Source organism: Solwaraspora sp. WMMD791, assembly GCF_029581195.1.
Lineage (GTDB): Bacteria > Actinomycetota > Actinomycetes > Mycobacteriales > Micromonosporaceae > Micromonospora_E.
Genome location: NZ_CP120737.1, coordinates 2992093 through 3107435 on the forward strand (window position 1 = coordinate 2992093; position 115343 = coordinate 3107435).

96 protein-coding genes, 4 tRNA genes and 1 pseudogene (2 of these 101 only partly in view) are annotated in these 115343 nt (G+C 70.8%); 48 read left to right on the plus strand and 53 right to left on the minus strand.

What is annotated here, in order from left to right; genetic code table 11:
* The 8 genes from O7623_RS13120 to O7623_RS13155 all read left to right on the plus strand — a co-directional run.
* Positions 1–483, plus strand: partial view of an ROK family transcriptional regulator gene (locus O7623_RS13120; protein ID WP_282228899.1) — the 3' end only. The gene continues 699 nt to the left of window position 1, outside the view; only the last 483 of its 1182 coding nucleotides appear in the window; the start codon falls outside the window, past its left edge; the stop codon is at positions 481–483.
* A 154-nt stretch (positions 484–637) separates the two neighbouring features.
* Positions 638–1474: a CPBP family intramembrane glutamic endopeptidase gene (locus O7623_RS13125; protein WP_282228900.1), complete on the plus strand. Its 837-nt coding sequence runs from the start codon at positions 638–640 to the stop codon at positions 1472–1474.
* The gene (locus O7623_RS13130) at positions 1471–2625 is read left to right on the plus strand and encodes a histidine kinase (RefSeq protein WP_282228901.1); all 1155 of its coding nucleotides are present in this window, start codon (positions 1471–1473) and stop codon (positions 2623–2625) included. The genes O7623_RS13125 and O7623_RS13130 overlap by 4 nt, the downstream gene beginning before the upstream one ends.
* On the plus strand, positions 2622–3281 hold the full coding sequence (locus O7623_RS13135) for a response regulator transcription factor (RefSeq protein ID WP_282228902.1): 660 nt from the start codon (positions 2622–2624) through the stop codon (positions 3279–3281). Before O7623_RS13130 ends, O7623_RS13135 begins: the two co-directional genes overlap by 4 nt.
* Positions 3282–3471: 190 nt before the next feature.
* Positions 3472–4473, plus strand: a complete 1002-nt coding sequence (locus tag O7623_RS13140; RefSeq protein WP_282228903.1) for an NAD(P)-dependent oxidoreductase — start codon at positions 3472–3474, stop codon at positions 4471–4473.
* A 51-nt stretch (positions 4474–4524) separates the two neighbouring features.
* Positions 4525–5340 carry an enoyl-CoA hydratase/isomerase family protein gene (locus O7623_RS13145; protein ID WP_282228904.1) on the plus strand — a complete coding sequence of 272 codons (816 nt, stop codon included), beginning with the start codon at positions 4525–4527 and terminating at the stop codon, positions 5338–5340.
* 76 nt (positions 5341–5416) lie between these two features.
* The gene (locus O7623_RS13150; RefSeq protein ID WP_282228905.1) at positions 5417–6022 is read left to right on the plus strand and encodes a TetR/AcrR family transcriptional regulator; all 606 of its coding nucleotides are present in this window, start codon (positions 5417–5419) and stop codon (positions 6020–6022) included.
* A 197-nt stretch (positions 6023–6219) separates the two neighbouring features.
* Positions 6220–6292, plus strand: a tRNA-Arg gene (locus tag O7623_RS13155).
* 198 nt (positions 6293–6490) lie between these two features.
* On the opposite strand, the gene O7623_RS13160 is transcribed toward O7623_RS13155, so the two are convergent.
* The 10 genes from O7623_RS13160 to O7623_RS13205 all read right to left on the minus strand — a co-directional run bounded on the left by O7623_RS13160 (position 6491) and on the right by O7623_RS13205 (position 14593).
* Entirely contained in the window at positions 6491–7876 is a 1386-nt protein-coding gene (locus O7623_RS13160) for a tyrosine-type recombinase/integrase (protein WP_282228906.1), read from the minus strand.
* Entirely contained in the window at positions 7873–8058 is a 186-nt protein-coding gene (locus O7623_RS13165; protein ID WP_123603208.1) for a helix-turn-helix domain-containing protein, read from the minus strand. The genes O7623_RS13160 and O7623_RS13165 overlap by 4 nt, the downstream gene beginning before the upstream one ends.
* Positions 8059–8081: 23 nt before the next feature.
* The gene (locus O7623_RS13170; protein WP_348775143.1) at positions 8082–9938 is read right to left on the minus strand and encodes a replication initiator; all 1857 of its coding nucleotides are present in this window, start codon (positions 9936–9938) and stop codon (positions 8082–8084) included.
* Complete coding sequence (locus O7623_RS13175; protein ID WP_282228907.1) at positions 9935–10639, minus strand: DUF2637 domain-containing protein; 705 nt, start codon at positions 10637–10639, stop codon at positions 9935–9937. Before O7623_RS13175 ends, O7623_RS13170 begins: the two co-directional genes overlap by 4 nt.
* Complete coding sequence (locus O7623_RS13180; protein ID WP_282228908.1) at positions 10639–12081, minus strand: FtsK/SpoIIIE domain-containing protein; 1443 nt, start codon at positions 12079–12081, stop codon at positions 10639–10641. Before O7623_RS13180 ends, O7623_RS13175 begins: the two co-directional genes overlap by 1 nt.
* Before the next feature lie 392 nt (positions 12082–12473).
* Complete coding sequence (locus O7623_RS13185; protein WP_123603022.1) at positions 12474–12899, minus strand: hypothetical protein; 426 nt, start codon at positions 12897–12899, stop codon at positions 12474–12476.
* Between the two features lie 126 nt (positions 12900–13025).
* Positions 13026–13751, minus strand: coding sequence for a GntR family transcriptional regulator (locus tag O7623_RS13190; RefSeq protein ID WP_282228909.1), 726 nt, complete (start codon positions 13749–13751; stop codon positions 13026–13028).
* 77 nt (positions 13752–13828) lie between these two features.
* Entirely contained in the window at positions 13829–14107 is a 279-nt protein-coding gene (locus tag O7623_RS13195) for a hypothetical protein (RefSeq protein ID WP_282228910.1), read from the minus strand.
* Complete coding sequence (locus O7623_RS13200) at positions 14104–14349, minus strand: hypothetical protein (RefSeq protein WP_282228911.1); 246 nt, start codon at positions 14347–14349, stop codon at positions 14104–14106. The genes O7623_RS13195 and O7623_RS13200 overlap by 4 nt, the downstream gene beginning before the upstream one ends.
* Positions 14339–14593, minus strand: a complete 255-nt coding sequence (locus tag O7623_RS13205) for a hypothetical protein (RefSeq protein WP_282228912.1) — start codon at positions 14591–14593, stop codon at positions 14339–14341. Before O7623_RS13205 ends, O7623_RS13200 begins: the two co-directional genes overlap by 11 nt.
* Positions 14594–15104: 511 nt before the next feature.
* On the opposite strand from O7623_RS13205, the gene O7623_RS13210 reads away from it, so the two are divergent.
* The 6 genes from O7623_RS13210 (at position 15105) to O7623_RS13235 (ending at position 21000) form a co-directional block, all read left to right on the plus strand.
* A complete protein-coding gene (locus tag O7623_RS13210) occupies positions 15105–15872 on the plus strand; it encodes a GntR family transcriptional regulator (protein ID WP_282228913.1) in 768 nt (255 codons plus the stop codon).
* Between the two features lie 14 nt (positions 15873–15886).
* Positions 15887–16555, plus strand: coding sequence for a YdcF family protein (locus tag O7623_RS13215; RefSeq protein WP_282228914.1), 669 nt, complete (start codon positions 15887–15889; stop codon positions 16553–16555).
* 146 nt (positions 16556–16701) lie between these two features.
* A complete protein-coding gene (locus tag O7623_RS13220; protein WP_282228915.1) occupies positions 16702–17253 on the plus strand; it encodes a GNAT family protein in 552 nt (183 codons plus the stop codon).
* Positions 17254–17327: 74 nt separating this feature from the next.
* Complete coding sequence (locus tag O7623_RS13225; RefSeq protein WP_282228916.1) at positions 17328–17699, plus strand: hypothetical protein; 372 nt, start codon at positions 17328–17330, stop codon at positions 17697–17699.
* Between the two features lie 608 nt (positions 17700–18307).
* Complete coding sequence (locus O7623_RS13230; RefSeq protein ID WP_282228917.1) at positions 18308–19963, plus strand: N-6 DNA methylase; 1656 nt, start codon at positions 18308–18310, stop codon at positions 19961–19963.
* 128 nt (positions 19964–20091) lie between these two features.
* Positions 20092–21000, plus strand: a complete 909-nt coding sequence (locus O7623_RS13235; protein ID WP_282228918.1) for a hypothetical protein — start codon at positions 20092–20094, stop codon at positions 20998–21000.
* A 1649-nt stretch (positions 21001–22649) separates the two neighbouring features.
* Here the strand turns inward: O7623_RS13235 and O7623_RS13240 are convergent.
* The 3 genes from O7623_RS13240 to O7623_RS13250 all read right to left on the minus strand — a co-directional run bounded on the left by O7623_RS13240 (position 22650) and on the right by O7623_RS13250 (position 26062).
* Positions 22650–22847 carry a hypothetical protein gene (locus tag O7623_RS13240; protein WP_282228919.1) on the minus strand — a complete coding sequence of 66 codons (198 nt, stop codon included), beginning with the start codon at positions 22845–22847 and terminating at the stop codon, positions 22650–22652.
* Between the two features lie 523 nt (positions 22848–23370).
* Positions 23371–24849, minus strand: coding sequence for a fibronectin type III domain-containing protein (locus O7623_RS13245; RefSeq protein WP_282228920.1), 1479 nt, complete (start codon positions 24847–24849; stop codon positions 23371–23373).
* A 265-nt stretch (positions 24850–25114) separates the two neighbouring features.
* A complete protein-coding gene (locus O7623_RS13250) occupies positions 25115–26062 on the minus strand; it encodes a 2-dehydropantoate 2-reductase N-terminal domain-containing protein (protein WP_282228921.1) in 948 nt (315 codons plus the stop codon).
* Positions 26063–27548: 1486 nt separating this feature from the next.
* Between O7623_RS13250 and O7623_RS13255 the strand changes: the two genes are divergently transcribed.
* The 3 genes from O7623_RS13255 to O7623_RS13265 all read left to right on the plus strand — a co-directional run bounded on the left by O7623_RS13255 (position 27549) and on the right by O7623_RS13265 (position 33064).
* Positions 27549–30929, plus strand: coding sequence for a S8 family serine peptidase (locus O7623_RS13255; RefSeq protein WP_282228922.1), 3381 nt, complete (start codon positions 27549–27551; stop codon positions 30927–30929).
* A 120-nt stretch (positions 30930–31049) separates the two neighbouring features.
* Entirely contained in the window at positions 31050–31811 is a 762-nt protein-coding gene (locus tag O7623_RS13260) for a DivIVA domain-containing protein (RefSeq protein ID WP_282228923.1), read from the plus strand.
* Positions 31812–32020: 209 nt separating this feature from the next.
* Positions 32021–33064, plus strand: a complete 1044-nt coding sequence (locus O7623_RS13265) for a hypothetical protein (RefSeq protein ID WP_282228924.1) — start codon at positions 32021–32023, stop codon at positions 33062–33064.
* Between the two features lie 76 nt (positions 33065–33140).
* Here O7623_RS13265 and O7623_RS13270 read toward each other — a convergent pair whose 3' ends face one another.
* From O7623_RS13270 to O7623_RS13280, 3 genes are read right to left on the minus strand one after another with little or no spacing between them, the layout of a single operon-like run.
* Positions 33141–33605 carry a hypothetical protein gene (locus O7623_RS13270; protein ID WP_282228925.1) on the minus strand — a complete coding sequence of 155 codons (465 nt, stop codon included), beginning with the start codon at positions 33603–33605 and terminating at the stop codon, positions 33141–33143.
* Positions 33580–34272, minus strand: a complete 693-nt coding sequence (locus O7623_RS13275) for a sigma-70 family RNA polymerase sigma factor (protein ID WP_282228926.1) — start codon at positions 34270–34272, stop codon at positions 33580–33582. Before O7623_RS13275 ends, O7623_RS13270 begins: the two co-directional genes overlap by 26 nt.
* On the minus strand, positions 34269–35639 hold the full coding sequence (locus O7623_RS13280; RefSeq protein WP_282228927.1) for a S8/S53 family peptidase: 1371 nt from the start codon (positions 35637–35639) through the stop codon (positions 34269–34271). Before O7623_RS13280 ends, O7623_RS13275 begins: the two co-directional genes overlap by 4 nt.
* Before the next feature lie 165 nt (positions 35640–35804).
* Here O7623_RS13280 and O7623_RS13285 point away from each other — a divergent pair, with 165 nt between their 5' ends.
* The gene (locus O7623_RS13285; protein WP_282228928.1) at positions 35805–38546 is read left to right on the plus strand and encodes a CHAT domain-containing protein; all 2742 of its coding nucleotides are present in this window, start codon (positions 35805–35807) and stop codon (positions 38544–38546) included.
* 287 nt (positions 38547–38833) lie between these two features.
* On the opposite strand, the gene O7623_RS13290 is transcribed toward O7623_RS13285, so the two are convergent.
* Together O7623_RS13290 and O7623_RS13295 are read right to left on the minus strand one after the other, a co-directional pair.
* On the minus strand, positions 38834–39157 hold the full coding sequence (locus O7623_RS13290) for a YrhB domain-containing protein (RefSeq protein ID WP_282228929.1): 324 nt from the start codon (positions 39155–39157) through the stop codon (positions 38834–38836).
* Positions 39158–39210: 53 nt separating this feature from the next.
* Positions 39211–41835, minus strand: coding sequence for a toxin glutamine deamidase domain-containing protein (locus O7623_RS13295; protein WP_282228930.1), 2625 nt, complete (start codon positions 41833–41835; stop codon positions 39211–39213).
* Between the two features lie 271 nt (positions 41836–42106).
* Between O7623_RS13295 and O7623_RS13300 the strand changes: the two genes are divergently transcribed.
* From O7623_RS13300 to O7623_RS13310, 3 genes are read left to right on the plus strand one after another with little or no spacing between them, the layout of a single operon-like run.
* Positions 42107–42403: a hypothetical protein gene (locus O7623_RS13300; protein ID WP_282228931.1), complete on the plus strand. Its 297-nt coding sequence runs from the start codon at positions 42107–42109 to the stop codon at positions 42401–42403.
* Positions 42403–43053, plus strand: a complete 651-nt coding sequence (locus tag O7623_RS13305; RefSeq protein WP_282228932.1) for a hypothetical protein — start codon at positions 42403–42405, stop codon at positions 43051–43053. The genes O7623_RS13300 and O7623_RS13305 overlap by 1 nt, the downstream gene beginning before the upstream one ends.
* A gap of 55 nt (positions 43054–43108) precedes the next feature.
* The gene (locus tag O7623_RS13310) at positions 43109–43405 is read left to right on the plus strand and encodes a WXG100 family type VII secretion target (RefSeq protein WP_282228933.1); all 297 of its coding nucleotides are present in this window, start codon (positions 43109–43111) and stop codon (positions 43403–43405) included.
* Between the two features lie 87 nt (positions 43406–43492).
* Here the strand turns inward: O7623_RS13310 and O7623_RS13315 are convergent, their stop codons facing one another.
* Positions 43493–47866 (minus strand): FtsK/SpoIIIE domain-containing protein, encoded by a 4374-nt coding sequence (locus O7623_RS13315; protein WP_282228934.1) that lies wholly within the window; start codon positions 47864–47866, stop codon positions 43493–43495.
* Positions 47867–48258: 392 nt separating this feature from the next.
* Here O7623_RS13315 and O7623_RS13320 point away from each other — a divergent pair, with 392 nt between their 5' ends.
* Positions 48259–49734: a hypothetical protein gene (locus tag O7623_RS13320; RefSeq protein ID WP_282228935.1), complete on the plus strand. Its 1476-nt coding sequence runs from the start codon at positions 48259–48261 to the stop codon at positions 49732–49734.
* Between the two features lie 73 nt (positions 49735–49807).
* Here O7623_RS13320 and O7623_RS13325 read toward each other — a convergent pair whose 3' ends face one another.
* On the minus strand, positions 49808–50446 hold the full coding sequence (locus O7623_RS13325) for a TetR/AcrR family transcriptional regulator (protein ID WP_282228936.1): 639 nt from the start codon (positions 50444–50446) through the stop codon (positions 49808–49810).
* 128 nt (positions 50447–50574) lie between these two features.
* Here O7623_RS13325 and O7623_RS13330 point away from each other — a divergent pair, with 128 nt between their 5' ends.
* Positions 50575–51633 (plus strand): nitronate monooxygenase, encoded by a 1059-nt coding sequence (locus tag O7623_RS13330; RefSeq protein WP_282228937.1) that lies wholly within the window; start codon positions 50575–50577, stop codon positions 51631–51633.
* A 71-nt stretch (positions 51634–51704) separates the two neighbouring features.
* On the opposite strand, the gene sugE is transcribed toward O7623_RS13330, so the two are convergent.
* The 3 genes from sugE to O7623_RS13345 are packed head-to-tail and all read right to left on the minus strand — an operon-like array spanning position 51705 to position 53378.
* Positions 51705–52022, minus strand: coding sequence for a quaternary ammonium compound efflux SMR transporter SugE (gene sugE / locus O7623_RS13335; protein ID WP_282228938.1), 318 nt, complete (start codon positions 52020–52022; stop codon positions 51705–51707).
* Positions 52023–52072: 50 nt separating this feature from the next.
* The gene (locus tag O7623_RS13340) at positions 52073–52813 is read right to left on the minus strand and encodes an SDR family oxidoreductase (RefSeq protein ID WP_282228939.1); all 741 of its coding nucleotides are present in this window, start codon (positions 52811–52813) and stop codon (positions 52073–52075) included.
* A 55-nt stretch (positions 52814–52868) separates the two neighbouring features.
* On the minus strand, positions 52869–53378 hold the full coding sequence (locus O7623_RS13345) for a cupin domain-containing protein (RefSeq protein ID WP_282228940.1): 510 nt from the start codon (positions 53376–53378) through the stop codon (positions 52869–52871).
* 359 nt (positions 53379–53737) lie between these two features.
* Here O7623_RS13345 and O7623_RS13350 point away from each other — a divergent pair, with 359 nt between their 5' ends.
* Positions 53738–55282: an FAD-binding oxidoreductase gene (locus O7623_RS13350; protein WP_282228941.1), complete on the plus strand. Its 1545-nt coding sequence runs from the start codon at positions 53738–53740 to the stop codon at positions 55280–55282.
* Here the strand turns inward: O7623_RS13350 and O7623_RS13355 are convergent.
* A complete protein-coding gene (locus tag O7623_RS13355; RefSeq protein ID WP_282228942.1) occupies positions 55263–56765 on the minus strand; it encodes an adenylosuccinate lyase family protein in 1503 nt (500 codons plus the stop codon). The genes O7623_RS13350 and O7623_RS13355 overlap by 20 nt on opposite strands.
* Entirely contained in the window at positions 56762–58786 is a 2025-nt protein-coding gene (locus O7623_RS13360) for an FAD/NAD(P)-binding protein (RefSeq protein ID WP_282228943.1), read from the minus strand. Before O7623_RS13360 ends, O7623_RS13355 begins: the two co-directional genes overlap by 4 nt.
* A 404-nt stretch (positions 58787–59190) precedes the next feature.
* Here O7623_RS13360 and O7623_RS13365 point away from each other — a divergent pair, with 404 nt between their 5' ends.
* Positions 59191–62088 (plus strand): LuxR C-terminal-related transcriptional regulator, encoded by a 2898-nt coding sequence (locus tag O7623_RS13365; RefSeq protein ID WP_282228944.1) that lies wholly within the window; start codon positions 59191–59193, stop codon positions 62086–62088.
* 23 nt (positions 62089–62111) lie between these two features.
* Here O7623_RS13365 and O7623_RS13370 read toward each other — a convergent pair whose 3' ends face one another.
* The 6 genes from O7623_RS13370 to O7623_RS13395 form a co-directional block, all read right to left on the minus strand.
* Entirely contained in the window at positions 62112–62984 is an 873-nt protein-coding gene (locus O7623_RS13370; protein ID WP_282228945.1) for an NAD(P)-dependent oxidoreductase, read from the minus strand.
* Positions 62981–63874, minus strand: a complete 894-nt coding sequence (locus tag O7623_RS13375; RefSeq protein WP_282228946.1) for an NAD(P)H-binding protein — start codon at positions 63872–63874, stop codon at positions 62981–62983. The genes O7623_RS13370 and O7623_RS13375 overlap by 4 nt, the downstream gene beginning before the upstream one ends.
* Positions 63874–65004: an FAD-dependent oxidoreductase gene (locus O7623_RS13380; protein WP_282228947.1), complete on the minus strand. Its 1131-nt coding sequence runs from the start codon at positions 65002–65004 to the stop codon at positions 63874–63876. Before O7623_RS13380 ends, O7623_RS13375 begins: the two co-directional genes overlap by 1 nt.
* A 28-nt stretch (positions 65005–65032) precedes the next feature.
* Complete coding sequence (locus tag O7623_RS13385) at positions 65033–66136, minus strand: 3-dehydroquinate synthase II (protein WP_282228948.1); 1104 nt, start codon at positions 66134–66136, stop codon at positions 65033–65035.
* Between the two features lie 137 nt (positions 66137–66273).
* Positions 66274–67083, minus strand: coding sequence for a 2-amino-3,7-dideoxy-D-threo-hept-6-ulosonate synthase (locus O7623_RS13390; RefSeq protein WP_282228949.1), 810 nt, complete (start codon positions 67081–67083; stop codon positions 66274–66276).
* 36 nt (positions 67084–67119) lie between these two features.
* Positions 67120–68376: an aspartate kinase gene (locus tag O7623_RS13395; protein WP_282228950.1), complete on the minus strand. Its 1257-nt coding sequence runs from the start codon at positions 68374–68376 to the stop codon at positions 67120–67122.
* A gap of 231 nt (positions 68377–68607) precedes the next feature.
* Here O7623_RS13395 and O7623_RS13400 point away from each other — a divergent pair, with 231 nt between their 5' ends.
* The 5 genes and pseudogenes from O7623_RS13400 to O7623_RS13420 all read left to right on the plus strand — a co-directional run bounded on the left by O7623_RS13400 (position 68608) and on the right by O7623_RS13420 (position 74298).
* On the plus strand, positions 68608–68970 hold the full coding sequence (locus O7623_RS13400; RefSeq protein WP_282228951.1) for a VOC family protein: 363 nt from the start codon (positions 68608–68610) through the stop codon (positions 68968–68970).
* A gap of 30 nt (positions 68971–69000) precedes the next feature.
* Positions 69001–70686: a class I adenylate-forming enzyme family protein gene (locus O7623_RS13405; RefSeq protein ID WP_282228952.1), complete on the plus strand. Its 1686-nt coding sequence runs from the start codon at positions 69001–69003 to the stop codon at positions 70684–70686.
* 66 nt (positions 70687–70752) lie between these two features.
* Positions 70753–71853, plus strand: a complete 1101-nt coding sequence (locus tag O7623_RS13410; protein ID WP_282228953.1) for a methyltransferase — start codon at positions 70753–70755, stop codon at positions 71851–71853.
* 78 nt (positions 71854–71931) lie between these two features.
* Positions 71932–73130, plus strand: a pseudogene (gene metK / locus O7623_RS13415) (methionine adenosyltransferase).
* A gap of 202 nt (positions 73131–73332) precedes the next feature.
* Positions 73333–74298: a YihY/virulence factor BrkB family protein gene (locus O7623_RS13420; protein ID WP_348775144.1), complete on the plus strand. Its 966-nt coding sequence runs from the start codon at positions 73333–73335 to the stop codon at positions 74296–74298.
* A 71-nt stretch (positions 74299–74369) separates the two neighbouring features.
* Here O7623_RS13420 and O7623_RS13425 read toward each other — a convergent pair whose 3' ends face one another.
* The 3 genes from O7623_RS13425 to O7623_RS13435 all read right to left on the minus strand — a co-directional run bounded on the left by O7623_RS13425 (position 74370) and on the right by O7623_RS13435 (position 76032).
* Positions 74370–75119 (minus strand): Clp protease N-terminal domain-containing protein, encoded by a 750-nt coding sequence (locus O7623_RS13425; RefSeq protein ID WP_282228955.1) that lies wholly within the window; start codon positions 75117–75119, stop codon positions 74370–74372.
* Positions 75120–75194: 75 nt separating this feature from the next.
* Positions 75195–75614, minus strand: coding sequence for a roadblock/LC7 domain-containing protein (locus O7623_RS13430; protein WP_282228956.1), 420 nt, complete (start codon positions 75612–75614; stop codon positions 75195–75197).
* A 46-nt stretch (positions 75615–75660) separates the two neighbouring features.
* On the minus strand, positions 75661–76032 hold the full coding sequence (locus O7623_RS13435) for a hypothetical protein (RefSeq protein WP_282228957.1): 372 nt from the start codon (positions 76030–76032) through the stop codon (positions 75661–75663).
* Positions 76033–76363: 331 nt separating this feature from the next.
* Here O7623_RS13435 and O7623_RS13440 point away from each other — a divergent pair, with 331 nt between their 5' ends.
* Positions 76364–77389: a glutathione S-transferase C-terminal domain-containing protein gene (locus O7623_RS13440; protein ID WP_282228958.1), complete on the plus strand. Its 1026-nt coding sequence runs from the start codon at positions 76364–76366 to the stop codon at positions 77387–77389.
* Between the two features lie 3 nt (positions 77390–77392).
* Complete coding sequence (locus O7623_RS13445; RefSeq protein ID WP_282228959.1) at positions 77393–77677, plus strand: antibiotic biosynthesis monooxygenase family protein; 285 nt, start codon at positions 77393–77395, stop codon at positions 77675–77677.
* A 103-nt stretch (positions 77678–77780) separates the two neighbouring features.
* Here the strand turns inward: O7623_RS13445 and O7623_RS13450 are convergent, their stop codons facing one another.
* The 9 genes from O7623_RS13450 to O7623_RS13490 form a co-directional block, all read right to left on the minus strand.
* Positions 77781–79349, minus strand: a complete 1569-nt coding sequence (locus O7623_RS13450; protein ID WP_282228960.1) for an ATP-dependent DNA ligase — start codon at positions 79347–79349, stop codon at positions 77781–77783.
* A 49-nt stretch (positions 79350–79398) separates the two neighbouring features.
* A complete protein-coding gene (locus tag O7623_RS13455; RefSeq protein ID WP_282228961.1) occupies positions 79399–79644 on the minus strand; it encodes a hypothetical protein in 246 nt (81 codons plus the stop codon).
* A gap of 10 nt (positions 79645–79654) precedes the next feature.
* Entirely contained in the window at positions 79655–81040 is a 1386-nt protein-coding gene (locus O7623_RS13460) for a dipeptidase (RefSeq protein WP_282228962.1), read from the minus strand.
* A gap of 62 nt (positions 81041–81102) precedes the next feature.
* On the minus strand, positions 81103–82242 hold the full coding sequence (locus O7623_RS13465; RefSeq protein WP_282228963.1) for a M48 family metallopeptidase: 1140 nt from the start codon (positions 82240–82242) through the stop codon (positions 81103–81105).
* 32 nt (positions 82243–82274) lie between these two features.
* Positions 82275–82985: a hypothetical protein gene (locus O7623_RS13470; RefSeq protein ID WP_282228964.1), complete on the minus strand. Its 711-nt coding sequence runs from the start codon at positions 82983–82985 to the stop codon at positions 82275–82277.
* A 29-nt stretch (positions 82986–83014) separates the two neighbouring features.
* Positions 83015–84646, minus strand: coding sequence for a cobyric acid synthase (locus O7623_RS13475; RefSeq protein ID WP_282228965.1), 1632 nt, complete (start codon positions 84644–84646; stop codon positions 83015–83017).
* Positions 84647–85678, minus strand: a complete 1032-nt coding sequence (locus tag O7623_RS13480; RefSeq protein ID WP_282229402.1) for a cobalamin biosynthesis protein — start codon at positions 85676–85678, stop codon at positions 84647–84649.
* 112 nt (positions 85679–85790) lie between these two features.
* Entirely contained in the window at positions 85791–86642 is an 852-nt protein-coding gene (locus tag O7623_RS13485; RefSeq protein ID WP_282228966.1) for a single-stranded DNA-binding protein, read from the minus strand.
* A gap of 159 nt (positions 86643–86801) precedes the next feature.
* Positions 86802–87212, minus strand: a complete 411-nt coding sequence (locus O7623_RS13490; RefSeq protein ID WP_282228967.1) for a PPOX class F420-dependent oxidoreductase — start codon at positions 87210–87212, stop codon at positions 86802–86804.
* A gap of 114 nt (positions 87213–87326) precedes the next feature.
* On the opposite strand from O7623_RS13490, the gene O7623_RS13495 reads away from it, so the two are divergent.
* The 11 genes from O7623_RS13495 (at position 87327) to yicI (ending at position 96743) form a co-directional block, all read left to right on the plus strand.
* Positions 87327–88352: an alpha/beta hydrolase gene (locus tag O7623_RS13495; RefSeq protein ID WP_282228968.1), complete on the plus strand. Its 1026-nt coding sequence runs from the start codon at positions 87327–87329 to the stop codon at positions 88350–88352.
* Between the two features lie 102 nt (positions 88353–88454).
* Positions 88455–88530 (plus strand) — tRNA-Arg (locus O7623_RS13500).
* 186 nt (positions 88531–88716) lie between these two features.
* The gene (locus O7623_RS13505; protein ID WP_282228969.1) at positions 88717–89061 is read left to right on the plus strand and encodes a hypothetical protein; all 345 of its coding nucleotides are present in this window, start codon (positions 88717–88719) and stop codon (positions 89059–89061) included.
* Positions 89062–89188: 127 nt separating this feature from the next.
* Positions 89189–89326: a hypothetical protein gene (locus O7623_RS13510; RefSeq protein WP_282228970.1), complete on the plus strand. Its 138-nt coding sequence runs from the start codon at positions 89189–89191 to the stop codon at positions 89324–89326.
* A 333-nt stretch (positions 89327–89659) separates the two neighbouring features.
* Positions 89660–89741, plus strand: a tRNA-Leu gene (locus tag O7623_RS13515).
* A gap of 34 nt (positions 89742–89775) precedes the next feature.
* Positions 89776–89848 (plus strand) — tRNA-Arg (locus O7623_RS13520).
* Positions 89849–90130: 282 nt separating this feature from the next.
* Complete coding sequence (locus tag O7623_RS13525; protein WP_282228971.1) at positions 90131–91243, plus strand: LacI family DNA-binding transcriptional regulator; 1113 nt, start codon at positions 90131–90133, stop codon at positions 91241–91243.
* Positions 91244–91279: 36 nt separating this feature from the next.
* Positions 91280–92575, plus strand: a complete 1296-nt coding sequence (locus O7623_RS13530) for an extracellular solute-binding protein (RefSeq protein ID WP_282228972.1) — start codon at positions 91280–91282, stop codon at positions 92573–92575.
* An 81-nt stretch (positions 92576–92656) separates the two neighbouring features.
* Positions 92657–93670: a sugar ABC transporter permease gene (locus O7623_RS13535; RefSeq protein WP_282228973.1), complete on the plus strand. Its 1014-nt coding sequence runs from the start codon at positions 92657–92659 to the stop codon at positions 93668–93670.
* A complete protein-coding gene (locus O7623_RS13540) occupies positions 93670–94509 on the plus strand; it encodes a carbohydrate ABC transporter permease (protein WP_282228974.1) in 840 nt (279 codons plus the stop codon). The genes O7623_RS13535 and O7623_RS13540 overlap by 1 nt, the downstream gene beginning before the upstream one ends.
* On the plus strand, positions 94506–96743 hold the full coding sequence (gene yicI, locus O7623_RS13545; protein WP_282228975.1) for an alpha-xylosidase: 2238 nt from the start codon (positions 94506–94508) through the stop codon (positions 96741–96743). Before O7623_RS13540 ends, yicI begins: the two co-directional genes overlap by 4 nt.
* 6 nt (positions 96744–96749) lie before the next feature.
* On the opposite strand, the gene O7623_RS13550 is transcribed toward yicI, so the two are convergent.
* The 6 genes from O7623_RS13550 to O7623_RS13575 form a co-directional block, all read right to left on the minus strand.
* A complete protein-coding gene (locus O7623_RS13550) occupies positions 96750–99275 on the minus strand; it encodes an FtsX-like permease family protein (protein ID WP_282228976.1) in 2526 nt (841 codons plus the stop codon).
* Positions 99276–99277: 2 nt separating this feature from the next.
* A complete protein-coding gene (locus tag O7623_RS13555; RefSeq protein WP_282228977.1) occupies positions 99278–99715 on the minus strand; it encodes a hypothetical protein in 438 nt (145 codons plus the stop codon).
* 194 nt (positions 99716–99909) lie between these two features.
* Complete coding sequence (locus O7623_RS13560; RefSeq protein WP_282228978.1) at positions 99910–100575, minus strand: response regulator transcription factor; 666 nt, start codon at positions 100573–100575, stop codon at positions 99910–99912.
* Positions 100572–101897 carry a histidine kinase gene (locus O7623_RS13565; RefSeq protein WP_282228979.1) on the minus strand — a complete coding sequence of 442 codons (1326 nt, stop codon included), beginning with the start codon at positions 101895–101897 and terminating at the stop codon, positions 100572–100574. Before O7623_RS13565 ends, O7623_RS13560 begins: the two co-directional genes overlap by 4 nt.
* A 26-nt stretch (positions 101898–101923) precedes the next feature.
* Complete coding sequence (locus O7623_RS13570) at positions 101924–102538, minus strand: SigE family RNA polymerase sigma factor (protein WP_282228980.1); 615 nt, start codon at positions 102536–102538, stop codon at positions 101924–101926.
* Positions 102535–103170, minus strand: a complete 636-nt coding sequence (locus O7623_RS13575) for a permease-like cell division protein FtsX (protein ID WP_282228981.1) — start codon at positions 103168–103170, stop codon at positions 102535–102537. The genes O7623_RS13570 and O7623_RS13575 overlap by 4 nt, the downstream gene beginning before the upstream one ends.
* Positions 103171–103359: 189 nt before the next feature.
* On the opposite strand from O7623_RS13575, the gene O7623_RS13580 reads away from it, so the two are divergent.
* Both O7623_RS13580 and O7623_RS13585 read left to right on the plus strand, forming a co-directional pair.
* Positions 103360–105177, plus strand: a complete 1818-nt coding sequence (locus O7623_RS13580) for a sulfatase-like hydrolase/transferase (RefSeq protein ID WP_282228982.1) — start codon at positions 103360–103362, stop codon at positions 105175–105177.
* 281 nt (positions 105178–105458) lie between these two features.
* On the plus strand, positions 105459–108893 hold the full coding sequence (locus O7623_RS13585; protein WP_282228983.1) for a M12 family metallo-peptidase: 3435 nt from the start codon (positions 105459–105461) through the stop codon (positions 108891–108893).
* 75 nt (positions 108894–108968) lie between these two features.
* On the opposite strand, the gene O7623_RS13590 is transcribed toward O7623_RS13585, so the two are convergent.
* Positions 108969–110639 (minus strand): bifunctional NAD(P)/FAD-dependent oxidoreductase/class I SAM-dependent methyltransferase, encoded by a 1671-nt coding sequence (locus O7623_RS13590; RefSeq protein ID WP_282228984.1) that lies wholly within the window; start codon positions 110637–110639, stop codon positions 108969–108971.
* A gap of 96 nt (positions 110640–110735) precedes the next feature.
* Positions 110736–111350 (minus strand): 5,6-dimethylbenzimidazole synthase, encoded by a 615-nt coding sequence (bluB, locus tag O7623_RS13595; protein ID WP_282229403.1) that lies wholly within the window; start codon positions 111348–111350, stop codon positions 110736–110738.
* A 79-nt stretch (positions 111351–111429) separates the two neighbouring features.
* Between bluB and O7623_RS13600 the strand changes: the two genes are divergently transcribed.
* Positions 111430–112038: an N-acetyltransferase gene (locus O7623_RS13600; protein ID WP_282228985.1), complete on the plus strand. Its 609-nt coding sequence runs from the start codon at positions 111430–111432 to the stop codon at positions 112036–112038.
* A 4-nt stretch (positions 112039–112042) separates the two neighbouring features.
* Here O7623_RS13600 and O7623_RS13605 read toward each other — a convergent pair whose 3' ends face one another.
* Complete coding sequence (locus O7623_RS13605) at positions 112043–113572, minus strand: class I SAM-dependent methyltransferase (RefSeq protein WP_282228986.1); 1530 nt, start codon at positions 113570–113572, stop codon at positions 112043–112045.
* A 65-nt stretch (positions 113573–113637) separates the two neighbouring features.
* Between O7623_RS13605 and O7623_RS13610 the strand changes: the two genes are divergently transcribed.
* Positions 113638–114156, plus strand: coding sequence for a DinB family protein (locus O7623_RS13610; protein ID WP_282228987.1), 519 nt, complete (start codon positions 113638–113640; stop codon positions 114154–114156).
* 101 nt (positions 114157–114257) lie between these two features.
* On the plus strand, positions 114258–114926 hold the full coding sequence (locus O7623_RS13615; protein ID WP_282228988.1) for a methyltransferase domain-containing protein: 669 nt from the start codon (positions 114258–114260) through the stop codon (positions 114924–114926).
* A gap of 22 nt (positions 114927–114948) precedes the next feature.
* On the opposite strand, the gene O7623_RS13620 is transcribed toward O7623_RS13615, so the two are convergent.
* A protein-coding gene (locus tag O7623_RS13620) for a TrkA family potassium uptake protein (protein WP_282228989.1) crosses the window boundary here: on the minus strand, positions 114949–115343 show its 3' portion. 280 nt of this gene lie beyond the right edge of the window; the window shows 395 of its 675 coding nt (coding positions 281–675); the start codon falls outside the window, past its right edge — the gene reads right to left on this strand; its stop codon occupies positions 114949–114951.

The following is a 115343-nucleotide window of genomic DNA, read 5'->3' on the forward strand; positions in this document are numbered from 1 at the left end:
GGCGGATACGGCTCGGAGGTCGGCCACATGGTGGTCAACCCGCACGGCGGCCGGGACTGTCTCTGCGGATCCGCCGGCTGCCTGGAGGCCGAGGTGGGCGAGCGGGCACTGCTCGACGCCGCCGGACGCCCGGCCGAGCTGTTCGGCCACGATGCCGTACGGGAGGTCGTGCACGCCGCGCACGACGGCGACGGCCAGGCGCGCGAAGCGTTGAACCTGGTCGGTGACTGGTTGGGGGTCGGCGTGGCCAACCTGATAAACCTGTTCAACCCCGGCGTCGTGCTGTTCGGCGGAATGCTGCAGGACCTCTACCCCGCGACCGCCCCGGCGGTTGCGGCCCGGATCGACCGCCATGTGTTGCCCGTGGCCCGGGAGCGGGTCGAGCTACGGATCTCGGCATTCGGCGCCGACACCACCCTGGTCGGCGCAGCGGAACTCGGCTTCTCCCGGCTGCTGGCCGACCCGCTCGCTGCCCCTGCCTGACCGCGAGCACGGTGCTCAGGCAGGGTCAGGGACAGTCCCCCGCGCGAGCTACCCGAAGTGTCCACCCGACGGTGACGACCCACAGGTCGGTTCCTTCATAGCCTCTTGGCGACGACGGCAGCAGGTGAGCTGCCAGTTCGACGAAGGAGCACTCATGCGTCTGGTGAAACAACTCGTGGCGGTCGCGGCGGTGGCATTCGTCGGCAGCCGGGTGCTCGCCGGCGTCGGCGGCAGTACCTGGCTGACGCTGGCAGCGGGTGTCGCGACAGCCGTCGCCGCGATCCTGGTCTACGCCTGGGTGGTACGGCGTACCGAACACCGGGTGCCGACGGAGGTCGCCTGCGGCGGGGCAGCGGTGCCGACCATCCGGGGCGTACTGATCGGGGTCGCCATGTTCACGGCCGTCATCGTCACCATCGCCTTCCTCGGCGGCTACCACGTCCACGGCCTGGGCTCGGTGTCGGGTGCGCTGGCGCTCGTCGGGTTCATGGCCGCCGTCGCCGTCACCGAGGAACTGCTCTTCCGGGGCGTACTGTTCCGGATCGTCGAGGAACGCACCGGCACCTGGATCGCGCTGCTGCTGACCGGTGTCGTGTTCGGCCTGGCGCACCTGCCCAACCCGGACGCCGGGCTGTGGGGCGCGACCGCGATCGCCGTCGAGGCCGGCTTCATGCTGGCCGCCTGCTACGTCGCCACCCGTAGCCTGTGGCTGCCGATCGGGCTGCACTTCGGCTGGAACTTCGCCGCCGGCGGCATCTTCGGCACCGCCGTCTCCGGCACCGGCCAGCCGGACGGACTCCTGGACGCCACCACCTCGGGCCCGGCCCTGCTCACCGGCGGCGCCTTCGGACCGGAGGGAAGCCTGTACGCGGTAGCCGCCGGAATGATCCTGACCGTCGTGTTCCTGTGGCTGGCCCACCGGCGCGGGCACATCGTCGCCCGCCGTCGGCGTACGGCCGAGGTCGGGCCGGTTGCTACGGTCGCCCGGTGACCGACCCCCGGGGAGTCCGGCAGCTGTGGCGGCGCTGCGACGTCACGGTCCGGGATCTTCCGTTGGCGCTGCTACTCGCCCTCGCGACGATGGTGCCGGCGCTCGACAACCGGGGTACGCGGCTCGGTGACCTGCCGGACCGCCCGTTCGACCTGCTGGCCGTCGCCGTGGTCGCCCTGCAGTGCCTGCCGCTGGCCGGCCGCCGCCGCTGGCCGGGCGTCTGCCTCGGCCTGGTGTCGGTCGGCTTCGCGATCGACCAGCTGCTCGGCTACCACACGGTCGCGGGGACCGCGCTACCGATCGCGTTGCTGAGCGCGGGAATCCATCTGGGACGGCACCGGCGGGCCACCCTGGTCGCGGTCTCCGCCGCGTACGTGCTGTTGGCCGTCGCTCTCGACCAGCGCGGGTCGACCGAAGGCCTGGCCGGGTTCGTCACGTTCTACCTGGCCCTGGCCTTGGCCTGGGGTGCCGGGGCGTGGCTGCGGACGTCCCGGGCGGCCGAGGCGCAGCACCGCCGGCACGTCGCCGAGAGCACCCGGATCGCCGAACGCACCCGGATCGCCCGCGAACTTCACGACGTCGTGACGCACCACGTGACGGCGATGGTGGTGCAGGCCGAGGCGGCACGCTACCTGACCGCCGCCCCGGACCGCCTCGACCAGACGCTGACCACGATCACCGACACCGGCCGGCGGGCGATCTCGGACCTGCGGAACCTGCTCGACCTGCTCGACCCCGATCACAGCGGTACGGCGTCCACATCGTCCCTGCGTGAACTCCGCACCCTGGTCGAGCGGGCCAGGCAGGCCGGTCAACCGGTGGAGTTCACACAGGAGGGCAGGCCACCGGAGTCGGCTGGTAGCGCCGAGGCGACCAGCTACCGAGTGGTCCAGGAAGCCTTGACGAACGCACTCAAGTACGACCACGGTGGGCCGACAGCGCTGCACGTCCGATACGACGAGACGGAGATCACGGTGACGGTCAGCAGCGCGGGATCGGGGTCGAGCGCCGGATCCCCCGGCGGCGCGGGGCGCGGCCTTGCCGGCCTGGCCGAGCGGGTCAGCCTGCTCGGCGGCGACTTCGACGCCGGCCGGCAGCCGGGCGGCGGTTTCCTGGTCCGCGCCCGCATCCCCACCGGCAGCCCGGCGTGACCGCGCCGGTCCGGGTGCTGATCTGCGACGACCAGGCGCTGATCCGTACCGGCTTCGCGACGATCATCGGCGCGCAGCCAGACCTTGAGGTCGTCGGCGAGTGCGGCGACGGGCAGGCCGCCGTCGACCTCGCCGGCCGGCTACGCCCCGACGTGGTGGTGATGGACGTACGGATGCCGGTGCTCGACGGTATCGAGGCGACCCGCAGGCTCGCCGGGGCCGGCGTTGCGGATCCCGTCAAGGTGCTCGTGGTGACGACCTTCAACCTCGACGAGTACGTGTACGAGGCGCTGCGCGCGGGAGCGAGCGGGTTCCTGCTCAAGGACGCGCCGCCGGCCCAGTTGCTGCACGGCATCCGGACCGTCGCCACCGGCGCGGCGTTGCTGGCCCCGGAGGTCACCCGCCAACTCGTCGGCCGGTACGCGGCCCGGATCCGCCCCACCGACGACGCACCGGCCGGCGTACCGCTGACTCCGCGCGAGCTGGAGGTGCTCCGGCTGATCGCCAACGGCCTGTCCAACAGTGAGATCGCCGCGACCCTGGTGATCAGCCAGGAGACCGTCAAAACGTACGTGTCACGCATCCTCACGAAGCTGGACCTGCGCGACCGCGTCCAGGCCGTGGTGTACGCGTACCGCCGGGGTCTGGTGACCTGAGCGGCCCCCGGGCCGGGCCCTTCGGTCGATTCCCGCTGATGACAAAGTCATCCCAAACAGTTGACAGCGTCATCTCAGCTGCCTACGCTGACTGTGATGACGTTGTCATCTTACAACGCCGGAGCCCTCGGCCGCGGGAGTCAAAACCGCAGGAACGCCGTGGGCCCGGCGCAATCGTCGAGGAGTGTCGATGAAAATCTTTCTCACGGGTGGATCGGGCTTCGCCGGAGGAGCAATCCTGCGGCGGCTGGTCGACGACGGGCACACGGTGCACGCGCTCGCGCGGTCCACGACGGCTGCGGACGCGATCACATCGGCCGGCGGGCTCCCGGTCGACGGCGACCTGTCGGACCTGGTCAAGTCCGGCAGCGGGCAGGCATGGCTATCGATTCTCGACGAGGTCGACGCCGTGGTGCACGCGGCGGCCTTCATGGCCTTCTGGGGGCCCGACCAGGTCTTCGTCGACCGCAACCTGCTGCCGACCCGCGCCCTCTACCAGGCCGCCGTGAACGCACGCGTCAAGCGATTCGTCCTGGTGTCCGCAGCCAGCGTCTCCACCGGCACCAATCACGACCACACCGTCGACGAAAGCTCCGACCCGGGCAAGGCGAACATCGCCTACAGCCGCGTGAAGCTCCGCACCGAGCAGGAACTGCTTGCCCTGCCGCACGGGAACACCTCCCTGGTCGTCATCCGACCACCGTTCCTGTGGGGCCAGGGCATGACCCACACCTTGCAGGGATTCATCGACTCCGTCGAAGCCGGCCGATTCTCCTGGATCGACGGAGGGCGGCACCTGGTCGACATCTGCCACGTCGACAACCTCGCCCACATCATCACGCTGGCACTCGACCGTGGGGATCACGGCTTGATCTGCTACGTCACCGACGGCAGCCCGCGCCGCGCCCGCGACTTTTTCACCCCGCTGCTGGCCACCCGCGGCATCGACGTCAGCAAGGCCAACAGCGTCCCCCTGGCAGTCGCCTCACCGCTGGCCACGCTCATGCAGGCCGTCGCGAAGGCGCGTCGCAGCGCCACCGCGCCACCGATCACCCCGTGGATCGTCTCGTTCATGGGCCGCGACCGCGTCTACGACATCTCCCGCGCACGACTTCGACTGGGCTATCAGCCGGCGATCACCGTGGAAGAAGGACTCCGGCGAATGGCGCAATCCCCCACCATGGGCCGCTGAACCTCGCGCCTACGCCACACTCCCGCCACTCGACCAGCGAAAGGAACTTTCATGAAGCAGTTCACAGTGGATGACCAGACGTCGAAGGTACGTCGAGTCACCTTCGCGAGTCCACCGTTCAACCTGATCGGCGCGGACACGATGGCTGAGCTGTTCGACATCGTCGACCGGCTGAGCGGCGAGGAACAGGTCAGCGTCGTCATCTTCGACAGCGCAACGCCGGGATTCTTCTTCAACCACGTCGACGGCGCCCAGATCCCGGCCATCGCGGCGATGGCCGGCAGCGGGCCCCTGCCCGGGTTCGTCGAACTCGGCGTGCGCCTGGCTGCCGCACCGTTCGTCAGCATCGCGTCGATCCGGGGACGTACCCGTGGCGGCGGCGCGGAGTACACCGCCGCCTTCGACCTGCGCTACGCCAGCCGGGAACAGGCGATCTTCGGCCAGCCCGAGGCCGCCTTCGGTCTGGTCCCCGGCGCCGAACGACTGACCCACCTCCTCGGCCGCGACCGAGCTCTGGAGGTACTCCTGACCGGTCAGGACTACGACGCGGACCGGGCCGAACAGTACGGCTGGGTCACCCGGGCGATCCCCGACGCCGAACTCGACGACTTCGTCGACGCTGTGGCCCGGCGTATCGCCAGCTTCGACAAGCAAGCCATCACGGCGGTCAAAGCCGAGGTGAACCGCTCCACCTTGCCGCCGGAGGAGAACCTGCTGGCGTCGTTCGTCGAGTCCGCCCGATCCGCCGCGGGACCTGTCGCCCAGGCTCGCGGGCGGGCCGTCGGCAAACTCATCGCCCAGATCGGGATCGACGACGTCGAGCGAAACCTGGGCCACCACCTCGAGTCGCTGGCCGAACAGCCGTAGCAACCTCAGGGGCGGGTAGCCACAACCTTCGGCTACGGTCGGCAAACGCGTTCCAACCCGGCCATAGGATGAGCGAATGATCCGGGCTGAAACCGCCGCCGCGACACGCCAGGCCCTGCTCGAAGCGGCGGCCGAGCTGCTTGACCACGGCGGCCTCGAAGCCGTGACCCTCCGTGCCGTTGGAGCGCGGGCAGGGGTCACCCGTGGAGCTCCCTACCGGCACTTCCCGGACAAGGAACACCTCATGATCGCCGTCGGCAGCCAGGCGTGGGACGAACTCGGTCAACGGATCGGCGCCATCCACCGAGACCCCAGCCTCACACCGGCCGCAAAGCTGCGGGCCCTCCTCGCCGCTTTCATCAACCTCGCCCGCCGCCAACCCCATCTCTACCGTCTGATGTTCAGCAGCCCCGCCAGCGATCCCACCGCGTTCGCCCGGGCTGCCCAGCCCACGCAGGACGAATCCCTGCGAGTAGTCGCCGGCGTGACCGGCGAACACGATGCCCGCCGATACGCCGCCCTGCTCCTCGCCAGTGCCGACGGCATCGCCGGCATGGAACTCACCGGCCAGCTCGAAGGCGACAAATGGCACACCACCGCCGAAGAGCTGATCGACACGCTCGTCACCATGGTCGCCGGCCAAACCCGCGGCAGCGCCACGGAGGCGGCGGTCAGTTCCTGACGGCGTGCGCGTGACACTCGGGGGCCGGTGCCGGACCGCGCGGGCGTAAGCACCGGCGCCAACCCCGAAAGCTTGCCGGAAGCGCCGGTTCAGTTGGCTCTGGCCGAGGTAGCCCAGACGTGGTGCTACCTCGGCCACCGGAGGTCCTATCCCTGCCACCTGAGGTGAACCCTCAGGTCGCTAGACTGGGCCCTCGCGCCCTCGTAGCTCAGGGGATAGAGCATCGGTTTCCTAAACCGTGTGTCGCAGGTTCGAATCCTGCCGGGGGCACCCCAGAGATCAGCAAAAACGCCAGCTGACCAGCGCGTACGCAGATCCGTCGATGATCCACAACATGCAGCCGGATGCCACCGGAAGCCGCCGTTTGTCGCCAGCCACGGACTATTCACGGATTGATCTTGAAGGCGTTTCCCCAGGTCACACCCGGTGCCCGGAGCAAGATCCGGACTGGCGGCCGACACCGCGAGCCTACCCACCGAAGCCCTGCAACGCGTCGCCGATCCGCTGGTTGACCGTCGCCTCCTGGCCGTCGATGCACTTCGCGTACACCTTCAACAGCACATCGACCGAATGCCCGGCCCGCTCCGCGACCTCAGTTGCCGGAGCACCGGCGTTGAGCCAGAGCGACACCGCCGCGTGCCGCAGGTCGTACGGCCGACCTGCCAACGGCGACGCCACCTGATGCGGAGTCAGCGCCAACGCCCGCGCCTCCTCCCACACCCGCGAGTACGTGGACGCCGCCACGACGTTGCCCCGCTCGCTACGGAACAACCGGCCGTCGTCTGCCACGCCGTACCGGTCGATGTGCTTCCGCAGGATCGTCACCAGCTCCGGCGGGATCGGCACCCCGCGTGACTCGGCGTCGGCCCGATGCTTGAGCCCGCGCCGATCGTGCGCCTCGCCGCTGTCGGTCCACCGCTTGCCGGACTGCGGCCGGTTGTCGACCAGCGTCAGCCGCCCCCATCCAGTTGCCGGAAGGTGGCAGTCCTGCTCACGCAGGCCCAACGCCTCACCGGGCCGCAACGCCGCGAGGTAGAGGCAGGCGAAGAACGCCACCAGGCGCTCACCCTTGCGGACCCGACCCCGCCGCCCGACGTACGTCAGCGCGGTCAGCAGCTCCGCCGCCTGACGCGGGTTGACCACCACCCGCCGGTCGACCGTCACCGCGACCTTCTTGCGAGTCGACCGCACCCGGAGCTTGTCGACCGGGTTGAAGTCGAGCAGTTCCAGTTCCACCGCGTACTGCAGGACGTTGTAGAACACCGACCGCTTCCGGCGGACCGTCGTCACCGCAGCCGCCCGCCCGTCGAGCGTCAGGGCCAGGACATCGAGAGCGCCCCGGACCGTCGCCGCCTGCCCCAGCTCGACGAGGGGCAGCGAAGCACGGCGCAGCCAACGCGCGGCAGGCGCCAACTCCGGCGGGACATCGGATTGCCGAACAGCCGGCGGCAGCAGGTGATCCACCAGCAGGCGCCGCAGCTCCCCCGGCCCCGGCCGACCCGACAGGTCCCGGACCAGGGCCGGAGTGACGGTGGCCAACGCGTCGACCAGGCTGGCCCGCGACTTGGCAGCCGCGCCGGGCCACTTCATGTCGACGTAGGACTGAACGAACTCAAGCCAGGTCTGCGCCTCCTTGGCCGCCATCATCGAATCAGGCAGGCCGGTCACCGAGTCGAACGCCTCGCCCCGGTTGATGGCCTGCATCAGGTCCGACCGGAAATTGTCGGCAAGGGCACGGGTGGCGAAGTTCCGCGACTTCTCCCGGCCGCCGACGACCCACCGGACGGTGTACGTCTTCTTCCTGCCGCCCTTGTTGACGCGGATGTCCCACACCCGCACAGCGCGGGACTTCACGCCGCCTCCCGATGCCGTTCGAGCCAGGCACGCAGGTCACGCCGGCCGATGCGCAGCTCACCGTTCGGGAGCTTGATGCACTCCGGGGCGATGCCCAGCTCACGCCAGCGGTAGAAGGTCCGCCGAGAAACGCCGTTGAGTGCGCTGAGTACCTGAGGGACGGTCAACAGCTCGTCGTCCATTGGGGTGGTTTCCTCCGAGGGGTTCAGGCTGCGAGGGTCAGGGGTCGAGTCGTTGCCGGAACAGCGCCGGTGGCGCGTTGTCGGGCGTTGGTGAGGGTGGTGCGCCAGCGGATGCGTTCGGAGACGGCGCGCAGGATGCGGTATTGCAGGGGTGGGACGTCGGGGTCGTCGGGTCGGGCTAGTTCGAACCGGTAGCGATCCGGGTTGTCGACCTGCCCGTCCGCCTGCCCGCCGTTGCCGTCGTTGTTGTCGGCGGCGGCCTGGTCGTCGGCGCCGGCGAGGTTCCCGGCGAGGATGGCCCGGACCCAGGCCCGGTTGTTGGCGCGGTGGTCGGCCAGGGTCTTGCCGGACCACTGCCGAGAGACCAGCACCCGCCGACCGGTGAAGCCGAGCGTCGCCCGTTGGTGGACCTTGCCGGTGCAGCGACCAGGAGTGAGGCCGGGTTTGGCCTTGTCCGGCTGGACGCCGTAGAGCAGCCAGTTGGCGCACGTCGGCGAGCACGGCAGGACCGACAGTTCGGCGTGGAGCCGGTCGAAGTGCGCCCTCTGGGGGTCGGAGCGTGGCCGGGCCTGGTCGGTCAGGTCCTTGGTGACGTACTTCGTGACGTAGCGGATGGAGCGTTCCGCGTCCTTGGTGCCCTGGTCGATCCCGCGCGCGTCGATCCGGCCCAACCGGGCGACGTAGGCGGGTGGGGAGCCGGGTTCCTCCAGCTCGTCAAGCGCCTCGCCCCAGGTCGGTAACGCCTCCTTGGTTTTGGGGTCGACGTACGCCTGTTGGTCGACGTCCCACACCGGCGGTGCGTCGACCCGGTAGACGGGTTGGTCGAAGCGTGGCCACCACACCTGGTGGTAGGTCGCGGCGGCGATCTGCTTCAACAGCTTGCGGGGCAGGGTGCCCCGGATGGCGAAGTGTGCGTGTGGGGCGAGTCGGCGTTGCAGCTCGACGGCCCCGGCGTACTGGACGTTCCAGCCCGCCGCCCGGCGCAGGTTCTGCCACCACCGGTCCAGCACGCGGGCGAAGTGGATCGAGTCCAGCGCCGCCCGCCGGTAGTCGTAGCTGGCCGGATCCACCGGCGTACTCAGCACCGGGTCGTGCGGCTGGTGGCGTTGACCGCACTCGCACGGCACCACGTAGCCGCCGCGCCGAAAGTGCGAGTGCACCGGGCCGTGACTGTCGAGGGTGAGCGTGAGCAGCATCGACGGCCGATAGGTTCTGCCCTGCCGGCCGGTGTAGGCGCGGCCGACCGTACGCGGGTCGACAGGCAGCCGGGGCAGGTCGGGGGTGTCCTGGCGGCGGCGGGTCGACCGGCGACGCCGAGGCCGCTCGTCCCGCTCGGTCGGGGTGAGCTTGCCGCGTAGGTTCGATTCCGCCAACGCTTCGTCGACCTCGACGATCGCGTCATCGAGGTCCGTGACCTGCGCCGCCCGCGCGTCCGGGTCCATCGGTTCGTAGGCCAGGGCGTGGCGTTCGAATTCGAGGTGTGCCCGCAGGCGGACCAGCGACAGGACATCCTCACCCGGCTTGTCCGGGCGGACGGCCGGTTCGTCGGCCAGGTGCCAGCCTTCCCGGATCTGCTGGATACGTAGCCGGCGGCCGCGTTCCGCGCACGGCTTGCACTTCGCCGCCAACGTCGCCCCGCAGGGCACTTCGACGATGTCGGTACGGCCGGTCACGGTGTCGGTGCGGCGCAGCACCACCGGCCGCACGCACACCTGATGCTGCTCCGCCAGCTGGCGTAGGGCGTCCTTGGCGAGGGGTTGACGCATCCGGGCCGCCCGCGACCCCGGACGCGGCACCACCGACAGCGGCGATGATGCGTTGTCCGGGATCGCGGCGCCCACACCCGCCGCCGGCCGGGTCGCGGGTTCGGGGTGAGTCACTGGTCAGCCTCCACACCAGCCATCGCAGCGCCGTTACGGGTCGGGAACCCCGCCACCGGTACCGGCACCACACCCCGCCGCACACCGGGGACAATCGGGCGGACCGGTTCAGCCATCGGCGCCTGGTCGACGCCCGCGACCTGGTCGACGGGCCGGGCAGCCGGGACGGGCACGACCGGGGCGGCGTTGTCAGTGTCGACCTGGTCGACAGCAGCCGCCGAGGAGTTGCCCGGCTGGACGACGACGGCAGTCGCCGGCTGCTGGTTGTCCGGCTGGTCGACACCGGCCGGGGCGGGGGCGGCGGGTTTGGTGGACAGGACGAGCTTCGACAGGCCGAGGAACGCCAACGCCGGCACCGCCGACAGCAACCAGCCCGAGATACCCGGCTTGGCCACCGCCAACTGTGCGGCCAGGGACAGGCACACCGCGCAGACCAGCAGGAACATCGGATAGCCGACCGGCCCACCCGTGCGACGCCGCCGCCGGATCGTCAACAACGCGGCCAGGGGGATCAGTTCGGAGATAGCGGCGTTGGCCCAGCCGAACCACTCCCCCGTACCGGGCGGGGAGTTGTCCATCGTCCATTCGTGCACGTGGGTGAACGACGCCGCCCCCGCCAGACCACCGACGACGAGCAGGATCAGCACCAAGAGCACGCCTTCCGCCCGCTCCGCACGGGTCGGCCCACCAGTCGACGCCATCACGCCACCACCCCCGCCACGCCACCAGCGCCGTTATCGGTGTCGTCGAGGTGCCGGTACGCGCGGCCAAGGCCGCGAATGTCGTCGTCGGACAGGTAGGCGAACCGGACCCGGACGGGTTCCCGCACACCGTCGAGGACGACGTAGCCGACCCCCGGCAGCGTCTCCGGAACCCGGTCACACGCCGCACCCCGGTCACGGGCACCGTCGCCGAGGACCATGTCAGCCTGCTCCGGCTCGGTCATCCGCAACGCGATCCGCGTCGGGAACAGATCCCTAAACGGCAGAACGTCCTTACGCGGGTCCTGCAACGCCGCCACCACATGCACACCCACCGCCCGGCCCTGCGACAACAACAAACCCAGCGCCTCTTTGATGCGGTCGCGGACCTTGCGGTCCGTCAGGTAGGCGGTCAACGCCGCCAACTCGTCGACGACCACGACGATCAACGGCTCATCCCGGCTCGGCGTGTGCTGACGGGTCACCCCACGAAGCCGGTCCGCCCGCAGCCGCATGCGTTTCACGGCCTCTTCCAGGACACCGGCCATGGTGTCCGGGTCCTGGTAGCAGAACCGGGCGAACAACGGCAGCCCCGCCGCCAACTCCATGCCGCCCTTCGGGTCGAACACCCACAGCTCCACCAGGCCGGAACGGACACCGCCGGCCAACGCCGAGATCAGCGACCAGATCACCGACCCCTTGCCGGAGTTCGTCGCCCCCGCCACCAGCACATGCGAACCGGACAGCCGCAGCCGATACAGCTCCCCGCCCTCCTGCACACCGAGAGGGAGGGCGGCAAGGTCGGGTTCGGCCGGGACCGGCAGCGGCGCCACCACGGCGGCGAGGGGATCCCGGCGGGTGAATCGCACCGCCACCAGATCCGGCCGCACACAGGCGGACGCCCGTGCTTCGCGTTGGTGGAAGCCGTGCGCCAACCGGTCCGCGTTACGCGCCCAGTCATCCGGCACCTGACCGGGCAGCATCCGTACCGTCACCGTGTCCCCGAACCGGTCGGAGGACACCCGGACCAGGCGCGGCACGTAGCGGACCCCGTCGAAGATCACCGCCAACCCGCAGGTGGCGGTGACCGCGACCCAGCGACGCCGGTACACCCACAGCCGACGCCACCGCCCGACGATCGGGTACCAGCCGAACCGCCACCACGACCCCGGATGCAGCCGCCACCACACCGCGCACAATCCGGCGAGGCCGGTGTCGACGGCGGCCAGGACCAGCGGCCCCCACTCCACATACACCCACCCGGCCGCAATGGTCGGGCCGGAGATCCACCAGTAGCGGACCGCCAACACCGTCAGCCGGACCAGGCCACGGGCCAGCCACCACAACAGGAGCAGCCAGCCCGGCATCCGCCACGACGGCAGCCGCACATTCATCGGCGCGACCGGGACCTTCTCCCCCGGAATGATGTTGATCAACGGCATGACGACGTCACCGCCCCGACCAACGGACCGGACGACCCAGCGTCGCCATACAGGTACGGCACGCCATGTGCAGCAGATCGAACCGACGTGGACGCACCCACCGCCCGCAACGCGGACACCGGATCTCATCCACCAACGCCGGCAGATCCCGCAGGCCGACCACCCGGCGGGCCACCGCCAGCCAGGACCACAACACACCAGCGAGCAGACGACGACGCCACCTCACGCCGACCACCACCAGGCGCTCGACGAGACTGGGCAAGACGGACCAAGGGCAAGCTGAACTACAGTGGGCACGATGGCCCTCCTTCTTGTGAGGGGTGGTCAGGAGCGCGGGACGGGCCGGGACTCTTGGCGGGGAAACGGCCCGCCCCGCGTGAGAGAGGGAGCGGTCAGGCAGCGGCGGGAGCGTGGGCCGAGGCCGGCTGCATCCCGGTGGCCCGCAGCGAGTACGCCATCCGCGCCCGGCACTGACCCGACGCCCGACACCGGTGCGAATCCACGTACGGGGTCAGGGTCAACCCGTCGAACTCCACCGCCGGCGGATACCCCGGCACCGTCGACGACGGCGGCACCGGACGCTGCCCAGCAACAATCTTCACCTTGACCTCAGTGGACCGACCGAACTTGCCCGCCTCAGCGTCCAGATCCAGCACCCGGACCACCCAGACCCGCTCACCGGTCTCCTTGTCCCGCGCCTGGTTGTCCGCCTCCCCACGCCGGTCGAAGTCGACCTGAGCATCAACGCCGAGGAACAGCGCACCGGCGGGGAACACGTACTCGAACGGGACCGGGACCTTGATCGACGCAGGAACCACGACGTAAGCCTCCTAGCTGGACCAGATGTCCGCCTGACATCCGGTTGAGCTTACAAGTTACGTCAGCCTGTCAACACAAGCCAAGGTCGAAGTCTGATCATGCAGATAGTGAGAACGTTCGACCAGTCAGGACAGCGGGTAGGTGTCCTCGATCTCATGACGGCTACCGGGAAGCACCAACACAGACGCCATGATCGGCTCACCCGACGCCCGGTGCGCGGTGATGACCACGCTGAAGACCGACTCGTCCGCCGACACGTCCAGGGCATCCGCCTCGTCCGCACTGACCCGCCGCGTGGTCATCCGCTCGGTGGCGTAGTCCGCCCGCAGTCCCTTGTGTCGGGTGATGTGCTCGATCAAGCTACCGACGATCGGCTGCGGGTTGACGATCTCCGTACCCACGGCGATGTCGACCGGCACGAACGTCGAGATCAGGTCAACCGGGCCGAACTGTGACACCGTCCGGCGGCGCCGCTCGTAGACGGGAGTGCCGTCCGGGATGTTCAATGCGGCAGCGACACGCGGCGACGCCAGCACCGGCCCAACATGCAGGATCTCTGTTTCGGCGCTCTCGTCCAACTCGACCGCGTCCCGCGCGTACTGCGGCGAGGTGCGACCCGAGGGCGGTCGGCCACGCACGAAGCTGCCCTTGCCCTGCTGCGACTCGATCCAGCCGTCCTGCTTCAGGATGCCCAGAGCTTTGAGGACGGTAGGACGGGAAACCCCGAACTCCGAGCACAACTGGTTCTCTGACGGCAGCACCGCGCCCGGCGCGTACGAGCCATTCTCGATGCGCTCCCGCAGCGTGTTCAACACGCGCAGGTATTTCGGCGTCGGCACTTCGTACGCCATCGCGGGCCACCCCACCATCGAAGATCACATGTCAAGACAGGAGCCTAGAGGCACGCAGCATGACGGGACAAGTACGGTCAGCCGTTCGGCGTGCCCGGCCGGGACGACCCACGCCACCAGCCGGACCAGGACCCCAGGCGCTCGCCGATCAGTTCGGGGAACGTGGCACCCGGCCGCCGTCGAGGCAACCGCCGGTAACGGCCGAACACCCGAAGTGCCGCCCGCCGCACCGGGCACGGACCCTCTTCCCCGCATTCCAGGCAACGGCCGTCGTTGACCGACGGAACGTGCAGATCGAGCAGAGTTTGCGCCGCCGCGAGCGCCTTTCGCGCGTCAGCGGACAGGTACGTCGTCACGACTGCCCGCCGTCAGCCGCAAACATCGACGCCCGCACGAGGACCAGGGCGTGATCCCCGGACCGGCCGTCGTGCATCATCTTGACGCCTTCCAGCCAGATCCACTCGTGGCCCTCCGGGCGGTTGGTCACCAGCCGCACCCCAGTCACCCAGATCGAGACCGGCCCATCGGTCGGTCGGAACCGGTCCTGCGCGGTCAGCCGGACCACGTCCCCCAGCCGCACCCGAAGGTCAAACGCCACGGTTCCTCCCCACTACGTTCGCCGTCCGCACCGACACCGGCCGCAGCCCGGCCACCTGGACGAACACCTCACGCCTATCCAAGGCTTGACCGGCACCGTCCAACACGTAGCCGGTGAGCCAGGCCCAGCCGTGGTACGTCGGACGTTCGGACACCGAGATCACTCGCAGCACCAACGCGCGATCCCCGGCGAACTGCACCGACGCCCGGCCATCGATCAGCAGCACCGCGCCGGGCCGCGCCACGTGCCCCGTCACGACTGGACAGGCACCGGGACGGGCGGGCATTCAGTCGGCTGCCGTCGTCCCGTACAACCAGGCGCCAGCACCCGCCCCGGTGCCCAGCTCACGCGGCCGACTTCCCCGAGCCGGCGCAGTCCACGCACGACCGACGCGCCAACGCCTGACCGCGACCCGCACCCCTGGCGACCGTCTGAAGGTCGGACCGCCGGGTGACGTACTTCCACCCCGCCCCCGCACAGGAGTCACAGGTCGGTGAGTCCCGAACGGCCGCGCGATCCGTCGTCGTCCAGCGCGAGCCGGCCACGGCCTGCGACGGAACGAGCGTCAGGTGATCCGGCCGGCTTGGTGGGACATATGCTGCGCCGAGCATGAGGCTCCCCAGACGTCGTAGCATTAGGAATAGCTCTATAAGACCCGACACCTCGACCCTACGTCAATAGAACTAGCTCTAATCTCCGAAGGTCGCACGCTCTGAGTAGATAAGACACTTATGTCCGGTTAGCGAGGTGGATGAATGAGGATGGGTTACCGCGAGCTGGCGGACCTCCTACGCGACGCCATCCGACGTGGCGACTACCCCGAAGGCGGGACGCTGCCCAAGCAGAACGAGATCGCGGCTGCGCATGGGGTAAACATCAACACCGTGCGACAAGCCGTCCGCGTTCTGGAAGCCGAAGGACTCGTCACACCCGTCCGCCGACGCGGCACGGTCATCCGCCCGCAGCTGCCGATGAAGCGACTCGGGGCTGAGCGATATGCCAAGAGCAAGTGGAAGACCGGAGACCTGGTTGCGTTCGCCGCCGACAGGGAAGCCACCGGACGGCCGTGGACGCCCGGCGACCAGACCAACAACGTACGGCTCACCGAAGCCGACCGAGACACGGCCGATGCGCTCCACCTACCGCCCGGCGCATCCGTCTACGAACGCGCCCGCTTGGTCAAGGAGGCCGGCGTCCCGACTCACACCCTCACCAGCTACTACCGGCCCGAGGACGTTGAAGGATCGCCCCTGGTCGACGCCACCGCCGGCCCAGCCGGACGCGGAGGCGGGTTCGCCGTCCTCACCTCTCGCGGACTCGAGCCCGACCGGATCACCGAAACCCTGCACGCCCGGATGCCCACGCCCGACGAGGCCAAGGAACTACAGCTTCCTGCTGGCGAGCCCGTTGTCATCCTGCACCGCACCACCGTCACCAGTAGCGGCAGACCAGTCGAGTTCGCCCGCGGAGTCCACGCCGCGTCCCGCTTCACCTGGTCCTACAGCTTCCCTATCCCGGACTGACGGGGCCGGACGAGATGACAGCGACGGACCGAGTCACCATCCCAGCCGAGCACCGCCGCGACGTCGAGTGCCTGTGGCACTACCACCAGCTGGGCCACGACCTACACCCCGTCGACGTCGGTATCGGCCTCGGCAGCCATGACCTCGGCGTCGCCAAGGTCGCCACCGACCTCTACCACCGAGGCATGTACCCCCTCCTCGTGTTCACCGGCGCCAACGCACCCACCACCATCGACCGCTTCCCCCGAGGCGAAGCCGTCCACTACCGCGAACACGCCCTGACCAACGGCGTCCCTGACGACGCAATCCTCATCGAAACGGAGGCAACCAACACCGGCGAGAACATCACCAACACCCGGCGGCTCCTCGCGGAGCACGGTGTCCACCCCCGATCCGTCATCCTCATGTCCCGGCCGTACCAACAGCGACGCGCCTACGCCACCGCCAAGAAACTCTGGCCAGAGGTCGACATCACCTGCGCATCCCACCCACTGACGTTCGACGACTACGTCAGCAGCATCGGCGACGCCGACAAAGTCATCAACATGCTCGTCGGCGACACCCAACGCATCCACAAGTACGCCGAACTCGGCTACGCCATCCCACAGGAGGTGCCAGAGGCCGTCACCGCTGCGAACGCTCGCCTCATCAACGCTGGCTACACCAATAGACTTGTCAAGTGACAGCGCTGAGCCAATCGCCGACGAGTACGACGCCTAAGCCATCACCCGCGCCGGAATCGCCACCGACGCCCGCGACCTGGTCGACGCATCGACACTTCACCCACACCCCCGCCAACGCCCTCCCCCGGTAAGGCACCATCAGCGGCATGGACCCGATCCACCTCACCGGCCGACTCGTCGACCTACGCGACTTCCGCACCAGCGACATCCCCGACGCGGTCGGCATCGTCGGAGACGAACGCGTCACCCGCTGGCTGTCATTCGACGCCCGCGACCCCGACCAGACCGCCGCCATGATCGAAGGCGCGATCAACCGAGCGCAGGCCGAGCCGCGCACCGAGTACTACCTAGCCGTCGTCGACAAGCAGGACCGGATGATCGGGTTCGGCCGCCTCGGACTCGGCGGCGTGCAGGCCGCGAAACTCGGCTACGCCATCCACGCCGACCACTGGGGCCACGGCTACGCCACCGACACCGCCCACACCCTCATCACCTACGGCTTCGGACCACTCCGACTACACCGGATCACCGCCGCCATCGGACCCGACAACGCCGCATCCGTCGCCGTCGTCAAGCGGCTAGGGATGACCTACGAAGGCCGCCTCCGCGACCACGTCCACACCAACGGCGCATGGCGAGACTCCCTGCTCTACTCCATCCTCGCCCCAGAGTGGACACCGCCGGCAGACCAGCCGTAACACCGGCCGGGCAACAGGACCAGGACCAGCAGGCGCAAGATCACCCGCAGTCCCCACGCCGGTACCATCACGGCATGCGAGACGACCCCACCCCGGACCCCCAGCCGGACCCCGAACGCCTCGCCGCCCACGCCGACGCCATCCGCGCCGCAGCCGCCGAACTCCTCACCCGCGTGACCGAATGGCGCAACTCCCCACACTGGCAAGACACCCCCACCAACCACCACCGCTACCACACCACTGTCGGCGCCTGCACTCAGCTCGACTCACTACCCGACCCCACCACACCAGAGCACCTCGCCGACATGGCCGCCACGGTCCGGCCTGCCTGCGGCGTCTGGCGTCCCACCCGGCCCGGACCCCAACAGGCAATCCACGCTGCAGCGGAACGCTTGTCAGCAACCGTCGTACGCAGCAGCATGTCTGACCGTCCGCGAATGCCGTGAGGGGTCTCTGTACGACTTCAAGGCGGCCCTGAACGGACCGCACGCGCCGCCGCCAGGGCGCGGCTGGCGCTCCGCTGCGTCCACGCAACACGCCCGGCAGCTGGCGCGGAAAGCGGGATGCTCAACGGGCCGCCGTCGACGGTAGGGTGGAGGTGGGAGAGAAGTTTGAGGGTTGTGCACCAGCAGCCGGCCGGGACCGAGCGGGCACGGGCGCGCGGCGTGGTGGAGCGCACGCCGCGCCCGTCGGCGGGGAGCCGGCAGGGTGCGGGCCGCGGTTACTGCGCCTCCGGCGGGGGCGCTCAAGCTCCGGGATGGGGAAGATCGTCGGCGGGTCGCGGTCCGTGGGTGGTTGCGCGAGCCATCCCGCCAGCCATCGACCCGGGCAAGCCGAGCAGACCACCGCCCGACCTGCCAGCGTCCGTACGAGCCGTCAAGGCCGTCTTGACGTGGCGGGCCGGGCGGAGGCCCGCCCCACGGCAGTGCGGGTCGACGGCAGACGGGATGGGACGCACCAGCAATCGGGTCGATGGAAAACGAGCTGCCCGTTTTTCCTCTGTTATGCTGCTGGCCCGACCAATCAGGCGTGTAGCTTCGAAGAAGGGTGCGGTGTGGCTGAGCATCAAAAGCCGGAAGAGCGGGTCAGGCAGCAGGTATTGAGGGAGCTGAAGGCTAATGGGTGGCCCGAGGGTCGACTCCGGTGGCGCCCTGAGTGGCCGGTTCCCAAGACTCCACATGACCTGACCAAACGAGAGCGAAATCAGCGCTTCGACATCTGCGGGACCACAGACCTCGTAGCGTTTGCTGACGACAGTGGCGAGCCGCACGCCTTGCAGATCATCTTCGAGTTCAAGGCCCCCGACATCGACGCGGGCACCCATCAGCTCATCCGCTACCTCAGCAGTGAACCGATGGCAAAGATGGGCTACTGGACCAACGGATCTGATTCCGTCGCGGTCTACAAGAGCCACACCTCAGACTGGGTCACCCGCAAGAGCGCCTCGCTGCCACGTCCGGGTGACGATCTGACCCAGCCGCCCTCCGAGCCGGTTACCTGGGCAAGCATGAAGGTACCGGACGAAGCCACACTGTCCAGCGCGCTGAGGCGGCTGCTGGCCACCGTCGTGGTCAGTGATTCGCGCGCTACCCGGTCCGAGGACCAGTTGCGAGAGCTTGTGCACGTTCTTTTGGTCAAACTGGAGAGCGACGCGACGGCCAGCAAGAGCGGCAACCAGAAGAAGTCGGTTGCCTTTCAGATCTACGGCGATCAACATACCAAGGTACACGTCACCGCCGAAGCAATTCGGCGGCAGTTCAAGGACTACTTCGCCCGCCAGCGTACCCGAATTTTTCATCCGGACGACCGTGACGAAATCCTACTCACTGACGAGACGATTTATGCCGTCGTTGCGGAGCTCTTCCCGTTTCGCCTTCTTGGCGACGACGTCGACATGCTCTCCAAGTCCTTCCAGATATTCCGCACCAGCGCACTGAAGCTGGCCGGTGGCCAATTTCTTACTCCTCAGCGGGTGATTCGGCCCTGCGTCATGGCCATGGAAATCCGCTCCGAGGACAAAGTGATCGACCCGGCTTGCGGGACGGGCGGCTTCCTGGTCGAAGCGTTGAGGCAACTGCGCGATGCGGAGTTCCCCGACGAAAGCGACCGCTGGCATCTGATTAAGTGGGCCAACGACAGTCTCTACGGCGTCGACATGGATCACATCGGCGTCAAACTAACGCGAGCGATCATGGTGGCCATGGGTGACGGGTCAACGCATGTCCTTCTCGGAGACAGCATCAGGCGACACCAATGGCGGACGAACTACCCGCGCCTCTGGCAAGAGCTCGGGGATCCAGGCACAGAGGAAATTGCGGAGCAGTTCACGGTTGTGATGACCAACCCGCCCTTTGGCGAAGACCTAAAAGTAAGGGCCGCCGACGCTCGAGCCGCCGGTTTCACTATCGCAAAGGCTGCAGCGCATACGAACAAGGCAGAGTATGTTGACCTGGAGATCGGCCTGCTCTTCCTGGAGCAGGCATATCGCCTACTTCAAGTTGGGGGGCGGATTGGAATAATTCTGCCCGAGACCTATTTCTTCTCCCATAAATACCGCTGGCTACCTGGATGGCTTGAGGGTCGACTCCAACTGCGGGGGATGCTCAACATCGCGATGGAGGCGTTCGAGGAGTTCTGTCGGGCAAAGACCAATTTCTATATCTTTGAGAAGGTCGGGCACGGCCCGAACGAGATTGGAATTGAAGCGTAATGACAGTGAACAAGCCGAGTTGGTTCTCGGACCGTACTGTTATGGTCTCCACTGCGCCGTCGTGCGGCCTCACCAAGGGCGGCCGACTCCTACCCTTAGTGGATCCGGAAACGGGGAGGCGGGTCCGAGTGCAGGACCCGGAGACGGGCGAGATGGTCGATGCGATCAACGACAAACTGCTCGAGGACATGAAAGCACTTGCCGCCGGAAAAGAAACAGATACGCTCCGGTTTATCGATGCCTCATTAGTTTCGGCAAGGACCGCCGTTCCCGCATATTACGACCGACGATACGAGGAGAACTTTGCAAACGCCCTTCGGGACGACCCCGAGTTCTCGGGGTTTACCGAGATGGCGATCGGCGACATGGTTGCGAACGGGTTTCTGGAGGTTCGAGGAGGACATGGCAGCCCAAAGCAGGAGCAGCGGGTAGGCGACATCCCTTACATCAAGGTCTCAGATTTACGAGCGGGCACTGTCAACATCAACCCAACCAACCGCGTTCCGCGCTCTGTGGCTGAGCGTCTTTTCTGGCGCGGCAAGTCTTCTGGGCTTGCTGCGTTCGACCTTGTGTGCCCTGAGCGAACGTCGAAAAACATCGGAGACTTCTGCGTCCTTATGCCTGGCCAAGAACAGCTGGTCGTGACGAAGGAGGTGATCGTCGTACGGCCCGGGCCTAACGCATACTTCGACCCATTCTATCTACTATGGGCATTCACGCTGAAGATTGTCCGCGACCAGTGGAAACGCGTGATCTTCATGCAGACTAATCGTGAGGACGTCGGCAAGCGCTACTTCGAAATCCGAATGCCAATTCCGCCAAATGCTGAGGTGGCCGAGCGGGTCTCGCAGCGCTTCCGCGATTACTACGTCACTATGGCGAGGGCTAGGCAGTCCCTCACGGAGTATCTGGCCGAATCCAACAAGCACCACTTTTTTATCGACGGCGGTGAAGCGTTGGCAATCGACGACGAGGACGAGGCCATCCTCGCAGGTGAGGCCGCCGTCGACCGCACGGAGTCCGAACCCGATTCTTAGGAATCGATCGTGGCCGGAGGGAGGCCAGCCTCCCTCCGGCCATTGACTCGGCCAGCAGAAGAGAGGTGCAGCGGGCCCTCTACCGGCGGCCGGGCTCCCTCAGCCCGGGTAGGTCTGGGATGGCGGCGGAATGGCTGCCGACAGCAGCGATGACAGCAACCCACAACGAACGGCAGCGCGCTGAGGAGCACCGGCACGGACGAAGTTCCGAGCGTGCAGCCGGTCCCGGACGTGCATGTACGCGATGCACAGAGCTTACAAGCGATAGGTCACGGCCGCCGGCAGAGATGCGGCGGCTTTGCCTCACCACTGCCGAGACGTTCTCTTCTGGATCAAGGCACCGCGCAAGCGCGGCGCGCCGGCCGGCTCGGCCTGCTGGCGGCCTCCGGCCGGCATCGGCCGAGCCGGCCGGCAACGCTGAGCGAGAACAAGACCTTGACGAATTCGAGGCTCTGCCCCGAGCCTCAGCTCTCCTCAGAGATCGATCGGGAGATCTCCTCGCCGGGGGCAGGCACCGACCAACGAGGAGATCCGCGACTAGCGTGACCGATACGGCAAGCTGGTCTGGCTCCTGACGGCAGGTGAAGCGAGAAAGATCTTGAGCGCATCAGGACCATGGCGATCACAGATTTGCTGCGCGGTCTTCAAGTAGGCGCGGTGACGGAGGTAGCCGAACAGCGCGGTGATCGCAGGAAGCATCAGAGCTGGAACTAGAACATGGACGAACTCAGGCACGGTAAACAAACCCTTCGGGGCTCGTCTCCCGGTACCCATCCCCGAGCGGCCACGACGGGCGACCTCAGAAACCTCTGAAGTCAGGCACACACGTCAGCTTGCGGCCGGGTTCTTGTCAACTTGTGGTTCGATGGTACCAGCTACCCGCTTTGGCTTTGGTCGCCACACCGCCGGCTCTGGATGAAACACGCGCCGAGCTAGGCCCGCCCTGACAGCGTCGGAGGCGTGGGCGCGAAGCTCCTCGACAGACTCCGCCTGGGCGTGCCAACCATCAACGAACATCACAACGTCGAGCAGCCAGGCTCGTTCGAGCTTAGCTTGACCGTGCCGGCAACCGACAGGCCACCAAACCATCGGGTCACTCAAGTCATTGGAGAAGACCCAGTTAAGAAACCCAGCAGTGGTTCTGTACCTTACCTTGTAGCCTAGGAAGAGGTATCGATAGCCACCCATCTCCAGCGGCAGACGTGCCACCTCAGCCAAGCTACACCCGCTAACCGGGCAACGGATCTCGTACTCCCGCATTGCCCGCTTGGTGTGCTCGGCCAAGCCGAGATACCACAACCCCGCTTCCCGGGCACGGGCCCAGTACTCTGCCCGCTCCGCCGCGACATCTCCATACGAGGCGAAGTTGGGATCGGCTTCCCCTGGACGCGACACCAGGTGATGCTACAACGGCCATGACGATCGCCGGGGTGGTCGACCGCCGCCGAGGTCGGGGGCGATCGCTGCCGCGCCGCTTCGCGGCTTGCCACCGGTCAACGTGGTCCAGGTCGCGGGAAGCCGCCGCGACGGCAAACCGCCCCGGCCCCAAGGCCGGGGCGGTAACCCGCACGGTACCGGCCAGCCGCGACCGCTGGTCGGCGATGCGTTGACAGGTGGGGCAGCGTTGTCGGTATCCGGGACGACCAGACTCAGGCGGCCCCAGCTCGACGGGAGGCGCACAGGTCGGTGAGGAAGTCATCCAACTCCTCATCCGACTCGAACAGGTCCGGCCGGGCAAGGTCGTCGACGGAGGCGACCGGGTGCACGCCCTGACGACGCGCCAACTCCTCAGCCGGCACGTGCTCAGCGGTCGGCCACTCGGACATCTGCTCAGCGTTGCTCGACATCACGGCTCACCTCCTCGCGGCTCTCGACCAGATCCCATACTCCCCCACCGGACCCGAAGGCAGGGTCACCCGCGTCACGGACTATGCGCGGACTGATCTTGAACGTCGGTGGCTGCGTTTGCCGCGCAGCCGCAGGTCAGCGCCCCAGACGCCATCTGATCCGAAATCCATTCCTAAACCGTGTGTCGCAGGTTCGAATCCTGCCGGGGGCACATCACCGAACTCTGCAGTGCCGGTCAGTCGCTGTAGTGATACCGGGCCTTGATGATCTCCACTTCCTTCTCGTCGGCCCGTACACGAGGCGGTGTTCGTCATCGACCCGCCTCACCGCCTACTCGGTTCCGGGCGACGGCTTCCATCAGCCGCCTCGCGTTCGTGGGAGACCGAAGCTCCACTAGCTTCCGCCGAGCGGCGTGCCTGATCACGGCGTGATCAGCAGAGACTCCCCCCGGCTACGGCCGAACGCGCGGCTGGCGGGGGGCGGCCACCCAAACCGCGGCCGCCTTGGGCGGCGTCGCCTGCCCTACGGCGGCGGAAAGAACATGCCCTGCGCGGTCACCGACGGACTCGCCGCCGATTCGTTGCCGGCGGCATCGACGGCGACCACCGTGTACGTGTGCCAGGTCGCCCCGCCCACCGCCAGCGTCAGCCCGGTCCCGTCGGTCGCGCCGACGACGGTCGCGCCCTCGTACACCCGGTAGCTGACGGCCGGCTCGCCTCCGGTGGAGGCGGACCACGCCAGGGTGAGCCGGGCGTCGGTGGGCCAGTTGCCGGGGGCGTTGCCGGTCACCTCGAGCGACGCCGGTGCCGCCGGCCGGGCGGCGGGACCGGGTGCGGTGGTGACCCGCACCTGGGCGGAGCGCGGAGTCTCGCCGCAAGACTGGGGCAGGGTCGCGCTGACCCGGTAGACGTGCCGGGACGCGGACGGCAGACCGGAGACGACCGTCTCCGGGTAGCGGGAGGTGGCGACCGCCGTGTCACCGTCCCAGATGGTGTACGAGGTGGCGGTGGCGTCGAAGGTCCAGTCCAGCCGCACCGACGACGGTGAGAGCGCGGTCGCCGTCAGCCCGACCGGCCGGGGCGGGCTGCTCAGGCAGGTCTCGGTGCTGGCCGACACCGCTGGGCTGTGCGTCGACTCGTTGCCGGCGGAATCGAGCGCGCCGATGGTGAAGCGGTGCCAGGTGGCGTGGAAGAGCCGCTGGACGGTGGCCGTGGTGCCGACTGTGACGGCGACCCGGGTGCCGCCCGCGTAGACCGCGTACCGGGCCGGCGGCGGTCCGGCCGGCGCGGTCCAGGCCAGGCTGATGGTGCTGTCGGTGCGCCCGGTGACGGTGAGTCCGGCAGGCGGGGCGGGCCGCGCGGGATCGCCGGCGGCGGTCATGACGCTGGTCGAGCCGACCGGTTCGGTGGATCCGGGACCGCACTGGTTGAGCCGGTAGAGTCGGATCTGGTGATCGGTGGCGGGTGCCAGACCGCCGACCCGGGCGCTGGTCAGCGACGTCCAGCCCAGGCTGACGCCGTCCACCCGCAGTTCCAGTTCGCCGCCGAGCGGGTGCCGGGGCCAGGAGAGCGAGACCGCCGACGCGGTGACGGCGGTGACGGTGATCGGCAAGGTCGGGGTCGGCAGGCACTCCGGGTTGACCCCGGAGAGCCAGGAGCGGCCGGTCACCGGGTCGGTCGGCGCCGACTCCCGCCCGTGCCGGTCGACGGCGGTGACGGTGTACGCGTGCGACGAACCGAAGGGCACGTTCATCGTCGCCGACGTGGTGCTGGTGCGGGCGACCACCTCTCCGCCCTCGTACACCCGGAAGGAGTGGACCCGTGGCCCGGTGGGCGGTTGCTGCCAGGTCAGGCTGATCGCGGTGCCGTTGGTGCTGGCCCAGAGCGCGGTCGGGGTCGCCGGGTCGGTCGATCCGCCGTACTGCGCGGCGGCGGGGGATGCACCGAGCAGGATGACGGCGACGAGTGCGGCGGCGCCGCACCAGCGGGGCGGGATACGCACGACTGTTCCTCCATTGATGCCAACCTGCGATCGATTTCAATCGATCTCATAAGAGAACTGGTGCGGCGACTCCGTGTCAAGCGCGGGTGGTCCTTTCCTGTGGTCGCCCCACCAGGCGGGCCCCGCCCGTTTCGCTGGTTCCAGTTCGTCGGACGGGTGGCCCCGGCAGGAAACGGGAGGCGTACACGTCGGTGAGGAGGTCGTTGAGTTCCTCCTCCGCCGAGTCGCCTGCCGCGCTCGACATCAGGAGGATGCACGACGACCGCTAGATCGTTCTCTCGCCGGTGAAGTAGAGCTCGGCCGCTTCCAGCCGGGGCACCGGCACGCCCAGCCGGCGCGCTTCCGCGAGGGTGTCGCGGCAGACCGCGCGCAGTTCCTCGGGGTTGGCGTGAGCTTCCATCACCACCCGCGACGGCGGGAAACGGCCGAACAGCCAGGCGAGTGCCGGTGCCGCCAGCCAGATGGGAGCCCGGAACGGCAGCAACTCCTTCCGATGCCGCCGCAGATCGACGCCACGGGCCTCGACGAGCGGCAGCAGCTCGCGGGTGGCGAGGACCGCCTCGCGTACGTGGCCCGTCGTCAGTCCGGACAGGGAGCCCAGCTTCAGGCTCTGCGTGTGCAGGCCGGCGTTCTGGACGAAGTGGAGGGCCAGCCAGCCTCGGAAGTCGGAGTTCTCCTGGATCCTGAACCCCGCCTCGCGAAACACCTGGCGTACGGCCCGCTCTCGCTCGGTCGGCGGCCGGTCGAGAGTGCCGAAGAAGACCATGGGCAGCAGCGCTCCGCGCAGCACACCGTCGTCGCCGAAGCCGCCGCCGGCGCCGGGAAAGCCCCAGGCGATCTGGTCGGCGGGGAGGTCCTCTGTCGCGGTCAGCGGCTCGACCCACAGGTTGTTGAAGACGAGTATCGTGGCCCCGCCTGCGCGCGACCCCAGGAAGGCAGCGGCCTCCGCGAAGCCGTAGTGCTGCACGCTCAGCACGATCAGATCGAAGTCGTGGTCCGGCTCCAGCGACTCGCGGTAGCGGACCGCCCATCTCTCGGTGACCCGCTTTCCCCACGGCCGCCGCCGCGCGTCGAGCAGATCAAGATCGACGAGATCTCCGTACGCCGCCGCCCGCCCCGGCCGGACGTAGAACTCGACGTGGTGCCCGGCCCGTTCCAGGGCCCACCCGTACGCCGCGGCGATCACGCCTCGGCCGAACATCAAGATCTTCACGCGCACCTCATGCCCGATAATCGGAGACTGTCTCCATATTCAAAATATGGAGACAGTCTCCACTTGTCAACCGGGGGACGTGATCGGCGGCCGCGCTCCGGCGGTCCCGGCCCCGATTGCCTCCAGTCGAGCCGACGAAGCGCACCGTGCAGGTCTCCCACGGCGACGGCCAGGTCGCGTCGAACCAAGGGGCAACGCACACCGGGGGGCACAGCACTGTTCAGCGCGGTCAACGGTCCTTGCCAGGCGTCGTAGTCCTCCACCACCGTCAGCACCTACCAGCTGATGCGGCCACTGAGCTGGTGTGCGCCGACGATTCGACCGGTACGCCGGATCCTGCAAGGATGCGGAGGATGTCTCGGCCGCGCCTCGCCCTCATCCTCGGCACGTTGCTGCTCACCTCGGCCACAGTGGCCTCCTGCTGCGCTCCGGTCCTTTTTGAACCTCAGCCGCCCTGGCGTGATCCAGCCGCCGAACAGGAGCAGTGGAACTTGATCATGCAGTGGTTGCTCACTGCAGCCTGCGGATTGCTCCTGGTCGCGTTCCCGTTCCTAGCCTACGGAATCGTCGGGTTACGCATCGAGCTGCGCACTCGGGCCGAGACAAGAGATCGTCGACCGCAACCTTGAAATGCCCATCTAGGACGAAGTCTGTTGGACCCGGCGTGTAGTGCCGTGACAGCGGGCATCCCTGCCGGTGCCGGGCCTGCCGGCCCCTGCCGCTCGGCACAGCTGGCGCAGGGTGCGGACCAAAGTTCAGTCACTCCCCAGGGCTGTCAGCAACGTCCTCGTCGCGGAGCAGGCGATCGAGCTCTTCTGGCCTCATCCGCTTGATCTCCGCTTCAAGCTTGCGACTGTAGTGACGGTCGTTCGGATCGCTACCGTTTCCCGCCGCCACACGGCCGTACGCCCTCATGAACGACCCGAGTTCACGTCGGATCCGATCCTGACGACGCCCCAAGGTCCCACGGTACGGGGCGGCGGTCACACTCTCCCAGCGATATACGCGCAACTCCGCCGCCGGCGGTCAGCGTCGTCCGAGAGGTCTCACGGCGTCTCGCCACAGCATGCCCACCATCGCCTGCCGGCGGTTGATGTCACGCGGCATCAGCCCGCCCGCGTACAGCATGATCGTTCCGGTGAATCCGAGCACCGCAGGGCGACCGGATGGCAGCGAAGGGCCCACACGGCAAGCCGGTAGCCCCGGGTTCGGCGCAGCGGAACGGCCTTTCGCTGGGGTACGGCCACGACCCACCCTCCTCGCCAGAGCGTCGACGCAACGACCGCACCGCGTCACGCGGTGTGGATGCGGCGCCCCGCCGCAGCGCACCAGTACGGTTCCTGGGCTGCGCAAGCCCGGCCAGTTCCCGGGAGCGCGCCGGCCCGACTTATCCGCCGAAATCCCTAGGAAAGCAGCCAAGCAGGAACCACGGTCGCCGATCGGGACCGTCCTCTGAGTGACAGGTACACCGTCGTTTGGGGGTTTGGTGAGTAGACACAAGAGACTCGGTGCGGCCGGGCTGGCCGCCGTACTCGTGCTCGGCCTGGGACAACCCGGTCGGGCCGCGCCCGGCGCGGGCACCGACGCGGCCGGCGGGCCGGTTGCGGGGCTGGCGGGCACCGGCGCGGCCGGCAGCTCGGCGGGCCGGCAGACCACGGTCACGCTGATCACCGGGGATCGGGTCACGGTCGCACCTACCGGCGAGCTGACCGTCCAGCCGGCGGCCGACCGCACCAGCATGCGGTTCCGCACGTACGAGATCGACGGTGAGGTGCACGTCGTCCCGGTGGACGCGCTGGCCCTGGTCGGCGCCGGCCGGCTGGACCGGCGGTTGTTCAACGTCACCAGGTTGATCGAGTACGGCTACGACGACGCGGCCCGGGACCGGTTGCCGATGATCGTCGCCTACCCCGACGGTGCCGCCGCCCGACGCGGCGGTGCGCCGTTGCCCGACGACGTGCAGGTCGATCGGGATCTACCCGCCATCGGGGGTGCTGCGGTCAGTGCCGACAAGGACGACCTGACGCAGGTCTGGGAGGACCTGGCCGGGCAGCCGGCGGCCCGCTCGGGCGCCACCGGACTACCCGGACTGGAGCGGATCTGGCTCGACGGCCGCCGCAAACTGGCGGTGGACCGGGGGGTGACGCAGATCGGTGCCCCGGCGGCCTACGAAGCGGGACTCACCGGCAAGGGGGTGACCGTCGCGGTCATCGACAGCGGCGTGGACGCCACCCATCCTGACCTGACCGACGCGCTGGTCGAGGCGCGGGGGTTCATGGCTGACGGAAGTCCGGTCGACCGGATCGGGCACGGCACCCACGTCGCCTCGATCATCGCCGGCAGCGGCGCCGCGTCCGACGGCCGGTACCGGGGTGTCGCCCCGGACGCCGAGCTGGTCTCCGCGAAAGTCTGCGACCTCTTCTGCGACGAGTCGGCGATCCTCGCCGCGATGCACTGGGCGGCGGTGGACAAGCAGGCCGACATCGTCAACATGAGTCTCGGCGGCGCGGACGGGCCGGAGATCGACCCGATGGAGGAGGCGGTCGACACCCTCACCGCGCAGACCGGCGCGCTGTTCGTCGTCGCCGCCGGCAACGACGGACCGGGCGACCGTACGCTCGGTTCGCCGGGCAGCGCCGACGCGGCCCTGACCGTCGGGGCGGTGGACCGGGACGGCTCGTTGGCCGACTTCTCCAGTCGTGGATCGCGGGTCGGCGACGACGCGGTCAAGCCCGACGTCACCGCACCGGGGGTCGGGATCGTCGCGGCCCGGGCCGACGGCGGCATCATGGGCGTTCCGGTGGGCGAGCACTACGTCGCCGAGCGGGGCACCTCGATGGCCGCGCCGCATGTCGCGGGTGCGGCGGCGCTGCTGGCCCAGCAGCAGCCGCAGTGGGACGCCACCCGCCTGAAGGCGACCCTGATGGGTGCGGCCGCGCCGCAGCCGGACACTACCGCGTACGAGCAGGGTGCCGGCCTGGTCGACGTGGCGCGGGCAATCGGTCAGACGGTGACCGCCGACCCGCCGAGTGTCTCCTACGGCCGGGTCCTCTGGCCGCACCACGACGACGAGCCGATCACCCGGACGCTGACCTTGCGCAACGACGGCACCGAACCGGTCACCCTCGACCTGGCCTTCGAGGTCACCGGCCCGGACGGCAACCCGGCCCCGGACGGCATGTTCACCACGGCTGCGCCGCAGGTCACCGTCGCGGCCGGCGGCACCGTCGAGGTGCCGGTCACCGCGGACACCAGCGTGGAGGCCCTGGACGGCTACTTCAGCGGGCACCTGATCGCCACGGCCGGGCAGACCCGTACGGTCGTCGCGGTCGGGGTGTACCGGGAGGTGGAAAGCTACGACCTGACGGTGACCCATCTGGACTCGACCGGCCAGCCGGCCGACGAGTACTGGACCGTGGCCGCAGGGATCGACGTTGCGGACCTCAGGATCGTCGAGAGTACGGACGCGATCCGGCTGCCGACCGGGCGGTACGCCGTCGCGGGGGTCGTCGACGAGGTCGACGGGGCGTCGCGCAGCACCCTGCTGACCCAGCCGGAGATCGAGCTGACCCGCGACACGAGTGTCACCTTCGACGCCCGGGCCGGCCGGCCGGTCGCGGTGACCGTGCCGGACCGCACCGCCCGGCCCATGTACGTGCAGGTGGGGATGGCGATCAAGCCGGACGCAGGGTCACCACTGTCGATCACCACGACGGCCGACGACTTCGGCGGCGTCTACACGGCCCAGCTCGGCGGGGACCGGGCCCACGACCACCTCGACAGCTTCCTCCTGCACCGGTGGGCCAGGCCGGACGGCGACGGTGGATTCACCGGCAGCCCGTACTCCTACCACCTGGGTGAAGGGTTCGCGGGGCGGCTACCCACCGGGTACCAGCGGGACATCCGCAAGGGTGACCTCGCCACCGTCCGGCACGAGGTGCGGGGCGAACCGGCCGGCAACACCCTCGGCTGGTCCGCGACCGCCGTATTCGACGGGATCGACGAGCTGCACTTCAGCATGCCGGTGGAGGTTCCCCGACGGTGGACCGGCTACTACAGCCCCGGGGTCGGCTGGGCCGGTGAGCTGCTGTTCATGGAGGTCTCCGAGGAGGATCCGGTCGGGGAGTTCCGGGGCGGGCTCTTCGCCGGGCTGCAGCGGTACGAGGCCGGCCGGACCTACCGGGACCGCTGGAACGAGGCGCCGTACGGCCCGGTCCTGTTGCGGACCGGGAACGTGCTCGAGCAGGCCGTACGGATCGAGGACCTGATCGTGGTCAATGTTGCGCTCTACGGCGACGCGGGCGGCCACGGTGGATACCCGGTCGTGGACGCCTCGCGGACGGCGCTCTACCGCGACGGTGAACTGGTCGAGGAACTGATCGACGAGGGCGGCGGTTTCGGCCTGTTCGAGGTGCCGGCGGAGCCGGCGGCGTACCGCCTGGAGGTCTCGGCCCGGCGCAGCATCAGCGACCTCGCCACCGAGGTCGACCTGGCATGGACCTTCCGGTCCGGGCAGCCCGCCGGGGACGACAGAGAGCACTTGCCGATCATGGTGGTGAAACACGAGCCGAAACTGGACCACGACTTCGCGGCCCCGGCCGGCCGCCGGTTCGCCGTCCCGCTGCGGGTCGTCGGCAACGAAGGCGCCCCGGTGGAGCCGACGAAGGTCACCGCGCAGGTCTCCTACGACGACGGCGCCACCTGGCATCCGGCCAAGGTCGACGCCAAGGGCGAGGGCTGGGTGGCGAAGGTCCACCACCCGGCGGTCGAGGACGGCTACGTCTCCCTGCGTACCGCCGTCACCGACAAGCAGGGCAACACCGTCGAGCAGACGGTGATCCGGGTCTACCGGCTGACCGACGGCTGACCGCCGCCTGCCGGTTCCCCGCCGCGCCGTCCGGTCCACCCGACCGGGCGGCGCGGCCTTGTCGATGCCTCCTACCATGTGCGCCGGCCGGGTTACGCGAGCCGAACTCAGGAGGACCACGTGGAGCTCCACAAGCGACGGGGCGGTCTCGTCATCGGTGTCGCCGTCGCCCTCGCCGGCGCGATCGTGCTGCTGTGCCTGCCGATCGGCTGGCCGATCCGGATCCTGCTGTGGGTCGGCGGGGCGGCCCTCCTCGGCGTACTGACCGTCCGCACGGTCCGGCCGTTCCGGTTCCGGATCGGGCCCGACGGCCTGACCTTCGGAAGCGGCGGTGCCACCCGCTCGGTACCGTGGACCGACGTCGCGGCGGTCGTGCTCGACCAGCCCTCGGCGGGCGCGGGCGGCGGCGACCGGCCGTCACCGCGGCTGCTCCTGGCGCCCGCCGGCGGAGCGGACGTCGGTCTGCCGACGACCGCCAGCAGTACGGCGTACGACGGCCGCTGCGCGGTGCTGCTCGACCTCGACGACGTCGTCGAGTCGCCCGACCAGGTGGCCGAGGCCCTGACCCGGTACGCCGGGGACCGGTTCGTCGACGCGCGCGTACCGTACGGGCCCGGTGCGGCGGACCCGGATTTCACCGTGGTCCTGCGCGGGTACGACCCGGCTGCCGTCGACGAGGTGATACGCATGGGCCGTGACGCCCTGTCGTCGCCTCCGGGCGACCAGCGGCGGGTCACCGCCGCAGGCAGGATCCGGGACTCGAGGTTCCCGACCGCTCTGCGCGGATACGACCGGTGGCAGGTGGACGAGTTCCTCGACGGGCTCGCCGCCGAACTGGCGACGCCGGTCGACGACCCGGATGCCTCCGGCGCCGAATCCTGAGCTGTCGCCCAGCGCCCTTGCGCCGCCGCAGCAGGTAGCCTGCGGCCGGCGGCTGGCTCGTCCTGGTTTCGGACCAATGTGCGCCATCTGACAACGAGCGCGGCGCACCCCAGGTATTTCTGAGCATCGATCCCGCTCGGTATGAGTGTCCACCTCGGCGACCGTCGGCACCACGCCGGTCGCCGCACTCCTACCTTCGGGAGGGAACCTTGTCCACGCGACTGACACCACGCGTACGTCGGTCCTCGCTCGCCCTGATCGGCGTGGCGGCCCTGGCGCTGCTGCTCCCGGTCACCTCGGCGAGCGCGGCGGCGCTCGACCGGTCGACCGACAGCGGTGCCACCAGCACGGCCGCCGACGTCTACATGATGGACAACGCGTCCGACATCGGGCTCCAGCCGCACAACATCGGTTCGATCTGGCAGAGCCCGGACATCAAGGTCTGCAACACCGCCGTGGAGTGTGCGGTCAGCCAGAACCCGATCATCGGGCAGACCAACTACATCTTCGTCAAGCTGCGCAACCCCGGACCGTACGGCAACCCGGTGACCGAGCAGGGCGAACTGCACGTCTACCGGACCACCCCGGGTGGCGGCGCGTCCTGGCCCACCGACTGGACCGAGATCGGCTGGACCTCGGTGTCGGTCGCCCCGGGCGTCACCACGGTCACGATCCCGTGGAACGGGGTTCCCGGGCCGGGGCACTTCTGCCTGCTCACCCGGTGGATCTCCGCCAACGACCCGATGACCGTCGAGGGCCCGGACACCCCGCAGAACACCCGGAACAACAACAACATCGCCTGGCGCAACGTGGACTCGGTGGCGCTGGCGCCCAACGGGCCGACCGAGGTCCGGCCGTTCGCCATCGGCAACGTCCTTCGGGAGCCGACCCGCAACAGCGTGGTCTTCGCCCAGGAGGGCGCCCCGCTGCGTACCGCCGGTGGGCGCCTGGTGGTGGATCTCGGGCCGACGCTGTTCGCCCGCTGGGTCGAGGGTGGCATGGCCGGCAAGGGCATCCGCGAGGCGGGCCGCAACCAGGTCGAGATCGTCGAGCCGGGCCAGGCCAGCCTGGACAACCTGGTGCTGCGCGGCAACGAGCGGCTGACCATGCGGCTGCTGTTCACCGCGACCACGCCGACGGACAAGCCGATCGCCGTACTGGTCACGCAGGTCGGTCCGGACATCACCGGCAAGGAGCGGGCCGACCTGGGCGGGGTCCGCTACGACGTGACGGTGGGCAAGCGGCAAGGGTAGCCACGGTGCCGGGCAGGGCGTCAGGTCACGTCCGGGACCCGTGACCTGACGCTCCGACAGGTCCGGATCTGCCGGGTCAGCGCAGGCTGACCCAGCAGGTCCGGACCTTGTACGTCGCGCTGGTGGCGCGCAGCTGCACCGGGCCGGCCGGTGGTACGCCCATCGAGAAGAACCCGAGCTCGTCGACCGGCACGTCGGCGTACTGCCCGGCGGCGGTCCGGGCGCTGATCCGGCCGGGACCGGCCGGGGAGAGCTGGCCGACGACGCCGGTGGCGGTGACCTCGATCGCCAGGACCACCGGACCGGAGCGGAAGGTCATCGTCCGGTCGGTGGCGGCGGAGCGGGTCAGCCCGGCCGGTTCCCGGTCACAGGCAGAGTCGAAGATCAACTCGGCGACCGCCAGCTCCGCGTCGACGGTCCGCCAGCTGAACGCGGCCAACGCCGCGTCGATGAACTGCTCCGACACCGGCCCGGAGTCGCGCAACGCGGCACCGAGCTCGATCAACAGCGCGTCGTCACTGTCTGGTGACCACTGCCGCATCGCGTTCACCTCCGTTGCCCGGTGCCGCCCCGCTCGGTGCGGGGCCGATGTAGGCGGCGAGCGCCGCACAGTTGCGCAGCTTGGCCAGGCATCGGGCCTGGGTCGGACCGACGCTGCCGGTCGGCATGCCGAGTCGTTCGCCGATCTCACGGTAGCTGGCCGGCGGGTCGGCGACGAGAAGTGTGAGCAATTCTCGGCACCGCGCTGGCAGCTCGGCGAACGCGTCGCGCAGCGCCTGGCGCCGCTCGGCGCGCAGCAGATCCTCGTCGGGAGTGGCGGGATCGACCAGTAGCAGCACTCCGACGTGCGCGTCGACCGACTCGTCGTACGGGTCGAAGGGCTGGATGCGCCGACCGAGTCGTAGCATCCGCAGGCACTCCCGGCGGGTCGTGGTCACCAGCCAGGCGGGCAGCGCGTACGACTCCCGCAACCGGCCGAGATTCTCGACCAGCCGCAGCCAGACCGTCTGATTGACGTCGGCGGCGTCGGCGGGATCGAGCCCGTGGCGGCGGATCACCGTCGCCACCAGTGGCGCGTAGCGGCGGACCAGGCCGGCCCAGGCGGTCTCGTCGCCTGCGGCGGCGGCGGACACCAGGTCCGCGACGGGTTCACCGGGGTCCGCCTCGCTGGCGTCGCAGTGGCCCCCGGCGGTGGCGGGCCGGTTCATCCGACCAGCACGCCGTAGTCGGGATGCCAGGCCGGGCCGGCGGTCAGGGCCGCCGCGGCGGACACCGCGTCCAGCCCGGTGCCGGTCATCAGGGCGGCGAGCCGGCCCGAGACGTGCCCGGTGGCGAAGGAGGTACCGGCCCAGGCGGCGAAGCCCTGGAACGGCAGGACCGGCTGGCCGGGCAGGACCAGTTGGCCGTAGACGTACGTGCTGGTCCGATCGCCGTACGCGCTGGCGGCCACCCAGGGACCGTGGCTGCTGTAGCTGGCCGGTGCCGGGCCTTTGCCACCCGCCTCGACCGCCGCCACGGCGAGCACCCGGTCGAGCGCGGCCGGCCAGGACGGGCGGGTGGTGCCGGCGTTGCCGGCGGCGGCGACCACCGCTGTCGTCGCGGGCAGCGCGGCGAGCGCGTTGGCCAGGGGCAGCGGCGGCTGGTCGTCCTGGGTGAAGTAGCCGAGGGAGAGGTTGACGATGGTGACCTCCGGGCTGAGCCGACCGATCGCGGCGGCCAGGCCCTCCTCGTCGCCGATGCCGTTGGCGTCCAGGGCGGACTCCGGGTCGACCCGTACCCCGGGTGCGGCCTGTCGCACGACACCGGCGACGAAGGTACCGTGGCCGCCCTGCATCGCCAGTTGGGTGCCGCTGAGGTAGAGCGGGTCCTCGTCGTCCGGCTCCGGCAGGTAGCTGCCGCCGAGCCACACCGGGTGCACGGTGCCGGCCTGCCGCCAGATGCCGGTGTCGCAGATACCGACGGTGACGCCGGCTCCTTCGCCGAGACGGGCCGGGTCCGGCGGCGGCAGGGCCGGGGCGCTGCGGGGCGGCCCGCCCGGGTTGCCCATGATGTTGCCGAACCCGAGCAGTACGTGGTGTGGCTGCACCTGCGGCACCCGCCCGTCCGGCCACTGGCGCGGGTCGCGCAACTTGTCGACCACGGCCGGGATGGCGGTCTCCTGCTGGAAACGCAGCCGGCTGACCCGGGCGAACCCGGCGTCCACCGTGACCTGGTGGCCGTCGGCCCGCAACCGTGTCAGGACCCGTTCGACGTCGGCCGGGGCGACCAGCAGTTGCCGGGGGCGGTAGAGGAACTCCTTGCCGGCGGCGGTGTACCTGCGCACGGCCGGGTGGGCGGCCAGGATCTCCTGGAACGCGCGTTGGTAGCTCTCGTCGAGGCCCCGGTCGCCCTGATCACCGGCACGGCCGTCGACCGGCTCGAGTGACCCGGTGGGCCCGGTGGGATCGGTAGGCCCGGACGACCCGAGCGGCCCGAGCGGCAGCGCCGCGGCGGCCAGCGCGGACCACCCCATCAGACGCCGGCGGGAGATCTGCCCGGGCGAACCCGGCACGACGGGGTGGCGGTCGGGCGACACCTGACCTCCAGGCGGTGGGAGACGGGGTCGACACCACGGAGGGCGACCACTGAAGGTTACGGGTCCGACACGATTATTTCAAAGCATAGTTAGAAGTCAATTAAGTGACTGTCCCCCGGAGGCCGGGATTGACCAGGGGTGCACAGGTGGGGAATTCTCTCTGTCATGGCCGAACGCACCGATTCCGGTGTCGACTTGGCGCAGCGGGCCCTGGACACCGTCCAGCGCTACCCGCACGAGGCCATCTCGATCGCCAACCAGGTGCTCGCCGACACACCGGACGCCCGGGCCCGGTCCACCGCGGAACGCGCCATCGGCCTGGCCCTGCGCGAGCTGGGCGACCTGCCCGGCGCGGCACGCCACCTGCGCCGGGCCGTCCGCGCCGGAGACGACGCCCGGCTGCGGGCACTCGCCCGGATGAGTCTCGGGTATGTCCTGGCCAGCGCCGGTCGGACCACCGCCGCGCTACGGGCGGTCACCCTCGCCCTGCCCCAGCTGACCGGCGCGGACGCCGGCCGGGCCCGGATGCAGCGCGGAGTGGTGCTGCACTACCGGGGTCGGTTCGACGAGGCGGTCCGCGACTACGACCTGGCCGTGGAGATCGCCCAACGGGAGGGCGACCCGCTGCTGGAGGCACGCGCCCGCAACAACCGGGGACTGCTCAACGCCCACCTCGACATGCCCGCCGACAGCCGTACCGGCAGCCCGCCGAACGGGCAGCCCGACCGGGACCGGCGAGCCGATCAGGGCCACGACGACGACCTGCACCGCGCCGCCGCCATCTTCAGCCAGCTCGGACTGGACCTGGCCGCCGCCGACGCCCGGTGGAACAGCGGCATCGCCGCCGGCCAACGCGGCGACGTGGCCGGCGCGCTGCACTGCTTCGCCACAGTGGACGCCGAGTACCGCCGGCTCGCCGTACCGCGCCCGGCGCTGCTGCTGGACCGCTTCGAACTGCTGCTGTCCGTACCGCTGATCGACGAGGCGGTGGCGGTCGCCGGCACCGCCGTGACCGAGCTGCGCCGGCTCGGGATGGCCTCCGACCTGGCCGAGGCGCTGCTCGCCCAGGCCCGGGCCGCGCTGCTCGCCGGTGACCCGGCCACTGCGGCCGACACCGCCGCGGCGGCCCGCAGCAGGTTCCGCAGACAGGGCCGGCGCGCCTGGGCGACACTCGCCCGACACGTCGAGCTGCGGGCCGGGTACGCCCAGGGCAACCGGTCGGCGGCGCTGCTCGCCGCGATGGTGCGCACCGCCGACCAGCTCGACGCCACCGGCTGGCCCGGGCCGGCGCTGACCAGCCGGATCGAAGCCGCCCGGCTGGCCGTCGCGCTGGGCCGGCACAGTCGGGCCGGCGAGTTGCTCACCGTCGCCTCGGAGGCCCGCCGACGCGGCACCGCACCCCGGCGCGCCCAGGGGTGGTACGCCCTGGCGCTGCGCCACCGGCTGGCCGGTGACGAGTCCGGCGCGGCCCGGGCGCTGCGCAACGGCCTGGCCGTACTGGACGGGCACCGCGCCTCGCTCGGTGCCACCGAACTACGGGCGCACAGCGCCACGTTCGGCGAGGAGCTGGCCGCCGAAGGGCTGGACATCGCGATCCGGCGGGGTGCACCGGCGCAGGTCCTGGTCTGGGCGGAGCGGTGGCGGGCCAACGCGCTGCGGATGCGGCGGGTCTCCCCGCCGCCCGACCCGGAGCTGGCCACCGCCCTGACCGAACTGCGGATGGTCAGCACCGCGCTGGAGGACGCCCTGCTGGCCGGCAACCCGGTGCAGGCGCTGCGCGGCAGCCAGGCCCGCCTGGAGCAACGGATCCGGGAACTGGCCAGAGGGGTCAACGGCGGTGGTGAACTGTCCGCACCACCGGCGGTGGCCGACATCGCCACCGCGCTCGGCGACGCCGTACTGCTGGAACTGGTCGCGCACGGCGAGCGGCTGCTCGCCGTAGCGGTTCGCGACGGCCAGCCGACGCTGCACGACCTCGGGCCGCTGGCCGAGGCGATCCGGGTGGCCCGGCTGCACCGGTTCGGGCTGCGCCGGCTGGTCACCCCCGGCGACGGTGGCGACCCACGGGCCGGCGCCGGGGCCGAGGCACGGGCCGGCGCCGACGCGCGGGCCGGGGTCGCGCACACCGCCGCGGCGTTGGACCGCCAGTTGTTCGATCCGGTACGCGACCGGATCACCGACCGGCCGTTGGTGATCGTGCCGATCGGCGAGCTGCACGCCGTACCGTGGTCGGGTCTGCCGACCTGCGCGGGCCGGGCGGTGACCGTGGCGCCGTCGGCGACGGCCTGGCTGCGGGCCGCCGGCCGGCAGACCGGTGGAGCGCACACGCCGGCAGCCGACGGGCCGGCGGTGCTGGTGGCCGGGCCGAGACTGCCGGCCGCCGAGACCGAGGTACGGCAACTCGCCACGGCGCTGCCGGGCTCCCGCCTGCTGACCGGAGCCGCCGCCACCGCCGACGCGGTGACCGGTGCGCTCAACGGCGCGGCCCTGGCGCACATCGCCGCGCACGGGCGGTTCCGGGCGGACAACCCGCTCTTTTCGACGCTGGACCTGGCCGACGGGCCGTTGACCGCCTACGAACTGGAGCGGCTGACCAGCCCACCCGGCGTCGTCGTGCTGTCGGCCTGCGACTCCGGCCTGGCCGGGGTCCGCCCCGGCAACGAGGTGATGGGTTTCACGGCGGTGCTGCTGGCGCTGGGCACCCGCTGCCTGATCGCGACGGTGCTGCCGGTGCCGGCCGACCTGACCACCGCGTTGATGCTGGAACTGCACCGTCGGATGCGGGCCGGGGACGGGCCGGCGGTGGCGCTCGCCGGCGCCCAGCAGGCTTTCCAGGCCGGCCGGGACACCGCCGACGGCGCGGTGCACGCCACCGCCGCCGCCTTCGTCTGCTTCGGCGCGGGCTAGCACGGCGGCGTCAGCCGGTGCCGGCCACGCGGTGCCGGCCCGAGCAACCGCAGGGCCCCAGCGGTACGGGCCGAGCCCGGTGCCCGTGTACCGGCCGGTGATCGGCAGGTCCGGGGTGCACTTGGGATCCGCGCCATCGGGACCACGCGCACGTGCGCCTGCGCCGCATCGTGGACTCCCGATGGCGGGGGAGGTCGACGCTGCCGCCCGGCCAGCCGCCGTACCGTCGGATCTGGGACCGCGCGGCCGGTCCGGACCGTCAGGCCGGGCACGGTCGCCGCCGTGGGTCAGCCCCCGAAGGGCTTGGACTCCGGCAGCGGCAGGGCCGGATAGCCGTGGTCGGCGGCGTAGTGGTTGAGCCACTTCTCCACGGGGAAGCCCGAGTTCGCGACCCAGACGTCGCTGCCGTCCTTGTTCACCACGATCGGGCCGGAGGCCACCATCGAGCCGAAGTCACCGGAGTCCAGGAAGCGTTGCGAGTTGAACGGGAACAGCCAGCACCAGTCGCGGTCCACGGGTGCCTCCGGGTCGACCAGCCGCAGCGGCGTCTGGGGATCCTGCACCTCGCCCAGCTTGGCCTCTGCGCGCTCCCGGGCCTGTCGTACGTCCATGAATCTCGTCCTCGTCTGCGGGGCTGCTCGCCCGGCGTCCACGTGACTGCCGATCAGTGTGTCTGCATGAAGTACACCGGGTCCTTCGGGCCGAGACTCGGCACGAAGCCGAGGCCGCCGCTCTGCCCGTCGACGATCACGATCCTACCGGCGCTGTCCTTGACCACGTTCATCACGTGCCCGCTGCCGCTCGCGGGTCCGACGAAGAGAATCCCCCGAGATCCGCTCGGCAGGTTGTCGACGTGGGCGAGCATGTGCTCAATCGAATGCTGCTGCTGAAAGCCCGGCATGTGTGGGTAGTTGGCCTCGATGTCGGACAGCGGCCGGACGGTGGGAATCTTCGGCACCGGGGTGACCACCGCGCCGCCGGTGTCGAAGGCCTTGTCCACACTCTGTACGCAGAGTGTGCAGTTGACGTCGGTGGGCTTGAAGTTGGGGTTCACCTGATCGATCCACCCGAAGTTCCGTTGGACATAGGTGTTCAGGTCGGCGGCGTTGCCACTGTTCGAGAAGATCAGATCGACGGTCTTGTGGGTGGGCAGGTTGACGGTCATCGAGGAGGCGTTGGCCAACTGGTTGTCCAGGGCAGCGACCTGCTGGTCGAAGCTGTTGTTCACCTGCTGGGTGACCTGCATGATCTCCGCTGACTCGGCGGCCTGCACGCTCTGCTGCAAGTTGGACAGCTCGTTGACCCGGGCGGCGTCGAGCTGATTCGTGACGACGTTGATCTCGGCGACCCGGTCCGCTTCCACTCGCGTGATCAGGTCCGTCTCGGCCCTGGTGAACTCGTTGTTGAGCCGTAGTTCCTCGGCGTGCTGCTGCTGCACCAGGTTGGGCCGTTCGACGTTGTGGTAGTTGTCGATGAACTCCTGCCGCTGGGTGATCATCTGCTGGTAGCCGTTGTCCAGCTCGATCTTCTTGAGGTCTACCTCCTGGTTGTAGCGGGCCGTCGCGGTCGCGTCGTCCAGCCGGCCCGCGTTGACCTCCTGCTGGTAGAACGCGAAGCGGTCGTTGCTGAAGCGCTGCAACTCCCCGGGTGCTGCGGCGGCGTACTGGTTGATGTTGTGCTGCGCGTTGTTGGCCATGGTCAACCCGTTCTGATCCGCCTGGGCCAAGGGCTGACGGACGGCGGCCAGATCCTGGTTGAGTTTGTCGGTCAGCGCGGTCCGCTCCACGGTCAGCCGGTTGGCGGCGTCCGCGTCGATCCGGGCGGTCTCGACCTTGATCTTCTGGGCGTGGTCCGCGTCGATCTTCGCGATGCCGGTCTGCAGCTGGTTCGCGTACTTGAACCGCACCTGGGCGATGTCGGCGGACAGTTGCTGGTGACGGGCCACGTCGAGGTCGGTGAACCGGTCCGCGAAGCTCTTCGGAGCACCAGCGGTGCTGGCAGCGGGCGCAGGCGCGCCAGCCGTGGGGGCACCGTTCGAAGCCCCGGACCTCGGAACCGACCGGGGCGGCGGGATGATCGGCGGGGCGAGGATCGGGCCGTCGGCGGCCAGCCTCGGCCCGGGCGTCGGCATCAGCTCACCGAGGCGGGCCAGCCCTTGCCGGACCGCGTCGTCGACGGCGACCGCGCCGGACTTGATCGTGCCGATGACGGTGGCCGCCCCGTGGCCGATCTGCTTGGAGATCGTGACCGCGCCGGCTCCGGCGGTCTTGACCAGGGTGACCATGCCGTGGAGCAGGTTCTTCATCCCGGTGAGCGTCGCCTTGGCGATCTCCTTGACCCCGCCGGCCTTGTAGAGGGCAGTGAGTTTGGAGATGCTGGTCAGGCCCTTCACCCCCGGGATGACCCCGAGGATGCCGAAGACCAGATCCAGCACGGATCCGTTCCCCTGGGTGAAGTCGATTATCGCCTTGACCAGCAGAATCGCGCCGGCCGCCAAGGCGACCCAGGCCAGCGGCCCACCGATGATCATTGCGATCACGCCGGCCACCAGCGCCACCCACTTGGCGATCTCGCAGATGACGTCCCAGAGCTTCTTGAACGCGTCGCGCAGCTTCTCCCAGAACGAGCGCGGCTGGATCCCCACGTCGGACGCTTCGTGGATCTCCCGTTGACACTGCCGGGCTGCGCCGTCGCGCAGCTGACGGGCCTGCTCGGCCAGGGACTTGGCCAGGTCGAGTTCCTGCTGGGCGGCGTTGGCCTGACCGCGTACGGCGGCGAGCCGCTGCTGCGCCGCCTCGGCGTCGCGCACCGCCTGCCGGACCTGGTCCGGGTCGGGCGCCTCCGGGGCCTCGCTCTCCCGCCGCAACCGGTCCGCGACGCCGGTGGCGGCGGTGAACCCGGACTCGGCGGTGGCGAGCTGCCCACTGAGGGAATCGACCCGGTCGCGGGCCTGCCGGCCGTCGGCCAGCGCCCGGTCCGCCATCGCCTGGGCCCGCTCCAGCTCCGGCGCGTAGGCGTCGAGCGCGTCGCCGACCATGAGATGCGACTGGTAGAGCTTGTGCACCTGGCCGGGGAACTCGCCGAACTGCTCACGGAACGCGTCGCCCGACAGACCCACCCAGGTGAGCACCGCCCCGTCACCCTGCAGCGACTCGACGGCCCGCTTCGCCCGGTAGGCCGTCTCGGCGAAGTCGTGGAACCGTGTGGCGAGCATCCGCAACCGGGCGGGATCGCCAGGGGTAGGGTCGCCGTCGAGGTCCAGCACCCACCAGTCCGTGGGTCTCGCCATGTCGCCTCCCCGGGCACCGTCGACGTCCAGTGTCGCGTGTGTCGGCTCCAGACGACCACCTGAGACCGCACATTGACGACGATTGGGTCCGGACGGTACACGACGACAGGCCTGCGACCGGGAGACTACCCGGCAGGCGTGGCCGACCGGCGGCACCGGGGCCTTGGCCGACGGCGGTGCAACAGCGGTACCCTGGCCTCGTCAATCCTCCGGACGTACCCGTGCGGACGCACCTGGAGGGACGCACCCGACGGTCGGAACGGAGGCCCGCGTGAGTGCCGACCGGCTCACCGTCGACCTGCAGGGGTTGGACGAGTTCGCCACGAACCTGGAGACCATCCGGGCCGGCATGGACAGTGCCCGCTCCTGGATGCGCGAGTTCGAAGGTGAGCTGGGTGGACCGGATGTCGACGGAGCCCTGGCGCACTTCGAGTCGCACTGGCGCGACGGCCGGGGCCGGGTGGACAAGAACTGTGAGCGGCTGATCAAAGCAACCCGGCAGGCAGTCGAGAACCTGCGCGGGGTCGACGACGACCTGGCGCGCGAGCTACGGGAGAGCACAGGCTGATGACCGGAGTCCGCACCGACGAGGCCACCGCGCCGGCCACCCCGACCGGGTTCGCGATCACCGTGCCAGCCAACTGGTACGAGCTGGAGCTGCATCCCGACGTCCGCAACAACGCCATCAACGACCTGGTCACCAACCGGCTGCGCGAGGTGCCGGAGCTCTTCGCGCACCGCGCCGCGCTGTCCCGCGCGCTGCGCGAGGCGGCCCGTGCGGCGTACGACGGCGGTGCCCGGTTCTGCGCCACCATGGTGGAAGGACTCGGCGGGGCGGTGTTGACGGCGACCGTCACCGTCTCGATCGTGACGGTGCCCGACGAGCAGGCCGGCGCCGAGGCGGTCGCCGCCCACCTGACCGGCATCCCCCGCCGGGGCGGCGACGGCATCTGGCGTGACGTGGAGCAGGCGCGGCTGCCCGGCCTCGGTCGGGTCCCCCGGACCCGGGGGGTGGAGGACATCACCGCGCCCGAGGGCGCCGGCTGGGTCCGGTCGATCGTCATGCAGACCTTCGTACCGTTCCCGGGGCCCTCCCCCGAACAGGTCGCCCTGATCACCGGCACCTCCCCGGTGCTGGCGTTGGAGGCCGAACTGTTCGACCTCTTCGACGCCGTCACCGGCACGTTCCAGTTCACCGGCCGACCGGCCGTCTCCTAGGTGCCACCGGTGGAGCCCGAGGTGGGCCACCGGCGACAGACAGAAGGGATCCGACATGGCGAACGTCAACGTCACGTATCAGGAGATGCGCGACGCGGCCAACCGGCTCACCCGCGGCAAGGAAGAGATCATGAGCAAGCTCGTCGAGCTGCGCAGCATGGTCAACAACCTGGTCAACGGCGGGTACGTGACCGACTCCTCCAGCAAGCAGTTCGACGAGTCGTACACCGAGTTCAACGAGGGCGCGACCAAGATGGCCGAAGGGCTGGAGGGGATGGGCAAGTACCTCACCGCCGCCGCCGACACCTTCCAGCAGGCCGACGAGGAGCTGGCCAAGGCGCTGCGCAAGTAGGACCGAGGTCGGCTGTCCTGCCCGCCCGCCGTCGGGCGGTGCGGGCAGGACAGCCGACCGGTCACCGCGACGTCGACACCTGAGGGGTCACTGCGGTACCTGGACCAGGATCGGCTCGCCGTCGCCCAGATGCAGCAGCGCCCGCCCGGGTCGCACCGGCTGCCCGACCGCGGTCCGTGGCAGCTTCAGCCCGACCAGATCACCATCGGTACGGTTCTGCGGTGAGAGCAGGGCGCCACGACGGCTGCGCCGGGCGTCCACCAGCCAGCCGCTGAACCCGGCGCCGAGATCCTCCGGGTCGCCCGCGTAGATCAGGCCCAGATGGCGGCTCTCTCCGTTGCGGATCAGGTCCCGCAGCTCCCCGGAGGCACCGCAGTCGCGCAACGTCGCCGCGTCGTCGACCACCACCAGTCCCCGACCGCCGAGCCCGGCCAGCGCACCGGTGAACTCCTGCTCGCTGACGTCGCTGCCGGTGAGCACGGCGACCACGCCCGGGGTGCCGGCGAGCTCGCGCACCGGTGAGGTCCGGGGCGCCAGCGCGATCACCTGCTGGCCGCCGTCGATGGCGGAGCGGGCCATCGTCATCAGCATGGTGCTACGCCCGGACCGGGCCGGCCCGCCGATCCCGAACGCGGGTACGCCCGTCGCCAGGTCCGGGCCGTACGCGGTCAACTGGTCCCCGCCGACGCCGGCGAGCAGCCAGCCGGCACCGGTACCGGCGCGTGGCAGGGTCACCGCCCGGGCGTACTCGATCTGGCCCGGCAGCTCGCCGAGCCGGAACGGCCGCAGCGACGCCGGGACGTCTGCGTCCCGTTCGGAGCTGTGACGGGCGATCTCGGCCAGCGCCGCCGCCTGCGCCGCACCGCTGGGGTCCGGGGCGAGCAGCGCCACCTGAGTCTCGATCCCGGTCTCCGCCCGAAACGCCCGGCCGGGCGGGATCTCCTCCGGCAGGTTGCGCGGATGCAGCCCGATCAACCCCAGGTCGGCCCGGTCAGCCAGCCGGAACGACAGCTTCTCCTCGGTCAACGTGGCGATCCGTCCGGTCAGCACGGACCGGTCCCCGGTGATCACCAGGTGCACGCCGACGCTGGCCCCCTCGCGCAGAAACCCGAAGATCTCGTCGGTGAGGGTGCCGGCGTCCAACTCACCAAGGGTGGTCAGGAAACCCTCCCAGCGGTCGATCAGCAGCACCAGATGGGCGAGCCGGTCGGCGGCCGGTACGGCGGCCCGCTGCTCGGAGATGTCGGCGTACCCGCCTGCGGACAGAACCGACTGCCGGCGGCGGATCTCCTCGGCGATCCGGCGGATCATCCGGACCGCCCGCTCCACCTCGGTACGGACCACCACCCCGCCGCAGTGCGGCAACGCCGCCAGCGGCAGCAGCGCCCCGTTGCCGCAGTCCAGACCGTACAGGTGCAGGTCGGCGCAGCTGTGGGTGCTGGCCAGCGAGCCGGCGATGGTGCGCAGCAGCTGGGATCGGCCGGTCCGGGGGGCACCGGCGGCGAGCAGATGTCCGAAGTGGGCCAACTCGACCGCCGCAGCCTGTCGGCGCTGCTGGGCCGGGTGGTCCTCCACCCCGTACGGGGCAGGCGCCGGCCGGCCGGCGGCACCCGGCGGCGGGTCCAGCTCGGCCAGTTGGATCGAGGTGGGCAGCGCCGGCAGCCACGGACTGTGCTGCGGCGGCACGCCGGCCGTGACGGCCGCCTGCCGCAGCGCCTCGACCAGTACCTGCAGGTCGGTGATCTCGTCCTGGCCCTCGGCACGGGCGACCGGTGCCGTCTCGATCGGCCGGTCCAGGTCGCCCCAGCGCAGGACGCGCAGCTCGGGCGGGGGTGGGCCGGCGCCCTCGGCTGCACCGGGTCGGCGACCACCGACCCGGGCGGCCTGGAACGGCACCAGCGACGAGTGGCCCAGTCGGACGTACGCCCGGCCGGGGGTGCTCTTGGCGATCCGGGCGGCGTCGGGGGCGTTGAGCACGTCCTGGCTCTCCCCGGCGTCGGTGACCCGCAGCGCGATCCGCAGGTTGGTGTTCGCCCGGATCTCCGGGGAGACCACCCCGCTGGGTCGTTGGGTGGCCAGCAGCAGGTGGATACCGAGGGAACGGCCACGCTGCGCGATGTTGACCAGCCCGGTGACGAAGTCCGGCAACTCCCGGGCCATCGAGGCGAACTCGTCGATGACGATCAGCAGGCGCGGCAGCGGTGTGCCGTCCGGTCGCCGGTCGGCCGCCCGGGTGTAGTCCTCGATGTCCTTCGCGCCGGCGTCGGCCAGCAGGTGCTCGCGGCGGCGCAGCTCCGCCGAGAGTGACTCCAGGGCCCGACGGACCAGATGTTCGTCGAGGTCGGTGACCATGCCGACGGTGTGTGGCAACCGTACGCAGTCGCCGAAGGCGCTTCCCCCTTTGTAGTCGACCAGGACGAAGGTCATCGCGTCCGGCCGGTTCGCCACGGCGAGGGCGGCGACGACGGTCTGCAACAGCTCCGACTTGCCGGCACCGGTCGTCCCAGCGATCAGACCGTGTGGCCCGTCGCGACGCAGGTCGATCTCGAACGGACCGTCGAAGGACTCGCCGACCACGGCGGCGGTGCTGCGTGGCCGCACACTCCACCGGGCGGCGATCGCACCCGCGTCCGGCGGGTCCAGACCGAGCACCTCCAACAACCGACTGTGCGAGGGCAACGCCGCGTCGTCCTCGTCGTCGCTGACATCGCGGATCGGTGCCAGGTGACGGGCCAGCCAACCGCACCAGGCGGCGGAGAGCAGCTCCGGACGTACCCCGGCCAGGCTGTCGGCACCGGAGCGGGAGACCCGCAGGCCCTCGGCCTCGACGACGGCCACCGCCTGACACTCCGCCGGCAGCAGCCGCTCGTCGGCGTCGAGGCAGAGGGCGTAGACGCCGACCTCGGGACCGGAACGCAGCAGCTGCACCACGCCCGGCAGCGACCGTAGCCGGCGGGAACCGTCGAGCACCACCAGCACGTCCGGCTCCCGGAATCCTGCGGCACCGGTCTCGTTGCGCACGGTGCGCCGCTGCTCGATGAGTTCGAGCAGGCCGGCGACCCGCCGGCCCACCGAGTCGGCGTCGATCCCGACGGCGACGGCCGGTCCGCCCACCCCCGCTGGTCGGGCGTGCGGCAGCCAGCGGATCCAGTCCCAGCTCGGCCCGCCCTGCGGGTCGGTGAGGACGGTGATCTGCACGTCGAGCGGGCTGTGCAGGACGGCGGTCTGGATGACGGCCCAGCGACCGAGCGCCCGCGCGGTGTCCCCCGGGCCGGCGTAGCCGACCACGCCATGCTCGCGCAACGGAAGCGCGACCGGCGCGTCGGCGACGGTCCAGTGCACCGTACGCCGGTGTTCGTCCTGCTCCGGATCGTCGAGCGCCACCTCGGCGGGCAGGTCGGCGATGCCGACCCGCAGCAGCAGGTGGTCCTCGTCCCGGCGGCGCCGTTCCCACAGCCGCCGACGGGGACCGGTGGCGGTGACCGCGATCAGCGCCGGATCGGGGCAGCCGGTCCGCCGTTCGATCCGCTCCAGGGCGAAGGCCTCCTGCGCGTCCCGTTCGATCCGCTCCTTCCGTTCGCGGTACTCCCGCAGCTGCTCGGCATGCGACCGGCGGCCCTGCCGACGGGACATGACATGGTTCGCGATGATGGACAGCGGGCTGAGCAGGGCGAGCAGCAGCAGGGTCCGGCTGCCGGTGAGCAGCATCAGGACCACGGCGGCGACCAGTGGCAGCAGGGCGAGCAGCCAGGGCAGCGGGGACCGGGGCGGCTCCTTGGGCAACGCCGGGAGCCGGAACCGGGTCTGCCGCCGGGGCGGCCGGATCCTCGGCGGACGGTTGTAGTCCAGCCCGATGCCGTCGGTGGACGGGACCAGCGCCGCATCGGGCCGGGTGTACTCGGCCAGCTCCAGCAGCGACTCGCCGACCGCGAGCTGCTGGCCGGGCCGCCACTCGGTTCGCTCGGTGACCGGTTCCCCGTCGAGACTCAACGGGGTGTCGCCGGCCGGGTCGAGCCAGCACCGGCCGCGGATGTCGACGCCGAGGTTCGCCGCGACCGGGGCCAGGTTCCGGTCCGGTACGGTGACCCAGCAGCCGGGGTCGCTGCCGAGTTCCCCACCGCCGACCCCGATGCGGAAGAAGCCGCCGACTCCCGGGCCGGCGACCATCCGGATCTCCAGCAGGCCGGCGCGCTCCGCTGGCGGGCTGCCGGCCGGCGTGTCCAGGCTGACCACGGCCCCGTCGCGCAGGCCGGACTCGACCAGCGTCGCGGTCGGATCGAGCAGCGTGCCGTCCACGTAGAGTGGTGGTGGTCCGGCCGGCCCGCCGCTGCGGTCCCGGGCGTCACGCAGCAGGGTCTGCGCCGCCTGCCCGATCTGGGCCACCCGGGTCTGGCCGTCGGCGGTCAGCACGGCGTCGACCGTGTCCCCGTACGGGTCGACGATGGTCAGGAACAAGCGCACGGGGTCCTCCGGCCGCCGATGACCGACTCCGGCGGGGACCGGAGTCGGGGGTGTACCACAGCTGGTCAGCGCCGGCATCGATAATGGTTCGATCGCGGACCAACCGTAGCGCAGCGGCCCGTCCCCGCCGCGTCCCGCATCCGACGACCAGTCACAGGGAAGACCTCACGATGAATCGAATCCCCCCGCACCCCACGGCCCCTCGCGGAGTACGCCGCGACGAACGGCGACGCGAACCGGGCCACGACGCGGGGACGCCGGGCCACGACCCGGGCAGGCCCGGCCACGACGTGGGGAGGCCAAGTGGCGTTCCGAGGGCACAGGGTGTCACCGCCGGCCGGCTGATCGGTGCCGGCCTGCTTCTTGTCGCCCTAGCGGTCGGGATACCGACCGTGACCGCCGGGCCCGCGGTGGCAGCGGGGCCGACAGCGCCGCTCACCGTCGCCACAGCACAGCCGACACCGCTCGCGCAGCCGGCGCCGTCGGGTGAGCCGGCACCGCTCGCGCAGCCGGCACCGTCGGGTGAGCCGGCACCGCCAACCGGGCCGGTCAAGTACTACCAGGTCCAGCTCAGCTTCAACGGTGAGCCGGAGTTCCTGTTCGCGATCGCGGAGCGATTCCTCGGCGACGGCAACCGCGCCGTGGAGATCTTCGAGCTGAACGAGGGCCGGCTTCAGCCCGACGGCAACCGGCTGACCGACCCGGCGGTGATCTCACCGAACTGGATCCTGCAACTGCCCGAGGACGCCGAGGGCGAGGGGGTGGAGTTCGGTCCGCTGCCGACGGTAGCGGCACCGCCGACCGGTGGGCCTCAGGTCGGGTCGCCGCCGGCCAGCACCGCGCCGGCCGCCGACGCCCGGCAGGATGACAGCGGCGGCCTGCCGGTGCTACCGGTCACGCTCGCGGCCGTCGTACTGCTGCTGGCCGCCGGCGGCGGGTTCTGGTGGTGGCGACGTACCCCGGCTCGGTCGGCTGCCGGGGCGTCCGGGGGTGCGGCCACCACCGGCCCCGGTGGACCGGCACCGGGCGGGGACGACGCCCGCCCGGCAGCCGGTGGGGTGCTGGGCCGGCTGCGCCAGCGCAGGCCGGCTGCACCCGCCGACACCCGCTATCTGGACACGGCTGCCGGCTGGACGGTCGACCGGGCGCTGCGGGTGCTGGTGAGTGGCTGCGCACACACCAACCGGCCGGTTCCCCACGTGTACGGGGTGTCGCTCGACGACGAGCAGATCACGCTGCGGCTGTCGGTCGCCGACCCGCACCCGGTCGTGCCGTGGACGGCGGGAGAGTCCGGACGGGTGTGGACCGCGCCGCTGCGGGCGACGCAGGAGCTTCCGCTCCTGCCGGGGATCCCCGCGCCCTGCCCCCGGCTGGTCACCCTCGGCACCCATGACGGACGACGGGAACTGGTGAACCTCGGGGAGGCCGGTGGCGTCGTCAGCGTCGGTGGCGACCGTGCCGCTGCCCGGGCACTGGTGCTGGCGTGGGTCGCCGAACTCTCGGCGAGTCCGTGGGCGGACGGGGTCCAGGTGGTGATCGGCGGGATCCGTGAAGCGGCGACGAACGGCCGGATCCTGTCGGTGGGCAGCCCCCGCGAGGCGCTCGTCGAGGTCGACGCCGCGCTGACGCAGGCGCCGCAGGTCGCCGGGGTGCTGCTCCTCGCCTCGGCTCCGTCCGGCAAGGAGGCCGCCTGGGTGCAGGAACTGGTCGCCCAGGCGCACGCCCCCTGGGTGGTGGTGGTCCTCGGTCAGAGTCGTCAGGACCGGTGGCGGTTCACCGTCGGCCGGGACGGCCAGCTGGACACCGGGGTGCTCGGGATGACGGTGTACGCCGCCGCTGCCGCCGCCAACCGTCCGGCCCGGACCTGACAGGTCATGGCGAGCGCTGCGGTACGTCCGGCGGGCTCGCCCCGGATCCCGCCGTTCAGGCCGAGCTGGACCGTCAGAACCGGCTCGGCGCGCTGACCCCTGCTCGGTGTCCGCGCGCCGCCTCGTCCCAGCCTGCCATCGCGACATCGACGACGCCCTCGAGTTCGGCGGCGGTGGCACCGTCCCGGGCCTGCATCGACATTCCCTGCTGCACGGCGGCGACGAACCGGGCCAGCGACGCGGGATCGACCGTGTCGGGCAGGTCGCCGTCCTCGATGCCCCGCTCGATGCGCTGCCGGACGTCGTCGATGTCACGTCGCCGGCACCGGGCGAGGAAGCGGCTGACCTCGTCGGACTCTGGGACGCCGCCGATCGCGGCGAGCACCACGAGGCAACCTGTCGGACTGGCGGGGTCGGTGTAGGCGCGGGCGTTGTGCCGCAGCATCGCTTCGATGCACTGCCGGGCGCTGCCGGGACCGTTCAACGCCTGCTGGGGGACGAGACCCTCGGTGGCGTTGTAGAGATCGACAGCCTCCCGGAACAGCGACTCCTTGCTGGTGAAGGCCGCGTACAGGCTGGGTGAGGCGATGCCCATGGCGGCGGTGAGCTCAGCCATGGATGCTCCCTGGTAGCCACGTCGCCAGAAGACCTCCATCGCGCGCCGCAACGCCACGGCCCGGTCGAAGGTACGCGGTCTGCCGCGCTTCGCCATCCGCCTCTCGCCTCCTCCCACACGAGGATAGGTGGTGGCGTCTGACAACACCCTGCCGTGCCACCCATATCGCGCACGATGCTGATAAATGATATAAAAATCTCCAATAGCTACGTTGGAGGATCAAAATGGCCAACTTCCCCTCGCTCCTCCATCCCCTCATCGCAGCACCGATGGCCGGTGGACCCTCCACACCGCGACTGGTCGCGGCAGTCGGCCGGGCCGGCGCGATGGGCTTCCTCGCCGCCGGTTACAAGGAACCAGCGCAGGTCGACGATGAAATCCGACAGGTCCGCCAGCTCACCGACACCCCGTTCGGCGTCAACCTCTTCGCCTCCGACGAGACACACGTCGACCGGGCCGCGCTCGCCGCGTACGCGGCCTCGCTGCACTCCGACGCCGCCCGGCTCAACGTGCCACTCGGGCAGCCGAAAGCCGATGACGACCAGCTCGCCGAGAAGGTCGACCTACTCTGCGCCGAGCGGGTGCCGGTGGTCTCCTTCACCTTTGGTCTACCCACCGGCGCGATCGTCGAACGGCTGCAGGCAAGCGGTGCCTCCGTCCTGGTCACTGTCACCACGCCGGGTGAGGCCGTGACCGCCGAGGCGATCGGCGCCGACGCCCTCGTCGCCCAGGGCATCGAGGCCGGCGGGCACCGTGGCGGCTTCACGGATCACGACGGCGTGGGTGAGTACGGACTGCTGACCCTGCTCCGGCTTGTCCGCAACGCCAGCAGGCTCCCCGTGGTGGCGGCGGGCGGCCTCACCGACGGCGCGTCGGTCGCCGCCGTGTTGAGTGCCGGTGCGGTCGCTGCCCAACTGGGTACGGCGTTCCTGCGGTGTCCCGAGGCGGGGACGAATCCCCTGCACCGGGCAGAGATCGGTGGCGTGCAGGAGACCACCCTCACCCGCGCCTTCACCGGCCGACGGGCCCGAGCCATCGTGAACGGGTTCGTCCGACGGCACGCCACCGCCGCGCCACCGCCGGCGTATCCGCACATCCACCATCTGACGGCTCCGCTACGGCGGGCGGCGCTGGCCGCTGGAGATGCCGACAGCATCAACCTCTGGGCCGGTCAGGCCCACTCGCTGATCCGGGAGCTGCCCGCAGCCGACCTGGTGCACCGCATCGCCGAGGAGGCACGGTCGGCGTTGGCCGACGCACGCAGCCGGCTGTCCGACGGCTGATCCGCGCAGGATGTCCGGTGACCGACGGACCCGAGGGGGCGGTCCGCCGATCACCGGACGGGAGGAGTAGTTCAGTTCTCGACCAACCGCAGTCCGATGATGCCGGCCACGATCAACCCGAGAAAGAGCAGCCGCGCCGGGCTGAGGCTCTCCTGCATCATGACGACCCCGGCGATCACGACACCGACCGCGCCGATACCGACCCACACCGCGTACGAGGTGCCGACCGGCAGACTCTTCATCGCCCAGGCGAGCATGAAGAAGCTGAGCCCAGCGGTGGTGATCGCCAGCACCGACGGCCACAGTCGGGTGAACCCGTCGGTGTGTTTCAACGCGCTCGCCCAGACGACTTCAAGCAGTCCGGCCAGGATCAGCACCAGCCATGCCATAGCGTCACTCCTCGTCCAGGTCGCACTACATAGGCGTGATCCACGTCGGGTCAGGCGGCGAATCCACCATCGACCGAGATAGCGGTACCGGTGATGTACCTGCCGCCCTCTCCGGCCAGGTGGCTGACGGTCGCCGCGATGTCCGCCGGCGCGGCGTACTGGCCGACCGCGATGAAACTGCGCTCGTGGTCCGCGCCTTCGCCGTCGGCCGGGTTCATGTCGGTGTCGGTGGATCCAGGGTGGACGACGGTTGCCGTGATCCCCCGCGGACCCAGGTCTCGGGCGAGTCCACGGGTCAGTCCGATCAGTGCGCTCTTGGTCATCGCGTAGAGGGCGACCCCCGCGTACGGGACCCGTTCGGCGAAGCAACTGCCGATGCTGATGATCCGACCACCCTGCTTCATGTGGCGGACGGCCGCCTGGCTGGCCAGGAAGACGCCGCGGACGTGTACGGCCAGCGTGGCGTCCAGTTCCGCCAGTGTCACCTCGTCCACCTCGCCGTACGGGAACACCCCGGCGTTGTTGACCAGGATGTCCAGCCGACCCAGTTCGGCTGCGGTCCGGTCGACGGCACCGGTCACCGCGGCGGCGTCGCCACTGTCGGCACAGATGGCCAGGGACCGCCGCCCACTCGCCTCCACCTCGGCGACCACGGACTTGGCCCGATCCTCGGCGTTGCGGTAGGTGAAGGCGACGTCAGCACCGTCGCGTGCGAGCCGAGCGACGATCGCCGCCCCGATCCCCCGGCTGCCACCGGTGACGAGAGCGACCTTTCCCGCGAGTGCGGCCATGTCCATCCTCATTTCTGTATCGGTCGACACAATATTAGACAGCGTAGCGGAAACCTCAACCACCCGGGGGCGGAACGGCTTCGATGCCGTACCGCTCGGCGGCCAGGCGCATCGATCGCTCGACGTCCACCGCGAACTGCTCCGGTGGCGGCGGCGCCGACCCGTCGTCGGCCGGTGTCCCGCAGTCGACGAAGAACTGCTCGAACCCACCGGGAAGGAAGAAGAGCAGCATCTTCGCGTGGGAGTCGGAGATGTTGCGGAAGCGGTGCGGGCCGCCACGCGGCAGCCAGATGAAGGAGCCCGAGGTGGCGACCAGCTCACGCTCGTGGTCGGCGATCTCGAACCGTCCGTCCACGATGTAGAAGGCCTCGTCCTCCTTGTGGTGGATGTGCAGCGGCGGCCCGCTCTGCGGCGGCACGATCGCCTCCATGACGCCGAACGACCCGCCGGTGTCGCCGGCCGCTGCCTTGATCGTGTAGCGGTCACCGCTGAAGGCCCACACGCTGGGACCGGCACCGGGTGCGACGTAGCGGGCCTGCGGATAGCCCTGCTCGATGAAGCTCATGGTCAACCCACCCTCCGACGAGTACTGACCTCCAGCCTTCTCCGCAGGTCCCGCCCGGCATATCGCGTCTTTCGGCGATCTGTCCGCCAGGCAGGTACCTGGCCTCTCAGCACCTGTTCGGCCCATGAGGGCACCCCGGGTCGACTGGGCCACGACTACCGCGACAACGTGAGGCGACATCACGTAAAGACGTGATGTCAGGCCGGCGGCGGCAGTGGAGTCTTGCCGACGACCACCCGGACGGGTGGTGATCGAGTTCAGCCAACCCGGAGGTACACCCAGTGAGTGCACTCTCGCGCCGGTCGGTCCTTACCGGATCAGCCGCGCTCGGTGGCACCCTCGCCGCCACTCAATTGGGCATGAATCCCAGCCACGCCATACCGGCGGACCAGCGGCCGGGGACGCTGCCGGAAGCTCAGGTCGTCCCGCGCGGCGACCGACGGCACTCCGGTCTGTCCCGCGGACAGAACCAACGTTTCGTCAGCGACCCCGACTACGTTCGGCTGCCGCGGTCCACCTCGGAGGTGGTCGGTGCCGTCACCCGCGCGGTCGCTGAACGGCGACGTCTGACGGTCCGCAGCGGCGGTCACTGCTACGAGAACTTCGTCGACAACCCCGAGGTGCGGGCGATCGTCGACATGACCGAGATGCGGACGATCGCGCACGATCCGACTCGTGGAGCCGTCATGGTCCAGGCCGGTGCGACGCTCGGCGAGGTCTACTACGCGCTGTTCCGCCGCTGGGGAGTCACCCTGCCCGGCGGATCCTGCTACACGGTCGGCATCGGCGGCCACGTCAGCGGTGCCGGGTACGGTCAGATGGGCCGGCTACAGGGCCTGATCGTCGACCATCTGCAGGCGATCGAGGTCGTCACGGTGGGCCGCGACGGCCGTGCCCGACCGATCGTCGCCTCCCGGGATCCCGCCGATCCGCACCACGATCTGTGGTGGGCGCACACCGGAGGAGGCGGCGGCAGCTTCGGGGTCAGCACCCGCTACTGGTTCCGGTCACCCGACGCGGTCGGTAACCACCCGTCCCAGTTCCTGCCGGCCCCGCCGTCCGACGTGTGGATCTGCACGGTGACCTGGGACTGGGCCGACTTCGACCGGGAGTCCTACGGCCGGCTGCTGGACAACTACGGCCGGTGGCACGAGCTGAACAGCGATCCCGCATCGCCGTACGCCGGGCTGTTCGCCCGGCTGGAGCTGACCACCCGACCCAACGGCAGCTTCAGCATGATCGTGCAGATGGACGCCACCCGACCCGACTCCCGGCAGCTACTCGAACGATTCATCGCGGCGGTCAACGACGGGGTGCAAGCGTTCGGGACCGTCGGTCAGTTGCGCCGGCTCCCCTGGCTGCACGCCACCGGTTGGCCCGGGCTGTGGATGAGCAATCCGACTGACCGGTACAAGTACAAGTCGAGCTACCAGCGACGCGCGTTCTCGCCGGGCCAGGTCGACGGCTTCTGGCGAGTGCTGTCCGGGACGAGCTACGACAACCCGGGCTGGGTCGTCTCCATCGCCTCGTACGGCGGTCGGATCAACACGGTGTCGCCGACCGCCACCGCGACACCACACCGGGACTCGGTCCTCAAGCTGCTCTGGGGCACCGCCTGGACCGACGCCGCCGACGATCAACGACACCTGGGCTTTCTCAGCGAGTTCTACCAGGCGGTGCACGCACACACCGGCGGCGTGCCGGTGCCCAACGAGGTGACCGACGGCTGCTTCATCAACTACGCCGACGTCGACATCAGTGACCCGGCACAGAACACCTCGGGTGCGGCCTGGCACGACCTCTACTGGAAGCAGAACTATCCTCGGCTGCAGCAGGTCAAGGCACGCTACGACCCGAACAACGTGTTCCGGCACGCACAGTCGGTCAGGCCGGCCGGCTCCTGAGCACGCCAGCGACGGCACCGTCGTCGGCGCGGGTGGCGGCGTCGCCACCCGCGCCGACGACGGCGACGCCACAGCGCCGCAGTACGACGCCGACGATCTCGGCACTGGCACCCAGGTAGCGGCTGGGGTCCAGCAGTTGCTCCCAGCCGCCGGCCTCCGCCACCGTGGCCTGCACCGATGCGGTCTGAAGTTCCGGGTCGTCCACCAGTACGTCGCCGAAGTCGCGCCCCTGTCGGACGGCCGAGCGGGCGATCCGGCCGAGCAACTTCTTCACCTCGCCGCGATCGAGCACCTGCGACAGGACGGCATTGATCCGCTCGGCGACCACCGCTCCCCCAGTGAGCGTCAAGTTGTGCCGCATCCGGTCAGCACGTACCTCCAACCCGCCGAGTAGTTCCCGGGCCGTCGCGCTGGCGCCGGCCGTCAGCCGCAGGCATTCCCGCATCGGGTACCACTCCGCGTGCCACCCGCCAGCCGACCGTTCATCCTCGGCGAGCAGGCACTGATGCAGAAGCATGGCGTGCGCCGGTACCTGACGCGCCGCGCTGACGATGAGCGTGGCCAGGACGGGATTACGCTTCTGCGGCATCGCCGACGAGACGCCCCGACCGGCGCGGGCCGGTTCCGCTACTTCACCGACCTCCGTACGGGCCATGCCCTGCACATCGATCGCCACCTTGCCGAGAGTGCCGGTGACCAGGCTGGTCACCGCCCCGATCCCGGCCACCGGAGCCCGCAACGAGTGCCACGGCACCACCGGGGCGGTCATGCCCAACTCCCGGGCGAACGGTTCCACCAGCGATAGCGGCGAATCCGTCGGCGGCACCCCGGCCAGCGCCGCGTACTCGGCGTACGCGGCGAGGGTGCCGGCCGCGCCACCGAGCTGCACCGGTAGTCCGGTGGCGAGCACCGCGTCCAGACGTTCGCGAGCGTCCAGGACCGAGTTGCACCAGCCCGCCGCCTTGACGCCGAAGGTGATCGGCACCGCGTGCTGGGTCAACGTACGGCCAGCCATCGGCGTCAACCGGTGGTCGGCGGCGAGCGCGGCCGACGCCACCACGATGGCGTCGAGGTCGGCACGGACGACCCGCAGCACCCGGCCGGCGATGAGCATCGTCGCGGTGTCCAGGATGTCCTGGCTGGTGCCGCCCCGGTGCACGTACTCGGCGGCCGCCGGGTCGACGGCGCGTACCTGGTTGGTGAGCGCCTCGACGAACGGCACCACCGGGTTGGCCGCTCCGCGCGCGGCGGCCGCGAGCGCGGTGACGTCCAACGCGGTGTCCGCCGCTGCGGCGACCACCGGGATCACCCACTGCGGAACGATCCCGAGGTGGCACTGGGCGCGCAGCAGGGCGACCTCCACCTCGGCCATGGCCCGCACGTACGCCTCGTCGGTGAGCAGGTCGGCGGCCGACGGTCCGGCCCACACCGGTGCCAGCAGTCCGGCGTCGACGCCGGCCCCGGTCGGCGGCTGCCCGCTCATCGGGTGCCGCCGCCGGTGCTCAGCGCGGGCGTCCGGTTGGCCGCAGTGGTCGGCAGCCAGGCAAGCGGGATGTGCTGGTGCAGGTAGAACGGGCTGGACCGACGGGCCTGCCGCGGTGGTCCGGCGAACGCCAGACAGGCTCGCGCGATGGCGTCCGCATCGGCCAACGTCACCGAGTCCACCCCGGGACGGATACCGGCGGCGGTCACCCAGTGCACGGTCTCGGTCGGTACGCCGAACGCGAACCGCCGTGGGTGGCTCCGCCCCTCTGCGTCGACCAGGCGGTACGGTCGCTGGCTGACCCACATGCCGCCCGTCTCGTAGTCGTCGCCGGTCGGGTCGGGGATGCGGTACGGCCGGCAGCCACCCCTCCGGCGCAGGTCGACGGTGAGGGGGTCATCGGTACGGCGTACGTCGAACTCCGGCAACCGGGCCTCGATGAGCCCGGACACCGATGTCGCCGGCTCCGGGACGGCCTGCGACCAGACCTGGAAGACCTGCGCGTCGGTGGCCACCCGCATCCCGGGCCCGAGGACACGCAGTACGCCTGACTCGATCAGCGCGATCATCTCCGCGATCCGCCGGGCCGGCGGTCCGATGGAGACGAAGGCGTTCAGTGGGGTGTACCAGCCGACGAGTTCGTCACGGTAGGAGCTGCCGGCGAGGCCACCGTGGTCCACCACCAGCCGTACCTCGTTGCGTAGGTCTCGCATGGCGTCGAGGGCAGACTTGAGCGGGCTGTCGACGTTGCCGCGCAGTGCCTCGCGCAGGTCCGCACGTAGGTGGTCGAGCAGCCAACGTTGGTAGTGGTCACCGGTGGCGAAGTGTCGTGTCCCGTACGGTGTGCTGATCCGCTGCCAGTCCCACCACTGGGAGCGGTCGACGCCGAAGCGCCCCAGCAGTCGCCGTACGGCCAGTTCGTCGTTGGCCCACCGGACGAACTCGCGCTGGAACCGCGCCGCGACATCGACGCCCCGACTGGCCTTGATCAGGGCGTGGTAGTAGACGGCTTGGACCTCCCGCGAGATCAACGGCCAGACTTCGGTGGCGAAGCGGGGCGGGTCGCCGGCGCGCGAGCGCCATCGCCACCGCCGGATCACGTCCCCGGTCAGGAACAGCGGCTGGTGGCGTTCGGCGACGCCCTTCTGGTTCTCGCCCCGCGCGTGGTAGGGCACTCCGCGCCGCGACCCGGCGTACAGCCGCGGCTCCTGGCCGGAGGGCAGGTACCGGAGCTGGTCCGGCGAGCCGGTGAACCGGCCGCCTCGGCCTTCACAGAGCAGGGTCAGGTAGTCGAAGAAGTTGAGCCCCATTCCGCGCAACGCGATCGCCTGCCCGGGCGCGATGTCGTCGAGCCGTACCTCCGCGGGACTGCTCGGCGGTTGGTAGTACAGCCGGTGGCGGGTAGCGTGCGCCGCGAGCCGCCGGTGCTCCGGCTCGGCCGGCATGGACAGGTGGCCCTGGGCGAGGACCACCGCGTCCAACCGGTCCAGGCGGGTCCCGCCGGCCAGTACGGCGACCTGGCGGCCGTCGGGGCCGTCGTCGAGCCGTACCACCCGGTCGACGTGCCGGCGGATGAGAATCCGCGGGTCCGCGGTGGCAATGATCCTGGCGAGCACCCAACGCAGGTAGTAGCCGTACAGGGCACGGGAGGGATAGTCGTTCGGCCCGAGCGACCGGGCCTGCGCGAGAATCTCCGCCGGGTACCCCTCGGCTGGGTCGATGATCGCCAGTGCCCGCGCCCATTCGTCGAGGCGTGGCCCCGGTCGCACCGGGCCGACGCAGGTGACGCTGTCGTCGGTGAACAGGCTGATCTGGCAGGCGATCGTGTTCATCAGCAGGGACCGCGCCTGATCGGTGCGCCAGACCTGGCTACCCTGGTCGATGAATGGATCAACGATGTCGATCTCCACCCGGCTCTGTGGCCAGTCTGCGAGGTTGGCGACGATACGCTCAAGAGTGGCCAGATTCCGGGGTCCGGCACCGATCAGGCACAATCGCAGCACGCAATCTTTTCCGGCCATGGGATCCCTCACTGGTTCGCCGAGGCATTGGCGTCGAGGACCCAAGTAGACGTCGACGACAAACGGTCAGGCATCACGTCAACACGGGATATCGACGTACGTCCTTGTGAGATCACACACGTACGGCCACCGTGAGCCGATGATCCTCCTAAGTAGCGGATCGATTTCTCTCGGTATAGAATTGCCCACGGCTGGCCATCACCGCGTCGGCAGGGTGCCGTCATCCTCCGCACCAGAGCAGGCGTGCTTCGTTTTGTGTTACACCACACCCGACGCCTCACTCCGCGCACCGGGAGGGTTCGTACGTGTCTGTGGGAGAAAGCCCTGCGCACTATCCGCACGTGGTAGCCGCGATGACTACCAGAGCTGGCACGCAGCCCGTCCCGGAGATGATCGGCAACCGCATGATCGGACCCGTGGGTGAGGGCTACCCGGGCCTGCGTGCCGGCACCGTCCGCCGGCACGGCGCACTCGTCACCGGCCACCGGCTGTTCGCGCCGCCGCTGGTGGGTCGCGCCGACGTCCTTCTCGACCTGCATCGCGCACTGATCGAAACGGCGTCCGGCGCGGGCGGGTGCATCGTGGTCCAGGGCAGCGCAGGAATCGGCAAGAGTCGGCTGCTGGACGCCGCCGCCGTCGAGGCTCGCGCGCTGGGCATGGCGGTCGCGGTCGGCCGGGCGACGGCGCTCGACCGCGCCGCGCCGCTGAGCACGATGCGGTCGCTGTTACAGAACGCGCAACCACCCGGTCTCGACCTGATCACCGCCAGCGACCGCGGCGTCAATCCGCTGTGGCTGGTCGATCAGATCGCCGAACAGATCGAGCAGTACGTACGGCGGCAGCCGATGCTCGTCTGCCTGGACGACGCTCACCTCTGCGACGAGCTGACCTCCCTGGCTCTGCGCATCCTGGTGCCCGAGCTGGCCTCGTCCCCACTGACCTGGCTGCTGTCGCGCCGGCCCGCCGCGGTGCGCACCTTCGGGCAGGATGCCATCGACTGGTTGATCGGCGAAGGTGCCCGCGCCCATGATCTGGAGCCGCTGAGCAAGGAGGCGGTCACGGACTTCTGTGCGAGCATGCTCGGAGCCGCCCCGGACGACTCGGTCGTCACGATGGCCGAACGCGGGGACGGCAACCCGTTCCTCCTCGAACAGCTCCTGTCCACCCTGCGCGACACCGGGCAGCTCACCGTCACCAATGGCGTCGCTACGCTGGTCGGCACCGAGTTGACGGCCGACTTCCTCAGCGCGGTCGACCTGCGGCTGCGCGACCTACCCGAGCTGACCCGGCGGATCCTCGACGCGTCCTCCGTACTGGGCCGCCCGTTCACCGTGCACGAGGTGGCGGGCCTGGTCGGTCGTTCGGCGATCGAGCTGCTCCCGGCCATCGACGAGGCGGTCTCCGCCGCACTTCTCGAGGCGGACGGCACCGAGTTGCGCTTCCGCCATGACCTGATCCGCGAAGCGCTGTACGGCCAACTCTCCGAACCGGTCCGGCGGGTCCTGCACCGGGAGGCCGCGACCGTGGTGCAACGGGAGGGACGCTCCGCCGTCGAGGTCGCCGAACACCTGGTACGGGGCGGACACGCCGGCGACGGGCAGGCCCTCCTGGTGCTCCGCCAGGCAGTCGCCCAGATCGCTCCGACCGCACCGAACACGGCCGCCGACCTCATCCTGAGGATGCTCGACCTGATCAACCAACACGACCTGTCCCGTCCGCAACTGGTCGCCGAGGCGGTGCGGCTGCTCGCCCTGGGCGGCCGGATCAGCGAAGCGATCGCGCTGGGCGAGGCCACCTTGCACACCGGGCTGGATTCGGCGCAGGAGGCGGCGCTGCTCCTCGGACTCGCCGAGGCCCTGCACGTCACCGGGCACAGCGGTGATGTCGTCAACTACGCCTCACGGGGCATCGGCCGGGCCCGGCCCGGTGACCCGGTCCGGGCCGAACTGCTCTCCGTACAGGCGTATGCGCTGCTCGACACCGGCGACATCGCGGGCGGAGACAACGCCGGGACCGAGGCCGCGGCGCTCGGCGCCGCCACGGGCGCCTACGGTGCCCTGGTGTGCGGCACAAGTGCCCGCTCGATCGCGGCAAGGATGGTCGGCAATCTGCGGGCCGCCGTGGGCTACGCCCGCGACGCCGTACGGATAGCCGAACAGGTCGGTGGGGAGGCCCGCCGCCGACATCCGCGCCTGTGGCTGGCCGCCGCACTCACCGCGGTCGACGAGTTCACCGAGGCCGAGGCCCTGTTCACCCACGATCAACGCGAGTCCGACAGCCTCGGCACTGCCTGGACCCAGCCCCGGTGGTACTACCACCGGGCGACCATGCTGGCGCTGAGCGGACGCCTCGACGATGCCGTGGCCGAAGCCGAGGCAGGCGCCCGAGTCGCCGAGCAGCTCGCCGCGCCGGCGTTGAGCCTGCCGCTGCTCACCCTGCTGGCCAGCCTGTCGATCCACCGCGACGACCTGGCCGGCGCGCGGGACCGTCTCGGCCGGGCACACGAAATCGTCGCCGCTGGCGACGTACCGGTACCAGCGGACCTGACCTGGACGGTCGCCCAGTTCCAGATCTCCTGTGGAGAGTCGGCCAGCACGGCGATCGCGCCGATCGTCGCCGCGCTCACCGACGACCAGGTGCTGCTGCGGATGCTGGCCCGCCGACCGTGTGCCGCGCCTCAGCTGGCCCGGCTGGCCCGAGCCGCCGGCGCCGACTCCCTCGCCGCCGCCACCGTCGAGACCGCCCGCCAGCTGGCCCGCCGCAACCCGGACATCCCGTCGCTGGTCGGGACCGCCGAGCACGCTGCGGGCATCATCCACGATGATCTCGGTGCGCTGCGCCGGGCCGTGCACACCCTGGAACAGAGTCCGAGGGTGATGAGCCGGGCCGCCGCGATGGAAGACCTGGCAGCGCACGAGGACGTCAACGTTCGCCGGGACGACGCGGTGCGACTGGTCGAACAGGCCCTGGCGATCTACCTTTCGTGCAACGCCGTCCGGGACGCCGCGCGAGCCCAGAAGATTCTTCGCGAGCTGGGGGTACGCCGTCGGCAGCGGCAGGCCAACGCGACGAGTGGCCAGGGCTGGGGCAGCCTGACCGCGTCGGAACTGCGGGTCGTCCGGCTGGTCGCCGAAGGTCTGACGAACCGGCAGGTGGCCGCCCAACTGTTCGTGTCACCCCACACCGTCGACAGCCACCTGCGCCACAGCTTCAGCAAGCTAGGGGTGACCAGTCGGGTCGAACTGACCCGGCAGGTCCTGCTCCACGACCGGGCCGCAGGTGCCACGACCGGCGACGACTGACCGTGCCGCCGCCGGCCAGCGGCTCACTTCGCCGGCGTCGGCCAGATGCCGTGCCTCGGCCGCCACCCCAGCTCGCACCGGGCACGCGCGCTGCTGACGCGCTGAGAGGGCAGCTCCGACCGGCCGGCCGGGTCACGACGCGGCCGGCCCGCGCCCACCAGCCGGGCCACGGTGTCCAGGTAGTCCGCGACCCGGACCGGATCGGCGCAGACGTTGCAGACGAGCCCGGCGGCTCCGGCACGGACCGCCGCCGAGACCGCCGCCGCGTAATCACGCACGTGCACCATCGACACGAACGACCGACCGTCGCCGGCCACCGGCAGTCGCCCCGCACGCAGTGCGGCCACCTGAGCGTCCTGTAGGGTTCCCGGCCCGACGAACCGCCCGCCGCGCAGCACCGTCCACGCCAGTTCGTCCGGGCGGTGTCGGGTCACCGCCGATTCCATCGCGACCACCGGGTCGACCAGGCCGGCCCGGGCGGGGTCAGGGTCGAACGGTGCGGACTCGTCCAGCCATCGGTCGCCGCCATCGGCGTACACCATGGAGATGCTCATCTGGACGAGCCGGCGCACGCCGATGTCGCGTACGGCGTCCAGCAGGACCCGCGTACCGTCCCGGCGTAGTTGGGTGTTCAGCTGCCAGGCACCCGGTGCCGTCGGGTCCGCCGGGACCGCCGAGGCCAGATTCACCACCACGTCGTGTCCGGCGAGTCGGGTCCGCAACAGCTCCGGGGTGCCCGGCGCCACGAGGCTGGCGCGCACCCGGTCCACCTCGTCCGGTAGCCACCCCCATCGGTCACCGGGAGACATGACGGTGACCCGGTGACCCTCCTCGATCAGCATCGGCACCAGGTGCCGGCCGAGCAGGCCCGTACCGCCAACCACGAAGGCCTTCACGGTGCCGCCTGTGAGATCACCGACCGGTCGTCCGGTCGGCGCAGCCGGTCGGCCAGCTCTGCGGCGTACCCCGCGAAACTACGTGCGGGCCGGCCGGTGAACCGCTGCACGCTGTCGGTGACCCGGTCCGCCTCACCCCGCCGATAGCTCTGGTAGAGCTCGAGCCGGGCCGAGATCGCCCAGTCCGGCACGCCAGAGCGGCGCATCAGGTCGGCGGCGGCCGGCATGCTGAGGTCCCAGTGCCGGATGGGCCTGCCGGCGACGGTCGACAGCACCTGCGCCACATCCGGATAGCTCAGTGAGACCGGCCCGGTCAGGTCGTGACTGCCGGTAGGAAGGCGAGGTGCGGTCAGTGCCGCGGCGGCGACCGCCGCGATGTCCCGAGCGTCGATCATGCTGACCCGCGCGGCACCGGTCGGCAACGGGACCGCGTCGAACTGGTCGATCGCCGGCAGCCACTGCCCGGCGTTCTGCATGAAGGCGTTCGGCCGCAGCACCACATGGGCGACGCCGCTACGGCGCAGCCATTCGTCGGACCGACCGTGCTCACGGTGTACGCGGGCGACCGCCTGCGGATCCGCACCGAACGCGGACAGCTTGACGACGGCTTCCACCCCCGCCCGGACGGCCTCGTCGATGATCGCGATCTGCAGCGCGTCCTGCCCCGGAACGAACGGGGTGAGCAGAAACAGCCGCTGTACACCGGCGAGCGCGCGGCGCACCTGTCGGGGGTCGGTGATGTCGACGGGCACGACCTCGGCCTGCCGGCCACGTGGGTCGGCGGCAACCGCCCCGGGTCGGACCAGCAACCGCAGCGCGGCGACGCGGTCGGCCAACTCTGCGACGAGCGCCCGGCCGACCGTGCCGGTCGACCCGGTGACCGCGATCATCACCGGACTCCGGCCGGCGCGTCGAGCGCCCCCGCGCCGGCCCGGGCCAGATCGGCGGCCAGCCGGTCGGTGAGCGCCGTCTCAGCGAGCAGCTCACCCAGCACCGGAGCCAGCTTGAACAGATTGTGACCGGTCAACGCGGTGACACCCGGGGTGTGCCAGGCGTGGAACGCGTCGCTGCCGGCCGGCAACTTGGTCATCGTGCAGACCCGGACCCCGACCGGCCGGGGGTCCAGTCCCGGTAGCGCACGGCGAACGTAGTCGCCGACCCGTCGGACGTGTTCGTCCATGCTGCGCCCGGGCGGCAACGCGCCGGCTGGGGTCAGCGGAATGTCCACGTCGTCGCCGATGAGACCGAGGACGTACCGACCGGTGCTGCCGATCGGTGAGCCGTAGACCGTCTCGCCGTACCGGCCGGACCGGTCGACCCAGCAGGGCAGTGGGCCGCCCCGGTGTTCGTCGCGTACCTCGTAGTGCGGCCGGGCGTGCAGGGCGACCTGCAGCGGTACGTCGAACTCGACCCCGGCGGCGATCCGGGGCGTCGCGGTACCCGCGACGATGACCACGTGGCGGGCCCGGTGGATGGCGTCGGCGGTGTGGAACTCGACCCCTCGGCCGGCGACCGGAATGGTCACCGCGTGCACCTCGGCGGGGACGATCCGGTCCCGGACCCAGCCGGAGAGCGCGTCGATCACCCGGCGGGCGCGGATCGCGCCGGCACCGGGGTCGATCAGCAGCGGGCCGTCGACCGGGGCCAGCGGGCCGAAGAACTCCCGGTGCCTCTCGGCGGGGACGAACGAGTGCGGAACGCCGTGCGCCACCAGGCCCTTGACGTCGCTGTCGGTCATCCCGGCGTAGACCGCCCCTTCCTGGCCGACCATTCGCCGACCGCTGCGCCGTTCCCACTGGCGGAACCCTTCCCTGGCCTCGACCGCGAGCTGGACCACCAGGTCGTTGTCGTGCCGGTGGCGGAAGGTCCGGGTCAGACCGCCGGACTGCGCCTGTCCCGGCGGCCGGCCGTCGAAGCAGAGCACGTCGACGCCTCGGCGGACCAGCGCGTCGGTCGTCGCCAACCCCAGCACGCCGGCGCCGATCACCGCCACGTCGATAGCGCGTCCCAATGTCGTCATTGCAGGCCCTTCCCTCTACCGCGGTCGCTCACTTCTCGAGGCAGAACTCGGAGATCGGGTGGCCGACGTGGCGGTCGGCGACCGGCAGGTAGCCGAGCAGCCGGTCACCGGGGCGTAGTTCGGTGCTGTTGAGCACCGCACCGCCGGGGCCGAGCACCCGGACGTGCCAGTCGTCCTGCAGGATCAGGTTGACCTCGGTGCCGTCGGCAGCGACCGCGTCGACCGAGATCAGCGGACGGCTCTCGATCTTGACCCGGCCGACCGTGACGGCCCGGGCCCGGCCCTTGACGTCGACCGCGAGCACCTTGCTACCCGCCATGAGCTCGCTGAGGTAATTGGTGCGGCCGCCGACCGAGAGGGTGTAGGAATGGATGGCTCCGGCGTTGACTCGGAACGGCCGGGTCGGCATGTACGGCAGCGGATGGGTCTCGCTGACGCACAGCACCATGCCCTTGGAGTGGGATCCCACCAGAATCCCCTCGTCCTTACCGAAGTAGGTGCAGGTGTCCACGCATGCGCGTTCACCCATGCCGACGTGCGCGGTACGCACCACCTCGAGTTCGACGAGATCGAGGTGCTGGACCTGGTCGGTGGCCGCGCGGGCGAGCGCGGTCGTCTGGCCCACCTCCGTCGGCGCGAGCAGAACCCCGTCCGAGCCGTGTTCCAGCACGCCGAAGACGATCTCCGCCTCCTCGATGTCGGCGACCGTGGTGATCATGCTGCCGTTGGCACCCGCGCTCGCCGCGATCACGATCTCCAGAGGGATCTTCGTCGGGTCCTTGAAGTGCAGCAGACACCACCGGTCGGTGCGGGCCGCCGCGCAGGCCAGGTCTAGCGTCGGAGCGTCGACGATCTCCACGTACCGGCCGAACTCGACGTCCGGATGGCGACCGGCCAGCTCGGCCGGGTGACCGTGTACCTGCGGGTCGACGATCACGACGTCCACGCCGGTGAGGTCGGACGGGAGTTCACCCGCCGGGACCAGCACCTTGCGGATCGTGGGCGGCAGTTCGGCAAGGTCGGCGACGCTGTCCGCGACCACCGCGTCCACCCGCTGGTGGATCGCCTCCTCCACGACGGCGGCACGGATACCGGCCAGGCCACGGACATCGATCCAGCAGAGCTTGCTCACGAGTTTCCTCCTCAGAATCGCCTTGGTGACAGGTCAGGACTGGGACTTACCGTGATCGACGCGACGGTGATCGCACCCTCGACGTCCGCCGCCGGTCACCTGCCGACGGCATCGAAAGCGGACCGGACGGTGCCGGTTCACACGGGCGCGAGGATCTCGTCCCGTACGGCGACCCTGCCCGGATGCACGAGCGCGACCACCCGACGGGCCTGCCCCGAGGGATCCGGGGCCTGGAAGATGTTTCGGCCCATCGCGAGTCCGGCTGCCCCGGACCGCATCACCGCTTCCACGTAGCCGGCCAGCTCCGGCCACCCGTCGCGGACGCCTCCTCCGGCGACCACCACCGGGATCGGGCAGTCCGCGACCACTTCGGCCATCGCGCCCGCGCTGCCCGCGAACGGGACCTTGACCAGGTCGGCGCCGAGGTCGGCGGCGAGGGTCGCGGCGTGCGCCACCAGTTCCGGTGCGTGCGGGTCGTCGATGCGCGGACCCCGGGGGTACATCATGGCGAGCACCGGGACACCCCACCGATCCGCTTCCTCGGCCACGGTCGCCAGGTCGGCGAGTTGCCGCGCCTCCTCCCGTGAGCCGATGTTGACGTGCACGCTCACCGCGTCGGCGCCCCGGCGTACCGCCGCCGAGACACTGGCCACCAGGAACTTCGCATCAGGGTCGGCCGCATGCCGGGTACTTGCACTGAGGTGCACGATCAGCGCCGTCGTTCCGAACGCTGCCGGGTCCACCGCGCGGACGCTGCCCCCGTGCAGCACGACCGCGTCCACACCGCTGTCGGCCAGCCCGGCGACGAGCGGACCGAGCCGGTCGGCGCGCATCAGTGGGCCGTCGCTGACGGAGTGATCCAGTGGAACCACGAGGAGCCTGCCGTCACCGTGTCTGGTGAGCCGCCGGAGTCTCAGTTGGGTCCCGAACGACCGGAGGACAGCCATGATGCGTTCCCTTCTGGGCGTACGGCGCGACGGTCGTCACGCCAGGGTCAGCGAGCCGGTCGGGATCTCCGGCCGGTCCAGGTTCAGACGCCGGTGCAGCGCCGCAGCAGCAGCGACGAGTCGGTCCCGTGGTACGACAGCGGTGATCCGCAGCTGGGTGGCAGCGATCAGACTGACTGGAACGGCCTGCTCGGCGAGCACGTCGAGCATCGCTGCGGCGTTCTCCGGACGGCTGAACAGACCTGCGCCGACCAGTGACAGCTTCCCCACCGACGGATCCATCGTGTACCGCGCGTCGGCGCCGATCGCCGAACTGCCCAGGGCGTCGGTCGCGTCCGGCACGTCGCTACGCCGGATGGTGAAGCGCATCGACCGACCAGTGCCACCGCCCGACTCGGGCAGGGTGACCATGTCGACCGGCACCGACGCCGCAGCGAGCACGCCCAGTACGTACCGGGCGAGGTCCGGGTTGTCCCGCATCGGCTCGATCCGCACGAGCGCGGCGTCGGGGTCGTGGGTCACCGCAGTGACGAATCCATCGTTCTCCATCATTGCTGGATCGCTCCGTCCGAGAATCGTGGTGCCTGGCTGGCGCGACATCGAGTTGCGTACCACCAGGTCCATCCCGCGGGCCGCCGCCAGTTCGACGGCCCGGCAGTGCAGCACCCGGGCACCGGCGAAGGCCATCTCCGCCATCACGCCGACGCCGACCGTGTCCAGGACACGGGCCTGCGGCACGATCCGGGGGTCCGCGGTGAAGACACCCTCGACGTCGGTGTAGATCTCGCAGCTGACAGCGTCGAGCGCAGCGGCCAGGGCGACGGCGGTGGTGTCCGAGCCACCTCGCCCGAGGGTCACCACGTCACCGTCGGGCGTCATTCCCTGGAACCCGGCGACCACCACGACCTTCCCGGTGGCCAGATGGCGGCGGATCCGCTGGTCGTCAACCTCGGCGATCATCGCCGTACCGTGCCGTCCGACGGCCGAGATGCCGCCCTGCGCGGCGGTGAGCGAGATCGCCGGCATCCCCCGGTCCTGCAGAGCCAGGGCGACCAGGGCCGCCGCAGCGTTCTCACCGGTGACCAGCAGTTGGTCCAGTTCCCGCCCGGAACGGATCATCGCCACCTCGGCCGCTTCGGCGATCAGCCGGTCGGTGGACGCACCTCTGGCCGACACCACGACGACCGTGGCGAGGCCGTCCCGGCGGCACTCCGCCACCCGGCCGGCCACCGATCTGATCTGCGCACTGCTGGCCAGGGAGGTTCCGCCGTATTTTTGCACCGCAATTTTCATGACATCGCCAATCAGAGCAGGAGCGGTGACCGCCACCAATACTCGGACACCAACGAAGTGGACCACATCACGCGATCACCTGACATACATCTTCGTCATTGCAAATAGCGCTAGGAGCAACAACGAGAAGCGGATCCCGCAAACGCGCCATGGACAGGATGATTGGGCCCGGGAAGAATCATCGCAACGACGTTCCCACGGGAATGCACAACAAGACAGGGAGGAAGAGCAATGAGCAACGTGGTAGGACCGAACTTTCTGACTCTGCAGGTCCGCGATCTGGAAAGGTCCCGCACCTTCTACCGCGACATCGTCGGCTTCGTGCCCGGCGAGTCGAAGGTGCCGACCGCCGCCGTATTCGAGGCGGATCCGATCAACCTCGCACTCCGGCAGACCTCGATCGACCTCGACTCGGTCTCGCAGCTCGGCTGGGGTGTGGTGATCTGGATCAAAGCGAAGGATCCGGACGGCCTCGCCGCGCACCTGCAGCAGAACGGCGTCACGCTGACCAAGCCCCCGTGCGACGGATTCTGCGGCCGGGAGTTCCAGTTCCGCGACCCGGACGGGTACGAACTGACCGTCTACGAGGGGTGACCCGCGGGACCAGCCGATCAGAGGTGGACGATGAACCCTCCTGACGTACTGCCCAGAATCACCGTCGACGTGTCCGCGCGGATCCCGCTCTCCGTACGGCTCAGGCTCGCGGTCGACCGCGACCTCGGCGTGGGCAACTTCCTTGACCGGGTGTGCGCGCACACCCGGCGCTCCGACCGGCCGTTCCTCTTCGCTCAACGGCCTGCTTCCCACCCGGCCGGACCGGTCGAACCGTTCAGCCTGGACAAGTTGACGCGGACACGTGATGCGTACGCTGCCTGGTATCACACGGCCGGAGTCGGCAAGGGCGACCCGGTTGCGGTCTACGTCGACAACGGCATCGACCCGTTCCTGCACTTCCTCGCGGTCAGTTCCCTCGGGGCGGTGGCGGCGTTGATCAACGGCCGGATGCCCGCCCCGGTCGCGGCCGAGTACATCACCCGCATCGGCGCCGTCGGCGTCGTGGCCACCGCCGATCGGCTGGACGCGCTACGCCGACACGGCATCGGTACGCGGTGGATGGCGGACCACGACGAACTGTCCACCGTCCCCATGACCAACGCCCTTCCGCCCCGCTACCCGTATCCGCATGCCGACGATGACCCCGTCATGCTGTGCCACACCTCCGGCACGACCGGGCCGCCGAAGGCCGCCACCTTCGGCCACCGCCAGTTCTTCCTCGGAAAGCGACAACGGCTCTGGAACTTCCCGGCGGCCAGCCGAAACCGGCTGCTGTCCGCCCTGCCGCAATCACACTCGGCCGGGATCAGCTACCTGATGACGGCGACCCTGCTGGGCCTGCCCACGCTGGTGATGGCGGATTCCAGCGGCCAGGCGGTACATCAGGCCATGGCCGCGTTCCGGCCGTCGATGGTGGTCGCGTTCCCTGAGACGTACGCCGAGTTGGCCGAGATGTCACTCGACCCCTCCGCCACCACCGACATACACACCTGGATCAACACCGGCGACTCGGCCCACGAGGCGCACATCCGCGCGCTGATCCGGCATGGACGCCGGCCCGGTCGACGAGGTGGACGCCCCGGCTCCCGCTTCGTCGACGGGCTCGGCTCGTCGGAGATGGGTATGGCACTGTTCCGCAAGGTCAGCGAGCCGGAGAGCGCGGACTACGGCAGATGCGTCGGCACCCCGATCGGGGTGGTCCGCGAAGCGGCTGTCCTGGACGACGCAGGACGGCTCCTCGGCCCACACCAACCTGGTCGGCTCGGCGTGCGCACCCCGACCCGGACAGCCGGCTACTGGAACGACTCCGCGACCACCAACCGGTCGTCGATCTCCGGATACTGGTTGACCGGTGACGTCGTCTACCGCGACGAGACCGGCAAGTTCTACCACCTGGACCGGGTGCCCGACGTCATCCACACCAGCGGCGGGCCGGTCTACAGCCTGCCGTTGGAGGAGGCCATCCTGGTGGGCTGCCCGCAGATCGCCGACTGTGCGGTGGTGGCGGTCAGGGCACCGGGCCCGGAGACCGGGGACGTGCCGTTCGCCGCGGTCAAGCTGGCCCCCGGTGCGGCGGAACCGGACGACCTGCTGGCGACCGTGAACTCCGCACTCGCGGCACGGGATCTACCGACGCTGCGGGCGGTCGCGGTCGCCACCGATCCGGCCGACTTCCCGACCGGCCCGACCGGCAAGGTCTTGAAGCGTCAATTGCGGCAACGATTCAGCGCTGTACTGCAACAACCTGTGACCTGACGGAGCCGCCCGGCGGCGTACCCGGCGCCGGGCCGGCCTGTCCCACCAACCACAAGGAAGGTTCCGATGACCTCGCAAGCTGATGCCGCCAACTGGCCGACGTACGGCCGCGACGACATGCCGGGCAGTGACGCCATCACGTTGCACCACGGAACGAACGCGCCCGCCCCGGTCCGCATGTACGAGATGCTCTACAGCTCACTGGTCAGCCAGCTGCTCGTCGCGGTCGCTGACATCGGCGTGGCTGATGCCTTCGGCAGTCTCGAGGAGCACTGCCACGTCGACGAACTCGCCCGACGGACCGGCAGCGACGCCGCCGCGCTGTACCGTGCGCTGCGGGCCCTGGCCAGCGTCGGGGTGTTCACCGAGGTCGCACCGCGCACCTTCCGACTCACTCCGCTGGCCGCCACACTGCGCAGCGACGAGCACGGATCCATGCGCGACCTCGCCCGCTACGTCGGGCTACCGGAACGGCAGCGGGCATTTGGCGCGCTGGCCCACAGCCTGCGGACCGGCAAGCCCTCGTTCGACCAGGTGCACGGCACCGACTGGTGGACCTACTTCGGGGCCCGACCCGAGCTGTCCGCACTGTTCAACCGGGCGATGGGCACGATGGCTCGCATGGTCAACTCGGCCACCCTGGAGGCGCATGACCTGTCCGACGCCCGCCGGTTGGTCGACGTCGGCGGCGGCAAGGGTCTCCTGGTGTCGACCCTGCTGCAGCGTTACCCCAAGCTGACCGCGGTGGTATTCGACCAGCCGGCGGTGGCTGCCGAGGCGGCCGAGGTGCTGGCCGCCGCCGGGTTGCAGGACCGGTCCGAGTGTGTCGGCGGCGACTTCTTCACCTCGGTGCCGGCGGACGGCGACGTCTACGTGCTGTCGTGGACGATCCACGACTGGAACGACCGGGACGCCATCGCGATCCTGCGTAACATCCGGTCGGCGATGCGCGAGGACGGCCAACTCATCGTCATCGACGAGGTGCTGCCTGAGGGCGACGCACCGCACTTCGGCAAGTTCGAGGACATCGTCATGTTGTCGCTGCTCAACGGTCACGTCCGCACCGAGCCGGAGTTCGTACGATTGTTCGAGGCCGCCGGGCTGCGGCACAAGGAGACGCGGGGAACCCCCGCGCCCACCAGCGTGATCGTCGCGGTGCCGGCCTGATCCGTCGGCCCGCGCAGTCTGCGGCCGGCCGCCGCACCCGCTGGTGGCCGCCGCGCCCCCGTTCAGACAGGAGTCGCCATGCCCTACCACCGTCTCTTCACCTCCGAGTCTGTGACGGAGGGTCATCCGGACAAGATCGCTGACCAGATCAGTGACGGGATTCTTGATGCGTTGCTGGCGCAGGACCCGCGGTCGCGGGTCGCTGTGGAGACGTTGATCACCACCGGTCAGGTGCATGTGGCCGGGGAGGTCACCACGCAGGCGTACGCCGATATTCCGGCGATCGTGCGGGAGACGATCCTGGGGATCGGGTACGACTCGTCGAAGAAGGGGTTCGACGGGGCGTCGTGCGGGGTGAGTGTGTCGATCGGTGCGCAGTCGCCGGACATCGCGCAGGGGGTGGACACGGCGATCGAGTTGCGGGTCGGTGAGTCGGCCGATGACGCGTTGGACGCGCAGGGCGCGGGTGATCAGGGCATGATGTTCGGGTTCGCGTGTGCGGAGACGCCGGAGCTGATGCCGTTGCCGATCGCGTTGGCGCATCGGTTGGCGCGGCGGTTGTCGGCGGTGCGTAAGGATGGGACGGTGCCGTATCTGCGGCCGGACGGTAAGACGCAGGTGACGGTGGAGTACGACGGGTGGCGTCCGGTGCGGTTGGACACGGTGGTGGTGTCGAGTCAGCACGCGGCGGACATCTCGTTGGAGTCGTTGTTGACGCCGGACGTGCGTGAGCATGTGATCGGGCCGGAGTTGGAGGGTCTTGGTCTGGATACGGAGGGTTACCGGTTGTTGGTGAACCCGACGGGTCGGTTCGAGATCGGTGGTCCGATGGGTGACGCGGGTCTGACCGGTCGGAAGATTATTGTGGACACGTACGGTGGGTATGCCCGGCATGGTGGTGGGGCGTTTCGGGCAAGGATCCGTCGAAGGTGGATCGTTCGGCGGCGTACGCGATGCGGTGGGTGGCGAAGAACGTGGTCGCGGCGGGGTTGGCGGAGCGGTGTGAGGCGCAGGTGGCGTATGCGATCGGTAAGGCGCATCCGGTGAGTTTGTTCGTGGAGACGTTCGGTACGGAGACGGTGCCGGTGGAGCGGATCGAGCGGGCGGTCGGTGAGGTGTTCGATCTGCGGCCGGCGGCGATCATCCGGGATCTGGATCTGTTGCGGCCGATCTATCGGCCGACGGCGGCGTACGGGCATTTCGGTCGGGAGTTGCCGGAGTTCTCGTGGGAGAGCACGGACCGGGCGGCGGATCTGAAGTCTGCCGCTGGCGCCTGATCCCAGCGGTGTCGTCGGGTGGCGGGCCGCCCGCCGCCTGCCCGACCGGGCAGCCAGGATTGGTCGTCGGCGCCTCTGGGCAAGACCTCTGGAACGCAGGAAACCGGAGGTCACGGCGATGTCAACAGAACGGCGAACAGAGCCGGCGGGCACCGGGCCGCGTCCGGCCCCACCGGACGTGACAGGCACTCCGCCGCGTCCGGTGGGGCCGGACGAGGGCCCGGACAGCCCGACCGCTCTCAGTGGCTCCTCATGGTGGGCGGCCGTCCGCCGGACGGTCCGGGAGTTCACCGCCGACGCCATCCCCGACCTGGCCGCCGGACTCACCTACTACGGCGTACTGTCGATCTTCCCAGGGCTGCTGGTCCTGGTCGCGGTCCTCGGGCTGCTCGGCGACGGCGCCACCGACGACGTCCAAGGAGTGATCGGCGAGATCGCTCCCGGCGAGATCGGCGGTTTCCTCGACCAGGCGATCGACCAGGTCCGGGACAACGGTGGTACGGCAGGACTCGTCGCGATCGTCGGTCTGCTCGCCGCGTTCTGGTCGGCCTCGAGTTACATCGGCGCGTTCATGCGGGCCGCCAACGCCATCTACGACGTTCCGGAGGGTCGGCCGATCTGGAAGACCCTGCCGATCCGGCTCGGCGTCACCGCCGTCATCGGGGTGATGCTGATCGCCAGCGCGTTGATCGTGGTGTTCACCGGGGAACTCGCCACACAGGCGGGCAAACTGCTCGGCGTCGGGCCGGCGGCGGTCGCCGGGTGGGACATCGCCAAGTGGCCGGTCCTGGTGGTGCTGGTCAGTCTGATGTTCTCGATCCTGTACTGGGCGACGCCGAACGCCCGGCACGGCGGGTTCCGCTGGATCAGTCCGGGCAGCGTCCTGGCGGTGCTGCTCTGGCTGCTGGTCTCCGCCGCGTTCGCGTTCTACGTCGCCAACTTCGCGTCCTACAACGAGACGTACGGCACCATCGCCGGGGTGATCGTCTTCCTGGTCTGGCTGTGGCTGACCAACATCGCGATCCTGCTCGGCGGTGAAGTCGACGCCGAACTGGAGCGTGGCCGGGCGATCGCCGCCGGGCATCCCGGGGACCGCGAGCCCTACCTGCAGCTGCGCGACACCCGCACACTCGTTCCCCGGCAGCGACCGGCCGGTGAGCCGGACTGACCAGCAGGTGGCCGCGCCGACCCCGGCTGGTCAGTCCGTGGCACCCGCCGGTCAGTCCGTGGCATCGGGCGTCACGCCGTGTCGTCGCGCGACGGTGCGTCCCGCAGGTACGCCTCGGCAGCGGCCTTGGTGATGCCGAGATCGGCTAGTGGCCCGGTGTCGGCGGCGAACTCCAACAACGCCAGCAGCACGTGGGCGGTGCCGACGGCCCGGTCGTCCAGCCGCAGCGCCTCCCGGAAGGTCAGCTCCAGCACCTTGCGGACGTGGGCGTCGAAAGGAACCAGCTCGGGCACCTGGTCCACGGGCGGCGGTAGGGCGGCGGCTGCCTGCCGGCGTACCTGGTCGAGGTCGCTGACCTGCGCCGCGATCGCCCGGGCGGCGAGCGTACCGGGCGCAGCGAGCAGGGCGAGTGCCAGGTGCGCGGTGCAGATCTCGTCGTTGCCGGCCGCTCGGGCCTCGTTCTGGGCGGCGACGATCACGTCACGCGCCTCAGGGGTGAACCGGTTGAAACCCTGCTGCGGGTCGAGGTCGTTGGGCTCGTTCGGCGACTTCGGCACGAACCGCTTCTGCGCGGCCTGCTTGGTGACACCGATGGCCCGGCCGATCTCGGTCCAGGATGCGCCGGAGCGGCGGGCCTGGTCGACGAAGTGGCCGATCAGGTGGTCGGCGAGTTCGCCGAGGTGGTCGCCGACGACGACCGCGTTGCTGAGCTGGGCGAGCCGGTCGTCGTTGGCCCGGGTGATGCCGGCGATCAGTTCGTCGAGTCGGACCGGCTGGTCGAACTGGAGTCGGGGCGTCGTGGAAGCATCGGATTCCGTCATGCGTCAACCATAGGTTGACGCATGACGGATCGTCAACCCTGTGTTGACGGCGACCCGTGCCCTCGCGAGGGCCGGTCAGAGGCGGAGCTGATTCGCCACGTGCACGTCCAGCATGTTCACCAGCCGCCCGGTCACCGCCCGCGCCTCGATGTGCAGCCGGGCCACGTTCAGCCCGTCCGCACCCAGGACCGCGAGCAACGCCTTGTCGTTGATCGCGTACACCGAGAAGTAGCCGCGGTGGCTGCGTACCGTCGACTCACGGAACGGCCCCTGTCGCAGCGCGAGCCCGGTCTGGCGGCCGAGCCCGAAGGTCGCCGCCGCCAGCGCGGCCAGGTCGTGCGGCTGGGTGCCGTCGGTCAGGTCGTGCAGCAGCAACAGCCCGTCGACGCCTGCGATCACCGACCCGATCACCCCGGTGACCGCCTGCTTGAGGGCGGCCAGTTCCGTGTACGCGGGATCCGGCACCGCCGGTCCGGTGCCGTTGGTTTCCGACATCAGTGATCTCCGTTCGCCCACAACGCCCCGGCAGCCGTGGCCCGACTCAGAGCTCCAGGCCGGCTTCGATCTGCCGCAACTGGTGGCGGGCCAACGCCAGGTTGGACCGCGAGCGACTCAACGCGAGGTAGATGAACAGCCCCTGGCCGGAGCGGGAGGAGACCGGACGGATCAGGTGGTACTGGGTGTCGAGGGTGATCAGGATGTCCTCGATCCCATCGTCGATCTTCAGCATCTCCAGCGTACGCAGCTTGGCGCGGACCACGTCGGTGTTGCCGGCCGCCGCGACCGAGAGATCCAGATCAGCCGATCCACCGGCCGTCCCCAGGGTCATTCCACTGGAATAGTCCACCACCGCGGCACCGATCGCGCCCTCGATGGTCATCGCGTCCTTGAGCGCCGCGTCGAGCGAAGCCATGCCCTACCTCCGGATGATTCAGCTGGTCGGCGAGCGTATGCCACCAGCGCTGCCGCAAGGTCCCGGCGGGCCGACCCGACCTCGCACCGGGTGCCGCACCGGTCCGGTGTCACGTTCCCCACCGGAGGGTGACACGACGCCGGGCAGTCCGCACGTCGCGAGGCGATTACTGGCTGAGCAGCCGACCGCACGTCGCCGGAGCGCCGTCGAAGCTACCGGCATGACCGATACCGCAGCTCAGCCGGCCAGGGCAGGCACCGCGACCCGGGCAGAGCGACGGTCCGGTGCGGGTAGCGGGATGCGACAGCCGTCGAGTGGGTACGGTGCTGGTATGGCGAAAGCGGCAGACGGCACCTACGTCAACCCCGGCGGCGAGTTCACCCGTGACCAGCGCTACATCGCGACCCGGATCACCGCCGACGGGCGCGACGGCTACCCGGTGGAACCGGAGCGGTACCGGCTCGTGGTCAGCCGGGCCTGTCCGTGGGCGAACCGGACCATCATCGTCCGCCGACTCCTGGGCCTGGAGCAGGCGCTGTCCATGGGCGTCGCCGGACCCACCCACGACAAGCGGAGCTGGACCTTCGACCTCGACCCGGACGGCCGTGATCCGGTGCTCGGCATCGAGCGGCTGCAGGAGGCGTTCTTCGCCCGGTTCCCCGACTACGACCGGGGAATCACCGTACCTGCGATCGTCGATGTCGCCACCGGCCAGGTGGTGACCAACGACTACGCCCAGATCACCCTGGACATGTCGACCGAGTGGACCGCGTACCACCGGCCCGGGGCGCCGCAGCTCTACCCCGAGCCGCTGCGGGCCGAGATCGACGAAGTCAACGCGGTCGTGTTCGCCGACGTCAACAACGGGGTCTACCGGTGCGGCTTCGCCGGCAGCCAGGAGGCGTACGCCAAGGCCTACCAGCGGCTGTTCGACCGCCTGGACTGGCTCTCCACCCGGCTGGAGACCCAGCGCTACCTGGTCGGCGACACCATCACCGAGGCCGACGTACGGCTGTTCACCACCCTGGTCCGGTTCGACCCGGTCTACCACGGACATTTCAAGTGCAACCGGCAGAAGTTGACCGAGATGCCGGTGCTGTGGGCGTACGCCCGGGACCTGTTCCAGACCCCCGGATTCGGCGACACCATCGACTTCGAGCACATCAAACGGCACTACTACGAGGTGCACCGGGACATCAACCCGACCGGCGTCGTCCCGCTCGGACCGGAGCTGGACAACTGGCTGACCCCGCACGGACGCGACCGGCTCGGCGGCCGGCCGTTCGGCGACGGCACCCCGCCACCCCCGCCGCCGACCACCGAGATCGTGCCGGCCGGCCACAATCCGCTTGGCTGACACATGATCATCATTGCCGGCACGCTGCACGTCGATCCCGCCGACCGCGACGCCTACCTGGCCGGCTGCCAGGAGGTGATCCGGGCCGCCCGGTCGGCACCCGGCTGTCTCGACTTCACGCTCGGCGCCGATCTCGTCGACCCCGGCCGGATCAACATCCACGAACGCTGGGAGTCCGAGGCCGACCTGCTCCGGTTCCGGGGCTCGGGGCCGTCCTCGGAGCAGACCACCCAGATCCGTGACGCGCAGGTCTGGCGGTACGAGGTGTCGTCGGTCGGCCCGCCGTAACCGGGGGGCACCCAGCCGGCGTCGGCGGGCGACGTACCGGCCCGCGTCAGTGGTACGGCCGACGCCAGACGGCCCAGGCCGACGTCAGTAGGTACGGCCGACGTCAGTAGGTACGGCGGCCGGCGTGGATGGCGCGGACCGTGTCGATGGTGTCCGCGTCGGCGGCCGACTTGTCGTCGCGGTAACGCAGCACCCGGGCGAAGCGCAACGCCAACCCGCCCGGGTACCGGCGGCTGGCCTGCACCCCGTCGAAGGCGACCTCGACGACCTGCTCCGGGCGGACCCGCACGACCCAGTCGCCCTCCTCGACCGCCAGTTGGGTGAACCGCCGCGTCTGCCAGCGCAGCATCTCGTCGGTCAACCCCTTGAACGTCTTGCCCAGCATCACGAACCCGTCACCGGCCGGATCCCGGGCACCCAGGTGCAGGTTGGACAGCCAGCCGGTACGCCGCCCGCTGCCCCGCTCCACCGCCAGCACCACCAGGTCGAGCACATGCCGTGGCTTGACCTTGACCCAGGCGGCACCACGGCGGCCCGCGTCGTACGGCGCCTGCGGCGACTTGACCACCACGCCCTCGTGGCCCGCGTCCAGCGCAGCGGCGAACGCTGCGGCGGCCTGCCCGACGTCGACGACACGCCAGCTCGGCACCAACAGGCCGGCCGGGACCGCCGCCGCCAACGCCGGCCACCGCACCTCGCCAGGCTCGTCGAGCAGGTCCGCGCCGTCGAGGTGCAGCAGATCGAAGAAGTACGGTGTCAGCCGCCCGCTGCTGGCACTGGTCGTGCCGGTGTCGGGGCTGTCGGCGCCGGGGCTGCCCGCCGAGCGGGTCGCGGCCAACTGGGACGTCTCCTGGAACGGCCGAGGTCGTCCGGCGGCGTCCAGTGCCAGTGCCTCCCCGTCCAGCACGATCTCGCGGACCGGCAACGCCTGCGCGGCGGCGACCACCGCCGGCACCCGGGCGGTGACATCGTCCAGGCTGCGGGTAAAGACCGCGATGTCACCGCCGCTGCGATGCACCTGGATCCGGATCCCGTCGAGCTTGGTCTCCACGACCGCCGGAACACCGGTGGCCGCCAGCGCGTCGTCGACCGACGCGGCGCTGCGGGCCAGCATCGGAGCCAGCGGACGCCCCACCGTCAGAGTGAAGGCGGCCAGCGCCGGCGCGCCACCGGTGAGCGCGGCGGCCGCCACCGTGGGCGGATCACCGGCGAGCAGCAGCGCTCGGCGTACCAAGGGGAGCGGGACCTCGGCGGCGCGGGCGACGGCGTCGATGAGCAGCCCGGCCTGGGCGCCCTGGCGCAGCTCGCCGGTGAACAGCCCGACGAGCATCCGCTGCTCGTCGGCGGTGGCGGCGGCGAACAACGCGCCCAGCAGATCGCGTCGGCGGGCCTGCGCGCCGGCACCGGCGACGGCGGCGATCGCAGTGATCGAGGCGTCGACGTCAGCGACCGACATCGACGCCTCGGACGCCGGCGGCGGCAGGTCACGCAGGCCGGCGTACCCGACGCCGGTCTGCCGCTGCCGCAACTCACCGGCGAGCCAGGCCGCACCCGCTGTCAACTCGTCGGCCGCCAACGCCCGCAAGGCGGCGGCGAGCAACTCCACCTTGGCACGTCGGCCGGAGGTGGCCCGCACCGCGGCCGAGGTGGCTGCCAGGTCGATGAACCGCACCGCCCCATCCTGGCAGCCACCTGCGACGAGCAGGGGCGTTGTCCGACGGCTAGGCCGTGATCAGCTCCGGCTCGCCACGACGCGAGGGCGTCGACGTCGCTGGCTCCTCGACCCGCAGACCACGGGCACGCACCTCGTCGGCCACCCTCGCCAACGCGGAGTCGATGGCGCAGAGCGCGACCGAGAGCTCGCTGAGCTGGGCGCGCAGCGACTCCTCGGGCCACGCGGAGACGTCTACGTCCCGCAGAGCACTGACCGCGGCATCCAGCCGCGCGATCACCTCATTCGTACGCATGTTCGAAATTCTAGCGTACCGGCGCACCTACAGGCAGGTGAATCGCCGGATCCGCCACCGCCGCGAGCAGGAACGCCTCCGCCAGGCAGACCCGTTCGAACTCGCCCAGGTGCAGGCTCTCGTCCGGCCCGTGCGCACCCGCGTGCGGATCCTCCACCCCGGTCACCAGGATCGCCGCCGCCGGGAACATCTCCTGGAAGGTGGCGATGAAGGGGATCGACCCGCCGACGCCGATCTCCACCGGAGCCACACCGTCCCAGGCCGCCGCGAACGCCGCCCGCGCCGCGTCGAAGTACGGACCGGTCGCGTCGATGACGCAGGCGCCGCCGTCACTTTCCAGGCTCACCTCGACCTGGGCACCCCACGGGACGTTCGCCTGCAGATGCGCGGCCAACGCCGCGTACGCGCTCGCCGGGTCGTCACCGGGTGCCAGCCGCAGACTCACCTTGGCCCGAGCCGCCGGCACCAGCGCGTTCGGCGCGCTGTCGGCGGCCGGGGCGTCGATGCCGAGCACCGACACCGCCGGCTTGGTCCAGAGCCGGTCGGTCAACGCCCCGGTGCCGGTGAACCGCAGCCCGTCGATCATCCCGGCCTCGTCGCGCAACCGCTGCTGCGGCAGGTCGACGACGGCACCGGTCCGCCCGACCAGTCCTGGTACCGCCACGTCACCCGCGTCGTCGTGCAGGGTGGCCAGCAACCGGCAGAGCACCGTCAGCGCATCCGGCACCGGACCACCGAACATGCCGCTGTGCACCGCCTGGCGCAGGGTCCGTACCTCGACGAAGCAGCTGACCAGTCCACGCAACGACGTGGTCAGCGCCGGAACGCCGATCTCCCAGTTCGCCGAGTCGGCGATCACGATGACATCGGCGGCCAGCTCGTCCCGATGGGCGGCGAGCAGCCGGGACAGCGATTCGCTGCCGTACTCCTCCTCGCCTTCGACGAAGAGCACCACGCCGACCGGCAGCGCGTCGCCGAATGCCCGCAGCGCCGCGATGTGCGCCATCACGCCGGCCTTGTCGTCGGCGGCGCCCCGGCCGTACAGCCGGCCGTCGCGCTCCACCGGCTCGAACGGATCGCTGGTCCACAGCGCCGGATCACCGACCGGCTGCACGTCGTGGTGGGCGTAGAGCAGCACCGTCGGGGCACCGGGCGGCGCGGGTCGCCGACCGATCACCGCCGGCTGGCCGCCGGCCCGGACCACCTGCACGTCCAGTCCGCAACCTCGGGCCAACTCGGCGACGGCGGCGGCGGACCGCTCCACCTGGCTGTGATCGAACCCGTCGAACGCGATACCCGGAATCCGGATCAGTTCTTCCAGGTCGGTACGGACCCCGGGCAGCTCACGGGCGATGGCGGACCGCAGGTCGGCGGCGGTGGGGATGGCAGTAGTCATCCGACGATCGTAGGTGCCGGATCGCCGCGCCCGGACGGTCACGGGCCGGACGGACCGGCCGATCAGCGGGGTCGCGGGCCGGACCGGCCGCTGCTGCTCGCCGCGTTCATCCAGGACCGGGCCCGGCCGGCCGCACCGGTGGCCCACTCCCCCATGTCGGCGGCACCGGCACCGAGCCGGCGCAGCAGCCCGACGAGCGGATCCTGGCTGCGGCTGAACTCCTCCCGGTACGCCTGCGCGGCGGCCTTGATCTCCTCGGTCACCGACGCCGTCGCGTCGTCGTCGCGGCGCGGATAGTCACCGGCCAGCACCTGCCCGTACCCGCCGGAGTCGATCCACTGCCGCAGCGCGGCCGCCCGCGCCACCGGCACCGGATGGGTGCTCCACGCCGTCATCCGCAGCTTGTGCACGCTGTCGCGCAGGTCGCCGCCGCCTTCGTACTCGGCGGCCTGCTCCAGGAACGCGGCGGTGTCGATCTGGCTCAGGTCGCCCCCGCCGGCCAGCTTCATCAGCAGCCGCAGCGACGCCGCTGGATCCTGGGCGGCGAGCAGACCGGCGCGGTCACCCGACAGCTCCGCCTTGCGCCACCATTCGAGCATCGCCGCGATGATCGCCCGCAGCGCGATCGCCCCGACCGGCAGCCAGCTCAGGTTCGCCGCCCAGCGGGTCAGAATGGTGAGAATCGTCTGGTAGACGGCGTGCCCGCTGCGCACGTGGCCCAGCTCGTGACCGAGCAGGGTGCGCAGCTCCTCGTCGTCGAGCTGCTGTACGCAGGCGCTGTTGACCACGATGAACGGCTTGTCCAACCCGATCGCCGCAGCGCCGAGCACCGGGGACTGGGTCACGAACAGCTCCGGCAGCTCCGGTACGTCGAGCGTGGTCGCCGCCTCGACGAAGATCCGGTGCACCCGGGGATACTGGCGGTGATCCACCCGGATCGACGACGCGAGATAGGTCAGGCGGAACGCCCGCTCGTTCCACATCCCGAAGAACGTCTTCACGACGTCGTCGAAGCCCCGCAGCTCCCGCAACGCGGTCAGCGCGCCCCGGTCGGCCGGGTGCTCCCAGGCCCGGGAACTGATCCCGGTCAGCGCGACCCGCCGCCGAGCCGGGGTGGTGGCGTCCGGCGTACCGCCGCCGCTGGTGGCGTCCGGCGTACCGCCGCCGGTCGTCGGCGTGGCGCCGTCGTCGTCTGCGGTCATCTCGGGTGCCCCCCGGGGTCGGCTGGACTGGCCTACCCCGCCGATGGTGCCCCACCGGCACCACCGGCGTCTACGTCCGCCCGCCCGCCGACCCGCCGGTACGCCGACGTATCCGCAGGTCCCGCCGCCGACGTGTCGACGACCAGATCGACTGCGGCCGCCGTACCGTCGGTGGTGAAGAATCGTTCCTCGGCCCGCCGCCACCGGTCCAGGGCCGGCTGCATCGCCGCCCCGTCGCGGGCCAGCGACCGGGCCAGCCGCACCGGCGCGGCGGCGGTGACGAACACCGACAGCGTCGCGGTCGGCCGGATCGCCGCGCGGGCCGCGCTCACCCCCTCGATCACGAGTACGTCGGGCGGGTCGACGACGGTCCACTCGTCGCGGAACCGCCCGGCGGCCCAGTCGTACCGTCGGTAGCGGGCCGGCCGACCCGCGCCCAGCGGACCGAGCACCCACTCGTGCAGCCGTGGCCAGAAGGTGAACTGGTCGTGCCAGCCGTCGAGCAGATCATCGGTGTGCACGACCGCGACGGCCGGAGACGGCGACGCGGCCTCGGCGCAGGCGGTGGCCAGGCGCTCGGCGAAGGTCGACTTGCCCGCGCCGCTCGGGCCGTCCACGGCGACGAGCCGGACCCGACCGAGCCGGGCCGGGCCGGCGTACACCTGCCGGGCCAGCCCGGCGAAGGTCGCCAGGCTCCCCGGCCCGCCCGCCGGCACCGCCCCCGTCTGCTGTACGCCGCGCACCGCCAGTCGCCCTCCCCCGGTGTGTGTGGTCAGGGCGCCTTGGGCGCTCCTGGTGGGATGAACGGTAGTCCGGGAGGTGGCCCGCGTTCGATCAGCCGCCACAGCGCGTCGGTGTCGAGATGTTCCTCGACCAGGTCGCCGAGCAGGTTCAACCCGTGCTGTCGCAACGCCGCGAAGTCGGTGTCCGGCGCGACGACGAAACCGTGCCGGCCGGCCAGCCGGGCCACTTCGTCGAGGTAGCGGCGGCGGAACTCGTCGGACTCGAACGCGCCGTGCCAGTGGGTACCGCAGATCGATCCGACCCGCACGCCTTCCGTACCGCCTGCTGTACCGCCTGCCGTGCCGCTGCCGCTGCCGCTGCTGGTGTCGGTGTCGGTGTCGGTGATCAGCGGCGGGGTCGACCCGGCGATGTGGGAGACGTACCCGTGGTGGATCTCGTAGCCGCGTACCGGGACGTCGCCGTAGGCGCGGCCGGCGCTGCGGGTGACGGTCTTGCGAGCGGCGAAGGTGATCTCGACGGGCAGCAGCCCGAGCCCTTCGACGCTGCCCCGGCGGCTCTCCACCTCGTCGTGGACGACCCGGCTGAGCATCTGGAAACCGCCGCAGATGCCCAGCAGCGGGCGGCCGGCGGCGGCGTGCGCCGTCACCGCCTCGGCCAGCCCGGTGCGCCGCAGCCAGGCGAGATCGTCCACGGTCGACTTCGTGCCGGGCAGCACGACCAGGTCGGCGGCGGCGATGTCGGCCGGGTCGACGGTGAGCCGGACCTGCACTCCCGGCTCGGCGGCGAACGCCTCCAGGTCGGTGGCGTTGGAGATGCGGGGCAGCCGGACCGCCGCGATCCGCAGCGTGTCCCGGCCGCGCGGCGCCGTGGGCCGACCGATGGTCCGGCCGTACGCGAGGGAGTCCTCACCGTCGAGCCAGAGGTCCGGCCGCCAGGGCAGCACCCCGTACGTCGGTCGGCCGGTGACCTGGTGCAGCATGTCGATACCGGGTCGCAGCAGTCCCAGATCGCCCCGGAACTTGTTGATCACGAATCCGGCGATGTGCGCCTGGTCCTCGGGGCTGAGCAGCGCGACGGTGCCGAACATCGCGGCGAACACGCCGCCCCGGTCGATGTCGCCGACGACGATGGCTGGAAGGTTGGCGTGCCTGGCCAGCCCGAGGTTGACGAAGTCACCGGCCCGCAGGTTGATCTCGGTGGGGCTGCCGGCCCCTTCGCAGATCACCACGTCGTACTCGGCGCGCAGTTCGGCCAACGTGGCGTGGACCGTGCCGGCGAGGCGGGACCGCATGGTGCGGTAGTTGGTCGCGGTGACGGTGTCGACGGCTTCGCCGAGCAGCACCACCTGGCTGGACCGGTCGCTGCCGGGCTTGAGCAGCACCGGGTTGAACCGCACCTGCGGCTCCAGCCCGCAGGCGGCGGCCTGCATCGCCTGCGCCCGACCGATCTCGCCGCCCCGGCCGTCGGCGCCGACGACGACGGCCGAGTTGTTGGACATGTTCTGCGCCTTGAACGGGGCGACCCGCACCCCTCGGCGGTGCAGCCAACGGCAGATGCCGGCGGTCAGGACGCTCTTGCCGGCGTCGGAGGTGGTCCCGGCCACCAGCAGCCCACCACCGCCACCGCCGCCACCACCCGTCAGGTCTCGACGATCTTGCACTTATCGACGGACATTCCGGACAAAAGCTCTCGATAACTGCAAGATCGCGCGGGGAGCCGGAAGGGCGGGGAGAGCCGGGAGAGCGCGGAGTGCGCGGAGAGCAGCGAGGGCGGGAAGGGTAGCGGCTGCGGTGTGGCCAACCAGCCGGGACAGGGTCGCGGCCCGCCGGATCCGACGCGGTGACGGCCTTGGACCGTCGCCAAGGTACGGACGCACCTCAGAGCGCCCGAAGTAGACGTTTCGCCCACCGAGCCGGACCCCGAGCGCACCGGCGAACGCCGCCTCGCACTGGCCGGCGTTCGGGCTCGGATGGTCGGCCCGGTCCCGCCGCCACACCCGAAACGCCGCCGCCCGGTCACCCTTGACCGCCGGCGCCCACCACACGGCGGCCAGGCCGGTCAGCCGTGACGGCACGTAATTCAGCAGGTCGTCGAGGCGTGCCGCAGCGGTGCCGAAGCGTGCGTAACGCGGTGAGCGGTGCCCGACCATCGCGTCGAGGGTGTTCACCGCGCGGTAGCCGACCAGGCCGGGAAGACCGGCGACGGCACCCCAGAACAGTGGGGCGACCACCGCGTCCGAGGTGTTCTCGGCGACCGACTCGACCGTCGCCCGGGCCAGCTCCGGTGCGTCGAGCGTGGCCGGGTCCCGCCCGCACAGGTGGCTGAGCCGGGCGCGGGCCGCCGGCACGTCGTCGTCGCGCAGTGCCCGTGCCATCACCCGCGCCTCGGTACGCAGCGTGCGCCCACCGAGCACCGCCCAGGTCGTGCCGGCGACGAGCGCTGCCCGGGCCAGCGGGTGCCGCCGGGTCGCCGCCGCAGCGGCTGCGGCGGCGAGCACCGGCGCGCCGACCGCCACCGCCGCGAAGGCGACACCGGCACCACGGGTCGGCCGGTACATCCGCCGCTCCAGCGCGCCGGCGAACCGGCCGTACCCGGCGACCGGATGCCACCGGCGTGGATCGCCGAGGACCGCGTCGAGGGCGTACCCGGCGAGCAGCCCGCCAGCCGTGGCGGCTGCCGCCGTACTCCGGATCCTGCCTGCACGGTGTGCCACCCCGGCAGCTTACGTCGGCCCGGTCCGGCCGCCGGGTGCGGTGGTACGGCCACCCGACGCCGTACCACCGCCGCCCGCACCGCCGACAGGGTCAGACCGGCACGGGCGTCCGGGCGCGGGAGCGCCGTTGCCGCCCGGCCGGCTCGGGCCGGTCGGTGACCGGGAGCGGATCGCCGGCCGGGCCGTCGCCGTCCGGTCGGTTGCCTGCCGGGTTGTCAGCGGCCGGGCGGTCGGCGGACGCACCCGGCGTCGCCGGTTCGGACGCACCCGGCGACGGCTCGTCGACCCCGTCGGGCGGCTCCTCGTCGAGCGGGCCGTCCGACTGCGTCAGACCGCCGAGCGCGTCGGCCGCCTGTGCGGCGAGCACGTCCACGGCCAGGGTGATCGGCCGCCGGGGGCGGTTCGGCTCGCCCTCCACCGGGGACGGGACGGACGGTTCCAGGAACATCGGGTCGTCGTCGCCGTCGAACAACTCGTTGTGCGTCGGCGGCGCCTCGCCCGGCCGTACCTCCGTGGTGGCCTCGCCCTGCACCCGCCGCTCCGGGTCGTCGCCGGCGACCTCGCTGGTCGCCAGGGTCGGCCGGTTACGGGTGAACCGGCCCCGGCCCCGGGCCAGGTCGTGGCCGACCGCGACGGCCTCCATCTCGTACTGCAGGCGGGGGTTGCCGTCGCCGTCGACCCAGTCTCGGGTGTAGAGCCGGCCGACGACCACGACCGGGTCGCCGAGCATCACCGAGGAGGCGACCCCTTCGGCGAGCTTGCGCCAGCAGTTCACCCGCACCCGCAGGCTGTTGCCGTCGACCCACCGGTTGTTCTCCCGGTCGAGGCGGCGGGCGGTCGAGGCGACCTTGAAGTTGGCGACCAGGGTGTTGGTCTGGGTGGTCCGCCGCCACTCCGGCGTGGTCAGCACATTGCCGACAACCGTTACGTACGTATCGAACATCGCATCTCCGTAGGGGTTCGTGGGCTGGGTCGAGTCGACTCGGCACCCAGCCTCGCCCCGCACCGGAAGTGCGACCAGCGGCTACCATCGCGGCTGTGGACAACGCCTGCGGTTGTGGACAATCAGCGCGCGGCACAGTGGATCTGCTATGGGCGGGCGTCAGCCGTGCGTGTCCGGCCCGGCGTGGCTGATCGTCACCCGGACCGCCACCCGCTTGTCCCGGCGCATCGCCGCCCGGTAGTCGTCCCAGTCGGGGTGCTCGCCGGAGATCCGCCGGTAATAGTCGATCAGTACATCGAGGGCGTCCGGCAGCGCCACCACCTCGGCGGTGCCGTCGATCTGCACCCAGTCGCCGAAGAACCGGTCGGTGGTCACGCAGAAGGTCACCTGCGGGTCGCGGCGCAGATTCCGTACCTTGGCGGCGCCCTCCCTGGTGCTGACCAGGACCCGGCCGTCATCGTCGACGGCGACCAGCACCGGACTGGTCTGCAACCGCCCGTCGGCGTGCCGGGTGATCATGACCGCCCGGTGGTTGGTCCGCAGGAACGCCGCCGCCCGTTCGAACTCCATGTCCGCCTCCTCCGTGTCACGCGCCGCCCTCCGCCAAGGACGTGTCGCCTCACGATTGTGCGACGCCGGGCCCGCCCTACCCGCAGGTAACCCATCGGCGGTACGGTCGAGATCGTGCAGCCTGACATTCTCGGACCGCCGTACGAGCAGCAGGTCATCGAGCTGGACCCGGACGACGAAGGCCGGGTCGTCGCGACCCTGGTCCGCCGCCGCGCCGACCGCCCCGCCGGGCGTGCGGTGCTGTACCTGCACGGCTTCATCGACTACTTCTTCCAGACCCACCTGGCCGATCACTTCGTCCGTGGCGGCTGGGACTTCTACGCCCTCGACCTGCGCAAGTACGGCCGCAGTCTGCTACCGCACCAGACCCCCAACTTCTGCCGCGACCTCAGCGACTACTTCCCCGAACTCGATGCCGCCGCCCGGATCATCCGGGAACAGGACGGCAACGAGACGCTGCTGGTCAACGGCCACTCCACCGGCGGGCTGATCGCCGCCATCTGGGCCGACGCCCGCGCCAGCCAGGGCGTCGCCCCGGACGGACTGTTCCTCAACAGCCCGTTCTTCGACCTCAACGCCCCCTGGCTGGTCCGCCGGCCGCTGGCGGCGGCCGTCCGCCGCCTCACCCACCGCACGCCCTACCGCGTCGTCCCGGTCGGGCTCTCCGGGGTGTACGGGCAGAGCGTGCACGCCTCCCAACGGGGTGAATGGGACTACGACCTGGCGTGGAAGCCACTGGCCGGCTTCCCGGTACGGGCCGGCTGGCTGGCCGCGATCCAACGCGCCCAACGGCAGTTGCGCGCCGGACTGCAGATCACCGCGCCGGTCCTGCTGGCCTGCTCGTCCCGCTCCTACCGCAGCCGGCGGTGGCACGACGCGGCCACCCTCGCCGACGCGGTCCTCGACGTCGAACACATGGCCCGCTGGGCACCACGGCTCGGCCGGCACGTCACCGTCGTACGCATCGACGGCGGCCTGCACGACCTGACCCTCTCCCGCCAACCGGCCCGCGACGAGCTGTTCAGCGAACTGGACCGCTGGCTGCGGGCGTACTTCACCAGCGAACCGAGCGGCCCCGACCCCGCCCAGCCGGTCGAGGCCCGACGGCCGGTCGATCGCGGCCTGCCGGAAACCGACTGACCAGGGAACCGACCCCGCCGACACCACCCATGCCGGCTTCGTGGCCACTCGTCACGACCACCAGCGGCCACTACTATGTGCACGCCAGCCGAAGATCGCCGCGCGCCCGTAGCTCAGCGGATAGAGCAGGGGACTTCTAATCCCAAGGTCGTAGGTTCGAACCCTACCGGGCGCACCACCACCACCGCAGGTCACGGCGTTGACGACCACCCCGGTCACGGTCGAGAACCACCCCGTACAGCCATTCGTACAGCCATCAGCCGAACAGGTGCCGCGCGGCCTCGTCGACCGCCGCCCGCTCGATCTCCGGGGTCGGCCGCCGCCGCGATCCGGGCTGCCGACTGCCCCGCCCTACCCTGACCGGATGAGCACCAACGGCGAGCTGAGCCCGTCAGCCAGCACCGACGGCTGGGTTCTCACTACGAATGTCCGCGCCCTGATCGAGTCGCTCGCCGGGCTGGTTCGCTACGAGGCCGACGACTGGGACTGGGACGCCATCGCATCCGGACTCGACGCCACCGACACCGACGACCCGCACGGATGGTACGACTATCCGCTCATCGGCACCAGCGCACTCCGCCTGGAGCTGGCCAACGACCCCGGCTCCACGATTACCTCGGTACGGATCCGTCACCCGGCCGGCGAGGCCCTGACCGCCCGCATCGATACCATCTTGTCGATGCTGGCTCGCTATCGAGTCACCTCATGAGTACCCGGCCGAGCCGGGTTGTCGGCCCGAGATCAGGGCGTCTTCAGGGCGTCAGATAATGACTACCATTGACGACGGGGAATCAGCTCAACGCCTTGATCGGCGTACGAGTGCGATGCTGGGAGGCATGCAACACGAGGAGCTGACTGAGTTCGACGTGACCGAGGACGAGTTCGACGCCATGCTGGCTGACAGTGACCCTGCTCGGGTAGCCGGCCCGCTCGACGATCCCGAAGACCCGGCTAGGCAGCGCAGGGCGAGCTGAGGCGGCCCAACGCGAAAATCGGTGGACCTGCCCGCCAGAGACGCCTACGGTTCGAGTCAGCAACACGCAACGACCATCGGGACGAGCACGCCAAAGGGGCAGCCATGAGGAAGCCGGAGATGCGGCGAGAGCGACGGATGTCGCTCGGTCTGCTGCACCGCCCTCGTGGCCGACTTGCCTTGTCGGCCGCCGTGGCCGACCGCCGCCGCTGACCGACTGAGACGACACGACGCCGCGCCGAGTCCAGCGGTCGCCAGCTGGCCGCCTGCATGACGTCCCGCCACTCGTCGCCGGACCCTCGCCCGGCAATTTCCTTCAGTAGCGACGCGCCACGTGCCCGTGGTGGAACCGGTAGACACGCCGCGCTCAGAACGCGGTGCCGCAAGGCATGGGAGTTCGACTCTCCCCGGGCACACGACACTGGCAGTGCCGGCAGCACCGACCAGCACGCCCTCGTAGCTCAGTGGACAGAGCACGTGATTACGAATCACGGGGTCGGACGTTCGAATCGTCCCGGGGGCACACACCCAGCACTTCGACCCGCTCAGCCGCGAACGTCAGCGGCGCCCAGGCTAGGGCCTGGCGGACGTCGACTGGGCACCCTGCCAGCGCGGACGTCGGCCGGCAGTCACGGACCGAGGTTGCTGACGCGGACCTGTCATTGCCTATTGACGTGGTCGTAACACGTGACCTACGTTCTGTCGAACCGCTTCGTCGAAGCGATTCGACGAAGGTCACCGAGCCCGTCCATCCGGCCACCGGCCGGGTGAACCGGGCCCGACGCGACACGCAGGGAGGTGTCCGATGGCCACCATGCAGGACGTCGCACGCCTCGCTCAGGTGTCGGCCAGCACGGTGTCGTACGTGCTCACCGGCACCCGGCCGATCTCCCCGGCGACCCGCGACAAGGTGCTGGCCGCCATGGCCCAGCTCGGCTACCAGCCCAACGCGATGGCCCGTGGGCTGGCCAGCCGGCGCAGCCGGATCCTCGGCCTGCTGATGCCGATGGACGAGCGGGGGCTCGGCGCCACCGAGACCGCGTTCGTCACCGGTGCGGCAGCCGCCGCCGGCGCCGCCGGCTACCACCTGGTGCTCTCGCCCATCGGCGCGGGCGACCTCGATGAGCTGCGCCGCCTCGCCAGCCAGCGGATGCTCGACGGCGCGCTGCTGATGGAGGTGCAGCTGCACGATCCCCGGGTGGACGTGCTGCGGGAGATCGGCGTACCGCAGGTGTTGATCGGCCGCACCGCCGACACCACCGGCTTGTCCTACGTAGATATCGACTTCGACCGGACGGTCCGGGACGCCGTCGGCTATCTGGTCGGCCTCGGCCATCGCCGGATCGTCTACGTCAACCACTCCGCCGACGCCGTTGCCGCAGGCTACGGCCCGGCGCTGCGGACCCGAGACGCGTTCGCCACCGCGATGGCCGAACACGGCTTGACGCCACTGACGACCTTCGCCGAGGACAGCGCGGCCGGGGGCCGGGCCGCACTGGCCACCGCTCTGCGGCTGGCACCCGACCTGACCGCGATTCTCGCCATGAACGAGAGTGCCGTCTTCGGCCTGCTCGGCGAGCTGACCGCCCGGGGCCGGACCGTGCCCGGCGACGTCTCGGTCGTCTCCATGGTCACCTCGCCCCAGGTCGCCGATCTGGCGACGCCCGCACTGACCGCCATGAACTCGCCCGGCTCCGCGCTGGGCCGGATCGCCATCGAGACGCTGCTGCGGCACGTCGACGGTGGCAGCGACGAAGTCCACCAGCAACTACTGCCGTGCACGTTGGAGATCCGAGGGTCCAGCGGCTCTCCGCGTACCCGAAGCGACACCGCGCGCGGCGACGGGGCCGGCGGCGACCCGCCGACCCCCGACACCGAAGTAGCCCGCCGCCGCGCTGGCACGCGGCGACGGGCTTGAGGAGTACCTGCTCGATACTCATCAGGGAGATTAGCAATGCGACGATTTCACAGAGTAGCCACGGCGGTCATGGTGGCCGCGCTCACGGCGACCGGGCTGACCGCCTGCGGCGACGACGCGGGCGACGGCGAGGCGAACGTTCTCAAGCTCTGGCACTACGAGAGCGAGAACAGCGCCATGGGCATCGCCTGGGACCGGGCGATCGAGATCTTCGAGGAAGAGCACCCAGGGGTGGAGGTGCGCTTCGAGCGCAAGGCGTTCGAGCAGATCCAGCAGAACGCGGGCATGATCATCAACTCCGATGAGGGCCCGGACATCATGGAGTACAACAAGGGCAACGCCACCGCCGGCCTGCTCTCCTCGCAGGGGCTGCTCGCCGACCTCACCGAGGAGGCGACCGCACGCGGCTGGGACACCGCGCTCAGCCCCAGCCTGCAGACCACCGCCCGGTACGACAACGGGGTGATGGGTTCGGGCGCCTGGTACGGCGTACCCAACTACGGCGAGTACGTGATGGTCTACTACAACACGGAACTCTTCGCCGAGCACGGGGTGAGCGTCCCGACCACCCTGGCCGAGATGACCGCCGCGATGGACACCTTCGTCGACGCGGGCATCACCCCGCTGGGCATGTCCGGCGCCGAGTACCCGGCCGGGCAGCTCTTCTATCTGCTCGCCCTCTCCCGCGCCGACCGGTCCTTCGTCAACGACTACCAGCTCTACGAGAACCCGGTCGACTTCCAGGCCGACCCGCTGCGTTACGGTGCCCAGACCTTCGCCGAGTGGGTCGAAAAGGGTTACGTGTCCAGCGACTCGGCCAGCCTCAAGGCCGAGGACATGGGCACCGCGTTCATCGCCGGCGACGTACCGATGATCGTCTCCGGTAGCTGGTGGTTCGGCCGGTTCAAGAGCGAGATCAGCTACGACTGGGACACCTTCCTCTTCCCGGGCACCACCCTGCACCCTGGCTCCTCGGGCAACATCTGGGTCGTGCCGGAGTCCAGCAAGGCCAAGAACCTGGCGTACGACTTCATCGACATCACCCTGCGCCCGGAGATCCAGGCGTTGATCGGCAACAACGGCGGAGTGCCGGTGGCCGGTGACCCGGCGACGATCAGCGACGAGAAGGACCGCAAGCTGATCGAGAACTTCAACACCATCAGCGCCCAGGACGGCCTCGCCTTCTACCCGGACTGGCCGGTTCCGGGCTACTACGACGTGCTGGTCTCCGGCCTGCAGGGGCTGATCAACCAGTCCAGGTCGCCCGAGGAGGTCCTCGACGCGATCGCCAAGCCCTATCAGGATGGCGTCGCGGAGATCACGCGCGACTGAGCGGCGGTCGGGACGGGCGCACACCCGGGGTACTCCGGTCGACCGGTCACCGTGCGCCCGTCCCGCCGTGGAGGGATCCCCATGGCAGTTCCCGAGACCGTCACCGCCGCCGGGCGGGCGACGGCGTCACCCCCGACCCAGTCACCCCCGACCCAGTCACCCCCGGCCGACCTGGCCCCGACCGGCCGGTCCGCGCGCCGGCCCGGCGGGCGCAAGGCCGTGTACTGGCTCTACCTGCTGCCCGGCGTGCTGCTGTTCCTGCTCGTCATCGGCGGTCCGCTCGGCTACACCGGCTACCTCTCGCTGACCAGGTGGTCCGGCGTGGGTGAGCCCCGGTTCACCGGGCTGACCAACTACCGGAACCTGTTCACCGACGACGTCTTCTGGACCTCGTTCCAGAACACGGTGGCGATGATCATCGCGATGGTGGTGCTGCCCACCCTGATCGGGCTGGTACTCGCCGCGGTGCTCTTCGACACCATCGGACGCCGGTTCCGTCCCCGCACCGCCGCCGCGTTGCGCGCCGCCTTCTACCTGCCGCAGGTGCTCCCGGTCGTGGTGGCCGGCATCATCTGGGGCTGGATCCTGCGCCCCGACGGGGCGCTCAACGGGCTGCTCGACGCGGTCGGGCTCGGCGCGTTGGGCCACGACTGGCTCGGCGACCCGGACAGCGCACTGCCGGTGGTGATGGCCGTGATGATCTGGGTGCAGCTCGGCTACCCGGTGGTCGTCTTCATGGCGGCGCTGGAGCGGGTCAACCCGGAGCTGTACGAGGCGGCCGAGATCGACGGCGCCGGCTGGTGGCAGCGGTTCCGGTCGATCACCCTGGCACAGATCCGCCCGGAGACCTTCGTGGTCGGCCTCACCTGCACCATCGCCGCGATGAAGGTGTTCGGCCCGATCTACGCGCTGACCCGTGGTGGCCCGGAGAACGCCACGAACGTGCCGTCCTACTTCGCCTACTACACGTTCTTCAAACGGCTGGAGGTCGGCTATGGCTCGGCGATCTCGATGGTGCTGACCCTGATCATCGTCCTGATAGCGGTGGGCTTCCTCGTGGCGCAGCACCGCGCCGAACGCCGGGGAGGGCTCTGATGGCCGCCGACCGGCACCACCGTGGGGTCAGCCGCTGGATCGTGCTCGCCCTGGTCACCGCAGCCGCACTCGTCATGCTGGTGCCGTTCGTGTTCATGCTGCTCAACGCATTCAAGGCACCGGGCGACTACTCCACCAACGGGCCGCTGTCCTGGCCGACCGAGTTCTACACCACCGGCCTGCGCACCTACTGGGAGCAGGTCGACTACCCGGTCAAGTTGTGGAACTCGATCCTCATCTCCGGCTCGGTCGCGGTCCTCGCCGTACTCGTCTCGCTGCTCAGCGCGTACGCGCTCGGCATCGGCCGGGTCCGTGGCCGGCTCTGGATCGTCGGCGTCTTCCTGCTGGCCAACATGCTTCCGCAGGAGGCGCTGGTCTACCCCCTCTACCACTTCGCCAAGGAGGCGGGGCTCTACAACACCCGGCTGGCGGTGATCATCATCTTCACGGTCATCCAGGCCGCCTTCGGCACCTACCTGCTCGCCTCGGTGCTCGGCACCTTCCCCCGCCAACTGTTGGAGGCCGCCGCGCTCGACGGCGCCGGCACCTGGCGGATCCTCTGGCGGGTGGTGTTGCCCAACATCCGCTCCACCATCTCGGTACTGCTGGTCTTCTTCTTCATCTGGACCTGGAACGAGTTTCTCATCCCCCTGGTCATGCTGATCGACAACCAGACCCAGACCGTCCCGGTCGCGCTCGCCTCGTTGCAGGGCGACCGGCTGATGGACGCACCCACCACCAACGCCGGAGCGCTGCTGAGCATCCTCCCGGCGATCATCTTCTTCATCGTCTTCCAGCGCACCCTCGCGCGCGGCGTCACGGCAGGAGCCGACAAGTGAAGTTCACCGACGGGTACTGGCAGTTGCGTCCCGGGGTCAGCGTGCTGCGCCCCGGCACGGTGGAGTCGGTGGAGGTGGAACCGGACGGACGCGCGCTGACCGTCTTCGCGCCGATCGGGAAGATCACCGGCCGCGGGGACACCCTCAACCGCCCGGTGATCACCGTACGGTTCTTCTCCCCCGCCCCCGGCGTGGCCGGGGTGACCATCGGACACCACTCCGGCGGCCTGCCCAAACAGCCCCGGTTCGCGATCGCCGACCGCACCGACCACCCGGTGCAGGTGACCGTCACCGGGCTCAGCGCGCGGCTGATCACCGGCGAGTTGACCGTCCGGGTGGCGCTGACCGGACCGTGGCGGGTCGACTTCCTGCGGGGTGACCGGCTGGTCACCTCCTCCTCCGAACGCAGCATCGGCGTGGTGACCGACGCCGAGGGGCACACCTACGTGCACGAACGGCTGGCCCTGGGCGTCGGCGAGACCATCTACGGACTGGGCGAACGGTTCGGGGCGTACGTCAAGAACGGCCAGACCGTCGACATCTGGAACGCCGACGGCGGCACCGCCAGCGAGCAGGCGTACAAGAACGTGCCCTTCTATCTCAGCGGCGCCGGCTACGGGGTGTTCGTGGACCACCCCGAGCACGTGTCGTTCGAGGTGGGCTCGGAGGTGGTCTCACAGACCCAGTTCAGCGTGCCGGGCCAGTCGCTCACCTACTACCTGTTCGACGGGCCCACCCCCAAGGACGTGCTGCGCCGGTACACCGCGCTGACCGGCCGGCCGGCCCGGGTGCCGGCCTGGTCGTACGGGCTCTGGCTCTCCACCTCGTTCACCACCTCGTACGACGAGAAGACGGTCACCGAGTTCATCGACGGGATGGCCGAACGGGACCTGCCGCTGTCGGTGTTCCACTTCGACTGCTTCTGGATGCGGCAGTTCCACTGGGTCGACTTCATCTGGGACCCGGCGACCTTCCCGGACCCCGAGGGGATGCTGCGCCGGCTGCACGAGCGTGGCCTGAAGGTCTGCGTCTGGATCAACCCGTACATCGCCCAGCGGTCGTACCTGTTCGAGGAGGGACGGCAGGCCGACTACCTGGTCCGCAACCCGGACGGTTCCATCTGGCAGTGGGACAAGTGGCAGGCCGGGATGGCGCTCGTCGACTTCACCAACCCTGCGGCGGTGCAGTGGTACGCGGGCAAGCTGAAGGTCCTGCTCGACATGGGAGTGGACTGTTTCAAGACCGACTTCGGCGAGCGCATCCCGACCGACGTCGTCTGGCACGACGGATCCGACCCGCAACGGATGCACAACTACTACTCGTACCTCTACAACAAGGCCGTCTTCGAGCTGCTGGAGGCCGAGCGCGGACCGGGCGAGGCGGTGCTCTTCGCCCGGTCCGCGACCGCCGGAGGCCAGCAGTTCCCGGTGCACTGGGGCGGCGACTGCGAGTCCACCTTCGTGGCGATGGCCGAGTCGCTGCGCGGCGGCCTGTCCCTGGCCGCGTCCGGCTTCGGCTACTGGAGCCACGACATCGGCGGCTTCGAGGGCACGCCGGACCCGGCCGTCTTCAAGCGCTGGATCGCCTTCGGGATGCTCTCCTCGCACTCACGGCTGCACGGCTCCGGCTCGTACCGGGTGCCGTGGGCGTACGACGACGAGGCGGTCGACGTGCTGCGCCGCTTCACCCGGCTCAAGCTGAGCCTCATCCCGTACCTGGCGGCGGCGGCCGAGGAGGCCCACCGCGACGGCGTACCGGTGATGCGGCCGATGATCGTGGAGTTCCCGGACGACCCGGCCACCGCGTACCTCGACCGGCAGTACATGCTCGGCCCGGACCTGCTCGTCGCCCCGGTGATGAGCGCGGACGGACAGGTCACCTACTACCTGCCCGCCGGCACCTGGACCCATCTGATGACCGGTGCCCAGGTCACCGGCCCAGGGTGGATCACCGAGAAGCACGGGTTCGACAGCGTACCCGTGCTGGCCCGGCCCGGCGCGGTCATCCCGTTCGGGACGGTCACCGACCGACCCGACTACCCCTGGGCCGACGGCGTGACGCTGCGGCTGTACGCACCGGTGCCGGGCCAGCGGACCCGGGTACGGGTGCCAGCACCCGACGGTGGCCCCGGCGCGGAGTTCGAGGTGTGCTACCAGGACGCAACGGCCACCGTGGACCTGGTCGCGGGTGAATCGTCGGGCTACCACTGCGAGGTGGTGCGGGCGGCGAGGTGACCGGGCTCAGTCCGGGACGCCGATGGCGGCGACCGGGCTGACCCGGGCGGCCCGGCGGGCCGGCGCCAACCCGGCCATCGCGGTGATGGCGCCCAGGGCCGCGACGATCACCAGCAGCTGGCCCGCCGGCAACACCAGTGGTGTGCCCAACTGCAATGCCTCGATCGCCAGCCAGGCCAGCGGTACGCCCAGGGCCAGGCCGAGCACCGCACCGACGATCCCGTACATGCCGGATTCCAGCAGGATCATCGCCCGTAGCCGGGGTCGGCTGAGGCCGAGCGCCCGCAGCAGGCCGACCTCCTGGGTGCGTTCCAGCACCGACAACGCGGTGGTGGTGCCGACCCCGACGACCGCTATCGCCACGGTCAGGGCGAGCAGTCCGAGCGCGATCAGGAACAGCGACGACATCTCCGACTCGACGGTCTCCCGGTAATCCGCCAGCACGCCCACGTCGGCGCCGTTGGCGACCGCGAGCTGCCGTACGGCGGCCACTGTCGCGCCGTGGTCGCCGCCGACGAAGTCGGCCAGCACCCCGGTCTCGGTGGGGTCGGTGCCACCGAGCAGAGCCAGGTCGCCCGAGGTCAGCACCACATCGGTGTCCAGCGGTGCGCGGCCGCCGAGCACCGCCGTGACGGTGACGCTCACCTGCCCTGCGTCACCGGTCAGGGTGATCTGGTCGCCGACGTCGGCCGCCAGATCCTGGGCCAGGTTCTGCGCGAGCACCGCCTGCCCCGGCCCGACGTTGGTCAACGTGCCGTCGTCGACGACCAGCGCCGCCATCCGGGGCAGCGCGTCGAGGTCGATGGTGACAGCCGTGTACGACAACTGGTCGGTGTTGAACGAGAGCAGCTCCACCGGGGTGACGTGGCGGAGTTCCTCCATCGCCCGCAACTGGTCGACGACCGCCGGGGTGAGCGGCTGGTCCCGGCCGACCACCATCAGGTCGGCCGGGGCGCGGGCGGCCATCGTCTGGTCGGTGAAGGCGCGCAGGCTGGCGGCGCCAACCGCCGCGCCACCGACGAGGGCCACCCCCAGGGCGACCACCACCGAGACTGCGGCGGCCCGGCGCGGCACTCCGCCGACCGTGCTCACCGCAAGGGTGCCGACCGGCCGGAGCTTGCGCAGCGGCCAACCGACGACTGCCAGCACCGGCCGGATCAGCAGCGGTCCGAGTGCGACGAGCGCACCGAACGCGAAGGCGCCGATCCCGACGATGCCCAGCAGCGTCCCTGCCGAATCCGGTGCCTCCGGTGCCGAGACGCGGGAGATGGTCAGCGCGACCGTGGCGCCCGACGCGGCGGCCAGCAGCAGCCCGACGAGCAGGCGCCCGGCGCTGATTCCCGACTCGGCGGTCACCGTGCCGGCGCTGCGCAACGCCTGCAGCGGCGGGACGTTCGCAGCGGCCAACGCCGGCACCAGTCCCGCGCCGGCGGTCAACACGACCGCCCCGACGATGACCGCCACCAGTGCCCCGACCGGCACCTCGGGCAGGGAGACCTGCTGCCCGGCGGCGGCGGCGAGCGCCGGTGCGGCCAGCCCGGCGCCGACCGCGAGCAGCACCCCGACGGTGCCGGCGAACAGGCCGACCAGCGCACCTTCGATGGTCAACGCCACGACGAGTTGCCGGCGGTGGGCGCCGATCAGGCGCAGCAACGCCAGCTGGCCCATCCGCTGGGCGAACACGATGCGGAACGTCGACGAGGCGACCAGCAGGGCGGCGACCACGGCGACGGCCAGGAACATCGCGGCGAGCGCGAAGACCTGGTCGAAGCGGGCCACGGCGTCCTGCGCCTCGGCCAGCCGTTTCGATTCGCCGGGCGCCGCGCTGGGGTACAGCTGCGGGTCGACCCGGTCGAGGTAGTTGAGGATCTCGTCCGAGAGCCCGCCGACGTCGGTCCCCGGCGCGGCGGCGACGTCGATCCGACCCCAGCCGACCGGGGTCGTCGTCACTGTCGCGAGCAGCGTGTCCGGCGTGTACGCCCGCTCCCAGTTGGCGTCCGGGCCGTCGACGACGCCGGTCACCGTCGCCGTCACCGGTGCGGCGGTCGGATCGCCGCCGTACAGCCGAAGGGTGGTGCCGGGTGTGACGCCGAGCCGTTCGACGGCGCGCTGGTTGACCGCGATCTCGCCGCCCGCTGTCGGATACCGTCCGGTGAGCAGCGTGGTCCGCGCCAGCGGTCCGGCACCGGGGTCGGTGACCAGCAGGATCGACGTGCCGGCCGACGGGTCGCCCACAGCGAGCTGGACCTCGTCGCGACCGACGGCCTGGCTGACGCCCGGGAACGCGGCGATCGCGGCACGCTGCTCGTCAGCGATCAGTGTGCCGTTCACGGTGACCACCAGGCTGGCGCCTGGTGGGGTGTCGCTGAAGGTGTCCAGCGTGGTGCGGGCGACGATCTCGTACGCGAGCACCCCGCCGGCCACCACGAACGCGGCGACCAGCACCGACAGGCCGGTGAGCAGCAGGCGGCCGGGTCGGGTCAGGATGCCGCGCAGCTGGGTACGCGGCACGGCGGTGTTGATGACACTCATCTTCAGAATGCCAGGTCAGGGAAGGTCAGCTCGACGCCGCTGCTCGCGCAGTGGCCCTCGGCGTTACTGCGCGCCTGGCTGATCTGCTCCGTGGTCGGACGCTCGCCCGCGCCGGTCGCCTTGACCCGGGACCAGTGGATGAAGCGGCCGACCTCAGTGCTGATCCCCTGATCGACGAACTGGGCGTAGCGAATCTTGCGCAGGTCTTGTTCCCACTGCTCGGCCTCGGCCGGTTCGCTCGGTGGGTTCTTCGTCTGGTCGAGCAACTGTTGGGCGAGCCGGCAGTCGGCGGCTGACGCCTGAGTCGGCCCGAACTGCTGCTGCCACAGGTAGTTGACGCCGAACGCGACAGCGGCCAGCACCGCGACGGTCACCACGCCGAGGAGGATCAGTCGCAGCGCGGCGGGGCGGCGGGTGCCGGTGTCGAACTGGGTGGTCATCAGATGCCTTCCGATCGTCGGGGTTCGCAACGATGACCATCGTCGGCCGGCGGGGGTGTCGGGCGCGTCGGCGCACGATCGGATCTGCGGGCCGGACCGGGTACGACCGTGGTCGTACGTCCCGTCCGATACCGGTCGCAACGCCCCAGGTCAGGGGAAGGGACGGACAGGTCACGGCCCGGAGTCCGGACAGGTCACGGCCCGGGACGGACCAGACCGATCCGGTACGCGAAGACGACGGCCTGCACCCGGTCCCGCAGGTCCAGTTTGGTGAGGATCCGCCCAAGGTGGGTCTTGACGGTCGCCTCGGCGACGTACAGCTGGCTGGCGATCTCGGTGTTGGACAGGCCGGCCGCGACCAGGGCGAGCACCTCACGTTCCCGGGCGGTCAGCGCGGCGAGCCGGTCGTCGGCGGCCGGCTCCGGGGTGAGGTGCCCGGCGAAGCGGTCCAGCAGCCGACGGGTCACCCGGGGTGCGACGACCGACTCGCCGCTGGCCACCACCCGGATCGCGGCCAGCAGTTCGGCGGGTCGCACGTTCTTGAGCAGGAAGCCGCTCGCGCCCGCCTGCAGCGCGGCGAACGCGTCCTCGTCGGTGTCGAACGTCGTCAACGCCAGGACCTTCGGCGCGTCGGCGCGGTCCTGGGCCCGGAGCCGGCGGGTGGCTTCGACACCGTCCATCACCGGCATCCGGATGTCCATCACCACCACGTCGGCCTCGGTGGTTGCCAACGCGGCGAGCGCGGCGGCACCGTCGGCGGCCTCACCGACGACGGCCATGTCGGGCTGGGCGGCCAGCACCATCGCGAACCCGGCGCGGACCAGCTCCTGGTCGTCGACGAGGAAGACTCTGATCGTCACGACGTCACCTCCGTCGGCTCCGTCCCGGCCCGCGCCGGGGACCTGATCGGCAGTACGGCGGCGACCTGCCAGCCGCCGGTCGGCCGCGGTCCGGCGGTCACCTCGCCGCCGTGCACGGCCACCCGCTCCCGCATGCCGAGCAGGCCGTTTCCGCCGGACGCCGGTCCGGCGGTCGATCGGGCAGTGGTGGGCCGGGCAGTGGTCGGCCGGGTGGCGACCGTCCCTCGGCCATCGTCGATCACCGTCAGCTCGGCGGTGTCCGCATCGATCCGGACGGTCACGGTGACAGCCGTGCCGGGACCCGAGTATCGCAGGGTGTTGGTCAGCGACTCCTGCACCACCCGGAACATGGTCAGCTCCTCGGCGGGTGACAACCGGGCCGGATCGCCGTCGATGCTCAGCTCGACGACGAGACCGGCCCCCCTGGTCCGCTCGATCAGGGCGCTGAGCTGGGCAATTCCGGCCCGACGCCGATCGGTGTCGTCGGGCGTTCCGGCCACCCCGGCCGTCCCGGGCTGCGAGGCGGCCGGTGACGCGTCGACCCCGCGCAGCACGGCGACGATGCGGCGCATGTCCTCCAGCGCGTCGCGGCCGGTGTCACCGATGGTGATCATGGCCTTGCGGGCCTGCTCCGTGTCCAGGTCGATCATGTAGCTGGCGCCGTCCGCCTGCACCGTCATCACCGCCAGGCTGTGGGCGACGACGTCGTGCAGCTCCCGGGCGATCGCGGCCCGTTCGTCGGCGGCGGCCAGCCGGGCAAGCTGGTCGCGTTCCCGTTCGGCGGCCGCCGCCCGCTCGGCGGCGACCGCCGTCTGTTCCTTGCGGCTGCGCAACATGTACGCGGTCAGCCAGAGCGCCACGCAGATCAGCATCAGGACGCCGTACTCGCTGAAGTCGGCGAGGCCGGGCACCTGGTAGTCGTCGGCGAGCAGCTTGGCGTCGACGGCGAGCACGGCGACGCCGACCAGGGTGATCCCGCCGGCCAGTACGGCGTGCCACTGCCGGTCGGCGTGGGTCACCACCGCGGCCATCGCGATCAGCACCGCGACGTCGTAGAACTCCGGCACGCTGAGGGCGACCAGCAGCTGTGCCGCGGCCAGGCCGGCGACGACCAGCATGACGGTCATCGGACGGCGGCGGCGCCACACCAGCGCCACCGCCATGCCGAGGCCGATCACCAGGTCGGCCAGCGAGGCCCGGTACTGCCAGGCGATGGTGGCCACCGCCGTCGCGACCGCCAGGTCGAGCAACGTCCACCGGTACGGCGACGCCGGCCGGCGCTGTGACGTCGACAGGTCCGGCGACGTCGACACGGGGGGCATGCGCCCAGCCTAGGTCGCCGGTCGGATCAGCTGGTCGGGAAGTCCTCCCCGAGCGCGGTACGCAGCCGCTGCAGCGCCCGCATGCTGGTCATCTTCACCGCCGACGTGGTCATCCCGAGGATCTCGGCGACGGATTCCACGCTGCGGTCCTCCCAGTGCCGCAGCACCAGCACCGCCCGGTCGCGTACCGGCAGCTCGGCCAGCACACGCAGCAACGTGACCTGCAGGTCGGGTGCGGCGGCCGGCGCCGGGACCGACGGTTCGGGCGGCTCGGCGAGCACCAGTTCGGTACGGCTGCGCCGCTTCATCGTGTCCGCGACCGCGTTGACCAGCACCCGCCGGCTGTAGGCGTCCAGGTTCGCCGCCGGCCAGATCCGCGCCCACGCGGCGTACATCCGGGTGAAGGTGATCTGGGTCAGGTCCTGCGCCAGGTGCCAGTCCCGGCACATCAGGTACGCGGTCCGCCGCAGCCGGGGTGCCGCGTCGACGACGAACGCCGTGAACGCCTCGTCGCGGACTGCCCGCTGCCCTCGACGGGCCGCCGCCCAGCGGGCCACCGGACCGCCCGCCGGGGTCGCCGGGGTCGGCGGTCGCACCGGCAGCCCGTCGGCGGCCGGCTCCACGGTCCGTACGCCGGTCATTCGCCCTCCCGCTGGGTCGCACGGGGCGGGCAGAAGCTGCTGATGACATCATCGACGCCGGGTAACGCCCGTAGCGTCAGCTCCATCTGCGGATAGGTGTTCGGGTCGACCAGGGTGAGCCGGAAAGACTCGGGAAACTGGTCGACGGTGACCTGCTCCACCAGGTCAGATTCCGCGACGACGTGGCCCGGTGACGGATTCCGGTACAGCTCCCGGAACCTGTCGTACGCCTGCTGCCGACTCTCGTACCGGACGGTCGACAGCCGTGGGTCGGCGCGCAACGCCACGTCGATGGCGGCCCGTTGCTCGTCGGTGACCTGGGCATCCAGAAAGACGGCGACTTCAGTGGCCGGGTCGTCGGCGGTTGTCGCAGCGCAGATCCCGGAGCCCATCGGGCCCATCGCCGCCGGCGCGGGAATGGGGGCCGGTGCGTCCCGGACGGGCACCGCCAGGCCGGCCGCGACAGCGGCGAGGGCGGTCACCGCGACGGCGGCACCACCGATGGTGAGCCGTCGGCGGCGGCGCAGCCGGGCACCGCCGGCCATCGCGGCGCGGGCCAGTTCCTCGCCCGGCGTCGCCGGTGGCGGCTCGCCGTCGAATGCCTGCTCGAAGTGGGTACGTAGCTGGTCCATGTCCGCTCCCTGAGGTCCGTGCGCGACCCTGTCGTACGGATGACCGGTCGGACCGGTGTTCCGGTCACCAACCTGGGATGATCGATCCGGCCCGGCGGTCCGTACGTGTTGTCGGGTGTCCGGCGGTGTAGATATCGTGCGGAGCCCGGCCCGGCAGGGCACGCCGCCTGGTCGACGATGAGGAAGGTCGTGATCTTGTCCTCCGCCACGCACTCCGACGCTCCCGCTGCTGACACGCCGACCCCGCAGACCGCAGCCGAGGTAGCGGACGAGCCGACGACGCCAGCCGAGCCGACGCAGCAGGTCGAGCCGACGGAGGCAAGGGCAGAAGCGGAGGCGGCGGCGGACACACCGGTGCCGGCTGCGGCCGTCCCCTGGCGGCAGCGGGTACGGCGTACCGTCGGCTGGGCGGTCAGTGCGCTGGCGGTGGCCGGTCTGCTGGCGGCGATGACGCTGCCGTACCAGCGGGACCTCGTGGTGCCGGCGGCGTTCGCCCGGATCCCGCTGGAGGCGGTCGTGGCGGCCGCGCTGCTGCTGGTGCTGCCCGGTCGGCTGCGTACCCCGGTGGCGGCCGGGCTCGGTGTCCTGCTCGGGGTGCTGACCGTGCTCAAGGTCGCCGACATGGGTTTCTTCTCCGTGCTGGCCCGCCCGTTCGACCCGGTGATGGACTGGGGACTGCTGGCCGACGGGTACCGGTTCATCGACGCCTCGTACGGGCGGGCGGCGGCGGTCGGCGCGGCCGTCGGTGCCGTACTGCTCACCGGCGCGGTGCTGGCGCTTGCGGTGTTCGCCACGCTGCGCACGGCCCGGCTGCTGGCCGGGCACCGACGGGTCGGCGGCGGGGTGGTCGGCGCGTTGGCGGCCGGCTGGCTGGTGTTCGCCCTGCTCGGTACGACGGTGACCGTCTACGAGGAGGAGCAGGTCACGTTCGCGCTGCCGGTGGCGGACCGGGCCACCGCCCGGCTGGCGTACGACCACACGCTGCAGGTCGGTGCGAGTCTGCGGGACCGGCAGGAGTTCGCCGAGCTGGCGGCAGTGGACGCGTTCCGCGACGTGCCCGGTGACGAACTGCTGACCGCGCTGCGCGGCAAGGACGTGCTGTTGGCGTTCGTGGAGAGCTACGGCCGGGACGCGGTGACCGCCCCGGAGTTCGCCCCGTACGTCGCGGACGTGCTCGACGACGGTTCGCAGCGGCTGGCCGCGCAGGGGTTCGGTTCGCGCAGCGCGTTCCTGACCTCGTCGACGGTCGGCGGCAGCAGCTGGCTGGCGCACGGCAGCACCCTGTCCGGGCTGTGGGTGGACAACCAGCAGCGGTACCACAGCCTGGTCACCAGCGACCGGTTGACGCTGACCCGGGCGTTCGGTCGCGCCGGCTGGCGGGTGTCGGGCTTCTTCCCTGGCAACTCGCGGGCCTGGCCGGAAGGGGCGTTCTTCGGCTACGACCAGGTGTACGACTCGCGCAACATGGGCTACGCCGGTGACCGGTTCGCCTTCGCCTCGATCCCGGACCAGTACGTCCTGTCGGCGTTCGACCGTTTCGAGCGTCAGGCCGCCGAAGGGCCGGTGATGGCCGAGGTGGCGTTGCTGTCCAGTCATGCGCCGTGGACGCCGGTGCCGCAGCTGGTCAACTGGAACACGGTGCGCGACGGCGCGGTCTTCGACCGCCAGGAGATGGCCGCGGACCAGGAGAACCGGTCCGTGGAGGAGAGTCTGCGCGACGACTACCCGAGGGCCGTCGGGTACTCGTTGAGCACGATCATCTCGTACATCGAGGCGCGCGGGGACGACGATCTCGTGGTGGTCTTCCTCGGCGACCACCAGCCGTCGCCGGTGGTGACGGGCCCGAGCGCCAGCCACGACGTACCGGTGACCATCGTGTCCCGGGATCCGGCGGTGCTCGACCTCGTCGCCGACTGGGACTGGCAGGACGGGTTGCGGCCGGACGGGCAGGCTCCGGTGTGGCAGATGGACCAGTTCCGGGACCGGTTCCTGACCGCGTTCCGCTGATCCTCCCGTCGACCGCCTGCGCCACTAGCGGCACTAGCGGCACTAGCGGCACGGCGTTTCCCGCAGGTTTCCCAACGGAACCGTTCCGGCGTCGGGTCCGGGCACGCCGTACCGGCCGGACTAGGGTATCGGCGGTGATTGGCACTGTCTCATCCCTACGGACGATGCCTACCGCCGACGCCGCCCCCTAGCGTCGGGGCGACCCCCAAGATCCATGGCTCGTCGGCCTCGGCACCCCTGGCAACGGGTCGTGGTTCGTGACGGACCCCCAAGGAGACATCTTGCGGACCCCCTCGACACCGATCCCCCCGACAGCGGGTGGCCAGTCGCCACCGGCACCCGGGACCGGCCGGTCCCGTAACCGGCGGCTGGTCGTCCTGCTCGTCGCTGTCGTCGCGGCGGCGCTGCTGCCCGCCGTCGGCCCGACCGGTGCGGCCGTCGCCGCCCCGGAGCGTGGTACGCCGATCGCCGACTCCCCATGGGCGACACTCGACGAGGCGCCGACGGCGAGCCGCTCCGGACGTGCCCCGGACATCGAGGCCCGCCGGCTGGCGGCGTACACGTTGGACCGGGACGCGATCGCCGCACAGCTGGACCGGGCGCCGGACGAGTCGGCCCGGGCCGCCGCGACGGCGCCGCTGGTGCTGACGGTGCCCGACCCGGACGGCGCGCTGCAACGGTTCGAGGTCGTCAACTCGCCGGTGATGCAGGACGGGCTCGCCGCCGCCCACCCGGAGATCCAGACGTACGCCGGCACCGGGCTCGACGATCCGACCGCGACGATCCGGGCCGACCTGACCCCGCTGGGCTTCCACGCCTCGGTCCGCTCCTCCAACGGTTCCTGGTACGTCGACCCGTACCACCGCGACCAGAGCGTCTACGCCAGCTACTACGCACACGACCTGGTCAACCGGCACGGTGACCTGATCGAGCGGGCCGACGTCGGGGCCGCCGCAGAACAGATCGGCGAGGAGATCGACCAGGCGCAGGCCGACGAGCCGGCCGGGCCGCTGGTCCAGCTGCGGACGTACCGCCTGGCGTTTCTGACCGACCCGTCGTACGCCACCTACTTCGGCGCGGAGAACGTGACCGCCGCGAAGGTGACCCTGATCAACCGGGTGACCCAGATCTACGAGGACGAGACCGCGATCCGGCTCGTGCTGATCAACGACACCGACAAGACCAACCTGAACACCGCCGAGCTGGCCACCGGCCCGAACGGGCCGTGCGGGTCGGCGCCGTGCTTCACCGAGGCGAACTTGACCGGCTGCTCCGGTGCCACGCTCAACCGCAACCGGATCGTCCTCGGCCAGCTCGTCGGGGCGAGCAACTTCGACGTCGGGCACATCGGTTTCGGCCTGCCCGGTGGCGGCGTCGCCGGGCTCGGCGTCGTCGGCGGCGACGGCAAGGCCCGGGGCTGCACCGGCCTGCCGAACCCGGTCGGTGACTTCTACGCCGTCGACTACGTGGCGCACGAGATCGGCCACCAGTTCGCCGGCAACCACACCTTCAACGGCACCCAGTGGAACTGCTCCGGCAGCAACCGCAGCGCCGCCAACTCGTACGAGCCGGGCAGCGGTTCGTCGATCATGGCGTACGCGGGCATCTGCCAGCAGGACAACCTGCAGCCGCACTCCGACCCGTACTGGTCGCAGCGCAGCTACCACGAGATCACCACGTTCGTGAACTCGTCGCGGCCGGCGATCAACGAGGTGCAGACGGTGTCGCTGCGCGACTTCGACACCGACGGCGACGCCTTCACGATCAGCTACGGTGGACAGTCCTCGGCGCCGATCGTGCGTGGGGTCAACTACACCACCGCCGGTATCAAGGCGGCGATCGAGGCGATCGGCGGCTGGCCGGCCGGCGCGACGGTGAGCGTCGCGGCGTTCGGTGGCCTCGGCGCGCTCAACGACACCGGTTTCCAGGTGACGTTCAACGGCGGGGCGGTGGCGCAGACCAACGTACCGGCGCTGGGGTTGACCGGTTTCGTGGGCGCGGACGGTTTCGTCGGCGAGACCGCCAAGGGCGGCCCGGTCGACAACGGCGGCTGGCAGGTCACCGAGACCACCAACCACGCCCCGGTGGTGAGCGTGCCGGCCTCGTTCACCATCCCGGTACGGACCCCGTTCGCGTTGACCGGTAGCGCCACCGACGCCGACGGCGACCCGCTGACGTACATGTGGGAGCAGAACGACCGGGGCGGGATCCTCGGTGGCAGCACCGCCGGTACCGCGTTGACCGACAACGTCAAGACCAACGGCCCGCTGTTCCGGGTCTTCGGCACGTCGGCGCTGGTCAGCCCGCAGGACACCCAGCAGTACTACTCCCCCGGGCTCAACGCTGTCGACGACGACCCGACCCGGGTCTTCCCGGACATGGCGCAGATCCTGGCCGGCAACACCAACGCCAAGACCGGTGCCTGCCCGGCCGCGCCGGAGCCGCCGGCCAGCGGCAGCGCCTCCAACCTGACCCAGACGCTGGTGGACTGCTACTCGGAGTTCCTGCCGACCGCCGACTGGGTGGGCTACAACAACGACCGGACGATGCACTTCAAGTTGACCGCCCGCGACGGCCGGGTCGGCGGCGGTGGGGTCGGTAACGCCGAGACCGCGGTCGTGCTGGCCCCGCAGGCGGGTCCGTTCCTGGTCACCTCGCAGCCGACGCCGTCGTTCTACCTGGGCGGCTCCACTCAGGAGGTCACCTGGGACGTGGCCGGCACCGACGCGGCACCGGTCAACGCCGCGCAGGTGAAGATCTCGCTGTCCACCGACGGGGCGAAGACGTTCCCGTACGTGCTGGCCGAGGCGGTGCCGAACACCGGCAGCGCCACGGTCACCCTGCCGAACATCGACACCACCACCGGTCGGATCAAGATCGAAGCGGTCGGCAACGTCTTCTTCGACCTCAACGACGCCGACATCCGGATCAGCCAGGTCCGCTCGGCCGAGCTGGCGTACACCGGGGACACGCTGGTGCACCCGGTGGCCGGCGCGGACACCGCGCAGGTCCTGCTCCGCGCGGCGGTCGGTGCCGAGGCCGGCGACGTCCGCGGCGCCCAGTTCGCCTTCACCACCGGTGACACCACGCTGTGCACCACCGAGGTGAAGCTCTGGGGCAGCGAGGTCACCGGCGGCGTGGCGAGTTGCACGGCCACCCTGCCGGTCGGCAACCATCCGGTGACCGCCACGGTCGACGGCCGTTACACCGGAGCTGTCACGGCCACGGTGACGGTCGCCCCGTCGACCGGGCTGCGGATCAGCGGCGACGGCTACCTGCGCAGCGGGTCGACCGCCGGCGCGTACCCGCTGGACCCCGAGCACCGGGTCGAGGTGAGCCTCGACGGGCGGATCACCAACGTCGGCGAGCTGGCCGGCAAGGTGCTGGTCGGCTACCGCTCCGGGGACACGCGGTACAAGTTCCAGGGCGCCGTCCTGGAGTCGTACGGCGCGACCACGGTCGCCGGCGTGCCGGCGGCGCAGCTGCGCTACCAGGTGACGCTGTTCGACCTGTCCACCCCGCAGCAGCCGGTGCCGGTGGCGACCGGGCTGACGATGCGGGTGACCGCGACCGACGCGGGCGGACCGGGCCGGCGGGACACCATCGGGATCACCGTCTGGGACGGCGACACGCTGATGTTCTCGTCGAGCTGGACCGGCACCGCCACCGAGGAGGTCAACCTGACCGCCTCCGGCGGTGACCTCGTCATCGACTGACACCGGTCAGCCCTCCGGGGGCGTCGGGCGTCCTCGCCCGGCGCCCCCGGCTGGTTCACGGGCCGTCCCGGCCGCTCACCTACGGCGCACGGCGTGCAGCACCGCGTCGTGGATCGTGATCGGGTCGCCGTCCGGGCCGGTGACCGACCGGGGCACCGTCTCGGCCCGGATACTGGCCCACTCCGACGGGTCCAGCACGGCCGCGACCTGCTCGGCGGTGAACATCAGGTCCGGCAGGCGTGGCCGACGGATCCCGGGAACGTCCAGGTCACGCGGGTGGTGGCCGACGATCAGCAGGGTGCCGCCGGGGCGGACCGCCGCCGCGAGCCGGCGGTGCAGCATCGCCCGGTCCGGATCCGGCAGGTGCATGAACTGCGCGCTGACCAGGTCGAACCGGGCCGTACCCGGATCCCAGCTCCGCAGGTCGGCCTGCTGCCAGGTGAGCCGCTTCGCCACGTCGTCACCGGCCACCGCCGCCTGGTCTGCGGCCCGGCGCAGCGCCACCGGCGACACGTCGACCGCGGTCACCTCCCAGCCCTGGCCGGCCAGCCAGATGGCGTCGGCACCCTCGCCGGCCCCGACGTCGCAGGCGGTGCCGGCGGGCAGGTCGGCCACGACCGTGACCAGCTGCGGATTGGGGTTGCCGCTCCACACCCGGTCGACGGCGCCGTACCGCTCGTCCCAGAACTCCTGGCTGACCATCGCGGCGACGTCCGCCGGCCCGTGGTGCACCGGCAGGCCGTAGTCGTCCTCGCCGGCGGCGACCGCCCGGTGCCGGCGGACCGCTTCGGCGGTGTCCGCCTGCGCCAGTTCGGCGTTGAGTGCCGCCGCCGCCATCGCCCCGGCCGCCGCCGACGCCATGACCTGGGCGAACGGGTTGGTCAGGTTGCCGGCGGCCCAGATGCCCGGCACCGGGGTCTGCCCGGTCGGGTCGGCCTCCACCTGCTCGGCCATGCCCGTCGGGTGGGCCGTCACCGGCACCCCGAGCTGGGCCAGCAGCCCGTCGGCGCCGCCGATGCCGTCGCCGACGTGCAGCCGGGACGCCACCGTCACCGCCGTACGGGGCACCACGGTCCCGTCGGCGAGACGCACCCCGGTGAGCCGGTCGTCGGTGGTCTCCACCCCGGTGACCTCACCGGGCACCACCCGTACGCCCCGGGCCGCCAGCGCTTCGGCCTGCTCGTCGGTGAGGGTGACCCCGGTGTGGGTGAACAGCACCAGGTCCGAGGTCCACTGCCGGAACAGCTGGACCTGGTGCAGCGCCATCTCGTTGGCGCCGATCACCCCGACCGGCTCGTCGCGGATCTCCCACCCGTGGCAGTACGGGCAGTGCAGCACGTCCCGGCCCCAGCGCTCGCGCAGCCCGGCGATCGGCGGCAACTCGTCGACCACGCCGGTGGCCAGCAGCAGCCGCCGGGCGGCGACGGTGGCCCCGTCGGCGAGCCGGACGGCGAATCCGTCGTCGACCCGTTCGGCCGCCACGACCCGGCCGGGCAGCACGATGCCGCCGTACCGTTCGACCTCACGCCGGCCGGTGGCGACCAGGTCGGCCGGGCGCATGCCCTCGCCGGTGAGGAATCCGTGCACGCCGCCCGAGGGCGCGTTACGGGGCTCGCCGGCGTCGATCACGATGACCCCGCGCCGGGCGCGGGCCAGGGTCAGCGCCGCGCTCAGTCCGGCGGCACCGCCGCCGATCACCGCCACGGCGGTACGGTATGCGGGTCCCCCCGCCACGTTGTCAGTCATGCTGACCACCTCCGGCACCCACGATCCGCGCAGGGTCAGCGTATCGGCAAACTTCCTTGCTGTTTCAGCAAATCGCGAGTCCGTGGAGCTGGTGACTCACCAGCGGTCGTGGTGCAGGGCCTCGGTCAACGGCCGACGCGCCCGCCAGCCGTGCCGCTCCAGGTCAGGCACCTCGGCCAGCCCACTCACCGGCCCGACGCAGAGCCACGCCACCGGCCGGACGCCGGCCGGGACACCGAGCAGGTCCCGCAGGAACGGCTCCCGGTAGAACGAGACCCAGCCGACCCCGAGACCTTCGGCGGTGGCGGCCAGCCAGAGGTTCTGGATGGCCAGGCAGACCGAGTAGAGCCCGGCGTCGGCGATGGCGTGCCGGCCGAGCACCGCCGGGCTGCCCCGCTGCGGGTCGTAGGTCACCACGATCGACAGCGTGGCCTCCCGTACCCCGTCGATCTTGATGTGCGCGAACCGGGCCGCCGCCGCCGGGTCGAGGCTCCGGGCGAACGTCCGCCGTTCCTGCTGCACATGGGCGTGGAAGGCGTCGCGGACCGACGAGTCCCGGACCAGCACGAAGTCCCACGGCTGGGTCAGCCCGACGCTCGGCGCGGCGTGCGCGGCGGCGAGGACCCGGTGCAGCACCTCGTCGGGCACCGGCGCGCCGGTGAACTCGGCCCGCACGTCGCGGCGGCGGTGAATGACGTCGTACAGATCAATGGGCATGGCCGACGATTGTCCCGCGTCGCGCCGCGAATCCGGTTGCCGGGCCGGCGCACCGGCTGATCAGATGGCGGCCATGCTGGTCAGACGGGAACGCGCCGACGACGTCGCGGCGGTACGGGCGGTCGTGGCGGCGGCCTTCCGCCGGCCTGCGGAGTCGGGGTCAGGGCAGGGGTCGGAGCCCGACGACCGGCCGCCGATCGAGGTCGGGCTGCTGGACGAACTCCGCGCCGACTCCGGATGGATCCCGGCGCTGTCGCTGGTCGCCGTCGACGGCCCGGCCGGCACGGACCCGGACGCACCGGCCGCCGTCGCGAGCGCCCCGACCGACCCGGCCGCTGCGGGCGGGATCGTCGGGCACGTGGTCTGCACCCGGGGGTACGTCGACGACCGGCCGGCGCTGGGCCTCGGACCGTTGGCGGTCCGCCCGGACCGGCAACGCGCCGGCGTCGGTTCGGCCCTGATGCACGCGGTGCTCGCCGCCGCCGAAGCCCGCGACGAGACCCTCGTCACGCTGCTCGGCGACCCGGCGTACTACCACCGGTTCGGGCTGCACCCGGCCAGCGAGTTCGGCATCGTCGCGCCCGATCCGCAGTGGGGACGCTACTTCCAGGTGCGGCCGCTGGGCCCGACGCCACCGACACCGGGCCGGTTCCGCTACGCCGCACCGTTCGACCGGCTCTGACCGCTCAACTGTTCACCGGCCGCCGGGCCACCAGCAGCACGTGCGTCACCGGCCAGTCCATCGGCCTGCCGTCGAGGGTGGACAGCGACGCGACCGGAGCGAGCCGGTGCTCGACGATCCAGTCGTTGCGGACCGGGCCGCTGGCCGGGTCGATCTCGAACCCGACGTCGGCCAGCAACGCCTTCCAGTCGGCGTACTCCAGCCCGCAGAACTGCTCCCGGGTCTCGGACAACCAGTTGTCCGGGTAGTCCTTGCGGGTCAGGAAGTCCATCGCCGCCGCCAGGGTCGTCTCGACGACCTCCGGTGCCCCGTCGACCGGCCGGTGGTCGAACGGGAACGCGAAGTCGACCGCGAACTGGTCCAGCCGGGCCCGGGTGGACAGGCCGCGCACATAGGCGGCGACCTCGCTGGGCGGCCCGTCGGCGAGATCGGTACGCGGCCCTGGCGGGTTCGCGCCGTCGGCCGTCGACAGCCGCAGCCGTACCGGCCGGTCACCGCCGTCCGGACCGCAGACGTCACTGTTGATCCACACCCCGCCGGGCACCGTGTGGTCGTAGATGGCCTGCACGAAGCGGCGTACGGAGGCCAACTGCCCGCCGTACGACCAGATCTCGTGGGTCAACGCGAACGTCAACGTGGTGTCCACCGACCGGGGCGCGAAGACTGCCCCGCCGAGCACGTTGCGCTGGTAGAAGAAGACATTCGGGTTACGGAAGTAGCCCTGTGCCCGTTTGTGCACGCACTCCTCGTACAGGTGCCGGGCCACCTCGACGCCGATCAGGTCGCTTTCGCGCAGCGCGGGCTCCCGGTCGGCCAGTTCGAGCACGGCGCCGGCACCGCAGCCGATGTCGACGATCCGCCCGGGCCGCACGTGTTCCCGGACGGCGTCCCATTTGCGCTGCGCCGCCTCGGCGAACGCCTCGGCGTAGCTGCGGTAGTCCCGGGTCGCGGTCAGCCCGCCCTCGGCACCGACGACCGGATCGTTGACCACCGACCGGACGTGGCCGGTCAGCCCGTACCGGTCGAAGACGTCGACGCTCGCCGGATGGGCCAGCTCCCGCCAGCCGTCGTCGCCGCCGGCCAGCCGCAGCAGTACGTCCCACGGGCGGTCCGGGGTCGGCTCGACCTCGGCCTCGACGCCGGCCACCGGGAAACCCAGCCGCTCGTACATCGCCACGACCTCCGGCGTCGAGCAGGCCAGGACCGTGTCGACCGGGGTCAGCTCCAGCCCGGTCACCGCCGCCACCGTCTTCACCGTGACCTCGGCGAACCGGTCGGTGGCGACCGTGTCGAAGACCGGGACCACCACCGACCGCAGGCCGGTCAGCACGCTGAACCGTTCGATCGCGGCTTCCCGCCGGTGGTAGGGCACCGGGTTGCGGCGGGTGTTGCTGTGGTTGGCCGACGTCACCGCCCACACCACCGTCGCCGGGCCGTCGGCGTCGCCCTCGGCGACGGCCAGCCGGGTCAGGTATTCGCCCTGGAACCGGGTGAGAAGGTGGTGGCGACCGGGAAAGAGCAGGTAGCGGGCCATGTGACGTTGATAGCCTACGGCCGCCACGGCCGGCCAGGCAGGGGCCCACGCAGAGGGGAGGCACGGTGCGCACGAGCGAACTGCTGGTGGAGACCTTCGACCGGCTGCCGGACCTGGTACGCGAGGCGGTCGACGGGCTCAGCCCGCAGCAACTGCGCTGGACCCCGGCCCCGGGGGCGAACCCGATCGGCTGGCTGATCTGGCATCTGACCCGGATCCAGGACGACCACCTGGCCGAGGTACGCGGCGAGCCGCAGGTCTGGACCGAGGACGGCTGGGCGCAGCGGTTCGGGCTGGACCGGGCCGACCCGGCCGACACCGGGTACGGTCACACCGCCGAGCAGGTCGCGGCGATCGCCCCGGAGAGCGCGACGGCGCTGGTCGACTACCACACGGCGGTGGCCGAGCGGACCCGTCGGTTCCTGCACGGACTGACCGACACCGACCTGGACCGGGTCGTCGACGACAGTTGGGACCCGCCGGTCACCCTCGGGGTCCGGCTGGTCAGCGTCGCCAACGACGATCTGCAGCACGTCGGCCAGGCCAGCTACCTGCGGGGACTGCTCGGCGGTGCCACCGGTTGACCGGGTGTCGACCAGTGCCCCGTTGACACTGCGCGCCATGATCGCCGATCCTGTGGGCTGCCGGTCCACCGGCGCACCCCCGCGCAGAGGAGCCCCACCGCATGTCCGTACCCGTGTCCGAGACCGCCGCCACGTCGCAGCCCGGACCGGTGCAGCCAGGACAGGTGCCGGCCGCGCGTCGCGGTGGCGACACCGGGACTTTCCTGCGCGAGTTCCTGCGCGCCCCGACCCGCATCGGCGCGGTCGCGCCGAGCTCCCGGCGGCTGGCCGAGGCGATCACCGCCCCGATCCCGGAACGCGGCGCCCCGGTCGTCGTCGAGCTCGGCCCCGGCACGGGTGCCTTCACCGGCGTCATCCAGGACCGCCTCGGCGGTCGGGGCCGCCACCTCGCCGTCGAGCTGAGCCCGACCCTCGCCGACCTGCTCGCCGACCGGCACCCGCAGGTCGAGGTGATCACCGGGGACGCGGCGCAGTGCCGGTCCCTGGTGACCGCCCGTGGGGTGACCGCCGCCGACGTGGTGGTCAGCGGGCTGCCGTGGGTGTCGTTCCCGCGTGACCTGCAGCTGGCCGCGCTCGACTCGGTGTGCGACGTGCTGACCCCGGACGGGGCGTTCACCACCTTCGCGTACGTGTTGACCGCGCAGACCCCGCCGGCCCGCCGGTTCCGCCAGCTGCTGCGGGACCGCTTCGAGGAGGTGGTGATGGGCCGTACGGTGCTGGCCAACCTGCCGCCGGCCTTCGTCTACCACGCCCGCCGCCCCCGCCGGTGACCCAGCGGCGGAGCCGGGCGGGTCAGTCCGCCTCGGCGAACCGCTCCACGTCGTTGATGGTCCCGATCACCAGGATGATGTCGCCGTACATCAGCACGGTGTCCGGGGTGGCGTAGGTGAACCGGGCCCTGGCTCCGTGCGCCTCGCTCTTGACCGCCACCACCGTCACCCCGTACCGCGACCGCACCCGCGACTCGCGCAGCGGCACGCTCACCACCTCCTGCGGCGGGGTGGTCTTGACCATCGCGAAGTCGCGGTCGACCTCGACGTAGTCGAGCAGCCGGCCGGTCAGCAGATGGGCGACCCGCTCCCCCATGTCGTGCTCGGGCAGGATCACGTGGTGGGCGCCGATCCGTTCCAGGATCCGGCCGTGCTGCCGGCTGATCGCCTTCGCCCAGATGTCGGCCACCCCCAGCT

Coding starts and splice junctions, on each gene's coding strand:
- O7623_RS13125 (WP_282228900.1), top strand. CDS start 638: ATGCGTCTGGTGAAACAACTCGTGGCGGTCGCGGCGGTGGCATTCGTC.
- O7623_RS13140 (WP_282228903.1), top strand. CDS start 3,472: ATGAAAATCTTTCTCACGGGTGGATCGGGCTTCGCCGGAGGAGCAATC.
- O7623_RS13145 (WP_282228904.1), top strand. CDS start 4,525: ATGAAGCAGTTCACAGTGGATGACCAGACGTCGAAGGTACGTCGAGTC.
- O7623_RS13150 (WP_282228905.1), top strand. CDS start 5,417: ATGATCCGGGCTGAAACCGCCGCCGCGACACGCCAGGCCCTGCTCGAA.
- O7623_RS13165 (WP_123603208.1), bottom strand. CDS start 8,058: ATGGACGACGAGCTGTTGACCGTCCCTCAGGTACTCAGCGCACTCAAC.
- O7623_RS13175 (WP_282228907.1), bottom strand. CDS start 10,639: ATGGCGTCGACTGGTGGGCCGACCCGTGCGGAGCGGGCGGAAGGCGTG.
- O7623_RS13180 (WP_282228908.1), bottom strand. CDS start 12,081: ATGCCGTTGATCAACATCATTCCGGGGGAGAAGGTCCCGGTCGCGCCG.
- O7623_RS13190 (WP_282228909.1), bottom strand. CDS start 13,751: ATGGCGTACGAAGTGCCGACGCCGAAATACCTGCGCGTGTTGAACACG.
- O7623_RS13210 (WP_282228913.1), top strand. CDS start 15,105: ATGAGGATGGGTTACCGCGAGCTGGCGGACCTCCTACGCGACGCCATC.
- O7623_RS13215 (WP_282228914.1), top strand. CDS start 15,887: ATGACAGCGACGGACCGAGTCACCATCCCAGCCGAGCACCGCCGCGAC.
- O7623_RS13220 (WP_282228915.1), top strand. CDS start 16,702: ATGGACCCGATCCACCTCACCGGCCGACTCGTCGACCTACGCGACTTC.
- O7623_RS13225 (WP_282228916.1), top strand. CDS start 17,328: ATGCGAGACGACCCCACCCCGGACCCCCAGCCGGACCCCGAACGCCTC.
- O7623_RS13240 (WP_282228919.1), bottom strand. CDS start 22,847: ATGTCGAGCAACGCTGAGCAGATGTCCGAGTGGCCGACCGCTGAGCAC.
- O7623_RS13270 (WP_282228925.1), bottom strand. CDS start 33,605: ATGCGGCAGTGGTCACCAGACAGTGACGACGCGCTGTTGATCGAGCTC.
- O7623_RS13275 (WP_282228926.1), bottom strand. CDS start 34,272: ATGAACCGGCCCGCCACCGCCGGGGGCCACTGCGACGCCAGCGAGGCG.
- O7623_RS13285 (WP_282228928.1), top strand. CDS start 35,805: ATGGCCGAACGCACCGATTCCGGTGTCGACTTGGCGCAGCGGGCCCTG.
- O7623_RS13290 (WP_282228929.1), bottom strand. CDS start 39,157: ATGGACGTACGACAGGCCCGGGAGCGCGCAGAGGCCAAGCTGGGCGAG.
- O7623_RS13295 (WP_282228930.1), bottom strand. CDS start 41,835: ATGGCGAGACCCACGGACTGGTGGGTGCTGGACCTCGACGGCGACCCT.
- O7623_RS13305 (WP_282228932.1), top strand. CDS start 42,403: ATGACCGGAGTCCGCACCGACGAGGCCACCGCGCCGGCCACCCCGACC.
- O7623_RS13310 (WP_282228933.1), top strand. CDS start 43,109: ATGGCGAACGTCAACGTCACGTATCAGGAGATGCGCGACGCGGCCAAC.
- O7623_RS13325 (WP_282228936.1), bottom strand. CDS start 50,446: ATGGCGAAGCGCGGCAGACCGCGTACCTTCGACCGGGCCGTGGCGTTG.
- O7623_RS13330 (WP_282228937.1), top strand. CDS start 50,575: ATGGCCAACTTCCCCTCGCTCCTCCATCCCCTCATCGCAGCACCGATG.
- sugE (WP_282228938.1), bottom strand. CDS start 52,022: ATGGCATGGCTGGTGCTGATCCTGGCCGGACTGCTTGAAGTCGTCTGG.
- O7623_RS13340 (WP_282228939.1), bottom strand. CDS start 52,813: ATGGCCGCACTCGCGGGAAAGGTCGCTCTCGTCACCGGTGGCAGCCGG.
- O7623_RS13345 (WP_282228940.1), bottom strand. CDS start 53,378: ATGAGCTTCATCGAGCAGGGCTATCCGCAGGCCCGCTACGTCGCACCC.
- O7623_RS13350 (WP_282228941.1), top strand. CDS start 53,738: ATGAATCCCAGCCACGCCATACCGGCGGACCAGCGGCCGGGGACGCTG.
- O7623_RS13355 (WP_282228942.1), bottom strand. CDS start 56,765: ATGAGCGGGCAGCCGCCGACCGGGGCCGGCGTCGACGCCGGACTGCTG.
- O7623_RS13360 (WP_282228943.1), bottom strand. CDS start 58,786: ATGGCCGGAAAAGATTGCGTGCTGCGATTGTGCCTGATCGGTGCCGGA.
- O7623_RS13365 (WP_282228944.1), top strand. CDS start 59,191: ATGATCGGACCCGTGGGTGAGGGCTACCCGGGCCTGCGTGCCGGCACC.
- O7623_RS13375 (WP_282228946.1), bottom strand. CDS start 63,874: ATGATCGCGGTCACCGGGTCGACCGGCACGGTCGGCCGGGCGCTCGTC.
- O7623_RS13380 (WP_282228947.1), bottom strand. CDS start 65,004: ATGACGACATTGGGACGCGCTATCGACGTGGCGGTGATCGGCGCCGGC.
- O7623_RS13390 (WP_282228949.1), bottom strand. CDS start 67,083: ATGGCTGTCCTCCGGTCGTTCGGGACCCAACTGAGACTCCGGCGGCTC.
- O7623_RS13395 (WP_282228950.1), bottom strand. CDS start 68,376: ATGAAAATTGCGGTGCAAAAATACGGCGGAACCTCCCTGGCCAGCAGT.
- O7623_RS13400 (WP_282228951.1), top strand. CDS start 68,608: ATGAGCAACGTGGTAGGACCGAACTTTCTGACTCTGCAGGTCCGCGAT.
- O7623_RS13405 (WP_282228952.1), top strand. CDS start 69,001: ATGAACCCTCCTGACGTACTGCCCAGAATCACCGTCGACGTGTCCGCG.
- O7623_RS13410 (WP_282228953.1), top strand. CDS start 70,753: ATGACCTCGCAAGCTGATGCCGCCAACTGGCCGACGTACGGCCGCGAC.
- O7623_RS13425 (WP_282228955.1), bottom strand. CDS start 75,119: ATGACGGAATCCGATGCTTCCACGACGCCCCGACTCCAGTTCGACCAG.
- O7623_RS13430 (WP_282228956.1), bottom strand. CDS start 75,614: ATGTCGGAAACCAACGGCACCGGACCGGCGGTGCCGGATCCCGCGTAC.
- O7623_RS13435 (WP_282228957.1), bottom strand. CDS start 76,032: ATGGCTTCGCTCGACGCGGCGCTCAAGGACGCGATGACCATCGAGGGC.
- O7623_RS13440 (WP_282228958.1), top strand. CDS start 76,364: ATGGCGAAAGCGGCAGACGGCACCTACGTCAACCCCGGCGGCGAGTTC.
- O7623_RS13445 (WP_282228959.1), top strand. CDS start 77,393: ATGATCATCATTGCCGGCACGCTGCACGTCGATCCCGCCGACCGCGAC.
- O7623_RS13455 (WP_282228961.1), bottom strand. CDS start 79,644: ATGCGTACGAATGAGGTGATCGCGCGGCTGGATGCCGCGGTCAGTGCT.
- O7623_RS13460 (WP_282228962.1), bottom strand. CDS start 81,040: ATGACTACTGCCATCCCCACCGCCGCCGACCTGCGGTCCGCCATCGCC.
- O7623_RS13465 (WP_282228963.1), bottom strand. CDS start 82,242: ATGACCGCAGACGACGACGGCGCCACGCCGACGACCGGCGGCGGTACG.
- O7623_RS13485 (WP_282228966.1), bottom strand. CDS start 86,642: ATGTTCGATACGTACGTAACGGTTGTCGGCAATGTGCTGACCACGCCG.
- O7623_RS13490 (WP_282228967.1), bottom strand. CDS start 87,212: ATGGAGTTCGAACGGGCGGCGGCGTTCCTGCGGACCAACCACCGGGCG.
- O7623_RS13505 (WP_282228969.1), top strand. CDS start 88,717: ATGAGCACCAACGGCGAGCTGAGCCCGTCAGCCAGCACCGACGGCTGG.
- O7623_RS13510 (WP_282228970.1), top strand. CDS start 89,189: ATGCAACACGAGGAGCTGACTGAGTTCGACGTGACCGAGGACGAGTTC.
- O7623_RS13525 (WP_282228971.1), top strand. CDS start 90,131: ATGGCCACCATGCAGGACGTCGCACGCCTCGCTCAGGTGTCGGCCAGC.
- O7623_RS13530 (WP_282228972.1), top strand. CDS start 91,280: ATGCGACGATTTCACAGAGTAGCCACGGCGGTCATGGTGGCCGCGCTC.
- O7623_RS13535 (WP_282228973.1), top strand. CDS start 92,657: ATGGCAGTTCCCGAGACCGTCACCGCCGCCGGGCGGGCGACGGCGTCA.
- O7623_RS13540 (WP_282228974.1), top strand. CDS start 93,670: ATGGCCGCCGACCGGCACCACCGTGGGGTCAGCCGCTGGATCGTGCTC.
- O7623_RS13550 (WP_282228976.1), bottom strand. CDS start 99,275: ATGAGTGTCATCAACACCGCCGTGCCGCGTACCCAGCTGCGCGGCATC.
- O7623_RS13555 (WP_282228977.1), bottom strand. CDS start 99,715: ATGACCACCCAGTTCGACACCGGCACCCGCCGCCCCGCCGCGCTGCGA.
- O7623_RS13565 (WP_282228979.1), bottom strand. CDS start 101,897: ATGCCCCCCGTGTCGACGTCGCCGGACCTGTCGACGTCACAGCGCCGG.
- O7623_RS13570 (WP_282228980.1), bottom strand. CDS start 102,538: ATGACCGGCGTACGGACCGTGGAGCCGGCCGCCGACGGGCTGCCGGTG.
- O7623_RS13575 (WP_282228981.1), bottom strand. CDS start 103,170: ATGGACCAGCTACGTACCCACTTCGAGCAGGCATTCGACGGCGAGCCG.
- O7623_RS13590 (WP_282228984.1), bottom strand. CDS start 110,639: ATGACTGACAACGTGGCGGGGGGACCCGCATACCGTACCGCCGTGGCG.
- O7623_RS13600 (WP_282228985.1), top strand. CDS start 111,430: ATGCTGGTCAGACGGGAACGCGCCGACGACGTCGCGGCGGTACGGGCG.
- O7623_RS13605 (WP_282228986.1), bottom strand. CDS start 113,572: ATGGCCCGCTACCTGCTCTTTCCCGGTCGCCACCACCTTCTCACCCGG.
- O7623_RS13615 (WP_282228988.1), top strand. CDS start 114,258: ATGTCCGTACCCGTGTCCGAGACCGCCGCCACGTCGCAGCCCGGACCG.